Genomic DNA, 114,246 nt, shown 5'->3' on the forward strand with positions numbered 1-114,246 from the left:
GGGGTTCCCCCCGGGGGGCACACCTCTCCCTTCTCCCCCCCCCCGGCGGCCCCCCCCCCGGGGGGGGGGGCGGGGGGGGGGGCCCCCCCCCCCCGGGGCCCCCCCCCCCGACGCGGGAACATGGCCCTGTGAACGACGACAACCGGGAAGTGACCGTGGATTGGATTCCGGTTTCAGGATTCCAACTCCGCAAGGCCGGAGTGCAGTTCGACGCCGTTCGAGTCGACGGCGACGAGGGGCGACTGCTCGCCGACTGGATAGAGGCGCTCACCGCCGGAGACCCGGGGCCCGTGGTCGCCGAGGCGAACGGGCGCCGCGGGGTCTACTTCCTCGTCCCGCCCGGCACGACCGCGCACCGGCCGTGGCCCCGGGGAGTGACCCGGCTCAACGCGGGTCCCGCCCATGCGAGTTATGTTCCGGTACCGGCGTTGACGGGCCGGACCTGGCCGCTGTCCTGGCGCTGTCCGCCGACCGCGCCGGACCGCTTCGTCCATCCCAGACTGCTGCGCAGCGTCGTCTGCGAACTGCTCGCCTGAGCCGCCCCGCCCGCCCGCGCCCGAGGGGAGGCCGGCCCGCCACGACCTCCCGCGCGGTCGGGCCGCCGCCCTCCCCGTCCTCTCCGTACGGCCGGATGGCACCTCCCCGTCTCCCGTACGGCCGGGTGGCACCTCCCGCGCGGTCGGGCCGACGCCCCGTCTCCCGTACGGCCCCGGGCCCGGTCCGCCCCGCCCGCTCATTCCGCCACGAGATCCGTCCCGCCCGCTCGTTCCGCCCCGAGGTCCGACCCGGCCGCGTCGAGCGCCGCCGAGAGCCGGTCCAGGACCCGTACCGTCTCGTCGAAGGCCTCCTGACCGCCCAGTTCCCGCAGGAGCGCGGCGGCGAGCCGCGCGTGGCCCGGCTCGATCTCCCGGACCGCCGCCCGGCCCTCCTCGGTGGGGGCGAGCAGCTTGGCGCGGCGGTGCGCCGGATTCGGCTCGTACGCGGCGAGCCCCTCCCGCACCAGCAGGTCCGCGATCCGCTGGACGCTCTGCCGGGTGATGCCCATGACCCGGGCGATCCCGGCCACCGGCAAGGGTTCAGGGAGGACCGCCCCGAGGACCTGCCACCAGGCGGCGGTCAGTCCGGCGGGCGCGGCCAGCGCCTCCGAGACGGTGAGGAACTGCCCGTTGAGCCGGAAGACGCCGAGGGCGGTGCGGGACAGGGCGTCCTGTCCGGCCCGTCCCATCTACGCCTCCCCCGCGTTCAGTTCGGCGAAGGCCGCCGGGTCCGAGTCGTGGAAGAGGCGGTACCAGGCGTCCCGCTTCCCCTCGTACGCGCCGAGCCGGGCGAAGATCTCGCGCGCGAAGGCGACCGGCTCGGTCGGGCCCGCCGTGATCAGGTCGCCGTCGGTCACCGCGTCCGCCTCGACGTACCGCCCGGCGCCCCGGTAGCCGGTGGCGGCGAGGTGGAAGGAGGCGGCGCCGGTGTGGGCGCGGTCGTCGAGCAGGCCCTCCCTCGCCAGGCCCGCCGTGGCGCCGCAGATCGCGGCGACCGGGACCCCGGCGTCGAGGAAGGCGCGGGCCTTGGCGGTGAAGGGGGCGAGTCCGTCGCCCTCGTCGTAGGTGTCGGCGCCGGGCAGGATCAGCAGCGCGCTGTCCTCGGGCCGCAGGTCGCCGAGGGCGAGGTCGGGCACGATCCGCAGGCCCGCGAGGGTCGTGACGGGCTCCCCGGCGACCGGGCCGACCGTCCTGACCGTGAATCCGGCGCGGGCGAGCCAGGCGGTGGCGTGCCCGGTCTCCCAGTCGGCGAGGGTGTCGTACACAGCGAGGTGGACCGTGGGCGTCGTCATGACAGAAGGCTGTCATGACGACAGTAGGCTGTCAATGATGTCGGGCCCGGCGGGTGCGTCGGGGAGGTCCGGGAAACAAGGTGTCGCGTCCGCCCCGGTCTCGATGGACAAGATGGCCATGGCCCGCCCCACCTGCGGTTCCTTACCCTCGATCCCATGACCCCTCATGTCATCGAACCCGATCCCCAGGCCGGGGCCGCCGTCAAGGCCGCCGACCGCGCGCACGTCTTCCACTCCTGGTCCGCCCAGGGCCTGATCGACCCGCTCGCCGTGGCAGGCGCCGAGGGTTCGTACTTCTGGGACTACGACGGAAACCGCTACCTCGACTTCACCAGCGGCCTCGTCTACACCAACATCGGCTACCAGCACCCCACGGTGGTCGCCGCCATCCAGGAGCAGGCCGGGAAGCTCGCCACCTTCGCGCCCGCCTTCGCCGTCGACGTCCGCTCCGAGGCGGCCCGCCTCATCGCCGAGCGCACCCCCGGCGACCTGGACAAGATCTTCTTCACCAACGGCGGCGCCGAGGCCGTCGAGAACGCCGTCCGCATGGCCCGGCTGCACACCGGCCGTACGAAGGTGCTCTCCGCCTACCGCTCGTACCACGGCGCCACCTCCACCGCGATCAACCTCACCGGTGACCCGCGCCGCTGGCCCTCCGACACCGCCTCCGCCGGTGTCGTGCACTTCTGGGCCCCCTTCCTCTACCGCTCGCCCTTCTACGCCACCACCGAGGCGGAGGAGAGCGCGCGGGCCCTCCAGCACCTGGAGGACACGATCGCCTTCGAGGGTCCGGCGACCGTCGCCGCGATCATCCTGGAGACCGTGCCCGGCACCGCGGGCATCATGACCCCGCCGCCCGGCTACCTCGCGGGCGTCCGCGCGATCTGCGACAAGTACGGCATCGTCTTCGTCCTCGACGAGGTCATGGCCGGATTCGGCCGCACCGGCAAGTGGTTCGCCGCCGAGCACTTCGACGTCGTGCCCGACCTGATGACCTTCGCCAAGGGCGTGAACTCCGGCTACGTGCCGCTCGGCGGCGTCGCCATCAACGCCGAGATCGCCGCCACCTTCGACAAGCGCCCCTACCCCGGCGGTCTGACCTACTCCGGTCACCCGCTGGCCTGCGCCGCCGCCGTCGCCACCATCCAGGTGATGGAGGACGAGAAGGTCGTCGAGAACGCCGCCCGCATCGGCGAGACCGTCCTCGGCCCCGGACTGCGCGAGCTGGCCGAACGCCACCCCTCCGTCGGCGAGGTCCGCGGCACCGGCGTCTTCTGGGCCCTCGAACTGGTCAAGAACCGCGAGACCCGCGAGCCCCTCGTCCCGTACAACGCGGCGGGCGAGGCCAACGCGCCCATGGCCGCCTTCGCCGCCGCCGCGAAGAAGAACGGCCTCTGGCCCTTCGTGAACATGAACCGCACCCACGCCGTCCCCGCCTGCAACGTCACCGAGGCGGAGGCCAAGGAGGGCCTCGCGGCCCTGGACGCGGCCCTGACGGTCGCCGACGAGCACACCGCGTAACCACGGCGCGGGGTCCCCTCCGTCCGACTGGACTAGGGTGTCCGGAACGGACGGAGGGGACCGAGCACATGCCCGCGAGCGGAGCCGTCACCCGCAACACCCTGCGACAGCAGATCGCGGACGCGCTCCGTGACGAAGTGGTCGCGGGGCGTCTCAAGGCGGGCCAGGAGTTCACCGTCAAGCAGATCGCCGAGCAGTACGGCGTCTCCGCGACCCCCGTACGGGAAGCCCTGGTCGACCTCTGCGCGCAGGGCCTCCTCGACTCCGACCAGCACCGCGGCTTCCGCGTCCACCGGTACTCCGTGGACGACTACCGGCGGATGGTCGAGGCCCGCACGCTCGTCGTCGACGGCGTCCTGCGCCGCTACACGGCGAACCCCGCCGCCCGCCGCCCCGCCCCCGGACCCGAGCCCGGTCTCGGGGTCGCGCTCGTCTCCGTACGGCGCAGGGGAGAGGCCGCCGCCCGCGCCGCCCGCGCCGGGGACCTCGACATCCTCATCGGCTACGACATCCGCTACTGGCGCGAGCTGGGCCGGCTGGTCGCCGCCAACGACCACATCGCCGACTTCCTGCACCGGCTCCGCGTCCAGGGCTGGGCCTTCTCCGTGCCCCACCTGCGCGCCGAACGGGACCTCCCCGCCCAGCTCTGGAGCCGTCACGTCGAACTGGTCGACGCGGTCACCCGGGGTGACGCCCGCACCGCCGCCGACGTCGTACACGACTACGACGAGCACTCCCTGGCATGGGCGGACCGCCTGGAGCACCGGGCCCGCTGAGACCCGCCGGATTGAGGCCCCGCCTCCCGGGGCAGGTCCCCCAGCGGGTGGGCGCCGCCCCCCGGGCCGACTACCCTGACCATCCCCGCGAACTGAAGCGAACCGAAGCGAACTGACGGAGAGCGAGCCTCCCTTGGCCTGTGACCTGTGGCTGGTCCCCCTCGTCGACGTGCTGTGCCACAGCCCCGACAACCCCTTCGCCGAAGAGATCGCCGCGTACGACGCCGTGCTCAGCGCGTCCGGCCTGCCGACCGTGCCCGTCTACGCGTACATGCCGGGACTCTCGGGCGACGTCGCCCCGGTGGCCGGATTCGACTACGAGGCCCTGCACTTCCTGCGCCGCGCCTATCTGCTCCAGGTGCACGGGCTGCCGGTCGAGCCGGTCGGCGCGCTCGGCGGGGACTACGAACAGCTCCTGGAGATGTTCGAGACGACCGCCCAGCAGTCGCACCTGGTCTGGCACTACGACCACGCGGGCGCCTACGTCCCCGTCGACTTCCCCGCCCCGCTCGCCAACGACGAACTCCTGGAGGGCGGCGGGCCGCTCGGCTCCTCGCACGGACTCCTGCGCGAACTCCAGTTCGTGGCGCCCTCGATCGGCATCGACCCGGCGAACCCCCCGGCGCCGCCGCTCCCGCCGGACCGTCCCACGGCCCTGGAGGAACCGGCGGTACCGCTCCCCTACGACGACGGGCCCTTCGCCCGGGAGCGCCACGTGTGGCTGGGCCTGCACGCGGCGGCGACCCGGAGCCTGGCCCAGGGCTCGATGATCGTCCTGAGCTGAGCCCCGGGCCCCCGGAGCCCCCGGACCTTCCCGCCCCCGGCCGCGGGACCCTCGCACGCGGCCCCGGGACCCGGCTAGCGGGTCTCCGGGGGCCGCTGGCGCGGCATGTTCGGCCGGGTCACCGGCGGCAGCGGGAAACGGCCCGGCGGATGGGCGCTCTCCTGGCGGGCGGGCGCCACGCCCACCGACTGGAGCGCCAGCGGCGCCGGACCCGAACGGAACTCGACCATCCAGTCCGCGGTCTCCGCCCGCACCAGCTCCGTCACGTCCTCCGAGAAGCGCCGCAGCACCCCGAGGCAGCGCTCGGCCGCCTCGCTCGCGGTGCCCTCCGCCGGCCCCAGCACCTCCCGGACGCTCTCCGCCGCCCAGTCGAACTGGAGCGCCTGGAGCCGCCGCTGCACCGCCTGCGCCGTCGCCACGTCCCGCATCCAGCCGGACGTCAGCCCGAAGTACCGGTCGCACGCCATGCACGCGGCGCCCATCAGCAGCGACAGATAGCCCCAGCCCGCCGTGCCCCGCGCCACCCCGGTCAGATCGAGCAGCGGCAGCGCCGCGCCCGCGATCACGCCGAGGGCCGTGCCCAGCCGCAGGACACGGGCGAGGCGGCGCTTCCAGACCCGGTCGGAGAGGTACCAGTCGGCGGCGCGCAGGGCCTGGGCCTCCACCCAGCGGTACAGCTCGTCGAGCCGTTCGGCGGGTTCGCCCCAGTCCCCCAGCGGGAACGGCGTACCGGTCAGATCGCGGTGGACGTCTCCTCCGGGGGGGCCCGGTGGTGGCGTCTCCGGCTGCTGGCTCACCGGGCGACTCCTCTGTTCAGCTCAGTGCTCGTGATCCTTCTGTGACGTGCGGTGCACATGGTGCCTGCCCTTCCTACCGCCGAATGGTGGGCGGCGGGCCCCGAATCCCGGGATCTCCGCCCTGAAGAGGGCCTTGATCAGGCAAGGGAGTCCGTGGTTTCTCACCCGAAAGAGTGGTGGAGGCGGGCCGGGCGGGGACCACGTAGGCTCGGGCGTACCGACATACGGACGTACCGAACCTCAGGAGTGACCGTGATTCCCGGTGGTGGCCAGCCCAACATGCAGCAGCTTCTCCAGCAGGCCCAGAAGATGCAGCAGGACCTCGCCCGCGCCCAGCAGGAACTGGCCGCGACCGAGGTCGAGGGGCAGGCGGGCGGCGGTCTGGTCAGGGCGACCGTGACCGGTTCCGGCGAACTGCGCGCCCTGGTCATCGACCCCAAGGCGGTCGACCCGGAGGACACCGAGACGCTGGCCGACCTGGTCGTGGCCGCCGTGCAGGCCGCCAACGACAACGCGCAGCAGCTCCAGCAGGCCAAGCTCGGCCCGCTGGCGCAGGGCATGGGCGGTATGCCGGGCCTGGGCTTCTGACCCCGCCCGGTTCCGGCCGGACCCTTCCCGGTCCCGGCCGGTCATGGGCTTATGCGGCCCGCTTCCAGCCACTACCGTAAGAAACAAGCACTCCCCCGGAAGGGCGTTCCGTGTACGAAGGCGTGGTGCAGGACCTCATCGACGAACTGGGCAGGCTGCCCGGCGTCGGTCCCAAGAGCGCGCAGCGGATCGCCTTCCACATCCTCCAGACCGAGCCCACGGACGTCCGGCGCCTCGCGCACGCCCTCCTGGAGGTCAAGGAGAAGGTCAGGTTCTGCGCGGTCTGCGGAAACGTGGCCCAGCAGGAGCAGTGCAACATCTGCCGGGACCCGCGCCGCGACCTGACCGTCATCTGCGTGGTCGAGGAGTCCAAGGACGTCGTCGCGATCGAGCGGACCCGCGAGTTCCGGGGGCGCTACCACGTCCTCGGCGGCGCGATCAGCCCGATCGAGGGCGTCGGACCGGACGACCTGCGCATCCGCGAACTGCTCGCGCGGCTCGCGGACGGCACGGTCACGGAGCTGATCCTGGCCACCGATCCGAACCTGGAGGGCGAGGCCACCGCCACGTACCTCGCGCGGATGATCAAGCCCATGGGCCTTCGGGTGACCCGGCTCGCCAGTGGACTGCCGGTCGGCGGCGACCTGGAGTACGCCGACGAGGTGACCCTGGGCCGTGCCTTCGAGGGGCGGAGGCTGCTAGATGTATGACGACAGGGCCGGCGCGCTCCCAGGGAGGCTCCTCGATGTCTGACCCCACGCTGCACTCGATCACGCAGAACCCCGACGACTTCGCGGTCCAGATCGCCGACTCCATCGAGAGTTTCATCGTGGCGACCGCCGAGGTGGCCAAGGGCGACGAACCCGACAGCGCGGTGCCCTTCCTGCTCCTGGAGGTCTCGCAGCTGCTCCTGGCGGGCGGGCGGCTCGGCGCGCACGAGGACATCGTCCCCGACGAGCGCTACGAGACGGACACGGGCCCCGAGCCGGACGCCGACGACCTGCGCGAGCGGTTCGCCCTGCTCCTGGAGCCGGTGGACGTCTACTCCGAGGTCTTCGACCCGTACGAGCCCCGCAAGGCGCCCGTCCCGGCCCGGATCTCCGACAGCCTCGCCGACATCGTCACCGATCTGCGGCACGGCCTCGCCCACTACCGCGCGGGCCGCACCAGCGAGGCCCTGTGGTGGTGGCAGTTCTCCTACTTCTCCAACTGGGGCCCCACCGCCTCCGCCACCCTCCGCGCCCTCCAGTCCCTCGTCGCCCACGTCCGCCTCGACCAGCCGCTCGCGGCCCTGGACGGCCTCGACACCGACGAGGACCTGACGGAGGACGACCTCGCCGAGGAGGCGGGCCGCGTGATGGCCGAGGAGATCGGCGCGCCGCTGGGGCTGCGCACCCTCAAGGGCTGACCGCCGCCGTCCCCCCGGGGCCGTGTCCCCGGGGGTTGAGCGCTGCCGAGGGCCTGTGTGCCCCCTCGGGTGCCGGGTGCCGGGTGCGGGCGTCGGGTGCGGGCGTCGGGTGCCGGGCGTCGCGGGGCCCCCGTACCCCCGGACGAATCGTTCGGCGGGACGCCGAGGTGATCACTCCGCGAGCGGCGCGTCTCACCATCCGATATGCCATGGGTGTTCGCGGGCCGCTCGTTAGACTGAGCCGATCGCAGCGCCGGCTGCGGCACACACTGATCGAGGAGCGCACGTGGGCCTTGTCGTGCAGAAGTACGGAGGCTCCTCCGTTGCCGATGCCGAGGGCATCAAGCGCGTCGCCAAGCGGATCGTGGACGCCAAGAAGAACGGCCACCAGGTGGTCGTCGTGGTTTCCGCGATGGGCGACACGACGGACGAGTTGATCGATCTCGCCGAGCAGGTATCCCCGATCCCTGCCGGTCGTGAATTCGACATGCTGCTGACCGCCGGGGAGCGGATCTCCATGGCCCTGCTGGCCATGGCGATCAAGAACCTGGGCCACGAGGCCCAGTCGTTCACCGGCAGCCAAGCCGGTGTCATCACCGACTCGGTCCACAACAAGGCGCGCATCATCGATGTCACGCCAGGCCGTATCCGCACCGCGCTCGACGAGGGCAACATCGCCATCGTCGCCGGTTTCCAGGGCGTGTCCCAGGACAAGAAGGACATCACCACGCTGGGCCGTGGCGGTTCCGACACCACCGCCGTGGCGCTGGCCGCCGCGCTCGACGCCGAGGTCTGCGAGATCTACACGGACGTCGACGGCGTGTTCACCGCCGACCCGCGCGTGGTCAAGAAGGCGAAGAAGATCGACTGGATCTCCTTCGAGGACATGCTGGAACTCGCCGCCTCCGGCTCCAAGGTGCTGCTGCACCGCTGTGTCGAGTACGCGCGCCGCTACAACATCCCGATCCACGTCCGCTCCTCCTTCTCGGGGCTGCAGGGCACATGGGTCAGCAACGAACCGCAAGGAGCCCAGAAGGTGGAGCAGGCCATCATCTCGGGTGTCGCCCACGACACCTCCGAGGCGAAGATCACGGTCGTCGGCGTCCCGGACAAGCCGGGCGAGGCCGCGGCCATCTTCCGGGCCGTCGCGGACGCCGAGATCAACATCGACATGATCGTGCAGAACGTGTCCGCGGCCTCCACCGGCCTCACGGACATCTCCTTCACCCTCCCCAAGGCCGAGGGCCGCAAGGCCATCGACGCCCTGGAGAAGGCGAAGAGCGCGATCGGCTTCGACTCGCTTCGCTACGACGACCAGATCGGCAAGATCTCCCTGGTCGGCGCGGGCATGAAGACCAACCCGGGCGTCACCGCGGACTTCTTCCGCGCGCTCTCCGACGCGGGCGTCAACATCGAGCTGATCTCGACATCCGAGATCCGCATCTCGGTCGTCACCCGCGCCGACGACGTCAACGAGGCCGTCCGCGCCGTCCACACGGCCTTCGGCCTGGACAACGCGGACGAGGCCGTCGTCTACGGAGGCACCGGCCGATGACGCCGAAGCCGACGCTCGCGGTCGTCGGTGCGACCGGAGCCGTCGGCTCGGTGATGCTCCAGCTGCTCACGCACCACGCGGACGTCTGGGGCGAGATACGTCTCCTCGCCTCCCCGCGCTCGGCGGGCCTCAAGGCCTCCGTGCGCGGGGAGGAGTGCGAGGTCCTCGCACTCGACGAGACGGCCCTGGAAGGCGTCGACGTGGCGCTCTTCCTGGCGCCGGAGCCGGTGGCCGCCCGCTGGGCGCCCGTCGCCGCGCTCAAGGGCGCCGTCGTCGTCGACACCTCCGCCGCCTTCCGCGCGGACCCCGACGTCCCCCTCGTGGTCCCCGAGACCAACGCCCCCGCCGCGCTCGTACGCCCCCGGGGCATCGTCGCGAGTCCCGGCTGCACCACTCTCGCGCTGATCGTCGCCGTCGGCGCCCTGCACGCCGAGTTCGGGCTCACCGAACTGGTCGTCACCGCCCAGCAGGCCGCCAGCGGCGCCGGACGGGCGGGCGTCGAGGCGCTCCGCGCCCAGCTCGGCCTGGTGGCGGGCGCCGAGGACCTGGGCACCCACCCCGGCGATGTGCGCCGGGCCGTCGGCGAGTCCACCGGCCCCTTCCCCGGGCCCCTCGCGCTCAACGTACTGCCCTGGTCCGGCACGCCCGGCGCCGACGGCTCCTCCTCCGAGGAGGAGCGCGTACGGGACGAGACCCGCCGGGTCCTCGGCCTGCCCGCCCTGCGGATCGCCGCGACCTGTCTGCGTGTCCCCGTCCTCACCGGGCACTCCGTCACCGTGCACGCCCGCTTCGAGCGGCCCGTGCCGGTCGGCCGCGCCCACGAGGTCCTGGCGACCTCCCCCGGCGTCGTCCTCTACGACGACCCCGCCGAGGGCGACTTCCCCACCCCCGCCGACGTCGCGGGCACCGACCCCGCCTGGGTCGGCCGGGTCCGGCGCTCCCTGGACGACGAGCGGGCCCTGGACTTCTTCGTCTGCGCCGACAACCTGCGCAAGGGCGCCGCCCTGAACGCCCTCCAGATCGCGGAATCGGTTGTCACAGCTTTGTAGGATCTGTGAACGACCTGTGAGCAAATAGCCGCCATATACCTCTTGAACTGCGGCGATGTCGTGGCTGACGATGCTCTTCCCCCTTACTGCAACCAGTGGTCGAACGGGGGGCGTCTCTGCGTGCGCCCACGACGGTGTGACGCGGGGCACGCCGCGGAAGCGGGGTACCGGGGGAGAACGGTTACACATGGGGATGAACGGCACGCCGGTGAAAAGGGCGCCGCACGCGTACAACCTTGCCGGGGGGAAGCGTGTCCAACATGCGTGGCTGAGGTACTCGACATCGCGATCATCGCCGCCCCGCGCGGCGCGGGCACGGCGCTGCTCCCCTTGCGGAGCCCCGCCGTCGCACCCGCACGCGCCTCGGCGGCCGTTCCCGCACGCGGTTCCACCGGCGCCCCCGTGCGCGCCGCCCGCACCAGCGCCTTCCGGCGGACCCGCTCGTCCGGCGGGATGCCGGTGATCGCCCCCATGCCCATCGGATCGCGCGCGGGCTCCGTGGACGGCATCCCCTCGCCCCGGACCAGCTCCGAGGGCTCCTCGGTCGTCGGGACCACCGTCGACCACCTCACCGAGACCTACCGCGCCCACTACCGCTCGCTGCTCGGCCTCGCCGCGCTGCTCCTCGACGACACCGCCTCCTGCGAGGACGTCGTCCAGGAGGCGTTCATCCGCGTGCACTCGGCCCGCAAGCGGGTCCGCGAGCCCGAGAAGACCCTCGCCTATCTGCGCCAGACCGTGGTGAACCTCTCCCGGTCCGCGCTGCGCCGCCGCATCCTCGGCCTCAAGCTGCTGTCCAAGCCGATGCCGGACATGGCCAGCGCGGAGGAGGGGGCGTACGACCAGCTGGAGCGCGAGGACCTCATCAAGGCCATGCGCGGACTCCAGCGGCGCCAGCGCGAGGTGCTCGCCCTGCGCTACTTCTCCGACATGACCGAGGCCCAGGTCGCCGAGGCGCTCGGGATATCCCTGGGCTCGGTGAAGGCGTACGGCTCGCGGGGCATCGCGGCGCTGCGCGTCGCGATGGGAGCGAGCTCGTGAGCGCGGCACCCGGCGAGGACGACGCGACCGGCGGGCCCGCGGAGGACCGTGACGGCGACGCCCCGGAAGTACGAGAAGAACGGGACGGACGAGAAGAACATGACGAGCTGAGCGGACAGTCCATGGTGAACATCGAGCCCGACGTGCCCGGCGAGCCCGACGTGCCCGGCGAGGGAGATGTGCTCGGCGAGGGCGGCGGGGACGGCGTGCCCGACGAGGGTGACGTGCTCGGCGTGGGCGCCGGGGACGACGAACTCGCGCTGCGGCGGCTGTTCCAGGGCGCCGTGTCCGGTCTGGAGCCCGCCCAGGGCTCGCTGGACCAGCTGCGCCGCGCCGTGCCCGCCCGGCGCGCCCGCAAGCGGCAGGCCATCGTCGGCGCCGCCGCCGCGGCCGTCCTCATCGGCACCGCCGTCCCCGCCTTCGTGCACGTCGCCTCCTCCGGCGGTGTCTCCGCAGCCCGGCCGGTGAACGCGGGCCACGGCGAGGAGGCCCAGGGCGGCACCGGCACCGAGACCGGCGTCGTCGGAGGCGGGAGCTCCCGTCCCCCCAAGGACGGTTCCTCGGCCCGGCCGGACGCGGACGAGGGCTCCGAGGGAGACCCGAGTCGGCCCGGCACCGGCGCGTCCGGCGGCGGCCCCCGGGAGTCCCAGGGCGGCGGGCCGGGCTCCGCGCCCCGCTGCGGGGCCGACCAGCTCGGCGTCAGCTCGGCGGGAGCCGGGGGACCCGACGGACAGGGCAAGGTGCACGGCACCTTCCGCATCACCAACGTCTCCGGCCGCGACTGCGTCGTCGACGGCGGCGGGACCGTCGGCTTCGCGGCCCTGGGCGCGGCCGACCCGGGCCGGATCTCGGTGGTCCGGCACAGTCCCGGGGACGGGACCGGTCTGCCCGACCCCTCGCAGGAGTCCGCCTCACTGCTCCTGAAGCCGAGCGGCAGCTACGAGGTGAAGTTCGTCTGGGTGCCCAGCGAGACCTGCCCGACGACCGGAGTCACCCCGACGCCCACGCCGACCCCGACGGCCGAACCGCCGACCACCCCGCCGCCGACGACCCCGCCCGCCACCAGCAGCCCGGAGCCCACCGGGGGCGGCGGTTCCGGTGGCGACGGCTCCGGAGGCGGCGGTACGGGCCCGGCCACCGTGCCCGGCTCGGGCTCCGGCGCGGAGGCGGGCATGGCCCCGCAGCTGCTCCGCGCGGACGGGCCCGCCGAGGGCAGCGTCCTGGTCAGCCATGTCGCGGAACCGGGCGGCCCCGCCGCCTCGGCCACCATCCCGGGTGCCTGCGCGGGCACGATCTACCGCACGGGCGTCCTGACCGGCCAGTGACCGCCCGCGCCCGCCGCCCCGGGACGGCCGTACGGCCTGGGGGCGGCGGAGCGCGCCCCGGCCCGGACGGCTCCCCGTCCGGCCCCCCGGGCCGACACGGCCTCATGGCGTCGGCCGTCCGGCCCACGGCACCGGCCCCACAGCGCGCGACACCGACGTGTACCGCCCGGACACCGACCTACCCGGACACCGGCCCACCCGGGTCACCGTCCTGACGGCCACGGCCACGGCCACGGCCACGGCCACGGCCACGGCCACGAGCACGGCCACGAGCACAGGCACCGGAGCCGGTGGCCAGGTCCGCTGGGGGAGCCCCGCCATCGCGTCAGGCGGGGGAGCCCAGCCATCAGGTCCGCCGGGGGACCCCACCGCCCACGTCCGCCGGGGGACCCCACCGCCACGCCAGGCGGGAGAGCCGCCGTGCCAGGCCCAGCGAGGAGCCCCGCAGGGCCCCGCCCGCTACAGTCCCAGTGCCTCGTCGCGGGACGCCTCCGCCTCACGGCGGACCAGGCGGAACCACATGAAGAGGACGAAGCCCGCGAAGACGAACCACTCCGCGGTGTAGCCCAGGTTCTGGAAGGCCTTCGCGTCCAGACCCGTCCCGGCCGCGGCTGCCGCCGGGACCGGGGTGAGCCCGGCGGGGGAGTCCGTGAGCGTGACCCAGGCGTCGTAGACGTCGTCCGTGACCACGTTCACCAGGGCCGCCGCGCTGATCATGCCGAGCTGTCCCTCGGGCAGTCCGCCCGCCGTGTGGACGCCCTTCGTGCCCGGGTTCTCCGAAGCCTGGAGCGCGCCCACCACCGTGACCTCGCCGGACGGCACCACGGGCACCTTCGCGCCGGTGGGGAGCCAGCCCCGGACCACCGGCAGCGACCGGCCGTCGTCCGTCCGCAGCAGCGTCAGGACGTACGAACCGGTCCGGCCGTCCAGCTCGCGGCCCGGGACGAGGAACTGCGCCCCGAACCGGCCGCGCGCCTCGGCCGACCGGCCCGAGGTCTCCTTGTCCACCGGGAGCAGCGAGTCCAGCGGCCGGGCCGCCGACGCGCTCGCGGCGGGCCGTTCCTCGGCCTCCCGGTGGGAGTCGACACGATCCTCGAACTTGCCGAGCTGCCAGGTCCCCATGAACACGCAGAACGGGATCGCCAGCAGGACGAAGAGGTTGATCCCCCACCAGCGGGGCGTTCTCAGGAACCGGTACACGCCCCCACGTTACGCAGGTCCCCTCAGTCCTCCGTCGCCCGGGTCCCCAGGTGCTTCGCGGCGAACGCGAGGTCCAGGGCGACCTGCTTGATCCGTTCCTCCACGACGAGCGAGCCGTGGCCCGCGTCGTACCGGTACACCTCGTGCACCGCGCCCCGGGCCGCCAGCCGGTCGACGTAGTTCTCGATCTGCCGGATCGGGCAGCGCGGGTCGTTGACACCGGCCGAGATGTGCACCGGGGCAGTCACCGCGTCCACGTACGTCAGCGGTGACGAGGCCGCGTACCGCTCGGGCACGTCCTCGGGCGAACCGCCGAGCAAGGTCCGGTCCAGCGCCTTCAGGGCCTCCATCTCGTCCTCGTACGCCGTGACGTAGTCGGCGACCGGCACGGCCGCGAGACCGACCGCCCACGCGTCCGGCCGGGTGCCGAGGCCGAGGAGCGTCAGATAGCCGCCCCACGAACCGCCCGAGAGGACGAGCCGGTCCGGATCGGCCAGACCGCTCTCCACCGCCCACGCGCGGACCGCCTCGATGTCCTCCAGCTCGATCAGCCCCACCCGGTGCTTCAGGGCGTCCGTCCACTCCCGGCCGTATCCCGTCGAGCCCCGGTAGTTGACCCGTACCACCGCGTACCCGTGGTCCACCCAGGCCGCCGGGCCCGAGGCGAAGGCGTCGCTGTCGTGCCAGGTCGGGCCGCCGTGCACCTCGAAGACCGTGGGGAACGGGCCCTCGCCCGCCGGACGCTGCACCAGCGCGTGCACCCGTCCTCCTGGGCCCGCCACCCACACGTCCTCCACCGGCACCGAGGGCGGAGCCTTCGGACCGGGCGGGTCGAGGACGACCCCGCCGGCCGTGGAACGCACCACCGGCGGCTCGGCGGCCGACGACCACAGGTACTCCACGCTGCCGTCCGGCCGGGCCGTCGCACCCGACACCGAACCGGCCGGGGTCTCCACCCGGACCAGGGCCCCCGTGCCGATCTCGTACCGCCACAGCTCGCTGCGGGCCTCGAAGCTGTGCACCACCAGCAGCCCCGTGCCGTCCGGGCACCACTCGGCCGACACGTCGCCCGGCAGGTCCAGGGAGAGATCGGTCTCGACGCCCGTCACCACGTCCCACAGCATCGGCTCCCAGCGACCGCGCCGCTGGTGCCCGACGAGCAGCCGGGTGTCCCCGGCCACCGGGGCGAAGCCGAGCACCGAGAGCCCCAGCTCCTCCGTCCCGCCCCCGGTGTCGTCGAGCTCCGCGACCACGCCCGCGTCCGAGGCGCGCAGCACCCGCAGCGCGGAGTGCATCGCGTCCCCGTGCTCGGTGTGCTCGACCGCGACCAGCGAGCCGTCGTACGACAGGTCGCCGACCCCGGCGGACTCCCGGTGCCGGTAGATCTCCACCGGGCCGTCCGCCCCCGGCCGCACCAGGTGCACCGTCGAGCCGTCCTCGTCGGTGGAGCGGCCCACGACCAGCGTCCCGTCGCGGCCGAGGGCGAGCCCCGCCGGGTAGGACGCGCCCAGACCGGGCACCGCCGGTTCGTCCGCGCCGCCCGCGAACGGCTGGCGCATCCACACCCCGAACTCGTCCCCGTCGGTGTCCGAGAACCACCAGATCCAGGCGCCGTCCGGCGACAGCGCCCCGTCCGTCGTCCCGTTCGGCCGGTCCGTGACCTGCCGCTGCCTCCCGGTCGTCCGGTCCCAGGCGTACAGCTCGTACGTCCCCGTCGCGTTGGACACGAAGAGCGAACGCCCGGGAGCGTCCTCGGCCCATTCGGGCAGCGAGACGCGCGGCGCCCGGAAGCGCCGCTCCCACAGCGGAGTCGGTTCGGTGGCCTCGGCGTTCCTGCTCTCAGTCATGCCCCCATGATGCTCCGCGCGGGGACGATCGGGTCGCGTCCGCCCCAACCTGTGGATAACCTCGCCGACATGTACTCCCCGACGCCCGAGGACTGGCACGAGGCCAACCGCGCCCGCTGGGACGAGCGGGTCCCGATCCACGCCGCCGGGGAGTTCTACGACCTGGACTCCTTCCGCGCGGGCAAGGACTCCCTGCGGGACTTCGAGCGGGCGGAGGTCGGCGACGTCACCGGCCGCACCCTGCTGCACCTCCAGTGCCACATCGGCCTCGACACGCTGTCCTGGGCGCGGCACGGCGCCTCCCGGGTCGTCGGGCTGGACTTCTCCGGACCGGCGGTGGAGACCGCCCGCTCGCTCGCCGCCGACCTGGGGCTTCCCCGGGACCGGGCCGTGTTCGTCGCCGCCGACGTGTACGACGCCGCCGGGGCCGTCCCGGACGACACGTACGACATCGTGTACACGGGCGGCGGGGCGCTGTGCTGGCTGCCCGACGTCCGGCGCTGGGCGCGGACCGCCGCCTCGCTCGTCGCGCCGGGCGGCTTCCTCTACCTGGCCGAGTTCCATCCGCTGACCGACTCGCTCGACGACGAGACGGGCGGCCGGATCGTGCACGACTACTTCGTCCGCGAGCCGTGGGTGGACACCTCGCCCGGGACGTACGCGGACCTCGACGCGGCCACCGTCCACAACCGCAGCGTGGAGTGGGTGCACCCGGTCGGCGAGGTCGTCACCGCGCTCGCCTCGGCGGGGCTGCGCATCGAGTTCCTGCGCGAGCACGACGTGTCGCTGTTCCCCCGCTACGGCTCGCTCCAGCGGCACGAGGACGGCTACTACCGCTTCCCGGCGGACCGGCCCCGCATCCCGCTGATGTACTCGCTCAAGGCCTCACGTCCGGCCTGAGCGGCTGATCACGCGGTGGGACGGCTGATCCTTATGACGGCCCGGCCGCCCTTGAGGTCCACCGTCGAGCGGTGCGGCGGGGCGCCGTCCTCCTCGTCGTCGCGGAGCACGAGCGCGCTCTGCCGCTCCTTGAGCTCGTTCTGCTTGCCCTGCGAGAAGGTGGCGTGCAGCTGCTCGAAGCCGGTCGAGGAGATCTGGCCGGTGCGCTTGCCTCTGCCCGTCAGGCGCCAGATCTGGTCGGCGAAGGCGACCACGGTGAGCAGGATGACCAGACCCGGTAGCGTCACGAACACGGCGAACTCCATGCCCTCCATCAAAACACGCGGGCCCGGCTCTGGACAGGGGTCGGGCGGTCACCTTGCCCGGTGCGGGGGACACCTCCAGGATGTGCCATGGATGACGCAGGGAGAGTGACGCATGAGGCACGCGGGCCGCACAAGGCGCGGGGAGACGACGGGGACGGCTCTGCTGTGGGGCGAGCCGGTGACCGCCGGTCAACTCGCCGCCGCCGAGGAGGGATACGCCCGCTGCGGGCCCGCCGAGCGGCTCCTGTGGGAGCGGCTCTCCGTCTTCGAGGGCGCCTTCGGCCGGGAGGCCGTCCGCGCGGTGTGCGGCTTCGGCGAACTGCCCCGCGCGCGCGTGCTCGTGGTGCTCGACCGGCTGGCCCCGCTCGCCCTCCTCCCGGTCGACGACCTCTTCGACGGGGAGCCCGCCGAACCCCGTTACTGGATGCCGCACCCCGTGCGGGCGGTGGGCGCCCGGCGGCTCAGCGCGCGCGGCGAGCGCCCGTCCGTCGTCCCCCGTCACCGGCGCTGGTCGCTGGAGCTCGCCCGGCGGGCCGCCGACCGGTGGCGGGACGGCCGACAGCTCGACGCCCGCGACCTCGCCCTGCGGGAACTGCCCGACCTGGCCGCCGCCATGGACCCGACGACGGCGTCCGCCGCGCCCGGCGAGGAGGCCGCCACGGCCGTCGAGACCGCCGTCGCCCTGTGGTTCCTGTGGGTGGCCTGCGGCCGGGTCGCCGAGGGGCGGACCCGGCTGCGGCACGCCCTCTCCCTGTACTCCGGGCCGCCACCGGCCCGCGCGCTGTGGCTCGCGGGCTTCCTGGAGCTGGAGTCCGGCCGTCCCGAGGAGGCCACCCGACTGCTCGGCCGGGCCGCCGAGGCGGCGGAGCGCGACGGCGACGAGGGCGCCCTCGGCGCGCTGGCCCATCTGCGGGGTTCGGCCGCGCTCCACCAGGGGCGCACGCGCGCGTCGGCCTCCGCTTTCCGCGAGTCCCTCGAACTGGTCGCGGAACCGCCGGAGTTCGGGCCGTCCCGGCGCGGCTGCTGGGTGGGCCTCGCGCTCTCCCTGTGCCGGACCGATCCCGGGGGCGCCCGGGAGGCGCTCGGCGGGGCGGAGCGGGAGCACCGGGCCGGGGACGCCCGGCCGGCCGACGTGTACGCCGACGCCTGGGCCGAGCACGTACGGGCCGAACTCGCCGCCTGGGACGGGGACCCGGAGCGGGCGGCGGGGCACGCCCGGCGGGCGCTGCGCGCCCATCTGGACCTCGGCTCCTCGGTGGGGGCGGCCGTGGCGGCGGAACTCCTCGCGCAGATGCGGTCGCTCGGCGGCCGGAAGGACACGGCGGCCCGGCTCCTGGGCGCGGTGGACCTGCTGCGGACCTCCGCCTTCGAACCGTCCTACCGGCCCGCGCGGTTCGTGGAGGCCGTACGGGCCCACCGGGACCGGGACCTGCGGTCGCTGCGGGACGACCCGGCGCTGCGGGACGCCTTCGAGGAGGGCGCCCGGCTGGGCCTGTTCACCCTGGCCGACTGTCCTTAGGGGTCCGAACCGCGGGTCGCGGAGTTGTCCACAGATGTGAGCTGGCCCCGTTCCGGGCCGGTTCCGCTGTCTACGATGCCGACATGATCGCCTTCGTCGTCGCCGCCGTGTTCCTGTCGCTCTTCGGGGTCGGTGTGCTGCGGGACCGGCGCCGCTTCGGCAACGCCGTGTATCTGGGGCTCGCCGTCACCTTCCTCGGCATCGGGCTCCTCGCCGGGATCGAGGACGCCCCGCCGGGCGTCGCCGAGACCGTGATGGTCCTGCTGCTGCTCGTGGTCGCCCTCGGCCCGGTCGTCCTCGCCGGACTGCTCTGCGCGAACGGCGTGAAGATGGTCCGCAAGGAGGGCAGACGCCCCGCCAACCTGCTGTCGCTCCTCGCCGGGCTCGGGATATTCGGGGTGATGGGCCTCGCCGCGTCCGCCGTCGTCACCCAGTCAGCGGTCCTCGCCCTGATCGTCGGCACCACCCTGCTCGTCCTCGGCTACGTGTCGTTCCTCTTCGCCTGCTTCGTCGGCTACGCCTTCCTGTACGGCCGGATGAGGGTCCGCCGCGACGCCGACTTCGTGGTGGTCCTCGGCTCGGGTCTGATCGGCGGCAGCCGGGTGTCCCCGCTGCTCGCCAGCCGCCTGGACAGAGGACGGCAGGTGTACGAGCTGCTGGCCGCGCGCAGGGGCCCCGACCGTCCCGCGCCCGTCCTCGTCACCTCCGGCGGGCAGGGCCCCGACGAGCACGTCTCCGAGTCCCACGCGATGGCCGACTACCTCGTCGAGCGCGGTTTCCCCGCCGACGCGGTGGTCCGCGAGGACCGGTCCCGGACCACCGAGGAGAACCTGCTGTTCAGCAAGGAGCTGATGGAGCGGGACCGGCCGGGTTCCGCGTGCGTGGTCGTCACCAACAACTTCCACGCCTTCCGGGCCGCGCTGATGGCCCGCAGGGCGGGCGTGGACGGCCAGGTGGTGGGCTCGCCGACGGCCGCCTACTTCTGGCCCTCGGCGACCATCCGCGAGTTCGTCGCGGTCTTCCTCCAGTACAAGGTGGTGAACCTGGGGATCTGTCTGACGCTGATCGCGCTGGGCGTGGTGGCCGGTCTCGCCCGCTGACCCGCCCCGCCCGCCGGACGGTGTCTCACGGGGTCACCACCGGGAACAGCGGATCGGGTGTCGTCACGTACGACAGGAGGCGCGCCAGCAGCGCCGGATCGCCCTCCACCCCGATGCCCGGCTCCCCGGGGTCCCCACCGGCGAGCAGCCCGAGCAGTCCCGCCTTGTCCAGGGTGAGGACGAGCCCGGCGGGCGTCCGGGGAACGGCCGGCACCGCCCGCTGGGTGAGGGCGCCGTGGCGGAGGGTGAGACGGCGGCGCTCCCCGGGCAGGACCAGATCGACGGTGAGGTCCTCGTCCCAGGCGCGCGGCCCGTCGATCCGCACCGCGATCGAGTCGACCAGCATGGGCACGGTCAGGGCCATCGACATCTCGGGGTTGGTCATGTCGACCATCTCGCCGCTGACGCCGTGCCGCAGTTCCTGGGCGGCGGTGAGGTAGAAGTTGCGCCAGGGACCGTTCTCGGAGCCGTGTCCGAGCCGCTCGTAGACCTCGGCGAGCGTCTCCCTCGCCGGTACGTCCGCCGGGTCGGCGAAGACCAGGTGGTTCAGCAGGGTCGCGGCGAACCGCAGATCGCCCTCCTGGGCGTACGCGCGGGCCTTGGCCAGGGTCGCGTCGGGGCCACCGGCCACGTCCACGTACCGCAGGGCGAGCGCGGTCGGCGGATGCTCCCACAGATGGGCCACGTTGCCGTCGAACCAGCCCAGGTAGCGCTGGTAGACCGCCTTCGTGTTGTGGCTGAGGGAGCCGTAGTAGCCGCGCGCGTGCCAGGCGCGTTCCAGGGCGGGCGGCAGCTCCAGGCGCTCGGCGATCTCCGGCGCGGTGAGACCCTCGTTGAGGAGCCGCAGCGTCTGGTCGTGGGTGTACGCGTACAGGTCGCGCTGTTCGGTCAGGAACCGCACCACCTCGTCGTGGCCCCAGGTCGGCCAGTGGTGGGAGGCGAAGGCGACGTCGTACCGCCCGTGGAAGTACTCGATGGCCTCGTCGAGGTACGCGGCCCAGATCCGGGCGTCGCGGACCACCGCCCCGCGCAGGGTCAGGATGTTGTGGAAGGTGTGCGTGGCGTTCTCGGCCAGGCACAGGGCGCGGTGGTCGGGGAAGAGGAAGTTCATCTCCGAGGGAGCCTCGGTGCCGGGCGTCAGCTGGAAGACGATCCGCACCCCGTCGACGGTCTCCTCCTGGCCGGTCTCCGTGATGTCCACGGTCGGCGGGACGAGACTGATGGTGCCGATGGAGGTCGTCGGACCGAGACCGGCGCCGATCTGCCCGTCCGGCGCCTTCGGGAGGTTCGCCCCGTACATGAAGCTCGCCCGCCGGGTCATCGCGTTGCCCGCGTAGACGTTCTCGCTGACCGCGTGCTCCAGGAAACCGGCCGGGGCGAGGACCGGCACCCCCTCCTCGGTGCCGTGCGGCAGGACGCCCCGCGCGCCGCCGAAGTGGTCGCCGTGCGAGTGGGTGTAGATCAGACCGGTCACCGGACGGGCGCCCCGGTACGCCCGGTAGAGCGCGAGGGCCGCTTCGGCGGTCTCCGTGGAGATCAGCGGATCGATGACGACGATCCCGCGCTCGCCCTCGACGACCGTCATGTTCGACAGATCGAGCCCGCGCACCTGGTAGATGCCGTCGGTGACCTCGTACAGGCCCTGTTTCGCGGTGAGCCGGGACTGCCGCCAGAGGCTCGGGTGCGCCGTGTCCGGGCAGTCCTCCGCCAGGAAGCCGTAGGCGTCGCCGTCCCAGACCGTGCGCCCGGCGGCGTCCGTGACCACGCCGGGGACGAGGGCGCCGAGGAAGCCCCGGTCCGCGTTCTCGAAGTCGGTGGTGTCGTCGGAGGAGGGCGCGGGCTCGCTCATGTGCCGGGGCTCCGTTCCACGGGGGCGGTGATCGGCGTACCGGACCATCTGACCACCGGGGTGCCGGGGCCGCACCCCGGGCCGGGACCGGGCTCCGGGCCCGTCCGCGCGCCCTCCCGGGCGGGGGCGCGTCCGCTGGGACGCGCCCCCCGGGTCGGGGCCGGTGAGGCCAGGCGCCGGGGCAGGAGCGGCGGGGGCGGCCGTCCGTACCTACCCTTGAGTTACCGACGGAGGTGACCCATGAGCCGACACCACTTCCACATCGACTACCTCGGGCACTCGGTCTCCGCGACCGTGCGGACCGGGCACCACCCCGTGGTCGAGGTCCTCGTCGACGGCAAGGAGACCGGCTACGCCACGACCAGGGACGACGGTGCGGTCACGGTCCCGGTCGAGCTGCCCACCGACCCGCCGAGGACGGTGACGGTACGGGCCACCCCGGGGCCCGGAGTCCCGCGCTGCCTGCTGCTCGCGACGGCGGACGGGGAACCGCTGGTGATGGCGCCGAGACCGTACTGAACGGGCCGCGAGACGGAAACCGGCCGACCGTAGGCTGTCGTACCGGTGGTACGGGAGGGCGAGGGCCGCGGCCCCGGCCCGTGGGACGGGAAGACGAGGGCCGCCACCCCGGGGCCGTACGGGAAGACCAAGGAGCCGCCACCCCGGTCGTACGGCGGGACGGAGGGGTCACCCGGGTCGTACGGCAGGACGGGGGGGCGTCACCCGGGTCGTACGGCGGGACAGGAGGCGTCGCCCCGGTCCGTGCGGCTCAGGACAGCCAGGCCATCCCGATGACCAGGAAGACGACGAAGGCGATGGCCCCGGCCACGGCGGCGGTCTTGCGGGGGCGGCGCCGGGAGATCTCGGCGAGCCGGTCGCCCGCGCCCGAGGGCCGTTCGCGCCGACGCGACGAGGACCCCGTCCCGGCGCCCTGGGCGGACCCCCGCGCGGTCCTCTGCGGCGGTACGGGCGAGGGCACCGAGGGCGGCAGCGGCACGGACGCGGTCGCGGGGGCGTGAGCGGCGGGCGCGTGCGCGGGCGCGCGACCCGGGCCGGGCGCGTGCGCCGGTACGGGCCGGGCCGGGGCGGCGGACCGCGCGCCCGGACGCCGGTGCTGCGGCGGCACCGGCACCGGCCCCGCCGGGACGGCCTGCGGATAGCCGCGCCAGGCGCCGGAGGAGAACCAGTCCGCGATGCCCTGCGCCGGGGGCCGCTGCTCCGGCTGCTTGGCGAGCAGGCTCAGCAGATACGTCTCGAACTCGGGCGGGAGCACCGCGCCGAGACGGCTCGGCGGCACCGGGGCGGTGTCGATGTGCTGGTACAGCAGGGCGGTCGCGGTGTCCGCCTGGAACGGCGTGCGTCCGGTGAGGAGCTGGTAGAGAACACAGCCGAGCGAGTACACGTCGGACGCGGAGGAGGCGGGCTGGCCGAGGGCCCGCTCGGGCGCCAGATAGAGCCCCGTGCCCACGATCTGACCCGTCGTCGTGAGCGCCCCCGACGGGTCGTCGACGAACCGCGCGATGCCGAAGTCGGCCAGTTTGACCGTGCCGTCGCCGTCGACCAGCAGGTTTCCCGGCTTGATGTCCCGGTGCACGACGCCCTGCCGGTGCGCGGCGGCGAGCCCGGCGGCGGCGTGGGCCGCGACCACGGCGAGCCGTTCGGCGGGCAGCACCAGCGGTTCCGCGGGGGTCCCGGCGAGGCTGTCGCCCTCCACCAGCTCCATGACGAGGAACAGTTTCCCGTCCCAGGTGCCGAAGTCGAAGACGCCCACCACGTGCGGATGGCTCAGCCGCGCGGCCGTCTGCGCCTCCAGCCGGAACCGGTCGCCCGCGGACGGATCGGCCATCTGCGCCAGCATCAGCTTCACGGCCACGGACCGGCCCAGTACCTCGTCGGTGGCCCGCCACACCTCGCCCATGCCGCCCCGGCCGATACACACATGAAGCCGATATCGGTCCGCGACCAGCACCGGGAGACCACCCTTTCGACGATCGATCAACGTGACGGAAGAGAACCAGCCTAGAGCCGCCCGGCCCGCCCCTTCGCCGCACTCCCCCGTACCGGACCCCGCCGCCGCAGGACCGGCCGCCCGGCCACGGGTTCCCCTCACCCACCGGAAGCGCCCGGCCCGTTGCCGGAAGGGAGGCCCGGCCGCTGGCGGACCAGAGCCCCGACGTCGCCGGACGAGAGCCTGACCGCTGGCGAACCAGAGCCCGACCGCTGTCGGACGAGCCCGGCGATGGACGGACGGCAGCCCGGCCACCGCTGGAGAGGACGCCCGGCCGCCGCCGGGAGTGAATCCCTCCACGGCCGGAAGGGACGCGAGTCCCCGCCGAAGGCGGATTCGGCCGCTGCCGGAGGAGGTTCCGCCCCCTCCGGAAGGGACTCCGGGCGCCCCTGTCGCGGTTCCCGCCCGCCGAGAAGACTCCTACTACTGCCGAGACCGGATGCGTACTCCTGACCTGACGCGCCTGAGAACAGGCCGGGGACGAAGACCGGCACGGAGGGCCGTCGTCCCTGAGGGGGAGGTCACCGTGCCGCGCGGGGAACTGCCGGGATTGGTCCGGGTGTACGGCGGCGACACCGGGCCCGTGAAGGTGGGCGGGGTGCGGCTGCGCGCGTACCTCGCCGGGCTCGCCCTCGAAGGGCGGCCGTACGGTCCCGGTCGACGCGCTCGTCGACGGACTGTGGGGCGCCCGGCCGCCCACCGACGCGTCCAACGCGCTCCAGGCCCTTGGCGTCCCGGCTGCGGGCCGAACTGGGCTCGCCGAGGAAGAGGACCCGGGGGCAGCCAACCAGGGAGGCGGCCAGGTCGAGTTGCCGCCGTATCCCGCAGGAGAAGGCGGCGAGGGGCTCGCGGGCGACCTCGGTGGGGCCCAGGACTCCCACGACCCGCCCGGCAGGGACCTCCAGGCCGACACCGTCCAGGGCGGTGAAGTCCCCGTACTTCCTGGAACTTGCTGGTACTTCCTGTTCAGGCCCTCGGCCGGATCGCGTACGAGATGTTCCACGGCTCTTCGTCAGGTCTTCGTCCCGCCTTCGACGTTCCTGACGTGCCGGTCCCGGCTGACAGGCCCCGGACAGTCCGCTGACGGCCCCGCGTGGAGGTCTGCCAGCGGCTGTCGGGGGCTGTCAGAGGCCGTCAGGCGCGGTCGTCGGACCGGAGCAGCGCGCGGAGCGCGGCGGTGTCGAGGACCTGGGCGCGGGACGGGAGGACCCGCCGGAGCAGGACGTCCTGGACGTCGGGGTCGGGGTCGGCGACCCCGTCGGAGAGGACGAGGAGCCGGTAGTCGCGGTCGGCGGCGTCGAGGACGGTGGAGAGGACGACCCCACTGGTGCTGACGCCGGAGACGACCAGGGTGGTGATGCCGCGCTCGCGCAGCAGCCGGTCGAGGTCGGTGGTCGACAGGGCCCCGAACCGGGTCTTGCGCACGACGAGGTCGCCGTCCCGGGGCGCGAGGCGCGGAGGGAAGGCGGTGGCGGGGTCCTCGTGGTGCAGCGCGCGGTGCCGGGCCACCGCGGCGAAGGCCCTGTTGGTGTCGGGGATCGCGGCCCAGTCGGCCTCGGTGAAGCCCACGCGCACATGGGCGACGGTGCCGCCCGCGGCGCGGACGGCACCGACGGCCCCTTCCAGGCGGCCGATCAGGGCTTCGCGGCCGTCCTCCGCCAGCCCGGCGAGGATCGCGGGCTGGCAGTCCATGACGAGCAGCGCGGTACGGGCGGGGTCGAGCACGGGGGCGGTGGTCACGTGGGGATTCTCCTTCGGGGCCGGGAGGCTGTAGGCGGGGCGACGGCACGCGGGGCTTCTCTTTGAGGCCGGGGCCCGGACCGGGGCAGGGGCGGGGCCCGGACGCGGGCCCGGTCGCGGGCCCCGAAGTCTGGCCAGGATCCGATCCGGGGTCCGGTCAGGACCCGGGCCGGGAGTCCGGTCAGGAGTCCGGTCAGGAGTCCGGTCAGGAGTCCGGTCAGGAGTCCGGTCCGGCCACGGGTCCCCGTGCCGGGCGCCGCCGCGCGGGTGAGGTCCCGCTCCGGTCGGACCGGGGCAGCAGGAGCGGGGTCGCCAGGGCGAGCAGTCCCACGACCACGAGGGCGGTACGGGGTCCGGTGGCGGCGGCGAGCAGCCCGCCGAGCGCGGTGAGGACGGCGATGGACGCCTGCTGGGCGATCGACCAGGCGGTCAGGGTGCGGGCGACGAGGTGCCGGGGGGTGCGTTCGAGCCGGAGGGTGGCGAGCACCGGGGTGTACAGGCTCATGTGGACGATGATCGCCAGCTCGACGGCCATCACGGTGAGGAGTCCGACGGTGCCGGGACCGACGAGGGCGAGGCCGATCAGCCAGACGGCCCGCAGGGTGCCGACGACCCCGATGACCCGGCCCCGCCCGTACCGGGCCACGGTACGGCGGGCGAGCCGCGAGCCGACGAGCCCGCCGAGACAGGGGGCGGCGAAGGCGAGGGCGTACTGCCAGGGCGGGAACGCGAGGTCACGCAGCAGGAGCACGGCGAGGACCGGTTCGGTGGCCATGATCAGCCCGGAGACGGCCATGCCGTTGAGGCAGAGCGCCCGCAGGACGGGGTCGCGGAAGAGGTGCCGCCAGCCGTCGAGCAGGGCCCCGGTCGGTGCGCCGGCCCTGGCGGGGGCGGTGGTCCCCGCTCGTACGGTGGCCCCGGTCGGAGGGCGCGGTGGGGCCTCCTCCCGGCCGCCCGCCGCGACGAGGCAGAGCGCCGAGAGAAGGTGGCCGAGCGCGTCGGCGACCAGGGTGACGACCGGCCCGAACACCCCGATCGCGGCCCCGCCGAGCGGTGGTCCGACCGCGATGGAACTCCAGTTGGTGGACTCGAACCGGGCGTTGGCCACGAGCAGGTCCTCCGGCCGGAGCAGGGCCTTGAGGTAGGCGCCGGTCGCCGCGCCGGACGCGATCCTGGCGGCGGAGAGCGCGGCCGAGACCACGAACAGCTGCCCGAGGCCGAGGAGCCCGAGGGCGTACGCCACCGGGACCGACGCCAGGGCCGCGCACCGGACCAGATTCGTCACGATCATGACCGGGCGTTTGCGCCGGAACTCGACCCACGGAGCGAGCGGCACCGCGAGCAGCGCCCCCACGGCGGGCCCGGCGGCGGACAGCGCGGACACCTCGGCGGGACCCGCGCGCAGCACCAGTACGGCGATCAGCGGCAGGGCCCCGAAGCCCAGCCCGGAGCCGTACGCGCTCACCGCGTACGCCGCCCACAGCAGGCCGAAGCGCCGCCCCAGCCGTCTCCTGGCCATCCCGCCCCCGAGGTCCGTCCGAACAACCCGACACCGACCGGACAGAGGAAAGCGAGCGACCGTACCGCAGGTCAAACAACCGGAAACGGCAGATCCCACAACCAGTGGTTGTTCCCTAAGGTGATCCGTCATGGACTTCGAAGCGGTACGCACCTTCGTCGCCGTCGCGGAGGCGGGCCAGTTCCGGAAGGCGGCCGTCGACCTGTCGGTCACCCAGCAGGCCGTCTCCAAACGGATCGCCGCCCTGGAGCGGCACCTCGGGGTGCGGCTGTTCACCCGCACCCCGCACGGGGCCGAGCCCACCATCGACGGCCAGGCCCTCCTGCCGCACGCCCGGGAGCTGCTCCGGGTCGCGGACCGGGCCGTCGCGTCCGTGCGCGCGGGCCGTCGCCCGCTGCGGGTCGACGTGATCAACTCGCGGGGCGCGGTGTCGGGCCTGATGCGCGACTTCCACCGGGCGCACCCCGGGACCGAACTCGACGTGCTGATGATGCTGGACATCGACGCGGCGGTCGCCGCCCTCCGGTCCGGCGCCATCGACGCGTCCTTCCGGGCCGTCGCCGACCCCGGCCGTCCGCTGCCGGAGGACATCGCGTCCGTCCGGGTCCTCGACGAGCCGCTCCAGTTGCTCACCGGCCCCGGCCACGCGCTGGCGCGGGCCAGGTCGGTGACCGTCGCCGAGCTGGCCGGGCACCGGATCTGGATGCCCGGCATCGTGCCGGGGACGGAGTGGGCCGCCTACTACGACGACCTGGTCGCCGCGTTCGGTCTCACCATCGAGGCGACCGGCCCCAACTTCGGTTCGGACGCGCTCCTCGACACCGTCGCCGACACCCCGGCCCTGGCCACCTTCATGAGCGAGGGCACCCGGCTGGTGTGGCCCGCGGGCCACGGGCTGCGCCGCGTCCCGGTGACCGACCCGGTGCCGGTCTACCCGCACTCGCTCCTGTGGCACCGCGACAACCCCCACCCGGCCCTGACGGTCCTGCGCGCCCACCTCGCGGGGGTGTCCCCCGCCCCGGACGCCCCGGGCACCTGGCGCCCGGGGTGGACGAGACCGCACTGAGCGGGGCGGGCCGTCACAGGGTGGCCAGGACATGGGCGGCCCTGCGGGTGTCCCGCAGCGGCCGGAGCGCGAGGCGGACGAGGACCAGGGGGTTGTCGTCCCCGGCGGCCCGGTTGGTGCCCAGCTCCCCGCAGGACAGGCACTCGTGGATGATCATCCACTCGCCGTCGTCCCGGGCGCAGAGCCCCAGCGCCTCCATCCGGCCCCGGCAGGCCGAGGCCCGGTCGCCGGGGACGCGGTGGTCGACGTGCAGACTGGCCAGGCAGTGGGGGCAGTGGTTCCGGTGCGCGGTGCCGGGCGCGTCCAGCGGGACGTCCAGACGGCAGCCGACGCACCGGAAGCAGTCGGCCCGGTCGCGGATCCGGCCGTGCAGAACGGTCTTGGGCCGCTGCGGGCGCCGGTGGTGCGGGCGTCGGGTCATGACGGTTCCTCCTTCCGGATCAGTGGGCGCCGAACGCTTCGAGCGGGAACGGCGGTTGGGCCAGGGGGCGGACCGCCATCCGCATCAGGACGAGCTGGTTGTCGTCCGCGCGGACCGGCGAGGACGTCAGCTCGTCGCAGCGCGCGCAGCGGTGGATGACCCGCCAGTCGCCGGTGCGGAGCACGGCGACGGCGATCGGGACCATCCGGCCCTCGCAGTCGCTCGGCCCGCCCTCGACGTGGTCGAGGACGTGCCGGGAGTGCAGGCAGGACGGGCAGTGGTCGGCGGACGCGACGACGGTCAGGCCGCACGCGACGCAGGTGAAGGTGTGGGACACCCGGGGTGCTCCTTGCTGGAAGTGGTACGGGGCAGCAAGAGCAGGCCGAGCGGTCCTCGCCGGGGCCGTGACGACGGCCCGAAGAAGATGACGAAGGATTACGCGGCGTGGCGAGGCGCGCTCGGCGCGGTCCGGGACATCAACACATCCTTGGCAGTGACCCGAGAAGGGCCGATCGACGAAGGCCCCGCACACCAGCGGGACGTCGGGAGCCTAACAAGGCCCCTGCACCCCGCCAACCGGATTTACCCCCGGCCAGACCGTCCCGGATGGTTCGCAGACGTTCGCGTTCGTCCGCCGCTGTCCGTCGGTGTCGTCACGCGGTCAGACGCTCGGTGTGCAACGGCCGATCAGGGACGGGGCCGTTGTCGGCGCGGGCCTCCGCCGACCGCGCACCCTCTCTCGCGCCCACGTTCACGCGCGGTCCGCGCATCAGCGAGGCTCGTCGGACTCTCGCGCCCAGGCGTAGGGCATCGGCTCGTTCGTGTCCAGCACCCAGGGGTTGGGGTAGTTGGCGTGACATCCCGTGCACCGGGCGACGAACGTCCCGATCTCGGGGTTCGTCATGATGCTGTAGTTCGATGACGGCAGCGCGCGCATCACATAGCCGTTCGCAGTCGTCTCAAGCGCCGGCCACTCGGGCGAGCACTCACACGGCCTGTTCCTCGCGAACGTCTCGTCGCCCGGTGCCTCGTGCGTGTTCCGGAGCGTCGCGAAAAGTTTCCTCAGCGACTCCACGACGCCCCCTGTTCGTCCCTGGACGTTGATCACGCCTCCATGAGCCGATCAGGCTACCGCTGACGTCCAGCCCACCACCCGCCCCCGGGGCGGATCGGGTGGTACCCGAAGAACGCGTCCTCCCGGGGCCGTCCCCCTGGAGGTGATCTCCCGCCTCGTCGGGCACTCCGGGACGGCGGTCACCGAGGCGGTCTACCGGAAGCAGGTCCGGCCCGTGATCCAGACCGGTGCCGTGGCCATGGACGGGATCTTCGGCGTCGACCCGCGGCGGCCGTGGACACGCGGGAAGCGGTGGTCACGCGGATAGGCACGCGGACAGAAACAGGTGAGGCCGGTACTGGATCCAGTACCGGCCTCACCTGCTGTTACGGCTGTCGGGGTGGCGGGATTTGAACCCACGACCTCTTCGTCCCGAACGAAGCGCGCTGCCAAGCTGCGCTACACCCCGATGTCGCTGCGCTGTTCTTCACTTCGCGGCGACATCGATTACTTTAGCCCACGCGCGGGCTGAGGCGAAATCCGGTATTCGGGGGCTACGCGCGGGCCGTCAGGGTGAGGAGGGTGACCTCCGGCGGGCAGGCGAAGCGGACCGGGGTGTAGCGGCTGGTGCCGCAGCCGGCGGAGACGTGCAGGTACGAGGTCCGGCCCCCGGCCGTGTGGGTGGAGAGGCCCTTGACCCGGTCGGTGTCCAGGTCGCAGTTGGTGACGAGCGCCCCGTAGAAGGGGATGCACAGCTGCCCGCCGTGGGTGTGCCCGGCGAGGAGCAGCTCGTACCCGTCGGCCGTGAAGGCGTCGAGCGCGCGCAGGTACGGGGCGTGGACCACGCCCATCGTGAAGTCGGCGTCGGGGTCGGGGCCGCCCGTCACCCGCTCGTACCGGTCGCGCTTGATGTGCGGATCGTCGAGTCCCGTGAAGGCGAGGTCCGCCTGCGGCAGCTTGAGCCTGCCGCGGGTGTTGGTGAGGTTCGCCCAGCCCGCCGCGTCGAAGGCGTCCCGGATGCCCTCCCACGGGTTGTGGACGGCGCCGACGACCGGCTTGTTGCCGTTGAGCCCGTGACGGCCCTGCACCTTCTCCATCAGATAGAGGGCGGGGTTCCGCAGCCGGGGGCCGTAGTAGTCGTTGGAGCCGAAGACGTACACGCCCGGGAACTCCATGAGCGGGCCGAGAGCGTCCAGCAGCTCCGGTACGGCCTCCGGGTCCGAGAGGTTGTCGCCGGTGTTGACGACGAAGTCCGGGCGGAGGCCCGCGAGGGACTGGAGCCAGGCCCGCTTCTTCCGCTGGCCGCTCACCATGTGGATGTCGGAGACCTGGAGCACCCGCAGATCGCTCATGCCGGGCGGCAGCACCGGCACCGTCACGCGGCGGAGCCGGAACGAGCGGGCTTCGACCCCCGCCGCGTAGACGATTCCGGCGGCGGCCGTCGCCGTGAGACCTGCCGTGATCTTGAGGGGGATCCCGTACCGTGCGCGCATTCCCCCATCGTCGCAGACCCGACGAGGGGAAATGCGCGGGCGGGCGGGGCGCGACACCTGCCACACTTGGCCTCATGACCACGCTCAAGGAGAAGCTCAAGGCCGACCTCAACGCCGCGATCCGGGCACGCGACGAACTGCGTTCCTCGACCCTCCGGCTGACCATCACCGCCATCCAGAAGGAGGAGGTCGCGGGCACCACCAAGCGCGAGCTCTCCGACGACGAGGTGCAGAAGGTGATCGCCAAGGAGGCGAAGAAGCGCCGCGAGGCCGCGGACGCCTTCGCCCAGGGCGGCCGTACGGAGTCCGCCGAGCGGGAGAAGGCGGAGGGCGTCCTCCTCGACGCGTACCTGCCGAAGCAGCTCGGTGACGACGAACTCGACGCGATCGTCGCCGCCGCCGTCGAGGAGGCGCGGGCGGCGGGCGCCGAGGGGCCGCGCGCCATGGGCGCCATCATGAAGATCGTGAACCCGAAGGTGGCCGGTCGGGCGGAGGGCGGCCGGGTGGCCGCCACGGTGAAGAAGCTCCTCGCGGGCTGATCCGCCTCCGCCTCCGCTTCCTTCTCCGGTTCTCCGGTCCCGGGCTCGCGCCACGCGGACCCGGCGGAAGCCGGGCCGATCCCGGGCGGCCTGACCTCGGATGGTTCTACCTCGGACGGCCTGCCCTCATAGGTGGGCCGCCGCTCCAGGACAGCCGATTCCGGACGGGTCGCGGCCCCCAGGGCGAGTGACTCCAGATGGGTTGGTGGGTCGGTCTGGGACCGGCCGACACCGACCCGTCGTCGGCCCAGACCGACCGGTCCTCTGGCCTGGCCGATTCTCTGGCCCGACCGGGCGCCTCACCGACCGGCCCAGACCGGCCCCCGACCGAGCCGAGCAGACCCGACCCCGTCCCGCCCGCCGCGCGGACCCCGTACCGCATGAGGAAGGGCGCCCCACCGGAGTGGGGCGCCCTTCCTCATGTCCTCGGCGGGTGGGTCAGCGGTCTCCGCCGTCGTTGCCGTCCCCGTCACCGAACGCGCCCGGGGGGATCGTCATCCCGGGCAGCGGGTTCGTCGGGTCGTTGTCGCCCGGCTTGTTGTTGCCCGGCTTCCGCTTGTCGCGGTTCGGGCCCTCGTCGCCGTCCTCCGGCGACTTCGGCCTCTCGGCGCGCGGTACGGAGACGGCGGCGAAGCCCGGGGTCTGCCCGGCGTCCAGCGCGCCCGTCATCGCGATCTTCCAGATCGGGCCGGGAAGGCAGCCGCCGCAGACCTTGTCGTAGTACTCGCCGCCGATGGTGATGTCGAACATCGACTTCTTCTCGCCGATGTCGTCACCGACCCAGACGGCGGTGGAGAGGTTCGGGGTGTAGCCGACGAACCAGGCGTCCTTGCGGTCGTTGGTCGTACCGGTCTTGCCCGCGTTGTCCCGGTCGCTCAGACCGGCCTTGGTACCCGTGCCGTCCTCGACGACACCCTTCAGCATCTGGTTGATCGTGTCGGCGGTGCGCTCGCTCATCGCCCGGGTGCACTTGGTGTCCGGCACGTTCAGCTTGTCGCCGTTGGCGGCCTTCACGGACTCGATGGCGATCGGGGTGCAGTAGATGCCCCGGTTGGCGAAGGTCGCGTAGACGGTCGCCATGTCGAGCGGGGTGCTCTCCTGGGCCCCGAGGGTGATCGAGGGGAGTTCCTTGACCTTCTTGCCGAGCTCGCGCTCGTACCCCATGTTCTTCGCCATCGTGATCGTCTCGCAGAGGCCGGCCATCTGCTCCAGCTTGGCGAAGTACGTGTTGATGGACTTGCCGAGGGCGCTGGTCATGTCGAAGGCGCCCTCCTCCGACTCCAGCTCGTTGCCGATCTCCCAGGTGGCGTAGCCCGCGGGCTTGCCGTCACAGCGGGTGTAGTCCTTCTCCGGGATGTTGATCTTCCACGGGGTGTCGAAGGACTGCGCCGGGCTCAGCCCCTTCTCCAGGGCCGCCGCGGCCGTGATCGGCTTGAACGTCGAGCCGGTCTGGAAGCCGTACGTGGTGCCGCCCATCTTGCTGCCGACGGCCAGGTTCAGCGTGGTCTGGTGCTGCTTCTGGTCCAGGCCGTACGGGCGGGACTGGCCCATCGAGAGGATCTTGCCGCTGCCGGGCTGGACCTGCACCACCGAGGCGGCGACCTGGTCGTCCTTGTTGATCTTCGCGATGGCGGCCTCGTTGGCGGCGGCCTGCGCGCGCGGCGAGAGCGTGGTCCTGACGGTGAGACCGCCGAGGTTCCACAGCTTCGTGCGCTCCTCGGCGGTCTTGCCGAAGACCGGGTCGTTGAGGATCGTCTTGCGGACGTAGTCGCAGAAGAAGCCGGAGCCCGCGACGGCGGTGATGCAGCCGTTCTTCGGCATCTTCACCTTCAGCTTCAGCGGGGTCGCCTTCGCCTTCTCCGCCTCGGCCTGGCTGATGTCCTTCACGTCGGCCATCCGCTGGAGGACCACGTTGCGGCGCTTGGTGGCTTCCTGGATGTCGTTGACCGGGTCGTAGCGGCTCGGCGACTGCACGAGACCGGCCATCATCGCCGCCTCGCCCAGGGTCAGGTCGGCGGCGCGCTTGGAGAAGTACCGCTGCGAGGCCGCCTCGATGCCGTACGCCTGCTGCCCGAAGAAGGTGATGTTGAGGTAGTTCTCCAGGATCTTCTTCTTGCCCAGCTCCTCCTCGACCTGGATCGCGAACTTCAGCTCGCGGACCTTGCGGCCGATGGTCTGCTGGGTGGCCTGCGCGACCTTCTCCGGGTCGTCACCGGCCTCCTCGACGAAGACGTTCTTCACGTACTGCTGGGTCAGCGTGGACGCGCCCTCCGAGACGCCACCGGACTGCGCGTTCTTGTTGATCGCGCGCAGCACGCCCTTGAGGTCGACCGCCCCGTGCTCGTAGAAGCGTCCGTCCTCGATCGCGACGATCGCCTTCTGCATGTACGGGGAGATCTTGTCGAGCGGGACGACCGTCCGGTCCCGCGAGTACACCGTGGCGATCAGACCGCCCTCGGAGTCCAGGATCTTGGTGCGCTGACTCAGCGGAGGAGTCTTCAGATTGGAGGGGATCTCGTCGAACCCCTCGACCGTGCCCTTCGCGGCCAGTCCGAACACCCCGGCCGCGGGCAGGGCGATACCCGCCAGCACGGCTCCGGAGAGCACGCTGACACCGAGGAACTTGGCGGCCTGCTGGGTCCCGGTCAGACCACCGCCCGAGCGCTTCTTTGCCATGGGGGCAGCCTACGTTCTCATTCGCCGGACACACGTATATGCCTTGGCCTAAGCTGCTCCCAACTGTCACAGCAGTGTGGTCCGGCATCAAGACCCGGGTGTGACATCGACATGAAATCCCGCGACCCCGAAGCGCGGGCGGCTCGTGTCCGATTACGGCTCATGCGTCATGCGGTGTCCCGAGCGGACCCGAGCGATACGGGCATGTCCAGGCGGTATGTCCATTAGCACGCGCATGTCCTCCGGTCACTCCTCTGGGTGATCTGACGCGTACGCATAGTCCGTTCGGGCCATCCAAGATTGGGCCTGAAGGGGGTGTTGCGGCGTCCCGGCCTTCCGTAACGTCCCAACTGGCAGCGGTGAATATGCCGCTGTCGCCGTGGGGGAGCCTCGATTCGGGAGAGGACGGCGCCGGTATGGGCTGGGTAGCTGACTGGAGTGCGCAGGCGGCCTGCCGCACTACCGATCCGGATGAACTTTTCGTCCAGGGAGCGGCGCAGAACAGGGCGAAGGCGGTGTGCACCGGATGCCCGGTGCGGACCGAGTGCCTCGCCGACGCCCTCGACAACCGCGTGGAGTTCGGTGTGTGGGGCGGCATGACGGAGCGCGAGCGCCGCGCGTTGCTGCGCCGCAGGCCGACCGTCACCTCGTGGCGCCGTCTCCTGGAGACCGCGCGCACGGAGTACGAGCGCGGAGCGGGCCTGCTGCCCGTGGCCATGGAGGACGACGCGACGTACGAGGCGTACGCGGCGGTGGGCTAGCCCCGGGTGGGCGCGGGCGCCGATCCTTGGACGCCGCGTACACACCGGCCAGACGCCGGCCCCGGGTGGGCGCGCGAGCGCCGGAGCGACTCGACCCCGGTGGGTCCGGTCCTCCATGAAGTCGTCAGCCCCGCTCGGGCGGGCGACCCGGCACGTACGGACTCCGGCGCCGAGGCGCGGGGGGCCCGTCGATCGCTCAGGCCGAGCCCGTCCGCCCGGCTGTGAGACGGTCACCGATGGCCCGTAGTCCGGCGAGGTCGTGCACATCGCCGGGCAGGGCGGCCACCTCGGTCACCGCCACCTCGGGGTGGAGCGCGGTGAAGCGGTCGCGTGTGCGCCGCTCGCGCGCGAGCACCCGCATCCGCTCGGAGTGCAGGCGCAATAGTCCCGCGGTGAGCTGCCGTACGTCCGCCTCGGTCTCCGCGCCCGCGTGCGGATCGGCACCGGACGCCACGGGCGTGTGTATGTCCCCGCCGATGCCCACGTCCACGGGTGTGTCCGCACCGAGGTCCGGGGGGGCGGTCACGTCTCTTCCCACGGTCACGTCCGCGTCCGCTTCGGTGGCCGGGTCGTGCGCGTCTGTTTCCTGTGCCGGGTCGGCTGTGGGGGCAGCCTCGGATACGGAAAGGGCGGCGGCGGTGGCGATGTCGGAAGGCTCGGGGTCGGTGGCCGGGGAGCCACTCCGACGATTCTTCCCGGCCATCTGATCCACCATGCGTCCCTCCTCAAGATTTTCCGCGGCGGCCCGCGCCCGCTCGGCCGAGAGTCCGGCGGCGCCGCTGCCGTGCACCCGGTTGAGGACCAGTCCGGCCAGCGGCATCCGCTCGGCGGCCAGCCGCTCCACGAAGTACGCGGCCTCGCGCAGCGCGTCCCGCTCCGGCGTGGCCACCACCAGGAAGGCCGTGCCCGGCGCCTGGAGCAGCCGGTACGTGGCGTCCGCGCGGGTCCTGAACCCGCCGAACATCGTGTCCATCGCGGCGACGAACGTCTGCACGTCCCTGAGGAACTGACCCCCCAACAGCTTCCCCAGGGTCCCCGTCATCATCGACATCCCCACGTTGAGGAACTTCATCCCGGCCCGGCCGCCCACCTTCGCCGGTGCCATCAGGAGCTTGATGAACGTCCCGTCGAGGAAGGAACCCAGCCGCTTCGGCGCGTCCAGGAAGTCGAGGGCGGACCGCGACGGCGGGGTGTCCACCACGATCAGGTCCCACTCGTCACGGGCCCGGAGCTGGCCCAGCTTCTCCATCGCCATGTACTCCTGGGTACCGGCGAACCCGGCCGACAGGGACTGGTAGAAGGGGTTCTCCAGGATCGCCCGCGCCCGCTCGGGCTCCGCGTGCGCCTCGACGATCTCGTCGAAGGTCCGCTTCATGTCCAGCATCATGGCGTGCAGTTCGCCGCCGTCGGAGCCCTTGACGCCCGCCACCCGGCGCGGGGTGTTGTCCAGGGAGTCGATGCCCATCGACTGGGCGAGACGGCGGGCCGGGTCGATGGTGAGGACCACCACCCGCCGCCCGCGCTCCGCCGCCCGCACACCGAGCGCCGCCGCCGTGGTCGTCTTCCCGACACCGCCCGAACCGCAGCAGACGATGATGCGGGTGCCCCGGTCGTCGAGCAGCGGATCGAGCTCCAGGACGGGAGCCGCGTCGAGACCGCCCCCCACCGACGACTTCTGCGTCTGCGTCACGCGCCCACCCCTTGCCTCCGCAGTTCCTTCGCGAGCCGGTAGAGACCCGCGATGTCCGCCCCGTCCCCCAGGAAGGGCAGCTCGTACGTCGGCACGCCGATGCCGTCGAGGGCCTCGCGCTGGGCCCGCTCCAGCTCCACCCGCCGCGCGTGCTCCGCCGCCTCGGCGAGCAGCGGATCGACCAGTTCCGCGCCCCCCGGCACTCCGGCGGCCACCAGCGTCCGCGCGACCGCGTCGCGGTGTCCGCCGGAGGCGGCCCGCAGCGCGGCGGCGTCCAGGACGTGCGGCCGGACCATGTTCACCACGACCCGGCCCACCGGCAGTTCGGCGCCCCGCAGCTCCGCGACGCCGTCCGCGGTCTCCTGGACCGGCATCTCCTCCAGCAGGGTCACCAGATGGACCGCGGTCTCGGGGGACTTGAGGACCCGCATCACGGCCTGCGCCTGGTTGTGTATCGGACCGATCCTGGCCAGGCCCGCCACCTCGTCGTTCACATTGAGGAAGCGGGTGACGCGGCCCGTCGGGGGCGCGTCCATGACCACGTGGTCATAGGTGTGGCCGCCGTGCTTCTCGCGTCTGCGGACCGCCTCGCAGGCCTTGCCGGTCAGCAGGACGTCCCGGACGCCCGGCGCTATCGTCGTCGCGAAGTCGATCGCGCCGAGCTTCTTCAGGGCCCGCCCGGCCCCGCCCAGCTTGTAGAACATCTGGAGGTAGTCGAGGAGCGCGCGCTCGGCGTCGATCGCCAGCGCGTACACCTCGCCGCCGCCCGGCGCGACGGCGATCTTGCGCTCCTCGTACGGAAGGGCCTCCGTCTCGAAGAGCTGTGCGATGCCCTGTCTGCCTTCGACCTCGACGAGGAGGGTCCGCTTCCCCTCCGTCGCGAGGGCGAGGGCGAGGGCGGCGGCGACCGTCGTCTTACCGGTACCGCCCTTGCCACTGACGACCTGGAGCCTGCTCACGTTGTCGAGCCTAACCACTGGCGGCGGCGCCCAATCAGGAGACCGCCCCGGAGAAGTCACCTAGGGGGCTCCTGAGGGGCGGTCTCGGCGGGACAGGTCCGCGGCAGCGGATACAGTCGGCTCCATGACCAAGTGGGAGTACGTCACGGTGCCGCTTCTGGTGCACGCGACCAAGCAGATTCTGGACACCTGGGGCGAGGACGGCTGGGAGCTCGTCCAGGTCGTTCCCGGGCCGAACCCCGAGCAGCTCGTGGCCTACCTGAAGCGGGCCAAGTCGTGAGCGGGGCCGTCGAGGCGAAGCTCGCCGAGCTCGGCCTGACCCTGCCGGAGGTCGTGCCGCCGCTGGCCGCGTACCAGCCGGCCGTGCGCTCCGGCGCGTACGTCTACACCTCGGGTCAGCTCCCGATGGTGGGCGGCGAGCTCCAGCTGACCGGCAAGGTCGGCGCCGAGGTCACCGCCGAGGAGGCCAAGCAGCTCGCGGCCACCTGCGCGCTGAACGCGCTCGCGGCCGTGAAGTCGGTCGCCGGTGACCTGGACCGGATCAAGCGGGTCGTCAAGGTCGTCGGCTTCGTCGCCTCCGCCCCCGACTTCACCGGGCAGCCGGGCGTCGTCAACGGCGCCAGCGAGCTGCTCGGCGCGGTCCTCGGCGAGAAGGGCGTGCACGCGCGCAGCGCCGTCGGCGTGGCCGTACTGCCGCTCGACGCGCCCGTCGAGGTCGAGGTCCAGGTGGAGCTGGTCGAGGGCTGACCCCCACCACCACGCGCTCAGGGCCGGTTCCCCGTGACGGGGAACCGGCCCTCGTGCATTCGCGGCCCGGCGCATAGCATCCGGCCATGTCGACGAATGGTCAGCCGCAGCAGTCGGAGCAGGGGCCGGAACAGGTGCCGGAACGGCCGGATCAGCGGCACGCGGAGCGGCCGGAGCAGCCGGGTCAGCCGGAGCGGTCGGACCTGCGGGAGCCGGAGCACCCGGCCCCTCGGCGGACCGAGCGGGCCGAGCGGGCCGGGCAGACCGAGCGGACCGGGCAGACCGGGCGGCGGTCCGACGGCCAGTGGTACCCGGCCGAGTGGCCCGACCGCATCCGCGCCCTCACCGCCGGCGAGTTGGTTCCGGTGGACGCCCGGCCCGCCGCCACCGTCATGCTCCTGCGGGACGCGCCCGAGGGACCCGAGGTCCACATGCTGCGCCGCCGGACCTCCATGGCCTTCGCGGGGGGCGCGTACGCCTACCCCGGCGGCGGTGTCGACCCGCGTGACGAGCAGCCGGTGCGCTGGGCGGGCCCCGGTCTGGAGACCTGGGCCGCACGGCTCGGTCTGGACGATCCCGCGCGGGCGCAGGCCGTGGTGTGCGCGGCCGTGCGCGAGACGTACGAGGAGGCGGGCGTCCTGCTCGCCGGGGAGACCGCCGACGGCGTCGTCGGCGACACGACCGGCGCGGACTGGGAGCGGGACCGGGAGGCGCTGGTCGCCCGGGAGCTGTCCTTCGCGGACTTCCTGGACCGGCGGGGGCTGGTGCTGCGCTCGGACCTGCTGGGCGCGTGGGCGCGGTGGATCACGCCGGAGTTCGAGCGGCGCCGGTACGACACCTGGTTCTTCGTGGCCGCGCTGCCCGCCGGACAGCGCACCCGCAACGCCTCCACGGAGGCCGACCGCACGGTGTGGACCCGCCCCGCCGAGGCCGCCGCCGGGTACGACCGGGGCGAGCTGACGATGATGCCGCCGACGATCTCGACGCTGCGGACCCTGGAGCCGTACGGCACGGCGGCGCGGGCGCTGGCCGCCGCCGGGGAGCGGGACCTGGCGCCGGTGCTCGCGCGGGCGCGCCTGGAGGGCGACGAGCTGGTCCTGAGCTGGCCGGGGCACGAGGAGTTCACCAAGATCGTCCCGCTGGGGGGTGCGCGGTGAGCGACGCCGCCGCGCTGCCGGGGCAGCCGCGAGGAGTGGTGGCCTCCGGGCCCGCGACCACCCGCGCCGTGAACGTCCTCGCGCCGAACCCGTCGGCGATGACCCTGGACGGCACCAACACCTGGCTGCTGTCCGAGCCCGGTTCGGACCTCGCCGTGGTCGTCGATCCCGGTCCGCTGGACGAGGGGCACCTGAGCGGGGTGGTCGCGACCGCCGAGCGCCTCGGCAAGCGGGTCGCGCTCACCCTGCTGACCCACGGGCACCCGGACCACGCGGAGGGCGCGGGCCGGTTCGCGGAGCTGACGGGGACGCCCGTACGGGCCCTGGACCCGGCGCTGCGGCTCGGCGACGAGGGCCTCGGCGCGGGGCAGGTGGTGACGGTCGGCGGTCTGGAGCTGCGGGTGGTCGCGACCCCCGGGCACACCTCGGACTCGCTCTCCTTCCATCTGCCGGCCGACGGGGCGGTGCTGACGGGGGACACGGTCCTGGGGCGCGGGACGACGATGGTGGCGCATCCGGACGGGCGGCTCGGGGAGTACCTGGACTCGCTGCGGCGGCTCCGGTCGCTGACGGTCGACGACGGGGTGCGCACGGTCCTGCCGGGGCACGGCCCGGTCCTGGAGGACGCGCAGGGGGCGCTGGAGTTCTATCTGGCGCACCGGGCGGCCCGGCTCGCGCAGGTGGCGGCGGCGGTCGAGGCGGGCTGCCGGACGTCGGCGGAGGTGGTGGCCCGGGTGTACGCGGACGTGGACCGTTCGCTGTGGCCCGCGGCGGAGCTGTCCGTACGGGCGCAGCTGGAGTACCTGCGGGAGCGCGGCGGGAGCTGAGCCGGGCGGCGCGGCGGTCCGTGGGCGTCATGGGCGGGTACGGGGCCCGTCGCCCGGTTCCGGGGCCGGGTGCGTCACGATCCTGTCCCGAGGTGGGACCCGGCCCTTCGGTCTCTTTGACCTGTGCTTTACGCTCCGCTTACTTCTGTTGTCAGCTTTCGGGGGGAACGCCCGTGTTCGTCGTCGCCATCCTGCTGCTCATAGCCGCAGTGGTGCTCTACTTCGTCGCCCGCTCCAACGACTCGAAGGGGCTGCGCCTCGGCGCGATCGGCGCGGCGGTCGCCGGTCTCCTCTCGCTGGTCACGAGCATGACGTACGTGATCAGCGCGTACGAGGTGGGTGTCCCGGTCGCCTTCGGCAAGGTCGGTTCGCCGATGACCTCGGGTATGCACGTGAAGTCGCCCTTCACCGAGGTCACGACCTTCTCGACCCGCCCGGTCGACCTCAACCTCTCCGACAAGGACGTGGTCGAGGTCCGCTCCTCGCAGGGCGGTGTCATGTACGCGGAGGTGACGGTGAAGTGGGCCGTCGTCCCGTCCAAGGCCGTGGAGCTGTACAAGCTCGCGGGCAGCGAGGACGCCATCCAGCAGCGGCTCGTCTTCCCGGACAGCCGTGAGATCGTCCGGAACGTCTTCGCCCGCTATTCGAGCGAGCAGGGGTACGCCTCCGACCGCGAGAAGATCAACGCCGAGATCGCCACCCTGGTCGAGGAGCGGCTGGCCCCGCGCGGGATCGTCGTCACCACGGTGAACCTGCGCAATGTGAAGCCCTCGGAGGCCCTCCAGGGCCAGATCGACCGCAAGATCCAGCAGCAGCAGGCCACCGAGCGGGCCACCGAGGCCGCCCGGACCGCGAAGGCCGAGTCCGACCGGCGCCGGATCGAGGCGGAGGGCATCGCCCGCGCCAACCGGATCCTGAACGACTCGCTGACGGACAAGGTCCTGATGAACCAGTGCATCGACGCGTTCAAGGAAGCGGCGGGGAAGAACGCGATCTACACCGTGCCCTGCGGGAACGGTTCCTCCACCCCGGTGATCGTGGACGGCTCGAAGCGCTGACCGCGCGCGCCTGACATACGAGGAGGCCCCCCGGTCCTGACGGACCGGGGGGCCTCCTCGCGTACGGGAGCGACTATCGCGAGCGCTTCGCGAGGCGCTCCACGTCGAGCAGGATCACGGCGCGGGCCTCCAGGCGCAGCCAGCCGCGCTGGGCGAAGTCGGCGAGCGCCTTGTTGACCGTCTCGCGGGAGGCGCCGACCAGCTGGGCCAGCTCCTCCTGGGTGAGGTCGTGCACGACGTGGATGCCCTCCTCCGACTGCACGCCGAAGCGGCGCGACAGGTCGAGGAGCGCGCGGGCGACCCGGCCGGGGACGTCCGAGAAGACCAGGTCGGACATCTGGTCGTTGGTCTTGCGCAGGCGGCGGGCGACCGCGCGCAGCAGGGCGGTGGCCACCTCGGGGCGCGCGTTCAGCCAGGGCTGGAGGTCGCCGTGGCCCAGACCGAGCAGCTTGACCTCGGTCAGCGCGGTCGCGGTCGCGGTGCGCGGGCCCGGGTCGAAGAGGGACAGCTCGCCGATGAGCTCGCCGGGGCCGAGGACGGCCAGCATGTTCTCGCGGCCGTCGGGGGAGGTGCGGTGCAGCTTCACCTTGCCCTCGGTCACCACGTACAGGCGGTCACCCGGGTCGCCCTCGTGGAAGAGCGCGTCACCTCGGGCGAGGGTCGCCTCGCCCATCGAGGCGCGCAGCTCAGCAGCCTGCTCGTCATCGAGCGCCGCGAAGAGCGGGGCGCGCCGCAGAACGTCGTCCACGAGTTCTCTCCATACTGTCGACCTGCTCAGGGACCTGGCTGGGTCCCATGATGCCGGACGTACAAAACAGTGCGATCAATCACAACAAGTTTGACCCACCGAGTCGCTCTTCCGTACGTCAGGGGCCCGATTGGGGGCTGATCGGCCACGCCCGGGACGGATGTCGGCGGCGGCGCCTAGGCTGGCCGGGTGTCCAACTCGCCGGTGAGAGCGCAGGCCAAGGGGGCTGAAAGAGTGTCGGCCGAAGGTAATTCCGCCGTGGGCGAACACGGTGTGCCGAAACGGGCAAAAGCCGTGAAACGGAAGTCGGCCGCGCCGGAACGCGGGACGACGGCACCGAGGACCGGGACGTCGAAGGGCGGTACGGCGAAGGTCGGGACCTCGAAGGGCGGGGCCACCAGGACCTCGGCGCCGAAGAAGGCCACGGCCGCCACCAGGGCCGCGAAGAAGTCGTCGGCCTCCCCCGCCCCGAGGAAGGCCACGGCTTCCGGGGCGACCGCTTCCGGGGCCACGGCCTCCCCGCCCGCGAAGAAGCCGGTGACGGCCGGGACGGCGACGGCCGGAGCCCAGGCCATGGCCGGAACCAAGGCCACGGCCGCCGAGGCCACATCCTCCGCCGCACCCGCGAAGAAGCCCGCCGCCAAGCCCGCCGCCAAGCCCGTCGCCAGGGCGACCGCCAAGCGCGTCGCCAAGGCCACCGCCGCCAAGGCCACCGCCACCAAGCCCCGGGCCTCCGCCGCCACGACCGCGCCCGGCACCCCGACCCCGACCGCCGGGGCCGCGCCGGAGTCGCGGATCGCCATGGTCCGCCGGGCCCGCCGGATCAACCGCGAGCTCGCCGAGGTCTACCCGTACGCCCATCCCGAGCTGGACTTCCGCAACCCCTTCGAGCTGCTCGTCGCCACGGTCCTCTCCGCCCAGACCACCGATCTGCGGGTCAACCAGACCACCCCGGCCCTCTTCGCCGCGTACCCGACCCCCGAGGACCTGGCCGCCGCCGTCCCCGAGGAGGTCGAGGAGCTGATCCGCCCCACCGGCTTCTTCCGCGCCAAGACCAAGTCGATCATGGGCCTCTCGGCCGCCCTCCGCGACGACTTCGGCGGCGAGGTCCCCGGCCGTCTCGACGACCTCGTCACACTGCCGGGCGTCGGCCGCAAGACCGCCTTCGTCGTCCTCGGCAACGCCTTCGGCGTCCCCGGCATCACCGTCGACACCCACTTCATGCGGCTCGCCCGGCGCTGGCGGTGGACCGCCTCCACCGACCCCGTGAAGATCGAGGCCGAGGTCGCCACCCTCTTCCCGAAGAGCGAGTGGACCATGCTCTCGCACCGGGTGATCTTCCACGGCCGCCGCATCTGCCACGCCCGCAGACCCGCCTGCGGGGCCTGCCCCATCACCCACCTCTGCCCCTCGTACGGAGAGGGCGAGACCGACCCGGAGAAGGCGAAGAAGCTGCTCAAGTACGAGAAGGGCGGCCTCCCCGGCCAGCGGCTCAACCCGCCCCCGGACTACCCCGGCCGCCCGGCACCCCCGCTGGGCGCGCGCGACTGAGCCCGCCCGCCGGCGGCCCGCGCCGGAGCCCGGACCCGGGGAACGAACCCGTACATCGACCGCGTTGTGAACCACGGGGGTGCCTATGACGCGCACTGACGAACAGATCCACGGGCCGGGCAGCGACGGCCTGCTCAGCCGGGACGGGCTGCCCGGCTGGCTCGGCCCCGTCGACCGGGCCGCCCGCACGGTCCGGCCCGAGCAGCTCAGCCGCTTCCTGCCGCCCGCCAGCGGAGCGGGCCGCCAGTCCGCCGTCCTCGTCCTCTTCGGCGAGGGCGAGCGCGGCCCCGAACTGCTCCTCATGGAGCGGTCCGGCAGCCTCCGCTCGCACGCCGGACAGCCCTCCTTCCCCGGCGGCGCCCTCGACCCCGAGGACGGCCCCCCGGCCGACGGCGGTCTCCTGCGCGCCGCCCTCCGCGAAGCCCGGGAGGAGACCGGACTCGACCCGGCGGGCGTCCAGCTCTTCGGCGTCCTGCCCCGGCTCTACATCCCGGTCAGCGGCTTCGTCGTCACCCCCGTCCTCGGCTGGTGGCGCACCCCCAGCCCGGTCGACGCCGTCGACCCCGGCGAGACCGCCCGCGTCTTCACCGTCCCCGTGGCGGATCTCACGGACCCCGCGAACCGCGCCACCGCGATCCACCCGAGCGGCCACCGGGGCCCCGCGTTCCTGGTCGCGTCCGCCCTGGTCTGGGGGTTCACCGCCGGGGTGATCGACCGGCTGCTCCACTTCTCCGGCTGGGAGCGACCCTGGGACCACGCCAAGCAGGTCCCGCTCGACTGGCGGTCATGACAGGCTGAACCCGGCGCGCGGGCCGACCACCCGGCGCCCGCCCTCCCGGCCAACAGGCTGCCCCTCCGGCGACCGGAAACGAATCTGCGAGGCATTTGACGGTGAACGTGCTGGACATCCTGCTGCTGCTCGCCGCCGTGTGGTTCGCGGTCATCGGCTACCGCCAGGGATTCGTCGTCGGCATCCTGTCGGTGATCGGCTTCCTCGGCGGCGGTCTCGTCGCCGTCCTGCTGCTCCCGATGCTCTGGGACAAGCTCACCGACAGCAGCGAGGTCTCCACCACGACGACCGTCGTCTTCGTGATGGTCGTCATCGTCTGCGCCTCCGTCGGCCAGGCCTTCACCACCCACCTCGGCAGCCGACTGCGCCGGCACATCACCTGGTCACCCGCGCGCGCCCTCGACGCCACGGGCGGCGCGCTGGTCAACGTGGTCGCGATGCTCCTGGTGGCCTGGCTGATCGGCTCCGCCCTCGCCCGCACCTCGATGCCCACCGTCGGCAAGGAGGTGCGCCAGTCCAAGGTGCTGCTGGGCGTCGAACAGGTGATGCCCTCCCAGGCGTCCCGGTGGTTCGGCGACTTCAGCTCCACCCTGGCCCGCAGCGGCTTCCCCCCGGTCTTCAGCCCCTTCGCCAACGAACCCATCACCCCGGTCACCCCGCCCGACCCGGCACTCGCCGACAGCCCCGTCGCGGCCCGCGCCCAGCGCTCGATCGTGAAGGTCGTCGGCACCGCGCAGAGCTGCGGCAAGGTCCTCGAAGGCACCGGCTTCGTCTTCGCCGACCGCCGCATCATGACCAACGCGCACGTCGTCGGAGGCGTCGACGAACCCACCGTCCAGATAGGCGGCGAGGGCAGGCTCTACGACGCCAAGGTCGTCCTCTACGACTGGCAGCGCGACATCGCCGTCCTGGACGTCCCCGACCTGAAGGCCGCCCCGCTCGCCTTCACCGACGAGGACGCCCACAGCGGCGACAGCGCGATCGTCGCCGGATTCCCCGAGAACGGCTCGTACGACGTGCGCTCCGCGCGCGTACGGGGCCGCATCGACGCCGACGGGCCCGACATCTACCGCCGGGGCGATGTGCGCAGGGACGTCTACTCGCTGTACACGACGGTCCGTCAGGGCAACTCCGGCGGCCCGCTCCTCACCGAGGACGGCAAGGTGTCCGGCGTGATCTTCGCCCGCTCCCTCGACGACCCGAACACCGGCTACGCCCTGACGGTCGACGAGATCCGCGAGGACATCGAGCGCGGCAGGACCGCCGCCCAGCAGGTCGACACCCAGGGCTGCGCCCTGTAGGGGCCCACCCCCTCGGGGGCGGGCCCGGGGGCGTCAGGCGGTGTCGCGCGGATGCCGTAGGCGGGCCGAGACCCAGCGGGCCCGGCGGCGGAGGATCCGTGAGAACTCCACCCCCCGCGCGGTGTGCGCGCGGCCCTGGTCCGGCGGGCCGCCCCCTTCCCGGGGACCCGGCCCGGAGGCCGAGCGGCGGTTGCGTGCTGTTGTGTCACCGTAGTCGTGCGTCCAGCCCATACTTCGACGTCTGCCCGTGCCCCAAGGTCGGTAACCACTTCGGGGCACTCCAATCGGAGTATGCGCGGGGCACATGGCCGTTCGACGCAATTCCGTACGGCCCGCCGGGAGGAGAGGGGCCGTCAGCGGTCCGGCTCGGGGTCCTTCAGCCAGTTGACCAGCTCCGCCGAGAAGGCCGCCGGGTCCTCCTCGTGCGGGAAGTGCCCGAGCCCGTCGAACAGCCGCCAGCGGTACGGCGCCTCCACGTACTCGCCCGAGCCCGCCGCGCTCCTGGTCCGCATCACCGGGTCCTGGGAGCCGTGCAGATGCAGCGTCGGCACCCGTACCGGCCGCTTCATGCGCCGGTTGAACTGGATGCCGTCCGGCCGGGCCAGGGACCGCACCATCCAGCGGTACGGCTCGATCGAGCAGTGCGCCGTGGACGGGACCAGCATCGCCCGCCGGTACGTGTCGACCGTCTCCTGGTCCGCCCCGTACCGGGGGCCCGACCAGTCCCGGAGCAGCTCGCCCACCAGGGACGCGTCGTCCGCGACGAGCTGACGCTCCGGCAGCCACGGCCGCTGGAAGCCCCAGACGTGCGAGCCCGCCCGCGACTGCGCGAAGTCGGAGAGCATCGCCGAGCGCCAGCGGCGCGGGTGCGGCATCGAGGAGACCGCGAGCCTGCGCACCAGCTTCGGCCGCATCACGGCCGCCGTCCAGGCGAGATAGCCGCCCAGATCGTGCCCGACGAGCGCGGCGTCCGGCTCGCCCAGCGAGCGGATCACCCCGGTGACGTCGAGGGCCAGATTGGCGGGGTCGTAACCCCGGGGGGTGCGGTCGCTGCCGCCGACCCCGCGCAGATCCATGGCGACCGCCCGGAAACCCGCCTCGGCGAGCACCGGCAGCTGATGCCGCCAGGTCCACCAGAACTGCGGGAAGCCGTGCAGGAGCAGCACCAGCGGGCCGTCGCCCATCTCGGCGATGTGGAAGCGGGCGCCGTTGGCGGCCACGTCACGATGGGTCCAGGGCCCGTCGAGCCGTACCGGCCCGCCGTTGCCGCTCTCGGAAAGGGTCATACGGACGAGCGTGCCACAGCGGAGGCCTTGTCCAGCGTCCTGTCCAGCGCCGCGCCCGGCTCGGGACGGGGGTGCGGCTTGACGGTGGAGAGCACGGCGGCCGTCTGCTTGGCCGAGGCGATGGACTTCTCCGGCGGCTTGACCTTCTTGAACTTGGCGACCGCGACCAGGCCCAGCAGCACCGCCAGCAGTACGTTGAACGCGAAGGACAGCAGGAAGCACCAGACCAGGTTCCAGCCCCCGTTCCCGTTGTGCCCACCGGTCCAGGTGTTGATGGCGTACGCCAGCGCGAAACTCAGCATCGGCAGCGAGAACAGCAGGACGACCAGGGCGCCGACGCCCAGGATCGCCCCCATGCCGCCGCGCTTGACGTCCTGTCGGATCTCGGCCTTGGCCAGGGCGATCTCGTCGTGCACCAGGGCCGACATCTCGGCGGTCGCCGAGGCGACCAGCTGACCGAGGCTGCGCTCGGCTCCGTCGATCGGGTCGCTCATCGCTGCTCCCTTTCCTTCTCCGCGGTCCGATTCTCCACGGTCCGACTCAGATCATGCCGGACGGTCGGCCCCGTCGCGCGGTGCCCCCGCCAGTCGGGCGCGCTCGCGGTGGTCGGCGGCCTTCTTCTCGTAGATGGCGGCCATCCGGAGGTGGTACTCCGGATTGTCCTCCTCGTAGATGTCGGGGATGCCGTCCTGGTCCTCGTCGCGCTCCTCGTCGGTGACGAGCGCCTGGTACTTCCGCACCCGCAGTTTCAGCAGGACGGAGGCGAGGACGGCGGCGATCAGCGAGCCGATGAGGACGGATGCCTTCACCTCGTCGGTGAGGACGGCGTCGCCCTCGAAGGCGAGTTCGCCGATGAGCAGCGAGACGGTGAAGCCGATCCCGGCGAGGGTGGCGACGGCGAAGACGTCCGGCCAGCTCAGGTCGGGGTTGAGTTCCGCGCGGGTGAAGCGGGCGGCGAGCCAGGTGCCGCCGAAGATGCCGATGGCCTTGCCGACGACGAGACCGAGCAGGACGCCGAGGGTGACCGGCTGGGTGAACACGTCCCGCAGGGCGCCGCCGGTGACGCTCACCCCGGCGGAGAAGAGGGCGAACAGCGGGACGGCGAGCCCGGCGGACAGCGGGCGGACCAGGTGCTCGATGTGCTCGCCGGGGGAGTGCTCCTCGCCCTCGCGGGTGGTGCAGCGGAGCATCAGGCCCATGGCGACACCGGCGATGGTGGCGTGGACGCCGCTGTTGTACATCAGGCCCCAGACGACCAGGGCCAGCGGTACGTACACGTACCAGCCGCGGACCCCCTTGCGCAGCAGCAGCCAGAACAGCAGGAGTCCGGCGAAGGCGCCGCCGAGGGCCGCGAAGTTCAGGTCGCTGGTGAAGAAGACCGCGATGATCAGGATCGCGAAGAGGTCGTCGACGACGGCGAGGGTCAGCAGGAAGGCGCGCAGCGCGGACGGCAGGGACGTGCCGATCACCGCGAGGACGGCGAGCGCGAAGGCGATGTCGGTGGCGGTGGGGACGGCCCAGCCGGCCAGGGAGCCGTCGCCGAGGGTGTTGACCAGGACGTAGACGAGGGCGGGCGCGGCCATGCCGCAGAGGGCGGCGACGACGGGGAGGGCGGCGGCCTTGGGGTCGCGCAGCTCGCCCGCGACGAGTTCGCGCTTCAGTTCGATGCCCGCGACGAAGAAGAAGACGGCGAGGAGGCCGTCGGCGGCCCAGTGCTGGATCGACAGGTCGAGGCCGAGGGCGGCGGGCCCGAGGTGGAAGTCGCTGAGGGAGCGGTAGCTGTCGCGCAGCGGGCTGTTGGCCCAGACGAGGGCGGTGACGGCGGCGAGGAGGAGCAGGACGCCGCCGACGGTCTCGGTGCGCAGGGCGTCGGCGAGGTAGCGGCGCTCGGGGAGGGGGAGACGGCCGAGGAACTTGCGGTCGCCGCCGGTGCGGGTGTCGCGGTCGTCTCGGTCGGTGGGGGCGGGCGCGGCCACGGGGAAAACCTCCGGTCGGTGGGCAGGGCTGAGCACATGCCGACCAGACTTCCCGGCGCACCTTGGTTTTCTTGTCGCGTCTCTGACGCGATCTTTACCCTACCTAAGGAGCGTGGGCTGCGTCCGGCGGGATCAACTTTAGGGAGTTTTATCCCTTTCGTCCCGTCGGGCGTCGGCCCCTCCCCGCCCCTACGGCCGTCTCCACGGGGCGACGGACGTACGGCTCGTCTCCACGGGGCCGCGGGAACGGGGAACGCCCGCCCCGAGCGGTCCGGGGCGGGCGTCCTCGTCGTACGGGCCGGGGCTCAGTCCTCGCTGGCGGCGGCCGGCAGCTGGGTCTGGATGAGCGACATGACCGAGGAGTCGGTCAGCGTGGTGACGTCGCCCAGCTCCCGGTTCTCCGCCACATCGCGCAGCAGACGGCGCATGATCTTGCCGGAGCGGGTCTTCGGCAGCTCCGCGACCGGCAGGACGCGCTTCGGCTTGGCGATCGGGCCGAGGGTCGCGCCCACGTGGTTGCGCAGGTCGTTGACGAGGTTCTCGTCCTCGCTGGCCGTACCGCGCAGGATGACGAAGGCGACGATCGCCTGCCCGGTGGTCTCGTCGGCGGCGCCGACGACGGCCGCCTCGGCGACGGACGGGTGCGAGACCAGGGCCGACTCGACCTCGGTGGTCGAGATGTTGTGGCCGGAGACGAGCATGACGTCGTCGACCCGGCCGAGCAGCCAGATGTCGCCGTCGTTGTCCTTCTTGGCCCCGTCACCGGCGAAGTACTTGCCCTCGAAACGGGACCAGTAGGTGTCGATGTAGCGCTGGTCGTCGCCCCAGATGGTGCGGAGCATCGACGGCCACGGCTCGGTGATGACCAGGTAGCCGCCGCCGCCGTCCGGCACCTCGTTGGCCTCGTCGTCGACGACGGTGGCGGAGATGCCCGGCAGCGCACGCTGGGCGGAGCCCGGCTTGGTCTCGGTGACGCCCGGCAGCGGCGAGATCATCATCGCGCCGGTCTCGGTCTGCCACCAGGTGTCCACGATCGGGGTCTTCCCGGCGCCGATGTGCTCGCGGTACCAGACCCAGGCCTCGGGGTTGATCGGCTCGCCGACCGAGCCGAGGACCCGCAGGCTCGACAGGTCGAACTTGGCGGGGATGTCGTCGCCCCACTTCATGAACGTGCGGATCGCGGTGGGCGCCGTGTAGAGGATCGTGACGCCGTACTTCTGCACGATCTCCCAGAACCGCCCCTGGTGCGGGGTGTCCGGGGTGCCCTCGTACATGACCTGGGTCGCGCCGTTGGCCAGCGGGCCGTAGACGATGTACGAGTGGCCGGTGACCCAGCCGATGTCGGCGGTGCACCAGTAGACGTCGGTCTCCGGCTTGAGGTCGAAGACCGCGTGGTGGGTGTACGAGGCCTGCGTCAGATAGCCGCCGGAGGTGTGCAGGATGCCCTTCGGCTTCCCGGTGGTGCCCGAGGTGTAGAGGATGAAGAGCGGGTGCTCCGCGGGGAAGGCCTCGGGGGTGTGCTCGGCCGACTGGCGGGCGACGATCTCGTCCCACCACACGTCGCGGCCCTCGGTGAACGCGGTCTCCTGGCCCGTACGGCGGACCACCAGGACGTGCTCGACCTGCGGACACTTGGCGACGGCCTCATCGATGGCCGGCTTCAGGGCGCTCGGCTTGCCCCGGCGGTAGCCGCCGTCGGCGGTGACGACCAGCTTGGCGTCGGCGTCCTGGATGCGGGAGGCCACGGCGTCCGCCGAGAAGCCGCCGAAGACCACCGAGTGGGCGGCGCCGAGGCGGGCGCAGGCCAGCATCGTGACGGCCGCCTCGGGGATCATCGGCAGGTAGACGGCGACCCGGTCGCCCTTGCGGACGCCCAGCTCGGTCAGGGCGTTGGCGGCCCGGGAGACCTCGTCCTTCAGCTCGGCGTAGGTGATCGAACGGCTGTCGCCCGGCTCCCCCTCGAAGTGGATGGCGACGCGGTCGCCGTGTCCGGCCTCGACGTGCCGGTCGACGCAGTTGTACGCGACGTTCAGCTCGCCGTCCGCGAACCACTTCGCGAACGGCGGGTTCGACCAGTCGAGGGTCTCGGTCGGCTCGGTGGCCCAGGTCAGGCGCTTGGCCTGCTCGGCCCAGAAGCCCAGCCTGTCCGCCTTGGCCTGCTCGTACGCCTCCGCCGTCACGTTGGCGTGCGCGGCCAGCTCGGCGGGCGGCGAAAACCGTCGCTCTTCCCGAAGCAGATTGGCCAGGCTTTCGTTGCTCACGACATCTCCCTTTCCCAGGGCGTCCTCTGTGCGTATGTGTCCCGCGTCATAGCTCATCAGTCAGATGCCCGGGTGACAAGAGCATCCAGGAAATTGGTTTAGACCTATGAACTGGCGGGTGCGTGGTGGACCCTCCTCCCGAGCGGTGGGAGAAGGGGCCACACAGTCTCACGGACGGGAGGAGCGCGGGGTTCAGGACGCGCGGACCCTCTCCCGGGGGCCGGTCGGCATGACCCGGGTGAAGACGTCGTCGTAGCCGTGCGGCTCGTCGGGCTCGGAGAGCAGGTACGCCTGCGCCTCCCCGACGTGGAAGTACATCCCGTGCAGCGTCAGCGTGCCCTCGGCGAGGCGGCGCGCCACCGGCTCGTACGCCCGCAGGTGCTCCAGCTGCTGCACCACGTTGGTCAGACAGAGCTGCTCGACCGCGTCGGCGGGCAGCCGCCCCGCGATCCTGGCCCAGGCGTGCCGACGGCTCGCCATCCGCTCCAGACTGGGCCGCCCGTGCCGCAGCCAGCGGCGCAGCGGGCTCGTCGGCTCGTCGGGACCACCGCCCAGCAGGGCCTGCATCGCGCCGCAGCCGGAGTGGCCGCAGACGGTGATCGAGTCGACCCGCAGCACGTCCACCGCGTACTCGATCGCCGCCGCCACCGAGTCGTCCCCGCTCTCCTCGCCGGGCCGGGGCACGAGGTTCCCGACGTTGCGCACGGTGAAGAGGTCACCGGGACCGCTCGATGTGATCATGCTGGTGACGAGCCGGGAGTCGGCGCAGGTCAGGAAGAGCTGGGAGGGCCGCTGACCCTCCCGGGCGAGCCGTGCCAGCTCGTCCCGGACGAACGGGGCCGTGTTCCGCTGGAACTTCCCGATGCCCCGGGCGAGCTGGAGCCCCGTCGAAACCCCCGTCGAACGCTGGGAGCCGTCCGGTGCCGGAGACCCGGCGTCCTTCCCCGGTGCCTCCGGGGGCTCCTCGCACTGGTGGTTGTGCCACGGGGTCCACGGGCGGCAGCAGGGCTGGGCGGCGGCAGTCGACGCGGCGGGCTCGGTGATCCGGACCCCGGACGGGCCGGTCGTCTCGACCGTGCCGCCGTGGGCGAGGTGCCCGGCGGTCCAGTCGCTCAGCGTCTCGTAGGCGGCGTGGTCCATGAACGAGCCGTCCAGCTCGACCACCACGTCCGCGCCGGGCGGCAGCTGGTGCAGGGCCCGGCTCAGCCGGGGCACCGCGAGGAACGTCAACTGGCCCCGGACACGCAGCAACTGCCGGCCGTCCCGTTCCTCCAGGGCGATCCGGGTCCTGGCCAGCCGGTGCAGCGCGACCGCGACGGCCACGCCGACCCCGAGGGCGACGCCCTCCAGGAGGCCGATCAGCGCGACCCCGGTCAGGGTCACCGCGTAGACGACGACCTCGCGGTGCCGGGTGACGGTACGGATGTGGGTGATGCTGACCATCTGGACGCCGACCACCATCACGAGCGCGGCGAGCGCGGGCAGCGGGATCAGATCGAGCACCGGCACCAGCAGCAGCGCCGCCAGCACGATCCACAGGCCGTGCAGCATCGTGGAGGCGCGGGACACCGCACCCGCCGACACATTGGCGACGCTGCGGACGGCGACCCCCGCGACCGGCAGCCCGCCGAGCGCCCCTGAGATCACGTTGGCAGCGCCCTGACCGGCGAGTTCACGGTCGAGACGGGAGCGCGGGACGCCCTTGCCGTGGTCGTCGCGGGCGGCGACGAGCTTGTCGACGGCGACGGCCGAGAGCAGTGACTGCACGCTGGTGACCAGGGTGATCGTGAGCACCCCGGCCAGGATGCCGAGGACCGGGCCCTCGGGCGGACCGGGCAGCGCGTGGCTGCTCCAGGACGGCAGGTCCACCCGGGGGACGGCGAGTCCGGCGAGCGTCGCCGCCGCCGTCGCCCCGGCCACCGCGACGAGCGCCGCCGGGACCTTGCGGGAGAAGCGCCCGGCGCGGCCCGGCAGCCGGGGCCAGCAGAGGAGCACGGCGACGGTCAGGGCGCTGATGAGGAGCGCTCCCGGCCGGATGTCCGCCAACTGGGCGGGCAGCCCCAGGACGTTGTCCACGGCGGAGCTCTGGGGGGTCCCGCCGAGCACGATGTGCAGCTGGGCGAGGGCGATGGTGACGCCGATGCCGCCGAGCATTCCGTGCACGATCGCGGGCGAGACGGCGAGCGCGGAGCGGGCCACGCGGAGGGCGGAGAGGCCGAGCTGGGCGAGCCCGGCGAGGACCGTGACGGCACAGGTGGTGCGCCAGCCGTACAGCTGGATCAACTCGGCGGTCACGACGGTGAGTCCGGCGGCGGGGCCGCTCACCTGGAGCGGGGAGCCGCCGAAGCGTCCCGCCACCAGGCCGCCGACGGCTGCGGCGACGAGGCCGGACTGGAGCGGCGCCCCGGTGGCCAGCGCGATGCCGAGGGAGAGCGGCAGCGCGATCAGGAAGACGGCGACGGACGCGGAGAGGTCGGCGCCCGCGACACGGAAGCGGCGCGGGCCGCCCGGCGGACTGTGGGGCCGCTGGACGCGGGGTCGGTTGGTGGTGCGGGCAGGGGTGGTGAGGGGCATTCCCGTCTCCTCCGGGGCGGCGCGGTCGCGGTTTCGTGCAGGACGCACAAGGGGTTTCGCGGCCGTGGGGCACGGCGTGCGGCGGGGGATTCCCGGCGGGATCCCCGTCGGCACAAGGATCAACGCTCGGTAAACGAATCGTAATGGAGAGTAAAGATCATTGCCCTGTTTTCAGGGCAAACAGGGCAATGATTCACCTGTTCCAGTGAAGGGCGAACGTATTACCGCTTGTCGTTTCATCTCTTTGGTGTTGGTGGTGCGACGTTGACGCCGCCGACCCCGAAGCCCGCCCACGGCGGCCGGACGGCAGCACGGAGGCTCGCACGGAACCGAGGAGAGGTGGGCGGATGACTGCCGCCGGGAGAAGGACCACTGCCCAGAGGAAGGCGCTCGCCGCCGGCGCCCTCGCCGTCGCCCTGATCGGCGGTCTCGCCGGGTGCTCGGGCCCCGAGGGCGCCGCCACCAAGGGCGCCCCCGGCGGAGCGGGCGGCAAGAAGGGCCCCGCCGCCGCCATGGCGCCCCGCCTGATCGGCGACGGCTCCACCGCCTACACCGGGGCCCAGCCCCACCAGCCCGTCTGGCACCGTCTCAAGCCGGGCGAGACCCCGCCGCAGTTCGTCGTCTTCTCCTGGGACGGCTCGGGCGAGGACAGCCAGAAGCTCTTCTCCCACTTCCGCACCGTGGGCAAGAAGTACGACGCCACCATGACGTACTTCCTCAGCGGCGTGTACCTGCTGCCCGAGGCGAAGAAGGGCCTGTACGACCCGCCGCAGCACAGCCCCGGCCGCTCCGACATCGGCTTCAACGACACCGAGGGCATCCGCGCCACCGTCCGCGAACTGCGCGGCGCGTGGCAGGAGGGCAACGAGATCGGCACCCACTTCAACGGACACTTCTGCGGCGCCGAGGGCGGCGTCGGCAACTGGTCCGTCGAGGAGTGGAAGAGCGAGATCAACCAGGCCAAGTCCTTCGTCAAGAACTGGAAGGGCAACTCCGGTCTGCGCGCCGAGCAGCCGCTGCCCTTCGACTACGACAAGGAACTCGTCGGCGCCCGCACCCCCTGCCTCGAAGGCCGCAAGAACTTCGTGAAGGCGGGCGCGCAGATGGGCTTCCGCTACGACACGAGCGGCGTCAACGACCAGATCTGGCCCAAGAAGGACTCGGGCCTGTGGGACCTCTCCCTCCAGCTCGTGCCCGTCCCCGGCCGCGCCTTCGAGACGCTCTCCATGGACTACAACTTCATGGTCAACCAGTCCCCGGGCACCACCCAGGGCGACCCGTCCCAGCGCGAGTACTGGGGCGACCAGATGCGCGACGGTCTGGTGGAGGCCTTCCAGCGCTCCTACCAGGGCAACCGCGCGCCGCTCGTCATCGGCAACCACTTCGAGTCCTGGAACGGCGGCGTCTACATGCGCGCCATCGAGGAGACCATCGCCGACGTCTGTGTGCGCAAGGACGTCAAGTGCGTGTCCTTCCGGCAGCTGGCCGACTGGCTGGACGCCCAGGACCCGGAGGTCATCGCCAAGATGCGCACCCTGAAGGTCGGTCAGGCCCCGGCGGGCGGCTGGAAGACCTTCCTCGCCTCCCGTCCGGCCGCCCCGGCGGGCGCGACCGTCCCGGCCCCGGGAGCCCCGAAGCCCGCGAGCCACTGACCCCGGGCCCGGGGTCTCCGGGCTCGGAGTCTCCGGAGCCGGGGTCTCCGGGGCGGGCTCCGGACCGGAGCCCCGTGGCTCCGTCCCGCCCGGCGCTCCCGGGTGTCAGCCGAGCTGGGAGGCGGTCAGCGGTTCGCCGAGGACGAAGCCGGGGTCGACCTGCGCCGCCAGGTCCGCCCCGGTCCTCGCGTTGCCCCAGCTCTCCGCGTTGCGCAGATGGAAGTGGACCATCTGACGCGTGTAGCGCTCCCAGTCGCGGTGGACGTACGAGTCGTCCGCCGCGTCCTGGAGGGCCTGGAGCGCCATCCGGTTCTCCGCCTCAAGGAGCTCGAACCGGGCCGGTCGGCCCTTCTCCATGGCCCGCACCCAGTCCGAGTGCCCGACCGTCACGAGCAGGTCGTCACCGACCTCCGCGCGCAGGAAGTCGATGTCGTCCTCACCCTGCACCTTGTTGCCGACGACCTTCAGCGCCACACCGAAGTCCCGCGCGTACTGCTTGTACTGGCGGTAGACCGAGACGCCCTTGCGGGTCGGCTCGGCGACCAGGAACGTCATGTCGAAGCGGGTGAAGAGCCCGGACGCGAAAGAGTCGGAGCCCGCCGTCATGTCGACGACCACGTACTCGTCGGCACCGTCGACCAGGTGGTTGAGGCAGAGCTCGACCGCGCCGACCTTCGAGTGGTAGCAGGCGACCCCGAGGTCCGACTCGTTGAAGGGCCCGGTCGCCATCAGGCGGATCTCGCCGTCGTCCAGCACGACCGGCCGCGCGCACGCCTCGTACACCGGGTTGTCCTCGTGGACCCCCAGCAGTCGCGAACCCTCCCCGGGGGGCGTCGTCTTGATCATCGTGTCGGCCGAGGCGATCCGAGGGTTGGTGCCCCGCAGGTACTCCTTGATCAGCGGCAGGTGCGCGCCCATCGCGGGCAGCGCGGCGGCCTCCTCCTCGGACAGGCCGAGCGCGGCGCCGAGGTGCTGGTTGATGTCGGCGTCGATGGCGACGACCGGGGCTTCGTTGGCTGCGAGATGACGGATGAAGAGCGAGGACAGCGTGGTCTTTCCGCTGCCGCCCTTCCCGACGAAAGCGATCTTCATGTTCACCTAGCGTAGCGGTACGGAAGCGGCCCGTGGTCGGGGTGCGTGAAGAAGACCACTCCAACGTGGGGCGGACCGTCGGGGCGCGTAGCCTCCCTACTTATGAGTACGCACGCCTCTGACCCCTTGGCCGCCCTCGGCTCCCTGCCGGGCGTCGCCGACGCGGTGGACTCCGTACGCAAGGCCGTCGACCGGGTCTACGGCCACCGTGTGATGCGCCGCCGCAGCAACGAGATCTCCTCCGAGGCGGCTCTGCGCGGGGCGCGCGGCTCGGCCGCCCTGTCCGGTGCCGACTGGGCCCTCGAAGAGGTCCGCCGCCGCACCGACTTCGGCGCGGACCCCGAGGCCCGCACGGTCGGCGCCGCTCTGCGCCTCGGCGCCGAGGCGGGGCAACTGCTCTCGATCTGGCGCCAGTCGCCGCTGCGGGTGCTCGCCCGGCTCCATCTGGTCGCCGTCGGCGAACCGGGCGACTCGGTGGGGCGGCCCCGGCTGGACGGCGAGGGGACCGACGAACCACTGGTCGACGCCCCGCTGCCGACCCCCGCCGAGGTCGCGGCCCGGCTCGACGGGCTCGGGGAGCTGATCGTCGCGGGCAGCGGGGCCCCGGCCCTGGTCACGGCGGCCGTGGTGCACGGCGAACTGCTCGCCCTGCGCCCCTTCACCTCCGGCAACGGCCTGGTCGCACGGGCCGCCGAACGGATCGCGCTGGTCGGCAGCGGCCTCGACCCCAAGGCGGTCTGCCCGGCCGAGGTCGGCCACGCGGAACAGGGGTCCGACGCCTACTACGCCGCGTTCGAGGGGTATCTGTCGGGGACGCCGGAGGGCGTCGGCGGCTGGATCGCGCACTGCGGGCGCGCGGTCGAACTGGGAGCCCGTGAGTCGACGGCGGTCTGCGAAGCCCTCCAGCGCGGCGCGGCCTGACGTACGCGGCGCCCCTCATTCATCTGGGAACGGGTCCCTGAAGGGGGGCGCGGAACCGGAGCCGAACCGGTGGCGGGCGCCGGTCTCCGAACGGATCGCGTGCTTCTCGGCAGGTCCGGAAAAGGGTTGCGGCGGTACCCGTTCCGGTACCGCCGCTGGCACGTCCGCCCAGTTACCATGCGTCCTCGAATATGTGCCCATCAGGCCGGGACTTTGCCCGTGGCCTGGTGCGGCTGGCCCGTAATCGACGGGTCGACGTCGCGTGGGTGCTCGGTTTCTGTGCTAGGTCCGTGGGGCCTTCATGCTCAACAGGTGATCCTCTCGGATGTCCTTGGTCTCGCGGGCCTGATTCCTTTCTACTCCTGTCCCGGAGGAAGCGAAAGCGGTGGCCGTACTTCTCCACCGCTCCACTCAAATTCGGGCAAAGTCATCCGCGAGCCGATGGGCGAGAGCCGCCTGCCGACGCCGGGAGGCGTACCAGACGAGTCCGGCGCCCACGGCCGCCGCACCCACCGCCGCGGCGGCGACGAGCGTGGGACGCGGTGGCATCCGGAATGCGGGAAGCCGCTGCTTCAGCCGAACCGGCTTCTCGAAGACGAGAACAGGCCATTCCCGTGCTGCCGCCTCACGGCGCAGCGCCCGGTCGGGATTGACCGCGTACGGATGGCCGACGGCCTCCAGCATGGGGACGTCGGTCGCCGAATCGCTGTACGCGTAGCAGCGCGCGAGGTCGTAGCCTTCCGACTCCGCCAGCTCCCGGACGGCCTCGGCCTTCGTCGGGCCGTAGGCGTAGTACTCCACCTCACCGGTGAAGCAGCCGTCCTCGCCCACCACCATGCGGGTGGCGACGACCCGGTCGGCCCCGAGCATCTCGCCGATCGGCTCGACGACCTCGGCGCCGGAGGTCGAGACGATCACGACGTCGCGGCCGGCGGCGTGGTGCTCCTCGATGAGGGAAGCCGCTTCGTCGTAGATGATCGGGTCGATCAGATCGTGAAGGGTCTCGGCGACGAGCTCCTTCACCTGGGCGACGTTCCAGCCTTTGCAGAGCGCGGAAAGATATTCACGCATCCGCTCCATCTGGTCGTGATCGGCTCCGCCCGCCAGGAAGACGAACTGGATGTACGCCGTCCGCAGGGCGGCGCGGCGGCTGATCAGTCCGCCCCGGTAGAAGGACTTGCTGAAGGTCAGCGTCGAAGACTTCGCAATGACCGTCTTGTCCAGGTCGAAGAAGGCGGCTGCGCGCGGCAAGGAGTGGTTTTCCACAAGCCCGAGCATAGGTGCCCGCCATTCGGCGTACGCTGGGGCGCGTGGGTTTGCCTGAGAAGCCTCTCGGGTACACCATGGAAGTCACGGATCGTTCGCGACCGTGCTAAGCCGGTCCGGCTCCTCCCCCCCCGAGTCGGCCCGGCAAAGACGACCCCCGCTCTCCCCCCCGGCGGGGGTCGTCGCATGTCCGGAGCCGTTTTCGCGCGGTGGGACATCGCCTGCCTCCTTCCTCCCGACCGTCGGCCGGTACTTCGGCCGATGTCCGACCGGGACTCGATTCCTCACTCACGGTAACCGGCAGGCTGCGTTCCGGGCAGTCCCCGGGCGGGTGGCGAAGTTATTCACAGGGCTTCGGATATCCACAGTTTTTCAGCGGGGTCCCCAGGATTTCCGGCGCGGCCCCACGGTGATTCCTGTCGCGAAGTCCGCGGCCGACAGGAATCACGAGAGGGGGCGTGCCATGACGCCATCCGTCAGGACCGCCGGGACCGGGAGTGCGCCGGGCGGGACGGGGAGCGCGCGGGCAGGGGCCGTGCGGGACGGAGCTTTACGGGGCGGGAACGGGACCGGGAGCGTGTGGGGCGGGGCCGGGACCGTGCGGGGCGGGGCCGGTGAGTCCGGCGTGGGTGAGCCGCGCCGCCCCGGGCCTCTCATCGTCACCGAGGACCTCGGGCTGCTCGACGATCTGCTGCGGCTCTGCGCCGCCGCCGGAGTGGAGCCCGAGGTGCACCACCGGGTGCCCGAGCGCCGGGCGAACTGGACCGATCCGCCGCTGGTCCTGGTCGGCGACGACGTGGCGGACCACTGCCGGGGCGCGGCCCGTCGCCCCGGGCTCGTCCTCGTCGGCCGTGACCGGGACGATCCGGGGGTCTGGCGGCTGGCCGTCGGCATCGGCGCGGAGTGCGTGCTGCGGCTGCCCGACGCCGAGACCGTCCTGGTGGACCGCATCGCGGACGCCGCCGAGGGAGTCGGCCGCCGGGCGCTGACCGTGGGGGTGGTCGGCGGCCGGGGCGGCGCCGGTGCCTCCACCCTGGCCTGCGGGCTCGCGCTCGCCGCCGCGCGGACCGGGCGGAGGACCCTGCTCGTCGACGGCGACCCCCTGGGCGGAGGGCTCGACGTACTGCTCGGCGGCGAGCGCGAGGACGGCAGGCGCTGGCCCGACTTCGCCGCCTCGAAGGGACGGCTGGCCGGTGGCGCCCTGGAGGAGTCCCTGCCGTCCGTGCGGGGCGTCCGGGTGCTCAGCTGGGGCAGGGAGCCCGCCGCCCCGGTGCCGCCCGAGGCCGTCCGGTCGGTGCTCGCCGCCGCCCGCCGCCGGGGCGGTGTCGTCGTGGTCGACCTGCCGCGCGGGACCGACGCGGCGGGCGCCGAGGCCCTCGCCCAGCTCGACCTCGGACTGCTCGTCGTGCCGGGGGAACTGCGGGCGGTAGCGGCGGCCCACCGGGTGGCCGCCGCCCTGACCGTCGGAGTGCGCGACCTGCGGGCCGTGGTCCGGGGGCCCTATGCCACGGGACTCGACGAACGGTGGATCGCCGACGCGCTGCGGCTGCCGCTGGCCGGGGAACTGCCCTACGACCCGGGGATCGTGACCGATCTCGACGCGGGACTGCCCCCGGGCGCCGCACCCCGTGGACCGCTCGGCCGGTTCTGCGACGCCTTCTGGGCACACGCCCTGGCCACTGGCGGTGCGGGATGACTGGGATCGCGGGCGCGGGCGGTGCGGGGCTGCTCGACGCGGTGCGGCAGCGGCTCGCCGCCAGCGGGGCCGAGCCCACCCCGGCCCGGGTCGCCGCCGCCCTCCGCGCCCAGGGGCGGCTGCTCGGCGACACGGAAGTCCTCGGCGCGGCGGAGGCGCTGAGGTGCGAACTCATCGGGACCGGGCCCCTGGAGCCGCTCCTCGCCGACCCCGCCGTCACCGACGTCCTCGTCTCGGCGCCCGACCGGGTCTGGGTGGACCGGGGGACCGGCCTGGAGCGGGTCCCGGTGTCCTTCCCTGACGCCGCCGCCGTCCGCCGCCTCGCCCAACGGCTCGCCGCGGTGGCCGGCCGCAGGCTCGACGACGCCCGGCCCTGGGTGGACGCCCGGCTCCCCGACGGAACCCGGATGCACGCGGTGCTGCCCCCGGTCGCGGTCGGCTCGACCTGTCTGTCGCTCCGGGTCGTCCGCCCGCGCGCCTTCACCCTGGAGGAGCTCACCGCGGCGGGCACCGTACCGCCCGGCGGCGCCCCGGTCCTGCGGGCCCTCATCGAGGCCCGGGTGTCGTACCTGGTCAGCGGTGGGACGGGCACCGGGAAGACCACGCTCCTCGCCTCCCTGCTCGGTCTGGTGGGCGAGCGGGAGCGCATCGTCCTCGCCGAGGACTCGGCGGAACTGCGGCCGGACCACCCGCATGTGGTGCGGCTGGAGGCCCGGCCCGCGAACCAGGAGGGCGCGGGACTCGTCACCCTGCGGGACCTGGTCCGGCAGGCCCTGCGGATGCGGCCCGACCGGCTGGTCGTCGGCGAGGTCAGGGGCGGTGAGGCGGTGGACCTCCTCGCCGCCCTGAACACGGGTCACGAAGGCGGCTCGGGCACGGTCCACGCCAACACGGCGGCGGACGTCCCGGCGCGGCTCGAAGCCCTGGGGACGGCCGCCGGGCTCGACCGGGCGGCCCTGCACAGCCAGTTGGGCGCGGGCCTGTCGGTCGTGCTGCACGTGGCGCGGGACCGGGGCGGACGGCGGCGGATCGCCGAGGCGCACGTCCTGGAGCGGGACCGCGAGGGCCTCGTCCACACGGTTCCCGCGCTGCGATGGGGCCCTTCCGGGTTCGAACGCGAACGGGGCTGGGAGCGGCTGCGGTCGCTGATCGGAGGGGGAGCGTGATGACGACGGACCCGGAGTCGGTACGGGCGCTGGCCCAGACGGTGGCGGACCTGGATCGGGTACGGGCGCTGGCCTGGACGGCGACGGACCCCGACGCGGTACGGGTGCTGGTCCAGGTGGCGGCGGCGCTCTGTGCCGGATCGGCGCTGTGGTGGACGGTCGAGCGGCGGCGCGGTGCGCGCCGGGCGCGAGCGGTCCTCGTGGACGGCACCCTGACCGGGCTGGACGGGCTGGACGGGCTGGACGGGCTGGACGGGCTTGGCGGATTCGGCGGGTCTGGCGGGAGCGGTGGCGGTGGTGGGTGGTGCACGGTCGGCCGGGGTGACGGGCGGTCGCCGTTCCGTCCGGAAGGCGGATGGCGGGCCTGGGGCGTCCGCCGGTGGGCCGTGGCGCGCGGGCGGCGCGCGTGGCTGTGCCTGCCGGTCGCGGGGGTCCTCGCCTTTCTCGGAGCCTCGCCGTTGCCCCTGGTCGCGGGCGCCCTCGCGGTGCCGCTCGTCGGACGGTGGCTGGGGGCCGCCGGACGCCGGAAGGAACGCGAGGCGCGGGCCGGGCGGGTGGTCGCCCTGTGCGGGGCCCTCGTCGGGGAACTGAGGGCCGGATGGCAGCCCGCGCAGGCCCTGTCCTTCGCGGCCAGGGAGACGGGCGCGCTGGGCGGCGAGGAGGCGGCGGTACTGGCAGCCGCCAGGTTCGGCGGGGACGTACCCGAGGCGTTGCGTACGGCGGCGGCCCGGGACGGCGCCGGGGGACTCGCGGGACTCGCCGCCTGCTGGCAGGTGGCCGTGGACGGCGGGGCGGGCCTGGCCGCCGGTCTCGAACGGCTCGAAGCGGCCCTGCGGGACCACCACGAACAACGGGAGCGGCTGCGCGCCGAACTGGCCGGGGCCTGGGCGACGGTGGTGGTCCTCGCGGTGCTCCCGGTGGCGGGGATCGGCCTCGGGGCGGCGCTCGGCGCGGACCCCCTGCGGGTGCTGCTGCACACCCCGGCGGGCCTCGGCTGTCTCGCCGTCGGTGGCGCCCTGGAAGCGGTCGGACTGTGGTGGGCCGCGCGGATCGTCCGGGGAGGGGAGCGGACATGAGCGACGCCGTACGGCTGGGGGTACTGCTCGCGGTGCTGCTGGCGGCCTGTGCGCAGGGCGTCCGGGAGTGGGTGGGCGGGCGGCGGGAGCGTGGGACACGACGGCGGGCGGGCGCCCTCTTTCCGTCGCCCGCGCCCGCGCGGCCGGAGGGGCGGTCCGGGCCGCCGGGATGGGTGCGGCACGGGGCCGTGTCCCTCGGGGCGGCCGGTCTCGGCTGGGTGTTGTTCGGGGCGCCCGGCGCCCTGCTCGCCGGAGCGGTGGTGGGGGCGGGCGCGCGGCGGTGGCTCGTCGCGGGGGAGACCTCGTCGGCCGACGCGGAGGCCGCGGCGCGGGACCTGCCGCTCGCCGCCGACCTGCTGGCCGCCTGCGCGTCGGCCGGAGCGGGGCCGGGTGAGGCGGCGGAGGCGGTCGGCCGCTCACTGGGCGGCCCCTTGGGCGAGCGGCTGTGCCGGACGGCGGCGGAGTTGCGGCTCGGTGGCGAACCGGCGGAGGTGTGGGGGCGGTTCGGGGCGATACCGGGGGCCGAGGGGCTGGCCCGCTGCATGGAGAGGGCCGGTTCTTCGGGGGCGCCCGCGGCGGAGGCGGTGGCCCGGCACGCGACGGCCCTGCGCGCGGCCCGGACCCGTATGGCGGTGACCGGGGCGCGCAGGGCGCAGGTACTGATCAGCGCCCCCGTGGGCCTCTGCTTCCTGCCCGCCTTCCTGGCGATGGGGGTGGCCCCGGTGGTGATCGGCCTGGCTATGGGCCTCCTGACCGGATGAGCGGTCACGACGGAGCGACGGCACGACAGCGCGGCCGTCATGACGACACAGCAGTCATGACGGCACGGCGGCGACGACAGCACGACGAGACGACGGCACGACGAGACGACGGCATGACGGAACACGGACGATTCGAGGAGAACGACATGGCAGTGGGCAAGGGCGGGACCGTGGGCATGGGCCGGAGGACGGCGACAGCGGTCCACACGGGCCGGACGGAGGGCGTGGTGGCCGAGGCGGCCCGGGAGGTGGGCCCGGCGGAGGTCGCGCCGAAGGCGACGGGCACGGCGGAGGCCGGTCCGGGTGGGGCGGGTCCGGTGGGCGCGGTGCGAAGGGCGGGGCCCGGCGGCTGGTGGCGGGCGCGGCGGGAGGCCCTGCGCGGGGACGCGGGGATGACCACGTCCGAGTACGCGGTGGGGACGATCGCCGCGGCGGGGTTCGCCGCGGTGCTCTACAAGATCGTGACGAGCGGGGCGGTCTCGGGGGCGCTGGAGTCGGTGATCGGGAAGGCCCTCGATGCGCCGTTCTGAGCGCCGTTCTGACCGGGGCTTCGTGACGGTGGAGGCGGCGCTGGTGCTGCCCGTCCTCGCGCTGTTCACGGTGACCCTGCTCTGGGCGCTGGCTGCCGCCGCCGCGCAGATCCGCTGTGTGGACGCGGCGAGGGCGGGCGCCCGGTCGGCGGCCCGCGCCGAGCCGGTGGCGACGGCGGAGGCGGTCGCGAGGGCCGCCGCCCCCGAGGGCGCCCGGGTGGCGGTGACGCGGTCGGGGGAGCTGTGGCGGGTGACGGTGGAGGCGGCGGCCCCGGGCCCCGGCGGCATGGGGCTCACCCTGCGGGCGGACGCCGCGGCGCTCGCCGAGCACGGAGGCACACCGTGACGGCCGGGTCCCGGCAGCGTGAAGGGGGCGACCGGGGTGCGGCGACGGTGTGGACGGCGTTCGCGGCCTGTGCGCTGTGCGTGGTGTTCGGGGCGGTGCTCGCGCTCGGGCAGGCGGTGGCGGCCCGGCACCGGGCCGGTGGGGCGGCCGATCTGGCCGCGCTCGCCGCCGCCGACCGGGCGCTGTGGGGCGAGGCCGAGGCCTGTGCGACAGCCGCCCGGGTGGCCGTCGCACAGGGCGCCGAACTGGTCCGCTGCGGGCTGCGCGGCGAGATCGCCGAGGTCACCGCCCGGGTCGCCCTCGGCCCCTACCGCCCGGAACTCAGATCCCGCGCGGGTCCGCCGGGTCCGTCGAGTCGGTCGGGGACGCCAGCGACACCGGGTCCACCGGGGATGCCGGGGCCGGTGGACGCGGCGGGGACGCCTGGGACATCAGCGGCACCGGGGAGTCCGGGGCCGTCCGGGGAGGAGCTCGGGCCGGGGAAGGCGCCGGGAGCTTGGGGTCCTGCCGGGGAGGACCGGGAGTCTCCGGGCCTGCCTGAGGGCGAGTCCGGTGAGTCCGGAGCTGCCCGGGGAGGCGTCTGGGGCTCCAGAGACTCCAGAGACTCCAGGGTCTTCGGGGCCTCCAGAGCCTCCAGGGTCTTCAGGGACTCCTGAGGGGTCTCCGGGGTCTCCGTGGCCGGTTGGAGGGGCTCCGGGGCTTCTCGGAGGAGTTCCGTGAGGAGGCGTACCGCGCCTCGCTTGTGGAGCGGGTCGTTGCCGTTGCCGCACTTGGGGGACTGGACGCAGGAGGGGCAGCCCGCCTCGCACTCGCAGGAGGCGATGGCCTCGCGGGTGGCGGTCAGCCAGGCGCGGGCCGTGTGGAAGGCACGCTCGGCGAAGCCCGCGCCGCCCGGGTGCCCGTCGTAGACGAAGACGGTGGGCAGCAGGGTGTCCGGGTGGAGGGGTACGGAGACGCCGCCGATGTCCCAGCGGTCGCAGGTGGCGAAGAGCGGCAGCATCCCGATGGAGGCGTGCTCGGCGGCGTGCAGGGCGCCCCCGAGGATCTCCGGGGTGATCCGGGCGGCGTCGAGCTGGTCCTCGGTGACCGTCCACCACACGGCGCGGGTCCGCAAGGTGCGGGGCGGCAGATCGAGCTTGGTCTCACCGAGGACCTCGCCCGTGATCAGCCTGCGGCGCAGGAAGGAGACGACCTGGTGGGTGACCTCGACGGAGCCGTAGCAGAGGCGGCCGGTTCCCCAGGGGACCTCGGTCTCGGTGTCCAGGACGGTGAGGGAGGTGGTGTCGCGGGCGGTGGTCGAGTACGGCGGGACGGCTTCCTCGACGAGGGCCACGGAGTCCTCCAGGTCCAGCTTCCGCACCAGATAGGTGCGGCCCTGGTGGAGATGGACGGCACCTTCGTGGACGGAGGTGTGGGAGGCGGCCTCGTCGACGGTGCCGAGGAGGCGGCCGGTGCCCTCCTCGACGATCCGGACGGGGCTGCCGCCGCCGCCCCGGATGTCGGCCAGGTCGGCGGCCCGTTCGCGGCGGGTCCAGTACCAGCCGGTGGAGCGGCGGCGCAGCAGTCCCGCGCCCTCCAGCTGGGGCAGCAGGTCGGGGACGGCCGGACCGAAGAGCGCCAGGTCCGGTTCGGTCAGCGGGAGCTCCGAGGCGGCGGCGCAGAGATGGGGGGCGAGGACATAGGGGTTGTCGGGGTCCAGGACGGTCGACTCGACGGGCTGGTCGAAGATCGCCTCCGGGTGGTGGACCAGGAAGGTGTCCAGCGGGTCGTCCCGGGCGATCATGACGGCGAGGGCGCCCTCGCCGGACCGCCCGGCGCGGCCCGCCTGCTGCCAGAGGGAGGCCCTGGTGCCGGGGTAGCCGGCGATCAGGACGGCGTCCAGGCCCGAGATGTCCACGCCCAGCTCCAGGGCGGTCGTGGCGGCCAGACCGAGGAGCTCGCCGGAGTGCAGGGCCCGCTCCAGGGCGCGGCGCTCCTCGGGCAGGTAGCCGCCCCGGTAGGCGGCGACCCGGCGGGCGAGGGCGCGGTCGGTCTCGGCGAGCCGCTCCTGCGCGATCACCGAGATCAGCTCGGCGCCGCGCCGGGAGCGGACGAAGGCGACCGAGCGGACGCCCTGGCGGGTCAGGGTGGTCAGGAGGTCGGCGGTCTCGGCGGTGGCCGTGCGGCGCACGGGCGCGCCGTGCTCGCCGTGCAGCTCGGTCAGCGGCGGCTCCCACAGGGCGAAGACCAGTTCGCCGCGCGGTGAGGCGTCGTCGGAGACCTCGACGACCGGGAGACCGGTGAGGCGGCGGGCGGCGACGGCGGGCTCGGCGGAGGTGGCGGAGGCGAGGAGGAAGACCGGCTCGGAGCCGTACCGGGCGCAGATCCGGCGCAGCCGCCGCAGGACCTGGGCGACGTGGGAGCCGAAGACGCCCCGGTAGGTGTGGCACTCGTCGATCACGACGTACCGCAGGGCACGGAGGAAGGAGGACCACCTGGGGTGGGACGGGAGGATGCCCCGGTGCAGCATGTCGGGATTGGTCAGCACGTAGTTCGCGTACTGGCGGACCCACTCGCGTTCCTCGACGGGGGTGTCGCCGTCGTAGACGGCGGGGCGGATCCGGGTGCCGAGCGGGGTGGCCAGTTCTCGTACGGCGCGCCGCTGGTCGGCGGCGAGGGCCTTGGTGGGGGAGAGGTACAGGGCGGTGGCCCCGCGACCGTTGGGGGCCTCGGAGCCGTCCAGGAGGGTGCTCAGGACGGGGGCGAGGTAGGCGAGGGACTTGCCCGAGGCGGTTCCTGTGGCGATCACCACGGACGTGCCGTCGAGGGCGTGCTCGGCGGCCTCCGCCTGGTGGGCCCAGGGGTGCTCGATCCCGGCGTTCTCGACCGCGGCGATCACCTCCGGGCGGATCCGGTGCGGCCAGACGGCATGACGGCCCTCCCGGGCGGGCATGTGCTCCGTATGGGTGATGCGCGCGGCCCGGCTCTCGCCCGAGGAGAGCAGGTCCAGGACCTCGCCGGGGGAGGGGCGGCTGCCCGTGTCCCCGGCCGGACGACGGGGGCGGTGATTCTTGGCCATCGGCATCGAGTGTGTCACTGCCATGACGGACAATGCTTCCAAGGCGTCGTGCATGGCTGCTGGTAAGTGATTGAATGCCATCGCGGCTGGCGATCGGTTCCCTGACTCCGCTCCGGAGATCCGAGGGGACGATCGTTCCATAGCAAGGTGCTGGAGGATCCGTGGACCTGTCCCTGTCGACTCGCAATGTGTCCGGCGCTGGTGGTGACCGTACGGTCGTCGAGGTCGGTGGCGAGATTGATGTGTATACCGCGCCCAAGCTGCGCGAGCAGTTGGTCGAGTTGGTGAACGACGGCAGCTACCACCTGGTCGTCGACATGGAGGGCGTGGACTTCCTCGACTCCACCGGACTCGGCGTGCTGGTCGGTGGCCTGAAGCGTGTGCGTGCCCATGAGGGCTCGCTGCGTCTGGTCTGCAACCAGGAGCGCATTCTCAAGATTTTCCGGATCACGGGTCTCACCAAGGTGTTCCCGATCCACACCTCGGTCGACGAGGCCGTTAACGCCGTCGACTGAGCCCAGGGGGTTCGCATGGCCACCGTTGAACTCCGCTTCAGCGCTCAGCCCGAGCACGTCCGCACGGCCCGTCTGGTGGCTGCCGCGGTCGCCCGTCGGGCCGGGGTGGACGAGGCGGTCCTCGACGAGGTGCGCCTCGCCGTCGGCGAGGCGTGTTCCCGTGCCGTCGGGCTGCACCGCGGAAACGGCGTCACGACTCCCATCCGGGTCGTGCTGACCGAGGACGAGAAGACGTTCTCCATCGCGGTCGGCGACGAGGTTCCGGGCGCGGGGGTGGCGGCGGCCGATGCCGCCGGTGTCCCCGGCGCGCGGTCCTCGGCCCCGGCCGAGGAGTTCGACGACGCCGACGGAGAGGACGAGATGGGGCTCGCGGTGATCCGCGGGCTCGTCGACGACGTCGAGGTGAGCGCCGGTGAGGAAGGCGGCACCATCCGCATGACCTGGCCGGTGAACGCGGCGGACATCCTGTCCTGAGGACGTGTCGGAAGAGGCCCCGCCCAAGCGGCGGGGCCTCTTTCCGTGTGCGCGGAGACTCCGTGCGGGGAGACTCCGTGCGGGGGAAGGGCGTGCGCCTCGGTGCGGGTGTCCGGTGGCCCGGACCGCGCATCGGCGGCCCCAGCCCGGCCACGGCCCCAGCCCCAGCCCCGGCCACGGCCCCAGCCCCGGCCCCAGCCACGGTCCTGGCCCCAGCCCCGGTCCCAGCCCCGGTCCGGCCCCGGTCTCGGCCACGGCCCCAGCCGCCCGGGGCCCCGGGCCGTCCGCCCCGGCCCCGGCGTGTTCGTCGTCCCGCCCCGGCCCTCGGTGTCCGGGGCCCGGCGGGTGGTTGGTGCATCCGCGCGGAGGCCCCCGCGAGGTCCCCGTCTGTCCGGGTATGGCTCCCTATGATCCGTCCCCATGTATCCCACTTCTCTCGCCGCGGCGGTGCTCACCAGCGGGAACCGGACGATCGTGGCGGCGGTCGGGGGTGTCGCCCTGCTCGCGCTCCTGGTCGCGCGGCTCCTCCTTCGGCGGGTGCTCGCGGCGGGTGAGGGCACCGAGCGGATGCGGGAGATCGCCGCCGCCGTGCAGGAGGGCGCCAACGCCTATCTCGCCCGGCAGCTGCGGACCGTCGCCGTCTTCGCGGGAGTCGTGTTCCTGCTGCTGATGGCGCTGCCCGCGGACAGTTGGGCGCAGCGGGCGGGGCGCTCGCTGTTCTTCCTGGTCGGGGCGTTGTTCTCGGCGCTCACCGGCTACATCGGGATGCGGCTCGCCGTACGGGCGAACGTACGGGTCGCGGCGGCGGCGCGGGACGCCACTCCGGGCCCCGGCGAACCGGCGAGGGACCCGGCCGAGGTCGCGCACCGGGCGATGCGGATCGCGTTCCGTACCGGCGGAGTGGTCGGCATGTGCACCGTGGGACTCGGCCTGCTCGGCACGGTGTGCGTCGTCCTCGTCTACGCCGCCGACGCGCCCAAGGTCCTGGAGGGCTTCGGCCTCGGTGCCGCGCTGATCGCCATGTTCATGCGGGTGGGCGGCGGCATCTTCACCAAGGCGGCCGACGTCGGCGCCGACCTGGTCGGCAAGGTCGAGCAGGGCATCCCCGAGGACGACCCGCGCAACGCGGCCACCATCGCCGACAACGTGGGCGACAACGTCGGCGACTGCGCGGGCATGGCGGCCGACCTCTTCGAGTCGTACGCCGTGACCTTGGTCGCCGCGCTCATCCTGGGCATGGCGGCCTTCGGCGACCACGGTCTGGCGTTTCCCCTGATGATCCCGGCGATCGGTGTGGTCACCTCGGTCGTCGGGGTCCTCGCGGTCGCGCCGCGCCGCGCCGACCGGAGCGGGACGAGCGCGATCAACCGGGGGTTCCTCGTCTCCGCCGTCCTCTCGCTCGCCGGGGTCGCCGCCGTCGCCTTCACCTATCTGCCGTCGTCCTACGCCGGACTCCGGGGCGTCACCGATCCCGGCATCCACGGCCACGGCGGCGACCCCCGGGTCCTCGCGCTCGTCGCGGTCGCCCTCGGCATCGTCCTCGCCGCGCTGATCCAGCAGCTCACCGGCTACTTCACGGAGACGGACCGGCGTCCGGTCAGGGACATCGGCAGGTCCTCGCTCACCGGCCCGGCGACGGTGATCCTCGCGGGTGTGGCGCTCGGCATGGAGTCCGCCGTCTACACGGCGCTCCTCATCGGGCTCACCGTCTACGGGGCGTTCCTGCTGGGCGGCGCCTCGATCATGCTGGCGCTGTTCGCGGTCGCGCTGGCCGGTACGGGACTGCTGACCACGGTCGGGGTGATCGTCGCCATGGACACCTTCGGTCCCGTCGCCGACAACGCCCAGGGCATCGCGGAGATGTCCGGGGACGTCACGGGCGCGGGCGCGCGGGTCCTCACCGAACTGGACGCCGTCGGCAACACCACGAAGGCCGTCACCAAGGGCATCGCCATCGCCACCGCCGTCCTGGCGGCCTCGGCGCTGTTCGGCTCCTACCGGGACGCCATCGCGACCGCCGTCGCCGATGTCGGCGCGCGGGCGGCCGGGCCGGGCCTCTCGATGGACGTGTCGCGGCCCGACAACCTCTTCGGTCTGATCCTGGGCGCGGCCGTCGTCTTCCTCTTCTCCGGTCTGGCGATCAACGCCGTCTCCCGGTCGGCGGGTTCGGTGGTGTACGAGGTGCGGAGGCAGTTCCGCGAGCATCCCGGGATCATGGACGGCACCGAGCGGCCCGCGTACGGACGGGTCGTCGACATCTGCACCAGGGACGCGCTGCGTGAACTCGCCACGCCCGGTCTGCTCGCGGTGACCGCCCCGATCGCGGTCGGTTTCGCGCTCGGGGTCGGGCCGCTCGGCGCGTACCTCGCCGGGGCGATCGGGACGGGCGCCCTGATGGCGGTCTTCCTCGCCAACTCCGGCGGCGCCTGGGACAACGCGAAGAAGCTGGTCGAGGACGGCCACTACGGCGGCAGGGGCAGCGCGGCCCACGAGGCGACCGTCATCGGGGACACCGTAGGAGACCCGTTCAAGGACACGGCGGGCCCCGCGATCAACCCGCTCCTGAAGGTCATGAACCTGGTCGCGCTGCTCATCGCCCCGGCGGTCGTCCACTTCGGATACGGGAAGGACGCCGACCCCGTCGTACGGGCGGTGGTCGCGGTGGTCGCCGCCCTCGTCCTCGTGGTGGCGGTGGGCGTCTCCAAGAGGCGTGCGGTGAGCGTCTCCTGACGGGGTGCCATCCGAGGCGTCCGTGTGTGTCATGTGTCTCGTTCCCGGGTGATTCCGGGGTGGGTGTGAGGTCTCTCCCTTGGTTCGAAAGGCTGCAATCCGGGGCGAATCCCTCGGACGGAAGGTGGAACTCGCCCGTTCGGCGTGTATGTTCCGGGCCGAGAGCCTTGGAAGGGACCGATCCGGTGAACAAGAAGCTTGCGGCCGCACTGTCCGGCGGCGCGGTACTGGTGCTCGCGCTGTCGGGTTGCAGCGACGACGAGGGCGACAAGGTGGGCGACTGGGCCAAGGCGTTCTGCGACCAGGCGAAGCCCCAGATCCAGAAGCGCGCCGACGCCCATCAGATCATCATCTCGACGGCTGCCGACAGCAAGCCCGCCGAGATCCAGGCCGCCGACTCGAAGGCGTTCCAGGACATCGCCGACGCCGACCGGGCCCTGGCCAAGGCCGTGGAGAGCGCCGGAGCGCCGCCGGTCGCGAACGGCGAGAAGGTCAAGCAGGACGCCATCAAGGAGCTCAACGCCACGGCGGCGGCCTACGAGGGCCTGAAGAAGCAGGTCGACGCGCTGGATCCCGCGAACCAGCAGAAGTTCGCCGACGGCCTCCAGGGCGTCGCCGACGGCCTCACCAAGATCGAGAAGATGGACCAGGCCGCGCTGTCCAAGCTGGAGGAGGGCGAACTGGGCCAGGCGATGGCGAAGCAGCCCGGCTGCCAGAAGCCCAAGGCGTCCGTCCCGGCGAACGGTACGGGCTCCGCCTCCCCGAAGGCCGGTGGCACCGCCGAGGGTTCCGGCGACGCCGCCAAGCCGTCGGCGAAGTCCGAGGACAAGTCGTCGGACAAGCCTTCGGAGAAGGCGCCGGAGAAGGCGTCGGACAAGCCCGCCGCGGCCAAGAGCGAGGAGTAGCGGGCCGGAGCCGGACCCGCACCACCCCGGCTCCGCCCCCCCGATCAGCCGGGTTTCCGACCGACCGTTTCCGATCGCTTCCGACCGGCCTCCGGTTTGGGTCGGTCCGCCTCGGGACCGCCCCCGATCCGTCCTCGGTACGGCCGCCTCGGGACCGTACCGAGGCGGGATCGGGACCGGATCGGGGGCGCCCGCCGGGTCGCCCGCCCGTATGTCGGTGGCGGCGGTCACAATGGGGTCCGTGAGTACGACCAGCCTGACCCCCAGCCTCCCGGTGCCCGCGCACGCCGCCCGTCTGCGCGAGGCCCTGCTCGCCGCCGACTTCACCGCCGACGGACTGCTCGATCTGCTCGGCGCCCCGGCCTACGCGGCGCTCGCCCGCAGCGAGACCGTGCCCGCCCTGCGCGCCACCCGTGGCGACTCGCCGCTGGAGACCCTCGTCCGGCTGTTCCTGCTCCAGCGGTCCGTGGGGTACGAGCGGGCCGCCGCCGCGCTGCCGTTCGCCGAAGCCCTCGCCGACGGCTGGCTGGTCCGCACGGACGACACCGTGGCCGCCACGGTCGACGTCCGGCCGTACGGCGGACCGGACGGCGAGGACTGGTTCATCGTCTCCGACCTGGGCTGCGCCGTCGGCGGCGCCGGAGGCATCGGGCAGAAGGACGAAGGGGTCGTCCTCGGCGTCGGCGGCGCCTCCACCACCCTCGCGGGCATCACCGTCCGCACACCGGTCTCCTCCGCGCTCGACCTGGGCACCGGCTCCGGCATCCAGGCACTGCACGCGGCGCAGCACGCGACCCTGGTCACCGCCACCGATCTCAACCCGCGCGCCCTCGACTTCACCCGGCTCACGCTCGCCCTCTCCGGCGCCCGCGAGGCCGAACTGCTCACCGGCTCGCTGTTCGAGCCGGTCGACGGGGCCACGTACGACCTGATCGTCTCCAACCCGCCGTTCGTGATCTCGCCCGGCGCCCGGCTCACCTACCGGGACGGCGGGATGGGCGGCGACGAGCTGTGCCGGACCCTCGTGCGGCAGGCGGGCGAGCGGCTCAACGACGGCGGGTACGCCCAGTTCCTCGCCAACTGGCAGCACGTCGAGGGCGAGGAGTGGCAGGACCGGCTGCGGTCCTGGGTGCCCGTGGGCTGCGACGCCTGGATCGTGCAGCGCGAGGTGCAGGACGTCACCCAGTACGCCGAGCTGTGGCTGCGGGACAGCGGCGACCACCGGGGCGACCCGGAGGCGTACCGGCGGGCGTACGAGGGCTGGCTCGACGAGTTCGAGGCCCGGAAGACGCGCGCGGTGGGCTTCGGCTGGATCACCCTGCGCCGCAACGAGGCCGTGGCCTCCGGCGCCGTCGAGCCGTCGATCCTCGTCGAGGAGTGGCCGCACCCCGTCGAGCAGCCCCTCGGACCCACCGTCCGCGCCCACTTCGAGCGCCAGGACCATCTGCGCGCCCACGACGACGCTGCTCTCCTCGCCGCCCGGTTCACGCTCGCCCCCGAAGTGGTGCAGGAGCAGGTCGGACTGCCCGGCGCGGAGGACCCGGAGCACGTGGTGCTCCGGCAGAACCGGGGGATGCGCCGCGCCACCCGGGTCGACCACGTCGGCGCGGGCTTCGCCGGGGTCTGCGACGGCACGCTCAGCGCGGGCCGCATCCTCGACGCGATCGGCCGGCTGACCGGCGAGGACCCGGTGGTGCTGCGGGACCGTACCCCGCAGGCGATCCGGCTGCTCGTCGAGGAGGGCTTCCTGATCCCCGTCACCGACGGGGACGAGACCCCCGCCTGACCTGTCCCGCGACGGCCGCCGTCCGCTGCCGTCCGCCGCCGTCCGTGGCCGGGAAAGTCGCCCCCGAGGGGTTCCGTTCCTCGGGCGGGCGGTCGTCCGGGATGTTCCGCTTATCCGGCGGCGAGTGGTTCGTCGCCGGTGCCGTGGTGCCCGGACGCCGGGCCCTCCCGTCGGCGTGCGGCCGCCCGAGCCGTGACGGAACCCGCTGGTCGGACGCCCGGGACCCGGCCCGCCCGCCGTCCCCGCAGGCGGGCCGCAGGGCGTCGCCGACACCCGCTCCCACCTCGGGAGAAACGTCCCGCCCACCCCTTCCGCCTGCCGCCCGCCGGGGGCGGGACGGGCCGGACGGAGCGGGTGACTACCGGCCATCCTCGTGAAACCGTACGGACCGCTCCGCGTCGTTCACCCGGAATTCGCGCCCACGACGTCCGGAGGTGTCAGCCTCGGGCCCGGGGGACGACGTCCCACGGAACGGAACGGGGTACGGGCATGGAGAGCGGGCCGGCGATCTTCGCGGGAGCTGCGTTCACGCTGTTCGGCGGGGCGCTGCTGCTGTGGACCACCGTGCGGACGCTGCACCGCGAGCCCGTCGCGTACGGGGTCGCCCCGCGCACCGCCGTCGCGCTGACCAGCCTCTCCGGCACGGTGTTCCTCCTCCTCGGCGTCTGGTGCTTCGGCCGCCTCTGACCTCTCCCCGGCACCCCCGCGCGCACGCCCCGCCCCGCCCGACCGGGAGTCCGGGCGGCAGGAATGGCAGGACTCGGGTTACCGTTCGAGTGGCCGTTGCGGGCTTTCGCCGTTTGACACGGGGGCGGGTTGTACCGTCACACTCCGCAGCGACGGGAGCGTCACCGTCCGTGCCGCTGCCGTGCGTGCCAGTGCCGTACGTGCCCGAGAGTGTCGATCCGGAGAGAAGAGCGAAGTTGTCCCCGACCAGCGAGACCGCACACGGCGGCCGCCGACTCGTCATCGTCGAGTCGCCTGCCAAGGCGAAGACGATCAAGGGCTACCTCGGCCCCGGCTATGTGGTCGAGGCGAGCGTCGGGCACATCCGTGACCTCCCCAGCGGCGCCGCCGAGGTGCCCGAGAAGTACACGGGTGAGGTGCGCCGCCTCGGCGTCGACGTGGAGCATGACTTCCAGCCCATCTATGTCGTCAACGCCGACAAGAAGGCGCAGGTCAGGAAGCTCAAGGAGCTGCTCGCCGAGTCCGACGAGCTCTACCTCGCCACCGATGAGGACCGCGAGGGCGAGGCCATCGCGTGGCACCTCCAGGAAGTCCTGAAGCCCAAGGTCCCGGTCCACCGGATGGTCTTCCACGAGATCACCAAGGACGCGATCCGGGAGGCCGTCGCCAACCCGCGCGAGCTGAACCAGCGGATGGTCGACGCCCAGGAGACCCGCCGCATCCTCGACCGGCTGTACGGCTACGAGGTCTCGCCGGTCCTGTGGAAGAAGGTCATGCCCCGGCTGTCCGCCGGGCGCGTGCAGTCCGTCGCGACCCGGCTCGTCGTCGAGCGGGAGCGCGAGCGCATCGCCTTCCGTTCCGCCGAGTACTGGGACCTCACCGGCACCTTCGGCACCGGCCGCACCGGTGACGCCTCCGACCCGTCCCAGCTGGTCGCCCGGCTCGCGTCGGTCGACGGCAGGCGGGTCGCGCAGGGCCGCGACTTCGGTGCCGACGGGCGTCTGAAGAGCGCGAACGTCCTGCACCTCGACGAGTCGAACGCGCGCGCCCTGGCCGTCGCGCTCGCCGACACCGCCTTCTCGGTGCGCTCGGTCGAGTCGAAGCCGTACCGCCGCTCGCCGTACGCCCCCTTCCGGACCACCACCCTCCAGCAGGAGGCGAGCCGCAAGCTGGGCTTCGGTGCGAAGGCGACCATGCAGGTGGCGCAGAAGCTGTACGAGAACGGCTTCATCACCTACATGCGTACGGACTCCACGACCCTGTCCGACACCGCCGTCTCGGCGGCGCGGGCCCAGGTCACGCAGCTGTACGGCGCCGACTACCTGCCGGAGAAGCCGCGCGTCTACGCGGGCAAGGTCAAGAACGCCCAGGAGGCGCACGAGGCGATTCGCCCTTCGGGTGATCGTTTCCGCACCCCGGCGGAGACCGGTCTGACCGGCGACCAGTTCCGGCTGTACGAGCTGATCTGGAAGCGGACCGTCGCCTCCCAGATGAAGGACGCCACCGGCAACTCGGTCACCGTGAAGATCGGTGGCCGCGCGGCCGACGGCCGGGACGCCGAGTTCAGCGCCTCCGGCAAGACCATCACCTTCCACGGCTTCATGAAGGCGTACGTCGAAGGCGCCGACGACCCGAACGCGGAGCTGGACGACCGCGAGCGGCGGCTGCCGCAGGTCGCCGAGGGCGACGCGCTGACCGCCGACGGGATCACCGTCGACGGCCACGCGACCAAGCCCCCGGCCCGCTACACCGAGGCCTCGCTCGTCAAGGAGCTGGAGGAGCGCGAGATCGGCCGCCCGTCGACGTACGCGTCGATCATCGGCACGATCCTCGACCGCGGCTACGTCTTCAAGAAGGGCACGGCGCTCGTCCCGTCCTTCCTGAGCTTCGCCGTCGTCAACCTCCTGGAGAAGCACTTCGGGCGGCTCGTCGACTACGACTTCACCGCCCGGATGGAGGACGACCTCGACCGCATCGCGCGCGGCGAGGCCCAGGCGGTGCCGTGGCTGAGGCGCTTCTACTTCGGCGAGGGCGCGAGCGGTACGGGCGCCTCCGGCGGCGCGGCGGACGCGGGCAACGGCGACGGCGACCACCTCGGCGGCCTCAAGGAACTGGTCACCGACCTCGGCGCGATCGACGCCCGCGAGATCTCCTCCTTCCCCGTCGGCGACGGCATCGTGCTCCGCGTCGGCCGCTACGGCCCGTACGTCGAGCGGGGCGAGAAGGACGCCGAGGGCCACCAGCGCGCCGACATCCCCGAGGACCTCTCGCCCGACGAGCTGACCGTCGAACTCGCCGAGGAGCTGCTCGCCAAGCCGAGCGGCGACTTCGAGCTGGGCGCCGACCCGGTCAGCGGCCACCAGATCGTCGCCAAGGACGGCCGGTACGGCCCGTACGTCACCGAGATCCTGCCCGAGGGCACCCCGAAGACCGGCAAGAACGCGGTGAAGCCGCGCACCGCCTCGCTCTTCAAGTCGATGACCCTCGACACCGTCACCCTCGACGACGCGCTCCGGCTGATGTCCCTGCCCCGGGTCGTCGGTACGGACGCCGAGGGCGTCGAGATCACCGCGCAGAACGGCCGCTACGGCCCGTACCTGAAGAAGGGCACGGACTCGCGGTCGCTCACCGAGGAGGAGCAGCTCTTCACGATCACCCTCGAAGAGGCGCTCGCGATCTACGCCCAGCCGAAGCAGCGCGGCCGGGCGGCGGCCAAGCCGCCGCTGAAGGAACTGGGCACCGACCCGGTCAGCGAGCGGCCCGTGGTCGTCAAGGACGGGCGCTTCGGCCCGTACGTGACGGACGGCGAGACCAACGCCACCCTGCGGACCGACGACAGCGTCGAGACGATCACGCCGGAGCGCGGCTACGAGCTGCTCGCCGAGAAGCGCGCCAAGGCACCGGCGAAGAAGACCGCCAAGAAGGCCCCGGCCAAGAAGGCGACCACGGCGAAGAAGACCGCCACGAAGACGGCGGCGAAGAAGACCACCACCGCCAAGAAGACCGCCGCGAAGACGACGACGGCCAAGAAGACGACCGCCGCGAAGAAGACGGCGGCGGCGAAGCCGGAATAGGTATCGCCGGTATCCGTACGGAGCTGGGCGTCGTGCGGCGGGGGCGGGGACAGGTCGTCCCCGCCCCCGCCGCGCGTTGTCACAGGCTCGTCCGGATGTTCGGTCGCGGGCCGCGGTGAGCAAGGCCGTCCGGATAGGGTGGACGGATGCGAGCAGAGCAGCCAGACCGCCTCGGTGATTCCGACGCCGCACTCGTCGCGGACTCCCGGGAGCGTGCCGTACGGGCGCTCCTGCGCCATCAGCCGCTGCGCCGGCTGTGGAGCGCCCACCTGGTCGGCAGCGTCGGTGACGCCCTCGCCCTCCTGGTCCTCGTCGTGCTCGGCCTCCAGGCCGCGGTCGCCGAGGGCGCGCTCGGCGGCGGGTACCGGGGTGCCGCGTTCGCCGTGGCCGCCGTCGTCGGCGCCCGTCTGCTGGCCTCGGTCCTCTTCGGGGCCGTCCTGCTCGGTCCGCTGACCGCGCTGACCGGGCCGGGTGGGTTCCTCGACCGGCGCTGGACCATGCTCGGTGCCGACGGCGTCCGGGTCGCCCTGCTCGTCGTCGCCCCCCTGTGGATCGGCTGGACCCCCGGCGACGCCCTCTGGTACCTGCTCGGCACCGTCTTCGTCACCGGCGCGGCCGAACGGCTCTGGACGATCAGCCGCGAGGGCGCCGCGCCCGCGCTGCTGCCCGCCCCGCCCATAGAGGGCCCGGCCGTGCGCCCGCTCCCCGACCACCTCGGGGCCCTGCGCCGCCTGACCCAGCGCACCGGCTTCCTCGCCGTGCCCGCCGCCGCCGCGCTGCTGCTCGTCGCCACCCTGGCCGCTGAACTGCTCGGCCTCGGCATCGACTGGTTCGCCGAGCACCAGGCCGCCCTCGGCGCGTACGTCGCCGCGGGTCTCCTGGCCGCTTCCGCAGTCATCCTGTACGCGATGGTGCTGCCCGGCGACGCGACCCCCCGGCCCCGCTCGCCGCTGGAGGGCCTGCGCCGTCCGGCCGGTACGAAGGGCCGCACGGGAGCCCTCCAGATCCTCGTCCTGACCTGCGCCCTCGTCGCCGGGGCCATCGCGGCGGCGGCGTCCGTCGCCGTGCTCCACGCTCGCGACCTGGGCGGTGGCCCCGTCACGTACGCGCTGCTGGTCCTGGCGCTCAGCGGCGCCACCGCCGTCGGCATCCGCACCGCGCGCTCCGTCCTTCCCGTGCTGTCCCGGCGCAGGCTGCTCGCCCTGGCCACCGCCGTCACCGGCGTCGCCCTGATCGCGACGGGCCTGGTCCCCGACACGGCGACCGTGCTCCTCCTCGCCGTCCTCGCCGGATACGCGGCCGGAGTCGCCGCCAACACCGGCCACGTCCTGATCGACCAGGAGAGCGAGGAGCCCCGCCGGGCCCGCGCCACCGAGCACCTCCAGGCCGCCGCCCGGGTCGGCATGGGCCTCGGCGCGCTCGTCGCGCCGCTGGTCGCCGCCGCGATCGGCCAGCGCCGCCTGGGCTCCGCCGACTCCGTCCTCGGACACGGCGGCGCCGCGTTCACGCTCGCCCTCGTCGGAGCCCTGCTGCTTCCGGTCGCCGCCGTCGTCCTCGCCAGGACCGACGACCGCGCGGGCGTCCCGCTCCGCCGCGACCTGCGCGACGCGCTGCGCGGCTCCGACCCGGCCCAGGCGCCCTCCCCGACCGGCTTCTTCATCGCCCTGGAGGGCGGCGACGGAGCGGGCAAGTCCACCCAGATCCAGGCGCTCGCCGAATGGATCAGGGCCAAGGGCCACGAGGTCGTCGTCACCCGCGAGCCCGGCGCCACCCCCATCGGCAAGCGGCTCCGCTCGATCCTGCTCGACGTGTCGTCGGCGGGCCTCTCGAACCGGGCCGAGGCCCTGCTGTACGCGGCCGACCGCGCCGAACACGTCGACTCCCTGGTCCGGCCCGCGCTGGAGCGGGGCGCGATCGTCCTCTCCGACCGGTACATCGACTCGTCCGTGGCCTACCAGGGCGCCGGACGCGATCTGTCGCCGACCGAGATCGCCCGCATCTCCCGCTGGGCCACCGACGGTCTCGTCCCGCACCTGACCGTCGTCCTGGACGTCTCCCCGGAGACCGCCCGGGAGCGCTTCACCGAGGCGCCCGACCGGCTGGAGTCCGAGCCGCCGGAGTTCCACGCGCGCGTACGGGCCGGATTCCTCGCCCTCGCCGCCGCCGACCCCGGCCGCTACCTCGTCGTCGACGCGGGCCAGGAGCCCGAGGCCGTCACCACCACCGTCCGCCACCGGCTCGACCGGATGCTGCCGCTCTCCCAGGCCGAGGTGAAGGCCGTCGAGGAGGCCCGCCGCAAGGCCGAGGAGGAGCGCAAGCGGCGCGAGGAGGAGGAAGCGGCCCGCAAGGCAGAGGAGGAGCGGCTGGAGCGCGAGCGGCAGGAGCAGCTCGCCCGGCTCCGCGCCGAGGAGGAGGAGCGCAAGCGCCGCGAGGAGGAGGAAGCCCGCCGCCTGGAGGCCGAACGGCAGGCGGAGGAGGCCCGCCGCGAGGCCGAGGAGGCCCGGCTCGCCGCCGAGGCCGCGGCCGAGGAGGAGCGCCGCCGCCTCGCCGCAGAGGAGAAGGCCCGCCAGGAGGAGCAGGAGCGGCTCCGCAAGGCCGCCGAGGAGGAGGCCCGGCTGCGGGCCGAGGCCGAGGAGCGCCGTCTGGAGAAGCAGCGCAAGGCCGAGGAGGCGCTGCTGCGCGCCGAGGAGGCCCGCAGGATGGCCGAGGCCGCCGCCGCCGCGAAGGCGGCGGAGGAGGCGGCGGCGAAGGCAGCCGCCGCGAAGATCGCGGCCGAAGCGGCGGCGAAGGCCGCCGCCGAGCGCGCGGCGGCCGAGCGGGCCGCCGCGGAGCTGGCCGCCACCGAGCGGGCCGAGGCGGCGAAGGCGGCCCGGCGGAAGGCCGAGGCCGAGAAGCGGGCCGCCGAGAAGAGGGCGGCGGAGCGGACGGCCGCGGCCGAGCGGGCGGCAGCCGACCGCGAGGCGGAGAACGCCCGGAAGCCCGCCGGGAGGACCGCCAGGTCCGTCGAGGAGTCGGCGAACGAGATCACCGTCCCGACCCCGGTCGTGAAGCCGGGCGGGATCCCCGAGGAGTCCGCGAACGAGGTCACCGTCCCGAACCCCGTGGTGAAGCCGGGCGGCCCGACCGGCACCGACCCGCGCACGGCCCTCAGCCGCGGGACCGGCACCGGGGGCGGCTCCCGGTCCGGGCGGTCGACCCGGGGACGCGGGGCCGACGGCCCGGCCGTCTCGCCCGAGGAGATCACCGTCGCCACCCCGGTCGTCCGGCTCGGGCAGCCGGACGACGAGACGGCCGTCCTGCCGCAGATCCGCGACCGCGAGGCCCGCGCCGTCGACGAGACCGCCGTACTGCCCGTCGTACGGGACGTCGAGGACACCGCCGTACTGCCGCCGGTACGGGACACCCGGGCGTCCGACCCGGCCGACCGGGTGCCGCCGGGCATCTTCCGGGACGAGCAGGAGGCGCCGCACGGGGCGAACGACCGGACCCGTGAGCTGCCCCAGCTCGACGAGCACGGCCGCCCGCGCCGCCCCGACTGGGCCGAGGAGACCCCGCTCGACGACCTCCCGACCCTCGCCGACGAACTGTTCGGCCCGCACGACGAAGAGGGCCCGCGCCGCCGTCGCTGATCCACCGGTGGGGGGTGTAGCCAGCTCCACCCCCCACTGGGCAGCCCGCTCCATACCGTCCTGACCTGGCTTTTCCTAGCGTTGTCGGTATGACGACGACCGCAGTGACGCCGGGTGGACCCACCCCCGCTCCCGACTCCGCCGCCCTCGCCCTCGACGGGGTGGGCCGGGCCTACGGCGGCGGCGCCCCCGCACTCGACGGGGTGAGCCTCGTGGTGCCGCGCGGCCGGTTCGTGGCCGTGATGGGCCCGTCCGGCTCCGGCAAGTCCACCCTGCTGCGGTGCGCGGCCGGACTCGAACGGCCGACGGCCGGGACGGTACGGATCGGGGGCACCGACCTCGCCACCCTGAAGGCCGCCGCCCTCACCCGGCTCCGCCGCGACCGGGTCGGTTTCGTCTTCCAGTCCCTGAACCTCGTCTCCGCGCTGAACGTGCGCGAGAACGTCACCCTTCCGCTGCTCCTCGCCGGAGCCCGGGAGGGCCGGGCCCTCGACGCCCGTGCCCTGGCCGGACTCGCCGCCGTCGGGCTCGCCGACCGCGCGGAGGACGCCCCGGAGCACCTCTCCGGCGGCCAGCGCCAGCGGGTCGCCATCGCCCGCGCCCTGGTCAACGAGCCCGAGGTGGTCTTCGCCGACGAGCCGACCGCCGCCCTCGACCCGGTCACCGCGGCCGGGGTCCTCGCGCTGCTGCGGCGCGCGGTGGACGAGCGGGGGACCACGGTCGTCCTCGTCACCCACGACCCGGTGGCCGCCGCCTGGACGGACGAGGCGGTGTTCCTCGACCGGGGCCGCCTGATCGCCCGCCTCGACCGACCGGACGAGCCCGGGGTACGCGAGGTACTGGGGGCGCCGCCCGTGGCTCCCGGGGGTCGTGGTCCTGCTGGGGGCAGGAGCGGATCCGGGACCCGTGGTGGCTCGGGGGCCGGTGGTCTCTTCGGGGCGGGCCGGTCCTCGTATACGGCCACCGGGGGCCCCGCGGGCGCCACGGCCGGTCCCGTCCCCGGCGGGGCCCCGCGCGCGCGTACGGCGGTGTCCCGGTGAGCCCGCGCGGGAACGCCGCCGTCCGGCTGCTCGCGGTCCGGTCCCTGCGGACGCACCGGCGGGCCTGGGCGGCCGTCTTCGCGGCCGTCGCCGTCACCTCCGCGCTGCTCGGCACCCTGGCCCTCGCCCTCGGCTCGACCGCCCTCGGCCACGCGCGCGTGGAGCGGTACGCGGCCACCGCCGTCGTCGTCGCCGGTGACCAGGAGGTCCGCTGGACGACCCGGCCGTGGGGCAGCGAGCCCACCACGGAACGGGCGGGCCTCACCGAACGGGTCCGGATCCCCGAGGCGGCCGTCGCCGTGCTGCGCGCGGTGCCGGGCGTCCGGGCGGCGGTGCCGGACCACACCTTCGCCGTACGGGAGGGTTCCCCGGCGGACCGCGTCCACGAGGGGCGTTCCTGGGACGCGGCCCGGCTGGCCCCGTACCGGCTGACCGAGGGCCGGGAACCCCGCACCGGCTCCGAGACGGTCCTCGGCGGCGGTACGGCTGCCTGGCCGGGCTCCGGCACGGGCGCCGGAACGGACTCCCGTACGGACTCCCGTACGGACTCCGGTACGGACTCCCGCACGGGCTCCGGCACCGGGTCGGCCGCCGGGGTCCGGATCGGGGACACCGTCGCCGGGCGGACGGTCGTCGGGATCGCCGACGGTCCCGCCGCGCTGTACGTCACGGCGGCGGAGGCCGGGAAGCGCGCCGGACACCCCGGCACCGTCGGCGCCGTCGGGGTCCTCGGCGAGCCCGGCGTCCCGGTGGACACCCTCCACGCGCGCGTACGGGCCGCCCTGGACGGGGCGGGCCTCAAGGACACCGCCTCCGGCCGGCCGCTCCGGGCCCTCACCGGCGACGGCCGGGGCGGCGCCGAACACCTCGCCGCGCCGCCCGCCCGCACCGAACTCCTCATGGTCCTCGCCGCCGTCTCCGGCACCGTCGTCCTCGTCGCCCTCCTCGTCCTCGCCTCGCTCGTCGCGCAGGCCCTCGGACAGCGCGCCGCCGAACGGGAGCTGCTGCTCTCGGTCGGCGCGACACCCCGCCAGGCACGGGCCGCGGCGGGCCGCGAGGTGGTCCGGGTGGCCGGTCCCGCCGCGCTGCTCGGCGCCCTCCTGGGCGCACCGGCGTTCCTGGCCCTCTGGTCCGCGCTGCGCGGCCGTACCGGAGTCGTCCCCGAAGGGCTCGAACTGCCCTCCCCGCCCTGGCTGTTCGCCGCCGTCCTCGTGACCGCCGCGCTGGTGACGGGGCTCGCCAGGGCCGTCGTCCCGTTCGCCGCCCGACAGCCGGGCCGGGCAGGGAAGGGCACCGCCCGGCGGGTCGGCGGGATCGCGCTGCTGCTCGTCGGCGTGATGTCCGCCGGGGCGGGCGCGGCCCAGGGCGGCGCCGCCGCTGCCGCCGCTGCCGGGGCGGCCACGGTGACGCTGGTCGCCGGGTGCGCCCTGCTCGGGCCGTGGCTCGCGCGGGCCGCCTCGGTGGTCCTCGACCGGCCGCTGCGGTGGTGCGGCGGAGCCCCCGGACGGCTCGTGGCCGCCGGGGCGAACGCCCACTCGCGCCGCCTCGGGGCCGCGCTCGCCCCCGTGGTCCTCGTCACCGCCTTCGCGCTGGTGCAGCTCTCGGCGGGCGCCACCATGGAACGGGCGGCCGACGCGCAGGCCCGGGCGGCGACCACGGCGGACCTGACGTTCACCGGGACGACGGCGGAACACGTGCGGAGGCTCCCCGGGATCGCCTCGGCGACGGACGTGCTGCGGTCGTCGGTGGTCCTGGCCCGTACGGAGCTCGGCACGCCCCGCCTGGAACGGCTCCCCGTCCTCGGCGTCGACGCGGCCGGTCTGACGGGCACGCTCGACCCCGGCGTCGTCGCCGGAGACCTCGCCGGACTCGCCCGTACGGGTACGGTCGCGGTCGGCTCCGGAACAGCCGACTCCCTGGACGTGCGCCCCGGTTCGACGGTCGAGCTGCGGCTCGGCGACGGCACGCCCCGGCGGCTCCGGGTGGTCGCGGTCTACGAACGCTCCCTCGCGCTCGGCGAGTTCCTGCTCCCGAAGGCCGAACTCGCCCCGCACATGAGCGATCCGTATCCGTCACGGGTGCTGGCGGCGCGGGAGAGGGCCGGGGCCGGTCCTCTCGCGGGGGCCGGAGCCGGGGGCGGAGCCGGGGGCGGGGCCGATGCCCAGGCCCGTGCCGGGCGGGCCGTCGTCGACGGGGCCGGTCCCGGCACCCGCCCCCTCCCCGGTCCCGTCGTGCCCGAGCGGGTCGTCCCGCCCGGCGCCGAGCTGAACGGGATCGTCTCGGCGGCGGTCGTCTCCGCGATCGGCGGCCTCACCCTCCTCTCCGTGCTCAGCACCCTCACCCTGATCGGCGCCGGGCGGCGCGGTGAACTCCGGCTGCTCGGCCGGGTGGGCGCCTCGGCGGGCCAACTGCGCCGGACGCTGGGCCTGGAGGCGGGCTTCCTCGTCGTCACGGGCCTGCTCGTCGGCACCGTGGTCGCCGCCCTGCCGCTGACCTCCTTCGCCTGGACGCTCACCGGCGGGCTGCCGTACCTCCCGCCGGTCCACCTGGGCCTGATCGCGGGGGCGGTGCTGGTCACGGTGGTGGCGGGGGTGTTCCTGCCGGGCACGGGGCGGCGCCCGCGCGGGTGAGGTCCTGAGCGGGTGAGGTCCTGAGCGGGTCCGGGGTGGTGCGCCCCGGGTCCGCTCAGGCGTCGAGGAAGGCGAGCACGGCGAGGACCCGGCGGTGGCCGCCGCTGTCGCTCGGCGGCAGGCCCAGCTTCAGGAAGACGTTGCCGATGTGCTTGTGCACGGCCCGCTCGGTCACCACCATCGAGCGGGCGATCGTCGCGTTGTCGTGGCCCTGCGCCATCAGCTCCAGGACCTCGCGCTCGCGGGGGGTGAGGGCGTCCAGCGGGTCGCTGCGGCGGGCGAGCAGCTCGGTGACGACCTCCGGGTCCAGGGCCGTACCCCCGGCGGCGACCCGTTCCAGGGCGTCGAGGAACTCGTCCACCCGGCCCACCCGGTCCTTCAGGAGGTAGCCGACCCCCCGGGCGCCGCCGCCCAGCAGCTCGGCGGCGTACGTCTCCTCCACGTACTGGGAGAGGACGAGGACGGGAAGGTCCGGCAGCCGCTCACGGGCCGCGAGCGCCGCCCGCAGCCCCTCGTCGCGGAAGCCGGGCGGCATCCGCACATCGAGGACGGCGACGTCCGGCCGGTGCTCCAGGAGCAACGGCAGGACTTCGGGACCGGTGGCCGCGACCCCGGCGACCTCATGGCCGGAGGAGGTCAGCAACAGCACCAGCCCCTCCCGCAGGAGGGCGTTGTCCTCGGCTATCACCACACGCACGGCAGCTCCACTTCGATCACGGTCGGGCCCCCCACGGGGCTGGTCAGGCGGACGGATCCGTCGAGCGCGGCGACCCGGCGGCGCATCCCGGTGAGCCCGGAGCCGGTCCGCTCGCCCGCCTCAGCGCCGCCCCGGCCCTCGTCCGTCACGCGCACGTGGAGGGCGGCCGGTTCACGGGAGAGGGCGACGGAGGCGCGGTCGGCGCCACTGTGCTTGGCGGCGTTGGTGAGGGCCTCGGCGACGACGAAGTACGCGGCGGCCTCGACGGCGGCGGGGGCGCGGGGGTTCGGGGCGGCCGGGGGGCCGTCGCCGCGCGCGGGCCGGGCCTTGTGCGCGGGCCGGTCCTCGTGCGCGGGCCCGTCTCCGGCCGGGGAGCCGTCCCGGGCCGGGAGCCCGTCTCCGCCCGGGGCCTCGTCTCCGCCCGGGGCCTCGTCGAGACCCGCCACCGAGACCCGCACCTCCAGGCCGCTGCTCGCCGCGAGCGCCCGTACCGCCCCCGTCAGACCACGGTCGGTGAGGATCGGCGGATGGATGCCGCGCACCACGTGCCGCAGCTCGGCGAGCGCCTCCTCGGCCTGGTCCTGGGCGTCGTCGAGGAGCCTGCGCGCGGCCACGGGATCGGAGTCGTACGCGCGCTTGGCCAGGCCGATCCGCATGGACAGCGCCACCAGACGGGCCTGCGCGCCGTCGTGCAGATCGCGCTCGATCCGGCGCAGTTCGGCGCCGTGCGCGGCGATCGCGCCCGCCCGGGTCGCCGTCAGCTGTTCGATGCGGGCGGCGAGCGCGGCGTCCCGGACGGCCGAGGGCGCGGGCGTGAGGAGCGCCCGGGACCAGTCGGCCGCGAGCCCGGCGAGCCTGCCGTGCAGCGGCAGGGCCACCGGCCGCCGCCCCGCGAGTCCGGTCACGACGCCGTCGACCAGCAGCGCGGGCGCCCACAGGACGAGGGAGGCGTACCAGAGGACCATGCCGTAGAGGAGCTGCGCCCCGGCCCAGACCAGGTCACGGCCGGTGCCGGGATCGATGACGGCGGTCCGCACGCGCGCGGGGAGCGGCCCTTCGATCGGCAGATACGCCTCCGGTACGGGCGTCCCGGTCCGGGCCGCGACCCGGCGCCGCTCCCAGCCCGCGAGGCGGCGCAGCAGCAGCACGCTCTCGGGCAGGACGCCCGCGCCGATGACGGTGACGGTGAGGAAGGCGGTGAAGAGGGCGACCCCGATCATCAGGTAACAGAGGATCGAGACCGCCGCCCCCACCAGGAGCTGGAGGGACGCCCGGCCCGCATCCCTGATCGCGTCGCGCATGACGACAGGCTATGCGGGATGCCGGGGGGCCTGCGGTGGAGCAGGCTCCACCATCGGTCCGGGGGCGGGCACCGCTGTGCCGGGAGCGGATCGGGAAGAAGATCGAACGGTGCCGGACGGTCCGGCCTCTCCTCCTCTCCCCTGGAGTTCCCATGCGGTCCCTGTTCTGGTCGGCACTGGTCCTGAGCGCCCTCGCCAACGCCTACGTCAACACCTTCGCGGCCTGGGACGGCGCCACCCACATCGTCGCCAGCGCCTGCACGGGCACGGCGGTGCTCGGCTCCGCCGTCGCGCTGTGGCTGACGCGCCCCCGGGCCCGGAACTGACCGGCAGCCGCCCCGCCGCCCGCCTCCGCCGCCCGCCTCCGTCTGCCGGGAGCCGGTCCGCCGCTCCCTCCGCCGGGCCGGGACTGTCGGAGGTCTGCCCCACAATGGGAGGCGTACCTGAGGAGGGGCAGACATGGCCGTATGGGACGACCTGGTCGGACAGTCGAAGGTGGAGGAGCAGCTCTCCGCCGCCGCGCGGGACGCCGACACGTTCGTGACCGCCCATGCCGCGGGGCAGCCCGTCCCCGAGGCCTCGAAGATGACCCATGCCTGGCTGTTCACCGGCCCGCCGGGGTCCGGGCGGGCGACGGCGGCGCGGGCGTTCGCCGCCGCCCTCCAGTGCGTGAGCCCCGACCGGGCCCTCGGCGGCGCCCCGGGCTGCGGCTTCTGCGACGGCTGCCACACGACCCTGGTCGGCACCCACGCGGACGTCGAGATCGTCCGCACCGACCTGCTGTCGATCGGTGTGAAGGAGACCCGCGCCCTGGTCCGGCGCGCCCAGCTCTCCCCGGCGGGGGGCCGCTGGCAGGTCATCGTCCTGGAGGACGCCGACCGGCTCACCGAAGGCGCGGGCAACGTCCTCCTGAAGGCTGTCGAGGAGCCCGCGCCCCGCACGGTCTGGCTGCTCTGCGCGCCCTCCCTGGAGGACGTGCTGCCCACGATCCGCTCCCGCTGCCGTCACCTGACCCTGCGCACCCCGTCCGTGGAGGCCGTCGCCGACATGCTCGTACGGCGCGACGGCATCGAGCCGGAGGCGGCGCACGCGGCCGCGCGCGCCACCCAGGGGCACATCGACCGGGCCCGCAGACTGGCCACCGACGAGCGGGCCCGCGCCCGCAGGTCCGTGGTCCTCAAGCTGCCGCTGCGGGTCGGTGACGTCGGCGGCTGCCTGAAGGCCGCGCAGGAACTGGTGGACGCGGCGGGCGAGGACGCGAAGCAGGTCGCCGAGGAGGTCGACGTCAAGGAGACCGAGGAACTGAAGGCGGCCCTCGGCGCGACGCAGGGCGGACGGATGCCGCGCGGCACGGCCGGGGCGATGAAGGAGCTGGAGGACCGGCAGAAGCGCCGCAGGACGCGTACGCAGCGCGACAGCCTGGACCTGGCGCTCACGGACCTGACCGGCTTCTACCGCGATGTGCTCGCGCTCCAGCTGCGTTCGACGACCGCCCTGGCCAACACGGACGTGCGGGACGCGATCGAACGGATCGCGGCCGACACCACCCCCGAGCGCACCCTGCGCCGCATCGAGGCCGTCCTCGCCTGCCGCGAGGCCCTCGACCGCAATGTGGCACCGCTGCTGGCGGTGGAGGCGATGACGATGTCGCTGAGGGGCTGAGGGGGTTTCGGCCGGGGCACCGGTCCCGGCCTCCGCCCGGGTACGGGTCCGGCCTCTGCCCGGGCACGGGTCCGGTCTCCGCCCGGGTACAGGTCCGGCCCCCGTCCGGGTACAGGTCCCGGCCTCGGCCCGGCCACGAGTCCCGGCGGGCCTCCGGCCCGTGGCCGGGTCTCGATCCTGCCGAAGGCGGGCTCCGGGACCCGCGGCCCCCACGCGACGCCCCCGTACGCCCGCCGCCCCGGCCGCCGGACGGCGATTGGACACGTTCCGTACCGGTACGGATACGCTCCGGGAATGGACTCCAGGCGTTTGCTCCGTATGTCCGCCGCGGCCCTCGCCGCGGCCGGGCTGATCCTCTCCGGCTGCTCCGGCGGAAGCGACGCGGCGGCGTCCCGGGGCACGGCGGCGGCGCCCCCCGCGTCCGCGGCGCCCGACGCGCTGAGGAAGCACTACGCGCAGAAGCTGAAGTGGCGCGACTGCGGCGTGGCCGGCTTCCAGTGCGCGACCCTGCGGGCACCGCTGGACTACGCGAAGCCGGAGGCGGGCGACATCGACCTCGCGGTGTCCCGGGTGCGGGCCACCGGCCCGGGGAAGCGGCTCGGTTCGCTCCTGGTCAACCCGGGCGGCCCCGGTGGCTCGGCCGTCGGCTACCTCCAGGGGTACGCGGGCATCGGCTACCCGGCACCCGTCCGCGCCCGGTACGACATGGTGGCGGTCGACCCGCGCGGGGTCGCCCGCAGCGAGCCGGTCGAATGCCTCACGGGCCCGCGGATGGACGCGTACACGCAGACCGACCAGACGCCGGACGACCCGGCGGAGGTCGCCGCGCTGACCACGGCGTTCAAGGAGTTCGCGGCGGGCTGCGAGAAGAATTCGGGGAAGATCCTGCCGCACGTCTCCACGGTGGAGACGGCCCGGGACATGGACGTGCTGCGGGCGGTGCTGGGGGACGCGAAGCTCAGCTATGTGGGGGCGTCGTACGGCACGCTCCTGGGCGCGACCTACGCCGAGCTGTTCCCCGCACGGGTGGGCAGGCTGGTCCTGGACGGGGCGATGGACCCGTCGCTCCCGTCGCTGGACCTCAACCGCGACCAGACGGCCGGCTTCGAGACGGCCTTCCGCGCCTTCGCCGCCGACTGCGTGGGGAGGAAGGACTGCCCGCTCGGCACGGGGTCGGTGGACGCGGCGGGCGAGGCGCTGAAGAAGTTCTTTCGCGACGTGGACGCGAAGCCGGTGCCGACGGGCGAGAGCCGCGCGCTCGGTGAGTCCCTCGCGACGACCGGGGTGATCGCGGCGATGTACGACGAGGGGGCGTGGCCGCAGCTCCGGGAGGCGCTGACCCGGGCGATCGGCGGCGAGGGCTCGGGGCTGCTCGCGCTGGCGGACGGCTACTACGAGCGGGAGGCGGACGGCACGTACGCGAACCTCATGTTCGCCAACGCGGCCGTGAACTGCCTCGACCTGCCGCCGTCCTACACGGGCCCGGCGGACGTGGAGAAGGCCGTACCGTCCTTCGAGAAGGCCTCGCCGGTCTTCGGCAAGGGCCTGGCCTGGGCCCCCCTCAACTGCGCGTACTGGCCGACGCCGCCCACCGGCCGCCCGCACCGCATCACCGCCGAGGGCGCCGCCCCGATCCTCGTCGTCGGCACCACCCGCGACCCGGCCACCCCGTACCGCTGGGCCCGCTCCCTGTCCGAGCAGCTCTCCTCGGGCACCCTCCTCACCTACGAGGGCGACGGCCACACGGCGTACGGCCGGGGCAGCGACTGCATCGACTCGGCGATCAACACCTACCTCCTGGAAGGCACCCCGCCGACCGACGGAAAGCGCTGCTCATAGGCCCTGTCCGGGGGCGGTCGGACCACCCCCGGAAACTGTGTAGACTTGGCGACGCTGCTGCACCCACCATGGGTCCAGAAAGCGTGCCGCCTTAGCTCAGCTGGCCAGAGCAACGCACTCGTAATGCGTAGGTCTCGGGTTCGAATCCCGAAGGCGGCTCTGCGAAACCCCAGGACTCACTCGCCGTGACCTGGGGTTTTGTGTTTTCCGTGGTCAGTTCAGCCCAGAAGGCCCCCGGCCCAGGAGGGTTCCGGTGTCCGTGGCAGGGGGCCGGGGGGTCAGTCTCCGTGGCCCGTGCCTCCGCTGCCGAAGCCGCCGCTGGAGATTCCGCCCCATTTGCGCTTCTCTTCGGTCGGGGGGTCCGGGGCGGCTTCCCCGGTGTCGTGGAGTTGGTAGGGCATGAGCCGGTGCTCGCCGTCCGTCCGGGGGACCTCGGTGCGGCGGCGGTACTCCGACACCTCGCCCGGCAGTTCGCCCGTGTCCGGGCGGTGCGGCTGTTCGTCGGGCTTGGGGGCCCGGGATTCGCGGTCGCGGACGCGGAAGCCCAGCCAGACCGCGGCGATCAGGACACCGACGAGGACGAGACCGCCGATCAGCTGCCCTAGGCCCGACTGCCAGACTCCCGCAGCCAGCGTCTGTGCTGCGCTGAGAGTGTTCATACTCAAGGATTACCCCTTTTCTCCCCTTTTGGACGCGATCGGTCCAGGCAGCTCGAAGAATCTTGAAACATTCCCCCGTCCTCGTCGCGTCAATGAGGTGTGAAGGCGACCACGTCCCGTGACCGAAGCGAGAGGAGGGGCATGAGACAGTCCCGCGCGGATGAGTTCCTGGAGTTCGCCTCCGCACGATCGGGGCATCTCTTCCGGTCCGCATGTCTGCTGACCAGCGGAGACACCCATCTCGCCGAGGACCTCACCCAGGAGACACTCGGCCGGATGTACGTCCTCTGGGGCCGGATGACGCGGATCGGCAACCCCGCCGCGTACGCCCAGACCGTCCTCGTCCGCACCTTCCTCAGCCACCGGAGACGCCGCTCCGCCACCGAACGCCCGCTCGGCGAACTCCCCGACCGCGCCCCCGACGACGGTCATGACCCGGCGCTGCGGATCGCGCTGCTCGACGCCCTCGCCGGGCTCGCCCCCAAGGACCGGGCCGTCGTCGTCCTCCGTTACTGGGAGGACCGCAGCGTCGAGGAGACCGCCGACGCCCTGCACGTCAGCGCCGCCGCCGTCCGCACCCGTTCCTCCCGGGCGCTCGCCAAACTGCGGCAGCGCCTCGGCGGCACCATCGGCGAACTCGCCACGCGCTGAGCCGAAGTGCTGAGCCACGCGCCGAGCCGCACGCTGAGCCGAGTGCCGAACAGCCCGTTGAGCAGCCCGTAGAGCAGCTCTTAGAGCCATCCCCCTTCTTCTTCCCTCCCCATCGGAAAGGGCGAATTCGCCATGCCCCAGCACGAAGACCAGCCGCGAGAATTCGAGGAACAGCTCGGCGCGGTCCTGCGCCGCACCGGTGACACCTTCACCACCGACGACCGGCGCGAACTCGTCGAGGGCGGCCTCCGGCGCGGGCGCCGCCGCCTCGTCCGCCGCCGCCTCACCGTGTCCGGAGGCGTCCTCGCGCTCGTCGCCGTCGGCCTCGGCGGCGTCTACGGCGGCTCGCTGCTCGACCCCGCCGGAACGGCCGCCACCGCGTCCGTCGCCGGGACCCCCGTGTCGAACACCGCCACCGCCACCGCCGAGAAGCGGCCCGGGGCCCCGATCCGCGTCGACGAGATCGCCGCCGTCCTCAAGGCCCACACCCCCCGGGGGAAGTGGACCTTCGACGGCCTCGGCGGCACCGGCGAGGCCGCCGGGGGCGTCTTCGACGACGGGAAGGGCAAGGCAGCCGTCGGCGTCTCCCTCTCCCGCGCCTCCGGCGCCTCCGCCCGGGACATGGTCACCTGCCCCGACAAGGTCGTCGTCCCCTACGACGCCTGCACCGTCCAGAAGCTGCCGAACGGCGCCCGGCTCATGATCTTCCAGGGGTACGAGTACCCCGACAAGCGCGAGGAGACCAAGACCTGGCGCGCGGTCCTCCTCACCAAGGACGGCTTCCTCGTCGACGCGAGCGAGTACAACGCCGCCGCGGAGAAGGGCGCCCCCGTCAGCCGTACCGATCCGCCCTTCACCCCCGCCCAGCTGAAGACCCTGGTCACCACCGATGCCTGGCGTCCGCTGCTCGCCCGCCTCTCCGGGTCCCCGGTCGGCGGCGACCCGGGCGCGCCGTCGCCCGCCGAGCCCGTCGGCACCGCCGTCCGCGACACCCTGCGCGGTCTGATCCCCCGGGGCCTCGACGTGCGGACCAAGGGAGGCGCGGGCGAGTACGGCTACCTCGTCGTCGACGACGGCAAGGGCGCGAGCCTCGTCGGCGTCAACGTCCAGCCCGCCTCCAAGGACCTGATCGGCGAACTCTTCAGCGGCCCGGACGTGGTCACCCTGCCCGACGGCCGCAAGGTCCGGGCCGTCAAGCGGGCCGGTGAGAAGGGCGGCGCCGGAGTCGTGTGGTGGAACGTCGACACCATCACCCCCGACGGCTTCCGCGTCGTCGTCTCGGCCTTCAACTCCGGCGCGCAGCACGAGGCCGCCACCCGCGCCGAGCCCGCCCTCACCATCGAGCAGCTCAAGGCCGTCGCCCTCAGCCCGAAGTGGCGGAAGGTGCCCCTGGGGTAGGCCGTCGGTCAGCCGCTCCAGAAGGGGGGGGAGGGCCGGTCGCCGACCGGCAGCCGGGCCCTTCCCCTCTCACCCGTACGCGTCCGATGCCCGCTCCCGTGGAGGAACGACCCGTACGACCGACCCTGTACGACCCCGTACGGCCCGGTCGGGCGGTCGTTACTTCGCGTCCGCGTATCTCTCCACCGTCGCCGTCGTGAACGGGAACCGCACCGGCGTCTCCCCGAACGTGATCCGGCCCGCCTCGTCCCCGGCCGCCCCGATCGCCGCCGTGACCGCCTCCGCCTCCTCCGCCGGACAGTGCACGATCACCTCGTCGTGCTGGAAGAACACCAGCTCCGCCCGCATCCCGGCGAGCGACCGCCGCAGCGCCGCCAGCATCAGCAGCGCCCAGTCCGCCGCGCTGCCCTGCACCACGAAGTTACGGGTGAAGCGGCCCCTCGCCCGCGCGTTCCCCGAGGCGTATCCCGGGGTGAAGCCGCTCTCCTCCGGCGCCGCCCGCTCGGCCTCCTCCTGTGGCAGGCCCGCCTCCTCGTCCTCGCCCGATCCCACCGCGCGCGGACTCGTCCGGCCCAGCCAGGTCCGTACGAGCCGCCCCTCCTCGCCGGCCTTCGCCGCCTCGTCGACGTACGCCACCGCGCGCGGGAAGCGGCGGCGCAGCGCCGCCAGGTTCTTCAGACCGTCCCCGCTGGTCTGCCCGTAGACCGCGCCCAGCAGCGCCAGCTTCGCGTGCTCCCGGTCGCCGGAGAACGCCCGGTCAGACAGGCGCGTGTACAGGTCGTCCGGATGCCCGGCGACGTCCATCAGACCCGGGTCCCGGGAGATCGCGGCCAGCACCCTCGGCTCCATCTGGTCGGCGTCCGCGACCACGAGCCGCCAGCCCGGGTCCGCGACCACCGCCCGCCGGATCACCTTCGGGATCTGCAGGGCCCCGCCGCCGTTGGTCGTCCAGCGTCCGCTGACCGTGCCCCCCGGCAGGTACTCCGGCCGGAAGCGTCCGTCCCGCACCCAGTCCTGGAGCCAGGACCAGCCGTGCGCCGTCCAGATCCGGTACAGCTTCTTGTACGCGATCAGCGGCTCCACCGCCGGATGGTCCACCTCGGCCAGCTCCCAGCGGCGGGTGGACCGCAGCCGTACGCCCGCGCCCGCGAAGGCCTTCACCACGTCCGCCGGGAGGTCCGGCCGGACCCGGCGCCCGAAGGCCGCCGACACCTCGTCCGTGAGCTCGGCCAGCCTGCGCGGCTCGCCCCCGCCCGCGTACCGCTCGCCCAGCAGCTCCTCCAGCAGTTCCCGGTGCACGTCCGCCCGCCACGGCAGACCCGCCCGGTGCATCTCGGCCGCCACCAGCATCCCCGCCGACTCGGCCGCCGTCAGGAGCCGCATCCTGCCCGGATGCTCCGCCCGGTCGTGCCGCCGCGTCTGCTCCGCGTACACCGCGAGGAGACCCTCGAACGGCACGGACACCGTCGGGCGCGGCTCGAAGAGGGAGTCCTGCGAGCCGGGCTCGGCGCCGCGCTGCGGCGGGTCCGGCGGCACCGCCTCGTTCCGCAGGCGCGCCCAGGCCGCCGCCGCCGAGCGGGGCTCGCCGAGCCGCCCCTCGTGCCCGAGGAGCAGCTGCTCGGCGCCCTCCACGTCGTAACAGCGCTCGATCCGCACCCCGGCGGCGAGCAGCCGGGGGTACACCTCGGCCGTCGACCGCCAGACCCAGCGCGCCACCTCCGGCCGGGACCGTACGGCCGTGACGAGGTCCGGCTCGCGCCGCACCTCCCCGGCGGGCAGCCCGTCCGGGCCGAGCGGGACGAGCAGTGCTCCGTCCCCCTCCGCCTCGGCCGCCAGCGCCCACCTCTCGCTCATGGGTGCGAGTCTGGCACCCGCCACTGACATCGGCCCGGAGGCGCTTCCGTACGGGAACGCGTACGGAAGGCGTACCGGAGCGCGTACGGGAACGGGCAGGTGGAGCGCGTACGGGAGCGGGCGGGTGGCGTGGGGTCGTCCGGTCGTCCGGCCGTGCGGCCGTCCGTGTCCTCACGCCGCCGCGTGGAACAGGGCCGCCGCCTCTCCCCGTGAGTCGACGCCGAGCTTGTTCAGGATGTTCGCCACGTGGAACTTCACCGTCGACTCGCTGATGTGCAGTTCCTCCCCGATCCGGCGGTTGCGGTGGCCGAGCGCCAGGTGTCGCAGGACCTCCAGTTCCCGGCCCCCGAGCCCGGTCAGCGGATGGGCCGCCTCGACCGGCGCGGCCGGTGCGGCCAGCGGGACGACCGCCGTGATCGTGGTGCCCCAGCCCGGCAGCGCGTCGATGTCGAGCCGTCCGCCCAGCACCTCGATCCGGTCACGGACCGTGCCCGCGCCCAGGTCGCAGGGGGCGAGGGCGCCCGCGCCGTCGTCCCGCACCGAGGCCCGCAGCTCGTGCGCGGTCAGCTGCCAGCCGACGTGGACGCGGCGCACCGAGTCCTGTTCGAGCACGATCAGGAGCAGCGCCCGGACGATGGCCCGCGCGCTGTGCGCCACGTCCGCCGCGAGCGACCGCCCCGGGTCGGGGGCGCCCAGATCGAGGCGGACCCGGGTGTGCCGCAGCATCGGCCGAAGCTCGGCCGCCAGCCGTTCGAAGGCCTCCAGGGCCGGTTCCTCGGCGAGCGCCCGGTCCCGGTGCTGCGCCGCCCGCATCTCGATCAGCGCCGACGCGGCCAGGTCGGTCGCGGTCGTCCGGGCCGTCGCGTCGTCCAGGGCGCGGCTGCGCAGCACCCCCAGGACCCCGGACAGCGCGGTCGCGTGGGAGGCGGTCAGCTCGGCGATCACCCGGGCCCGGGTGTCGGCCGCCGCCCGCGAACGGGCCAGCGTCCCCGGCATCGCCTCCGACGCGAACCGGTCGAAGTGCCCGGACACCAGGTCCCACAGGGCCTGCGCCACGGCGAGTCCGGCCTCGTCCACCGGGGCGGCGGAGTCCTCCCGCACGAGGACCAGGACCGCCCCGCGCCGGGTCGCGTGGCTGGTGACGGCGACGACCTCGCGCGGGCGTCCGCCGATCACGCTACGGCCCTGCCACGGTTCCCCGGGGATGCCGGAGGCGAGCAGCGGCGCGAGTTCGGCACCGGTCAGGAGCGCGGTGCCGCCGAGCGTCTTGAAGGGGGAGTGGGCGCAGTGCGTGGAGAGTTCGGCCGCGTCGACGTGGGGGATCAGCGGGGCGAGGGCGGCCGAGACCTCGGGGAGGATCTCGCCGAGCGGCTGCCGGATGATCTCGTACGCGGCGGTCAGGGTGAGCGCGTCCATGGGCCGAGCGTAGTGCGCGGGTGCGGGGCGGAGGCCGTTCTTTCGGACAGGTGGGACTGGCCGTCCGGGGGGCGGGGAGCGGGGTGCCCGGGGGGCAGGCTGAGGACGTCGGAGAGGCCGGGCGGTACGGCCGGTCCTCCTCGGCACCCGGTCGGACGGCGGCGAGAGGCCGCGCCGGAGGGACCGGGGCCACGACACCGGGCCGAGGGGCCGGTGCGACGGACCCGGCCGGAAGAGCCGGGTGGGACGGGCCCGGCCAGAGCCGGGTGTGACGGGACCCGGCCGGAAGAGCCGGGTGTGACGGAACGGGTCCGTGTGACCCGACGGGCGGCAGTGGAGGCCGGTATGGAAGCGACCGTGTACGAGGAGTTCGGCGGACCCGAGGTGCTGCGCCACGAGACCGGGGTCGCGGTGCCGGTCCCCGGACCCGGTGAGGTCCGCGTCAAGGTGGCCGCCGCCGGGGTCAATCCGGTGGACTGGAAGCGCCGTCGCGGCTGGGTCGAGGCGTTCTACCCGACGACCTTCCCCGCCGTCCCCGGCCTGGAGTTCGCCGGGACGGTCGACGCGGTCGGTGCGGGCGTGACGCACGTGGCGGTCGGTGACGAGGTCCTCGGCTGGACGGAGACCGGCGCCTACGCCCAGTACGCCCTGGCCGGGATCGTCGTCCCCAAGCCCGAGGGGCTGTCCTGGGAGACGGCCGCGAGCCTGCCGGTGGCCGGTGAGACCGCGCAGCGGGTGCTCGGTCTGCTCGGGGTGGGGGCGGGCGGGACGCTGTTCCTGCACGGCGCGGCGGGGGTCGTCGGCTCGGTCGCCACGCAGCTCGCCGTCGCCGCCGGGATCAGGGTCGTCGGCAGCGCCTCCGAGTCCAACCACGCGTATCTGCGGGAGCTGGGCGCGGTCCCCGTCGCGTACGGGGAGGGGCTCGCCGACCGGGTGAGGGCCGCCGCGCCCGAGGGCGTCGACGCGGTCTTCGACGCGGCCGGGCACGGGGTGCTGCCGGTCGCGATCGAACTCCTCGGCGGGGACGCGGCGCCGAGGGAACGGATCGTGACGATCGCGGACACCGAGGCGGAGCGGTACGGGATCGTCTTCTCGGGGCTGCTCGGCGATCCGGACGCGGTACGGGCCGGGCTGGCGGCCCAGGCGGCGCTGGCGGCCGAGGGCCGCCTCACGGTCCGGCTCGCGGAGGTGCTGCCCCTCAAGGAGGCCTCCCGCGCCCAGGAGTCGAGCGAGTCCGGGCACGTGCGCGGCAAGCTGGTCCTGATCCCGTGAGCCGGGGCCGCGCGGCGGGAGGACGGGACGACCGGCAGCCTCCGCCGCGCGGGACGGACCCGGACGGGACGGATCAGGGCGGGGCGGGGCGGGGCGGGGCGGGCTGGCTCAGGGGCGCGCGCGGACGGGGCGGTGACCCGGCTCCGACCCCGGTCGCCGCCCCGTCCGTCCCACCATCGCCGTTCAGCGCGCCGCCCGCCACGCGGGAAGGGCCGACGCGGCGACCGTGACCGTCGCGCAGGCGCCCGCCGCCGCGCCGACCGCGCCCCACGGCAGGACCAGGGCGACCGGGGCGGAGAGCGCGGCGAGCCCCGCCGCCAGGGCGCCGAGCACGAGCCCCGCCACCAGCAGGCCGAGCAGCGCCCCGATCGCCACGGAGAGCACCGCCTCGCCCGTCACCACCCGCAGGACCTGGCCCCGGGTCGCCCCCGCGAGCCGCAGCGCGGCCAGTTCCGGACCGCGCACGGAGGTCGCCATCAGCAGGGTGTTGGCGAGGCCGATCACCGTGTAGAGGAGGGCGATGCCCAGGAGCAGGAGCATCCCGAGCCGGTTCCGGGGGTTCCCGCCCGGCGGGCCGCCGCCCGCCCGCGCGTCGGCGCTCGCCACGGTGCCGCCGCTCGCCGCGAGGGCCCGCACCGTGGCCGTACCGCCGCCCCGGGCCTCGATCAGGTCGGGTACGGAGCCGGGGGCGTTCGCCCGGGTCACGTACGGCCCGTTGTCGCCGGTCCCCCGGGCGAGGACGGCCACCACCCGGAGCCGTACCGGACCCGTCCCGTCCGCCCGCCAGACCTCGACGGTGCCGCCCACCCGGCGCCGCTCGAACTCCTCGTTCACGACGATCGAGCGGTCGTCGAGGTCGCGCGGGTCCCCGGCGACCACCGGCAGCCGGGCCAGCGCGGCGAACGCCTCCGGGTCGGTGACCGCCCGCGCCCCGTACTTCACCACCGCCTCCGCCCCGTCCCGTACGAACACCGACGTGCGGCCGGTGGCCGACACGACCGCCCCCGGCGGCGCGGCGACCGGCCGCAGGCCCTCCCCGGTCACGACGTACTCCGCCGTCGTCCGTTCCCGCGCCTCGACGTCCTTCGCGCGCGTGACGCTCTCCGACGAGCCGAGGAGGGTCCCGGCGAGCGCGACGGTCACCAGGACGGGGGCGGCGACGGCGGCGGTCCTGCGGACCGAGGCCGCGCTGTTCTCCCGCACCAGCGTCCCCACCGCTCCCCGCAGCCTCAGCAGTCGCGCGACGGGCCGGACCAGGAGCGGCGAGAGCAGGGCGGCTCCGGTGATCAGAAGCATCGGAAGGGTGGTGTACGTCTTCCGTCCGAGCAGTGCCGACGGGTCCGTGGCGCAGGTCCAGGCGAGCAGTCCCAGACCGGTCAGGAGCAGGCCCGCGCCCATCACGAGCCGACCGAGCGGCAGGGCGTCGGCGTCGACGTCCGCCGTGCGGAGCGCCGCCGCGGGGCCGGTCCGCCCGGCCCTGCCGGACGCGGCCACCGCTCCGGCGAACGCGACCGCCACCCCCGTCCAGAAGGCCGTGTGGAAGGGCCAGGCGGCCCCGCCCGCCGTGAACCGCTCCGGGGCCAGACCGGCGTCGACGAGGGTCCGTGCGAGCAGGGGCGCGCCGACGGCGCCGAGCGCGCACCCGGCGGCCGAGGCGAGCACGCCGAGCACCACCGCCTCGGCCAGCACCAGCCGCCGGAGCTGCCCCGGGGTGGCCCCGGCGGTCCTCAGCAGGCCGAACTCGCGGCGCCGCAGCGCCACCGCGAAAGCGAAGGTGGAGGCGACGACGAAGACCGCGACGAAGGCGGTGACGCCGCCGGAGGTGCCGAGGAGCGTGCCGAGCGCGACCAGCGCCTCGGCGTCCCGCGCGGCGCCCGGGTCGGCGCGCCGCCGTCCGTCGCCGGTGAGGACCCGCGCACGGTCGCCGACGAGAGCGCGGACGGCGGGGGCGGGGGCGTCCACGCCGACGGCGTCGGGGCCGCCGGAGACGGTGACGGTCCAGCGGGCCCGGAGTTCGCGGAGCACTTCCCCGTCCACAGGCTGTGGACGGTCGAGCGGCCTCGCGAGGGGCGCGGTCGCGGGTCCGCGCCGGACGTCGAGGACCAGATGGGACCGCCCTTGTACGACGACGGGGGCGGAGGCGAACCGTTCCGGCGGACGTTCGGGCGTCCGGAAGGTGCCCGCCAGGCCCAGCCCCGTGGCCGTCAGGAGCCCCACGCCGAGGGCGAGCGCGACGAACCCGCCGAGGAGGGAGGCCCAGCGGAACCGTAGCCCGCAGAGCACGACGGTCAGCATCCCGGACCCGCCTGCGGGTGGGTGTCGGCGGGGGCGTCTGTTCCTGTCCCCGCTCTTGTCCCTCTTCCCGCTTGTGTCTCTCTTCCCGCACCTGTTTCTCTTCCCGTTTTTGTTCCTGTTCCTGTCGCTGTTCCGGGGCTCGTGCCCGTCTCCAGGGCCGCCATCCGGGCTGCCACCGACTCGGCCGTCGGGGAGGGGAGTCCGCCCGCGACACGGCCGTCGACCAGGAAGACCACGCGGTCCGCGCGTGCCGCCGCCACCGGGTCGTGGGTCACCATGACGAGCGTCTGGCCCTCGCGGTCGACCAGTTCCCGCAGCATGTCCAGGACTTCGCGGCTCGTCGTCGAGTCCAGCGCGCCGGTCGGCTCGTCACCGAAGAGGACGGCCGGACGGGTGATCAGCGCGCGGGCGAGCGCGACCCGTTGCCGCTGACCGCCGGAGAGTTCCCCTGGCCGGTGCCGTTCCCGGCCCGTGAGCCCGACGCGCGCGAGCGCCTCCCGGACCTCCGCGCGGGACGGGCGACGGCCCGCGAGCCGCAGGGGGAGTGCCACGTTCTGCGCCGCGCTCAGGGAGGGCAGGAGGTTGAAGGACTGGAAGACGAAGCCGATCAGCTCCCGCCGGAGCAGGGTCAGCCGTCGCTCGCCGAGCCCTTCGAGGGCGACGCCGCCGACCTCCACCCGCCCGGCGGTGGGCCGGTCGAGCCCGGCGGCGCACTGGAGCAGCGTGGACTTGCCGGAGCCGGAGGGGCCCATGACGGCGGTGAACGTCCCGGCGGCGAAGTCGAGGTCCACGCCGTCGAGGGCGCGGACGGTCCCGTGGTGCCGGGTCAGCCCCCGGAGCCGTACGGCGACGGGCGCGGGTCCGGTACCGGGCGCGGTCGCGGTGCCGGTGGCGGGTGCGGTGCCCGCGTCGGGCCGGGTGCCGGGGGAGGGGCGGCGGACTGTCGAGGTCATGCCTCCAGCGAACCGTTTCCGCCGCCGTCGATCACGACCACTGGCGGGCGTCCGGAGGGTGGGCCTGGCCCTACCCTCCCGCGCCCCGGCACCGGGGAGGGCTGAGACCATCGGGGAGTGCGGACCGGTCGCGGGCCGCCGCCTCCCCTCCCGCCGTACGGCCCTTCGGCGGACGGGACCGGGCAGGCCGCTGGGACGGGGCAAGCTGGTGGGACGGGGTGCGGACGGGACCGGGTGAGCGGAGGGGACCGGACGCGTCGGCGGCGTTGGTGGCATCGGACGGACACGGGTGGGGTTGGGTGCACCGGTGAGACCGGTGGGATCGGTGAGACTGGAAGGACTATTGGGGTCAGTGGGACCCAGAGGTTCTCTGGGACCCACAGGGTCAGCGGGACCAGCAGGACCCCTGGGGCCAGTGGGGCAAGCAGGATCAGCAGGACCCCTGGGACCAGTGGGGTCAGTGACACCAGTGGGATCAGTGGGATCAGTGGGACAGGCAGGACCAGTGAGACCACTGAGCCCAGTGGGGTCAGTGACAACAGCGGGACCAGCAGGACCAGCGGCGCCAACGGCACCAGCAGGACCCGGCATATCGGCGGGCCCGTGCGGACCCGCGCGAAAAACGCGGGGAACGCGAGAAAACGGAACGGACGCGAGGACGGCGTGAGCACCACCATCGACAAGGCCTTCGAGGCGCTGTACGCGAGCGACGACGCGACGCTCGACACGGCCGCGTCCCTGCTGGCGGCCGACCCGGCCGCCGACGCGGAACTCGTCCGGCGCGGCGAGGCGTTCGTCCGCACCCTGTGGGAGCGCGGCTGGCAGCCCGCGGACGTCGTCCGCCCGGTCCGGCGGGACCTCGCGGACGAGCACCTGCGGGTCCTCGCCGCGCTCGTACGGTCCGAGACCGCCCGTTACCCCACGCTCCCGCACCGCTGGCGGGCGCAGCTCGACGAGCTGGACCGGGACGCAGGGCGCCCGGCGGACCGTTTCTCGTACGCGACCACCGTCCTGGAGCTGTACCGCCTGCTGGTCCGGCTGCCGCGCCTCGACGCGGTCGGCCCGGTGCCGGGCGAGAAGCTGCCGCCCGCCGCCGCCGGGGAGCCCCGGATGCTCACCCGTATCCGGGCGCTGCTCGCCAAGGCGGAGGCCACGGGGTACCCGGAGGAGGCGGAGGCGCTCACGGCCAAGGCGCAGGAGCTGATGGCGCGGCACAGCCTCGACGAGGCGACCCTCGCGGCGGGCGCGCCGTCGCCGGAGACGCCGGGCGCGCTCCGGATCGGGGTGGAGGCGCCGTACGAGCAGGCGAAGGCGATCCTGCTGGACGCGGTGGCGACGGCGAACCACTGCCGGGCGGTGTGGAACGAGGCGTACGGCTTCTCGACCGTCGTCGGCTTCGAGGCGGACCTCGACCCGGTGGAGCTGCTCTACACCTCGCTGCTCGTCCAGGGCACGTCCGCGATGACCCGGGCGGAGACCGAGCAGCGGGCCGGGGGACGCAAGCGCACGAAGTCGTTCCGGCAGTCGTTCCTGCTGGCGTACGCGAACCGGCTCGGCACCCGGCTCTCGGCGACGTCCCGCCGGGTCGCGGCCGAGGCCCCGACGCTCCTCCCGGCCCTCGCCTCCCGGGACCTGGCGGTCACCACCCGCACGGACGAACTGTTCCCGGAGACGCGTTCGACACGGGTGCGGGCGGCCTGGGACGAGGAGGGCTGGACCCACGGCGCCTCGGCGGCGGACCGCGCGGGCCTCACCCCGGGCCGGAAGCGGGTACGGGGGGCGGAGTAGGGGGGGCGACCGGGCGGGCTCCGAACGGGTCTGGCCCGTACCGGCCCAGGTCCGTTCCCCGTACGGCCCTGGGCGGGGCGCGCCCCCTCCGCTCCGGGTGCGGCTCCGGTCGGGGCGCGCCCCTCCGCCCGCCCCGTCGCCCTTCCCGGGGTCGCTCCCCGCCTCGCCCCCACCTCCCAGCGAAATGCCGGATTCACGCTGAATGCCCGATACTCTCGGGCCATGAGCTGGCTCCGGGCGTTGAAGGAGACCGCCCGCTCCGGACTCACCGTCGAGCGGCGGCGGCTCGATCCCCTCGTCGCGGGCCGGGCCGCCCTCGGGCTCGCCCTGGTCGTCGGCTTCTCGCTCGCCCTCTTCGGGCCCGCCGTCGCCGCGGCCTCCGCCTTCGGCGCCTTCCAGGCGGCCATCGCCACCTTCCAGCGGTCCTGGCGGCCCCGCCCCACCCTCGCCCTCGCCTCCGGCGCCAGCCTCGCCGTCTCCACCTTCCTCGGCTACCTCACCGGCGCCCACGAGGGCTTCTTCCTCGCCCTGCTGCTGCTCTGGACCTTCCTCTCGGGCCTCGCCTGGGCCGCCGGGCCCACCGCGGGCATCATCGCCTCCTCCAACGTGGCGATCATGCTGGTCACGGTCACCCTCCCCACCTCGGTCGCGGCGGCGGCGGGCCACGCCGTGATGATCTTCGCGGGCGGTGTCGTGCAGGCGGCCCTGGTCGTCCTCCTGCCCGTGCGCCCCTGGGGTGCCCAGCGGGACGCCCTCGCGGACGCGCTGGCCGCCGAGGCGGACTACGCCCGTCGTCTGCGGCACGACCCGGTCGCGCCGTTCGACCCCCTGCCGCTCATGACGGCGCGCAGCGCGGCGGCGGTCACCCCGGGCCAGGCCCGCCGCCGCCCGGCGGAGCTGCACGGCGCGCGGGGCCTCGCGGAACGCATCCGCCCGGTCCTCGCCTCCCTCGCCGACCCGGCGGTCGGGGTGCCGGAGGAGGGCCCGGAACGCGCGCGCGTGCGGGAGCTGCTCGCGGCGGCGGGCACCGTACTGGACGCCGCCGCGCACGCGATCCGGCACGGCGAACCGGTCGACCTGCCCCCGTCCGCCGTCGAAGCGCTCCGCACCCGGGACAGCGGCGCGGTCCTCACCGGCCCCTCCCGCCGCGCGGCCGTCCGCCTGATGGCCCTCCTCGGCGACGTCGTCGAGACGGCCGAGCCCAGGACGGAGACGTCCGGCCCGCGAGGAGGGACGCCCGGTTCACGAGGGGGGACGTCGGGCCCGCGAGGGGAGACGTCCGGTTCGCGGGGGGAGACGTCCGGCCCGCCGTCGTCGGCCTCCGCCCCGGGGAAGGAACCCCCCGCCCCCGTCGTCCGCGCCCGTCCCACCCTCCTGCGCCTCGCGCCGATCGTCCTCGCGAAGGTCCGCGCCGAGCTGCGCCGCGACTCGCCCGTCCTGCGGCACGCGGTCCGGGTCTCGGCGGTGACGGCCGCCGGGTACCTGCTGGGCGCGGCGCTGCCGCTCGGACACGGCTACTGGGCGCCGATGGCCTCGGTGATGGTGATGCGCCCGGACTTCTCGCAGACGTACGCCCGCTCGGTGGCGCGCTTCGGCGGCACCCTGATCGGGGTCGGACTGGCGACGGCGGTGGTCCAGACGGCGCATCCGGACGTCTATCTGTCGGCCGGGCTCGCGGTGCTGTGCGCCTTCTCGATGTATCTGCTGATGCGCACGGGATACGCGGCGGGCCAGGTCTTCGTCGCCGCGTACGTCGTGTTCCTGCTCGGCATGGAGGGCGCGGGACTGACCCAGACGGTACGGGACCGGGTGACGCTGACACTGCTCGGCGGGCTCCTCGCGATGCTGGCCTACGCCGTCTACCCCGCCTGGGAGACGCCCCGGCTGCGCGGCAGGCTCGCGGACTGGCTGGCGTCGGTCGGGCGGTACGCGTCGGTCGTCGTCGCGCGGTACGCCGAACCGGCGGCGGGCGCGGACGGACCCGATGTGCGCCAGGCGCTCCTGGACACCCGCGCGGCCCGGGTCGCCTGGCAGGAGGCGGTGGAGCGGGCGACCCACGAGCCGGTGCGGCACCGGGGGCTCTCGCACGCGGCGACGGAGCAGGCGGACCACGCGCTCGCGGAGCTGGGGCGGGTCGCGATGCTCCTGGAGGCGCACGTCCCGGAGCGCGGCGCACCGCCCGTACCGGGCGCGGCGGTCCTCGCGGAGTCCCTGCGCCGGGCGACGGAGCGGGGCGCGAAGGAGGTGCGGGAGCGCCGGGTGCCGCAGTGGGAGGAACTGCGGGAGACCGTGGACGCCTGGTCGGCCGAACCCCCGGACCACTTCCTGCTGCGCAAGGGGGCGGTGCTGCTCCTGGAGGTGCTGGACGAGCTGACGACGGCCCTGATGGAATCCCGCCGCCGCTGACGCCCCCGGCCCCCCCGGCCGCCTCCGGCCCCACCGGCCCGCCCCCGGCCCACCGGCCCCACCGGCCGCCCCCGTCACCCAGCCTCACCGCCCCCCACCGGCCGCCCCCGTCACCCGACCGCCGGGGGACCCCGCCGACGCCCCTGCCGGGTCCCCGCGCCCGGCGCCGTAGGGTGAGTCCGGTGGTGGCGGGCCCAGGGCGGCTTACCGGGGGGTAGCACGCTGAGTCGCGTAGCCGCTACGCCACCCCTCGTGCACGTGCATCTGCTCACGCAGCTGCATGTGAACACAGCTATGATCCGGGGAAGTTGACACGTGCACCAAGCAATTCGGGGAGCTACCAGTGCATCATGCGCATCACGCGTACAACGGCATGGCGGCCACGGAGCTGCGAGGTGTCGTGTGGCAGAAGAGCAGGCACAGCAACTCCCAGGGGTCCTGCGTGGAGTTCGCCAAGCTCCCCGGGGGGAACGTCGCCGTCCGCAACTCGCGGCACCCCGAGGGGCCCGCGCTCGTCTACACGCCCGCGGAGATCGAGGCGCTCCTGCTGGGCGTCAAGGACGGGGAGTTCGACCACCTGGTGTGAGAACACGGTACGGATAAGGGGAAGGGCCCCGCGCATCCCGCGCGGGGCCCTTCCCCTTATCCGTATGTCCGCGTGTCTCCGCGTATGTCCGCGTGCCTCCGCCCGGCGGCGCTGGCGGCTCCCGCTATTCCGGACCGATCCGGAACAGCGCCCACACCACCTTGCCCCGCAGCGTCCCGGCGAGCGGATGCCAGCCCCAGCTGTCGCTGAACGAGTCGACCAGGAACAGCCCGCGCCCCGACTCCGCCGCGAAGTCCTCCTCGCCCCGGCGTGCCTCCGGGCTCTCCTGGCTCGGGTCGCGCACGGCGCACACGAGGCGTGAGGACCAGCGCATCAGATGCAGTCTGACCGGTGGGTTCTGGCCGTCCTCGGGACAGCCCTCACCGGGCACCGCGTGGCGCAGCGCGTTGGTGACGAGTTCGGAGACGACCAGGGCGACGTCGTCGAAGCGCTCCGACAGCTCCCAGCGGTCCAGGGTCGCGCTGGTGAACTTCCGCGCCCCGCGCACGGCTTCGTACCGAGGGGGCAGGGCACAGGAGGCGGAGGTGGAGACGGCGCCGGGATCGATCGGCGGAAGGCCCTGCCGTAGCGGCTCGAGCACGGTCGATCCATTCGTCCCCATGCGAGGCACTCCCGGGAATCGCGACTGTGGTGCGACAACACGACAACACGAACGAGTACGCGGCTGCGCGGGCTCCATGGTTCCGAATGCGCCCACTGGATGCAAGGGCAGATGCACGTGCACGCGCCTGACCTGTCCACCCACGCGCCTAATCTGTGCATAAGTCGTCCCCTGTCGGAGCGGAACTTTCCGGGATCCGTACCCGCCGCACGCGCGGATGCCCGGAACTCGCCGTCTTTCCGTAATCGAATGTGTACGCGCTGAAGCGTTTGGTGGCAGAATCCGGGGCTCGACGGGGGCTCGACACCGTAAGGGGAGGCTGGGAGCCGTGACCGCAGGCGAATCGGGCGGAGCGAGCGGGAGTGTGGTGCGCCGCATCCTGCTGGGCTCCCAGCTGAGGCGGCTGCGCGAGTCGCGCGGGATCACCCGCGAGGCGGCCGGCTACTCGATCCGCGCATCCGAATCCAAGATCAGCCGGATGGAGTTGGGACGGGTGAGCTTCAAGGCACGGGACGTCGAAGACCTCCTCACGCTCTACGGGGTCGGGGACGAGGCCGAGCGCGGTTCGCTCCTCGGGCTCGCCCGCGAGGCCAATGTGGCGGGCTGGTGGCACAGCTTCGGCGACGTCCTGCCGGGCTGGTTCCAGACCTACATCGGTCTGGAGGGCGCCGCCTCCCTCATCAGCGTCTACGAAGTGCAGTTCGTGCACGGCCTGTTGCAGACCGAGGCCTACGCGCAGGCGGTCGTCACCCGGGGAATGCCGGGCGCCCCCGCCGCCGAGATCGACCGGCGGGTCGCCCTCCGCGTCGAACGCCAGAAGGTCCTGGTCTCCGAGCGCGCCCCGCAGTTCCACGCCGTCCTCGACGAAGCCGCGCTGCGCCGCCCGTACGGCGACCGGGCCGTGATGCAGGGCCAGTTGAGGCATCTGATCGAGATCTCCGAGCATCCCGGAGTCACCCTCCAGGTCATGCCCTTCAGCTTCGGCGGGCACGCGGGCGAGAGCGGCGCCTTCACCATGCTGAGCTTCCCCGAGTCCGACCTCTCCGACATCGTCTACCTGGAGCAGCTCACCAGCGCCCTCTACCTGGACAAGCGCGAGGAGGTCGCCCAGTACCGGCGGGTCATGGAGCGGCTCAGGGAGGACGGTCCCGATCCGGCCGAAAGCCGCGACATCCTACGGGGCCTCCTTCAACTCTCCTGACACATCAGTACGATGACGTGACATCAGTTCAGGCGTCACATCTGTCGGCGCGCAGAGGTAGAGCGGGTAGAGGGGTCTCGATCCATGTCGCACTTCACCGACCTGGCCCACCAGTACATCGACGGCGAGTGGAAGCCCGGCAGCGGCTCGTGGGACATCATCGACTTCAACCCCTACACGGGGGAGAAGCTCGCGTCGATCACCATCGCGACCGCCGGTGAGGTGGACCTCGCCTACCGCGCCGCCGAGCGCGCCCAGGCCGTGTGGGCGGAGACCAACCCGTACACCCGCAGGCTGGTCTTCGAGCGGGCGCTGCGGATCGTCGAGGACCGCGAGGCGGAGATCTCCGAGACGATCGTCGCCGAGCTGGGCGGCACCCGTCTCAAGGCGGCCTTCGAGCTGCACCTGGCCAAGGAGTTCCTCCGCGAGGCCGTGCAGCTCTCGCTGCGCCCCGAGGGCCGCATCCTGCCCTCCCCGGTGGACGGCAAGGAGAACCGCGTCTACCGCGTCCCGGTCGGCGTCGTCGGTGTCATCTCGCCCTTCAACTTCCCCTTCCTCCTCTCGATCAAGTCGGTCGCGCCCGCGCTCGCCCTCGGCAACGCGGTCGTCCTCAAGCCGCACCAGAACACCCCGATCTGCGGCGGCACCCTCGTCGCCAAGGTCCTGGAGGAGGCCGGTCTGCCGGCCGGGCTCCTGAACGTCGTCGTCACCGACATCGCCGAGATCGGCGACGCGCTCCTGACCCACCCGGTCCCGAAGGTCATCTCCTTCACCGGCTCCGACCGGGTCGGACGGCACGTCGCCACGGTCTGCGCGCAGAACTTCAAGCAGGCCGTCCTCGAACTCGGCGGCAACAGCGCCCTGATCGTCCTCGACGACGCCGACGTCGACTACGCCGTGGACGCGGCCGTCTTCAGCCGCTTCGTCCACCAGGGCCAGGTCTGCATGGCCGCGAACCGCATCCTGGTCGACCGGAGCGTCGAGACGGAGTTCACCGAGAAGTTCGTCGCCAAGGTGAGGACCCTGAGCGTCGGCGACCCGGCGGACCCGGCCACCCACATCGGCCCGCTCATCAACTCCCAGCAGGCGGAGGCGGTCTCCTCGCTGGTCGACCAGGCGGTGGCCGCCGGGGCGACCGCGCTGCTGCACGGCACGGTGGACGGCAACCTCGTCTCCCCCTCCGTCCTCACCGGCTTCGCCCCCGACTCCCCCCTCCTCGGCCAGGAGATCTTCGGCCCGGTGGCCCTGATCGTCCCGTTCGACGGCGAGGAGGAGGCGGTGCGGATCGCCAACGACACGCCGTACGGGCTCAGCGGCGCCGTCCACACCGGGGACGTCGAGCGGGGGGTGCGGATCGCCAAGCGCATCCACACCGGCATGATCCACATCAACGACGGGACCGTCCACGACGAGCCGATCGTGCCCTTCGGCGGCGAGAAGCGCTCCGGCATCGGGCGGCTCAACGGCGAGTCGATGGTGGAGGCCTTCACCACCCAGAAGTGGATCTCCATCCAGCACGGCCGCAGCCGCTTCCCCTTCTGACCCGCGCCGATCCGCGCCGATCCGCGTCGGCCCGCACTGATCCGGGTCGGCCCGCACCGACCCGCGCCGTCACGCGCGCCGACCCGTCTCGTCACGCGCACCGACGCGCACCGAGGCGCGCCGACCTCCGCTGACACGCGGAAAGGACCCCGCCTTGCGGACCGTAGCTGTCCGCAAGGCTCCGTAGCGTGAGCGGTGTCGAAGGTTCACGGACGGAAGGCGGACATCATGGTGGCACTCGTTCCCACGGAGGCCCACGGCGACGAGCGCGGCGCGCTCCTCAACTTCATCGAGGCCCAGCGGGCGGCGATCCGCCGCGCCGCGCACGGCCTCACCGAGGAGCAGGCGGCGAGCCGTCCCAGCGCCAGCGAGCTGAGCCTCTCCGGGCTGATCAAGCACGTCGCCGAGGTCGAACTGAACTGGCTCCGGCTGGCCCAGCAGCGGCCCAACGAGCGGCAGCGCACCCAGGAGACCTGGGGCGACGCCTTCCGGCTCACCGAGGAGGAGACGATCCCCGCGATCCTCGACTTCTGGGCGGGCGTGGCGAAGGAGACCGAGGAGTTCGCGCGGTCCGTGCCCAGCCTCGACGACACCTTCCCGCTGCCCCGGGCCCCCTGGTTCCCCGAGGGCGGCCGGGTGTCGGTCCGCTGGATGCTGCTGCACCTGGTGCAGGAGGGCGCCCGGCACGCCGGGCACGCGGACATCGTCCGCGAGTCCCTGGACGGCCGGACCTCCTTCGAGCTGATCGCGGCGGAACAGGGGCGCTGACCTCGTCCGTGTACCCCCTCCGCGTACCCTGGTCGGATCGGGATCGACGGGGGAGGTGCGCGGGATGTCGGCGATCCGGCTGCTCGTCCTGGGCGCGGTCAGACAGCACGGCCGGGCCCATGGGTACCAGGTGCGCAACGACCTGGAGTACTGGGGCGCGCACGAGTGGTCCCACGCCAAGCCGGGCTCGATCTACCACGCGCTCAAGCAGATGGCGAAGCAGGAGCTGCTGCACGCGCACGAGGTGGCGCCGAGCGCGGTCGGCGGGCCGCCCCGCGTCGAGTACGAGCTGACGGAGTCCGGCGAGCGCGAGTACTTCGCGCTGCTGCGCGAGGCGCTGACCACGTACGACCAGAAGATGGACGTCATGTCGGCGGCCGTCGGCTTCATGGTGGACCTGCCCCGCGAGGAGGCCGTGGAGCTGCTGCGCCGCCGGGTGCGGGCGCTCGACGAGTGGCGGACGGCGGTCACGGAGTACTACACGCCGGACGGCGGCCCCGGGCAGCTCGGGCACATCGGCGAGATCATGCACATGTGGGTCCACTCGGCCGACGCGGGCAAGGAGTGGACGCTCGGGCTGATCGAACGGGTCGAGGCCGGGGCGTACGTCTTCGCCGGTGAGGGGGACCCGTTCGTGGGCGTCCTCGCCGAGGGCGAGGAGAACCCCTACGCGGACGGGAACCCGGCCCTGTAGGGAACCCGTCTCCAACGCGCTCGCGGCGACGGCGGTCCGCGACCTCTTCGGGAGTCCGGGCGGCGAGCCGGGGCACGTCAGGGAGGCGGGACCCCGGGGCCCGCCGCCGAACCCGTACCGCCGGTCGGTCCCGTACCGCCGCCCGGTCGGGTGCGCCCGGCCGGGCCGTACCGCCGTCGAGCCCCGTACGCCCGGCCGGGCCCGTACCGCCGTTCAGTGGTGGAAGGAGGTCGCGGCGGCCTTGTCGTGGGTGAAGGGGCGGTCCTGGGCGCGGAGTTCGGGCAGGATGCGTCCGAGGTCCTCGATGAGCAGCCCGGCCAGGTCGGCGGAGAAGCCGTTGCGGCAGACGATCCGGAGGACGGACAGGTCCTCGCGGTGGGCGGGGAAGGTGTAGGCGGGGACGAGCCAGCCCCGTTCGCGCAGCCGCCGCGACACGTCGAAGACGTCGAAGGCGGTGACGTCCGGCGCGGTGGTGAAGGCGAAGACGGGGAGCTGGTCGCCCCGGGTGAGGAGCCGGAAGTCGCCCATCGCCTCGATGCGTTCGGCGAGACCCCGGGCGATGTCCCGGGAGGTCTGCTGGACCGCCCGGTAGCCCTCCCGGCCGAGCCGCAGGAAGTTGTAGTACTGCGCGACGACCTGGGCGCCCGGCCGGGAGAAGTTGAGGGCGAAGGTGGGCATGTCGCCGCCGAGGTAGTTGACACGGAAGACGAGCTCCTCGGGGAGTTCGGCGGGGGAGCGCCACAGGGCCCAGCCGACGCCTGGGTAGACCAGGCCGTACTTGTGGCCGGAGGTGTTGATCGAGGAGACCCGGGGGAGCCGGAAGTCCCAGACGAGTTCCTCGTCGAGGAAGGGGGCGATCATGGCGCCGGAGGCGCCGTCGACGTGCACGGGGACGTCGACGCCGGTGCGCCGCTCCAGCTCGTCGAGGGCGGCGCAGATCTCGGCGACGGGTTCGTAGGAGCCGTCGAAGGTGGAGCCGAGGACGGCGACGACGCCGATGGTGTTCTCGTCGCAGAGCGCGGCGGCGGAGGCGGCGTCGAGGTGGTAGCGGTCGCCCTCCATGGGGACGAGCCGGGGCTCGACCTCCCAGAAGTTGCAGAACTTCTCCCAGCAGACCTGGACGTTGACGCCCATCACCAGATTGGGGCGGGCGCTACCCGGGTAGCGGTCGGCGTTCCGTCGGGCCCAGCGGCGCTTGAGGGCGATCCCGGCGAGCATACAAGCCTCGCTGGAGCCGGTGGTGGAGCAGCCGACGGCGGTGGCCGGGTCCGGCGCGTTCCACAGGTGGGCGAGCATGGCGACGCAGCGGCGCTCCAGTTCGGCGGTGCGCGGGTACTCGTCCTTGTCGATCATGTTCTTGTCCCGGCACTCGGCCATCAGGACCCCGGCCTGGGGCTCCATCCAGGTGGTGACGAAGGTGGCGAGGTTGAGCCGGGCGTTGCCGTCGAGCATCAGCTCGTCGTGGACGAGCTGGTAGGCGCTCATCGGGGGCAGCGGGCCGTCGGGCATCCGATGGCGGGGTGGGGCCTGGGCCATGCCGCCGACCGGGTTGGCCTCGCCGAAGAAGGGATTGAGCGCGAGTCGGCGTTCGGGCTCGGGCGGGGAGGCGGCGGGACCCTGGTGGAGCGGCACGGGGGACTCCTTCGGTACGGGGCGGGCGCGGGTTCAGTGCAGGGACTTGCCCTGGGTGTCGAGCTCCAGCTGGGGGCGGCCGGTGACCAGCAGCCAGGCGGGGAGCGAGGCGAGGCAGAGCAGGGTGAGCGTGGCGGGTGAGGCGACGAGCACGGCGGCGGTGAAGAGGCTGATCCAGCCCTGCCGGGTGGTGGCCAGGAGGATGCCGAGGACGCCGGAGGAGACGGCGACCGCCGGGTGCACCTCGGGGACGAGGGCCTGGCAGAACAGGCCGAAGGCGGCGCCGATGAAGACGGCGGGGAAGATCCGGCCGCCCCGGAAGCCGCAGGAGGAGGCGACGAGGAGGGCGAGCAGTTTGACGGCGGCCAGCTTGGCCAGTTCACCGGAGGACCAGCCGCCGATGGAGGAGGCCAGCTCCTTGACCTCGGTCAGGCCCTTGAAGAGCGTCAGATGGCCGCCGAGGGCGCCCAGGAGGCCCAGGACGAGGCCGCCTGCCGGGAGCATTAGCATCGGGTGCCGCAGCCGGGCGAAGGCGCCGTGGACGCGGGGGAAGAGGTAGCAGGCCGCGAGGCCGAAGAGGGCGGCGGCGGAGGCGATGACCAGGGAGCCGAGGAGGTCGGTCCAGCCGGGGTCGGTGAGCGGCGGGAGTCCCAGGTCGAAGCTGGGCTCGGCGAGGAGCTGGGTGGTCATCGCGCCCGCGCCCGCGGCGAGCAGCGGGGCGAACAGCCGGTCCCAGAGCGAGCCGGGCCCCGGCTGGCCGGTGAGGGCCTCGGAGATGACGAGGGCGGCGGCGACCGGGGTGCCGAAGAGGGCGCCGATGGTGGCGGCGGAGGCGAGGGCGACCCAGGCGGCGCCGGGCACGGCGGGCGCGGCCTTGCGGCCGAGCCAGTAGGCGAGGGCGATGTTGGTGGCGATGATCGGGTTCTCGGGGCCGAGGCTGACGCCTCCGGCGAGGGCGAGGGCGCTCGCGAGCAGCAGCCCGGGGACGACGGCGGGGGAGAGCGGCGGCCCGCCGAGGCCCATGGCGGCGGGATCGGGGCCTGCGTGTCCGGGCACCTTCCAGACGACGAGGCCCACGGCGACGCCGGTGGCGGTGAGCATGGCGATGATCCAGAGGGAGGAGTAGCCGCCGATGCCGAGGGCGTCGGGCAGGTCGGTCCAGAGGACGTGCTGGAGCTCTTCCGAGAGGAAGCTGATCGCCAGGAACAGCAGGCTGGCGCCGATGCCGACCACGAGCGCGGGCAGGACCTGCGGGAGCAGGGTCCCCAGCGGGGTGACGCCGTCGGAGCCCGCCGCGCCGGAAGGACCGGCGGACGCGGGCGAAACATGATCAGAAGCCACGGGCTCACCATAAAGGCGCATATCCGACTCAACACCCCGAACCGGGCCAGGGAGCGGCGGCTCGACACTCTGAGGCGGGACCGGGGGTGGTGGCTGGCCACCCTGAGGCGGGGCCGGTGGCGGTGGCTCGACACCCTGAGACGGGACCGGTGGCGGCGGCTCGACACCCCGAAGGCCGGACCACGGACGGCGGCTCGGCACCTCGAAAGCCGCACTGCCGGGCGGCGGCCCACCACCCCGGAAGCCAGACCACGGACATACGGGCAACGGCCCCCACCGCCCCCGGCAGCCCCACGCCCCCCAGCACCCGCCCAAGGGCCCACCAGCCCCAGAAACGCCCCCACCCGCAGCCCGGCAGGCACAGCGCCGGGGCCCGGGGCGCGCGGGCCCGGTCCTCGGCGGGCGGACGGCCGGTCCTCGGCGGGCATCCGGAGGGCTCCCGGCGGACTTCCGGCGGCCGGGACGGCACCGGCGGCCGTGCGGACAGGTCGGCCGGAAGGCTGCCGTACGGGAGCGGGACCCGCCGTGTGCCCGCGAGACCGCCCCACGAGCGCGGCGCTCGTACGGACCGAGGCCAGGTCGGCCGTACGGGCGCGTACCCCGCCCGACCGCTCCGGCTGAGGCCCGAGGCCCGAGGCCCGAGGCCCGGCGGCCCGGCGGTCCGCCGCCCCGGGGTCTGGTGGCCCGGGGTCTGGTGGCCCGGGGTCTGGTGGCCCGGCCTGGCCCGACAGCCGGTGGCCCACCCCGCTCAGGCCCACCCAGCCCCGGGGGCCCGCCCCACCCCGCCCCCGGCCGACATCGCCCCCGTAAACGGAACCCGACCCCACCGCCCCCGACCGGCACCGACCATGCCCCGGGAGCGGGGCTCGGCCGGAGGGGAGCCCGGGCCCGGACCGCCGACCGGCCCGTGGTCCCGGACCGGCCGGACGGGGCCGAGACCTGGCACACAGGCACGAAAACCCCAGGTCAGAGCCATGAGAGGCCTCGCCAGGGCCCCGCCAGGGCCCCGCGCGGGAGCCCTCAGGCGCGGGGCGCGATCAC

The 114,246-nt window shown here is 73.7% G+C and carries 96 protein-coding genes, 2 tRNA genes and 2 pseudogenes (1 of these 100 running past the window's edge); 60 read left to right on the forward strand and 40 right to left on the reverse strand.

Translation table 11 applies throughout. From position 1 onward, the window contains the following. Positions 1–149 precede the first annotated feature (149 nt). A complete protein-coding gene (locus tag ACFXGN_RS06205) occupies positions 150–536 on the forward strand; it encodes a hypothetical protein (RefSeq protein WP_351786081.1) in 387 nt (128 codons plus the stop codon). Positions 537–733: 197 nt separating this feature from the next. Here ACFXGN_RS06205 and ACFXGN_RS06210 read toward each other — a convergent pair whose 3' ends face one another. Both ACFXGN_RS06210 and ACFXGN_RS06215 read right to left on the reverse strand, forming a co-directional pair. Further along, positions 734–1,225: a MarR family winged helix-turn-helix transcriptional regulator gene (locus ACFXGN_RS06210; protein ID WP_384854093.1), complete on the reverse strand. Its 492-nt coding sequence runs from the start codon at positions 1,223–1,225 to the stop codon at positions 734–736. Continuing rightward, positions 1,226–1,828 (reverse strand): DJ-1/PfpI family protein, encoded by a 603-nt coding sequence (locus ACFXGN_RS06215; RefSeq protein WP_384854096.1) that lies wholly within the window; start codon positions 1,826–1,828, stop codon positions 1,226–1,228. Positions 1,829–1,984: 156 nt separating this feature from the next. Between ACFXGN_RS06215 and ACFXGN_RS06220 the strand changes: the two genes are divergently transcribed. From ACFXGN_RS06220 to ACFXGN_RS06230, 3 genes are all read left to right on the forward strand, one after another. Beyond that, positions 1,985–3,349 (forward strand): aspartate aminotransferase family protein, encoded by a 1,365-nt coding sequence (locus tag ACFXGN_RS06220; protein WP_384854099.1) that lies wholly within the window; start codon positions 1,985–1,987, stop codon positions 3,347–3,349. A 68-nt stretch (positions 3,350–3,417) separates the two neighbouring features. Continuing rightward, entirely contained in the window at positions 3,418–4,125 is a 708-nt protein-coding gene (locus tag ACFXGN_RS06225; RefSeq protein ID WP_384854101.1) for a GntR family transcriptional regulator, read from the forward strand. Between the two features lie 133 nt (positions 4,126–4,258). Beyond that, entirely contained in the window at positions 4,259–4,909 is a 651-nt protein-coding gene (locus ACFXGN_RS06230) for a hypothetical protein (RefSeq protein ID WP_384854103.1), read from the forward strand. A gap of 74 nt (positions 4,910–4,983) precedes the next feature. Here ACFXGN_RS06230 and ACFXGN_RS06235 read toward each other — a convergent pair whose 3' ends face one another. Further along, positions 4,984–5,706, reverse strand: a complete 723-nt coding sequence (locus ACFXGN_RS06235) for an SLATT domain-containing protein (RefSeq protein ID WP_384854106.1) — start codon at positions 5,704–5,706, stop codon at positions 4,984–4,986. 252 nt (positions 5,707–5,958) lie between these two features. Here ACFXGN_RS06235 and ACFXGN_RS06240 point away from each other — a divergent pair, with 252 nt between their 5' ends. The 7 genes from ACFXGN_RS06240 (at position 5,959) to ACFXGN_RS06270 (ending at position 12,672) form a co-directional block, all read left to right on the forward strand. Then, a complete protein-coding gene (locus ACFXGN_RS06240) occupies positions 5,959–6,294 on the forward strand; it encodes a YbaB/EbfC family nucleoid-associated protein (protein ID WP_351786077.1) in 336 nt (111 codons plus the stop codon). Between the two features lie 110 nt (positions 6,295–6,404). Next, entirely contained in the window at positions 6,405–7,004 is a 600-nt protein-coding gene (recR, locus tag ACFXGN_RS06245; RefSeq protein WP_384854110.1) for a recombination mediator RecR, read from the forward strand. A 35-nt stretch (positions 7,005–7,039) separates the two neighbouring features. Then, on the forward strand, positions 7,040–7,702 hold the full coding sequence (locus tag ACFXGN_RS06250; protein ID WP_384854113.1) for a DUF5063 domain-containing protein: 663 nt from the start codon (positions 7,040–7,042) through the stop codon (positions 7,700–7,702). A 286-nt stretch (positions 7,703–7,988) separates the two neighbouring features. After that, complete coding sequence (locus ACFXGN_RS06255) at positions 7,989–9,257, forward strand: aspartate kinase (RefSeq protein WP_351786034.1); 1,269 nt, start codon at positions 7,989–7,991, stop codon at positions 9,255–9,257. Further along, the gene (locus tag ACFXGN_RS06260; protein ID WP_384854115.1) at positions 9,254–10,306 is read left to right on the forward strand and encodes an aspartate-semialdehyde dehydrogenase; all 1,053 of its coding nucleotides are present in this window, start codon (positions 9,254–9,256) and stop codon (positions 10,304–10,306) included. The genes ACFXGN_RS06255 and ACFXGN_RS06260 overlap by 4 nt, the downstream gene beginning before the upstream one ends. A 264-nt stretch (positions 10,307–10,570) precedes the next feature. Then, entirely contained in the window at positions 10,571–11,347 is a 777-nt protein-coding gene (locus ACFXGN_RS06265; RefSeq protein WP_384854118.1) for a SigE family RNA polymerase sigma factor, read from the forward strand. Continuing rightward, on the forward strand, positions 11,344–12,672 hold the full coding sequence (locus ACFXGN_RS06270) for a hypothetical protein (RefSeq protein WP_384854121.1): 1,329 nt from the start codon (positions 11,344–11,346) through the stop codon (positions 12,670–12,672). Before ACFXGN_RS06265 ends, ACFXGN_RS06270 begins: the two co-directional genes overlap by 4 nt. Before the next feature lie 459 nt (positions 12,673–13,131). On the opposite strand, the gene ACFXGN_RS06275 is transcribed toward ACFXGN_RS06270, so the two are convergent. Next, positions 13,132–13,872 carry an SURF1 family protein gene (locus tag ACFXGN_RS06275; protein ID WP_384854124.1) on the reverse strand — a complete coding sequence of 247 codons (741 nt, stop codon included), beginning with the start codon at positions 13,870–13,872 and terminating at the stop codon, positions 13,132–13,134. Between the two features lie 23 nt (positions 13,873–13,895). Then, the gene (locus ACFXGN_RS06280) at positions 13,896–15,719 is read right to left on the reverse strand and encodes a prolyl oligopeptidase family serine peptidase (RefSeq protein WP_384854126.1); all 1,824 of its coding nucleotides are present in this window, start codon (positions 15,717–15,719) and stop codon (positions 13,896–13,898) included. A 69-nt stretch (positions 15,720–15,788) separates the two neighbouring features. Here ACFXGN_RS06280 and ACFXGN_RS06285 point away from each other — a divergent pair, with 69 nt between their 5' ends. Further along, the gene (locus tag ACFXGN_RS06285; protein WP_384854129.1) at positions 15,789–16,619 is read left to right on the forward strand and encodes a class I SAM-dependent methyltransferase; all 831 of its coding nucleotides are present in this window, start codon (positions 15,789–15,791) and stop codon (positions 16,617–16,619) included. 8 nt (positions 16,620–16,627) lie between these two features. Here ACFXGN_RS06285 and ACFXGN_RS06290 read toward each other — a convergent pair whose 3' ends face one another. Beyond that, entirely contained in the window at positions 16,628–16,924 is a 297-nt protein-coding gene (locus ACFXGN_RS06290; RefSeq protein ID WP_384854132.1) for a DUF6191 domain-containing protein, read from the reverse strand. A gap of 112 nt (positions 16,925–17,036) precedes the next feature. On the opposite strand from ACFXGN_RS06290, the gene ACFXGN_RS06295 reads away from it, so the two are divergent. Together ACFXGN_RS06295 and ACFXGN_RS06300 are read left to right on the forward strand one after the other, a co-directional pair. Next, positions 17,037–18,443 (forward strand): tetratricopeptide repeat protein, encoded by a 1,407-nt coding sequence (locus ACFXGN_RS06295; RefSeq protein ID WP_384854135.1) that lies wholly within the window; start codon positions 17,037–17,039, stop codon positions 18,441–18,443. Positions 18,444–18,526: 83 nt separating this feature from the next. Next, positions 18,527–19,543 carry a YdcF family protein gene (locus ACFXGN_RS06300; RefSeq protein ID WP_384854137.1) on the forward strand — a complete coding sequence of 339 codons (1,017 nt, stop codon included), beginning with the start codon at positions 18,527–18,529 and terminating at the stop codon, positions 19,541–19,543. Between the two features lie 25 nt (positions 19,544–19,568). On the opposite strand, the gene ACFXGN_RS06305 is transcribed toward ACFXGN_RS06300, so the two are convergent. Next, a complete protein-coding gene (locus tag ACFXGN_RS06305; RefSeq protein ID WP_384854140.1) occupies positions 19,569–21,392 on the reverse strand; it encodes an alkyl/aryl-sulfatase in 1,824 nt (607 codons plus the stop codon). A 240-nt stretch (positions 21,393–21,632) separates the two neighbouring features. On the opposite strand from ACFXGN_RS06305, the gene ACFXGN_RS06310 reads away from it, so the two are divergent. Beyond that, positions 21,633–21,911: a hypothetical protein gene (locus tag ACFXGN_RS06310; protein WP_384854142.1), complete on the forward strand. Its 279-nt coding sequence runs from the start codon at positions 21,633–21,635 to the stop codon at positions 21,909–21,911. Between the two features lie 250 nt (positions 21,912–22,161). Here ACFXGN_RS06310 and ACFXGN_RS06315 read toward each other — a convergent pair whose 3' ends face one another. The 3 genes from ACFXGN_RS06315 to ACFXGN_RS06325 form a co-directional block, all read right to left on the reverse strand. Further along, entirely contained in the window at positions 22,162–23,361 is a 1,200-nt protein-coding gene (locus ACFXGN_RS06315) for a serine/threonine-protein kinase (RefSeq protein WP_384854144.1), read from the reverse strand. 1,173 nt (positions 23,362–24,534) lie between these two features. Further along, positions 24,535–25,140 carry a cysteine hydrolase family protein gene (locus ACFXGN_RS06320; RefSeq protein ID WP_384854147.1) on the reverse strand — a complete coding sequence of 202 codons (606 nt, stop codon included), beginning with the start codon at positions 25,138–25,140 and terminating at the stop codon, positions 24,535–24,537. A gap of 217 nt (positions 25,141–25,357) precedes the next feature. Further along, positions 25,358–26,659, reverse strand: a complete 1,302-nt coding sequence (locus ACFXGN_RS06325; RefSeq protein ID WP_384854150.1) for an MFS transporter — start codon at positions 26,657–26,659, stop codon at positions 25,358–25,360. 130 nt (positions 26,660–26,789) lie between these two features. On the opposite strand from ACFXGN_RS06325, the gene ACFXGN_RS06330 reads away from it, so the two are divergent. Further along, complete coding sequence (locus tag ACFXGN_RS06330) at positions 26,790–27,725, forward strand: LysR family transcriptional regulator (protein WP_384854153.1); 936 nt, start codon at positions 26,790–26,792, stop codon at positions 27,723–27,725. A gap of 13 nt (positions 27,726–27,738) precedes the next feature. Here ACFXGN_RS06330 and ACFXGN_RS06335 read toward each other — a convergent pair whose 3' ends face one another. The 3 genes from ACFXGN_RS06335 to ACFXGN_RS06345 form a co-directional block, all read right to left on the reverse strand. Next, entirely contained in the window at positions 27,739–28,146 is a 408-nt protein-coding gene (locus tag ACFXGN_RS06335; protein WP_384854156.1) for an RNHCP domain-containing protein, read from the reverse strand. Positions 28,147–28,165: 19 nt separating this feature from the next. Beyond that, the gene (locus ACFXGN_RS06340; protein WP_384854159.1) at positions 28,166–28,483 is read right to left on the reverse strand and encodes an RNHCP domain-containing protein; all 318 of its coding nucleotides are present in this window, start codon (positions 28,481–28,483) and stop codon (positions 28,166–28,168) included. A gap of 432 nt (positions 28,484–28,915) precedes the next feature. Continuing rightward, positions 28,916–29,254: a hypothetical protein gene (locus ACFXGN_RS06345; protein ID WP_384854162.1), complete on the reverse strand. Its 339-nt coding sequence runs from the start codon at positions 29,252–29,254 to the stop codon at positions 28,916–28,918. Between the two features lie 97 nt (positions 29,255–29,351). On the opposite strand from ACFXGN_RS06345, the pseudogene ACFXGN_RS06350 reads away from it, so the two are divergent. Next, positions 29,352–29,528, forward strand: a pseudogene (locus ACFXGN_RS06350) (site-specific integrase); the annotation flags it as partial. Between the two features lie 67 nt (positions 29,529–29,595). Here ACFXGN_RS06350 and ACFXGN_RS06355 read toward each other — a convergent pair. Both ACFXGN_RS06355 and ACFXGN_RS06360 read right to left on the reverse strand, forming a co-directional pair. Then, a tRNA-Pro gene (locus tag ACFXGN_RS06355) sits at positions 29,596–29,669 on the reverse strand. Positions 29,670–29,754: 85 nt separating this feature from the next. Then, complete coding sequence (locus ACFXGN_RS06360) at positions 29,755–30,693, reverse strand: metallophosphoesterase (RefSeq protein ID WP_384854164.1); 939 nt, start codon at positions 30,691–30,693, stop codon at positions 29,755–29,757. Positions 30,694–30,767: 74 nt separating this feature from the next. Here ACFXGN_RS06360 and ACFXGN_RS06365 point away from each other — a divergent pair, with 74 nt between their 5' ends. Beyond that, positions 30,768–31,232 (forward strand): GatB/YqeY domain-containing protein, encoded by a 465-nt coding sequence (locus ACFXGN_RS06365; RefSeq protein ID WP_384854167.1) that lies wholly within the window; start codon positions 30,768–30,770, stop codon positions 31,230–31,232. A gap of 438 nt (positions 31,233–31,670) precedes the next feature. Here ACFXGN_RS06365 and ACFXGN_RS06370 read toward each other — a convergent pair whose 3' ends face one another. After that, positions 31,671–33,908 (reverse strand): transglycosylase domain-containing protein, encoded by a 2,238-nt coding sequence (locus tag ACFXGN_RS06370; protein ID WP_384854169.1) that lies wholly within the window; start codon positions 33,906–33,908, stop codon positions 31,671–31,673. Positions 33,909–34,324: 416 nt separating this feature from the next. On the opposite strand from ACFXGN_RS06370, the gene ACFXGN_RS06375 reads away from it, so the two are divergent. Beyond that, positions 34,325–34,669, forward strand: a complete 345-nt coding sequence (locus ACFXGN_RS06375) for a WhiB family transcriptional regulator (protein WP_026058363.1) — start codon at positions 34,325–34,327, stop codon at positions 34,667–34,669. A gap of 196 nt (positions 34,670–34,865) precedes the next feature. On the opposite strand, the gene ACFXGN_RS06380 is transcribed toward ACFXGN_RS06375, so the two are convergent. Together ACFXGN_RS06380 and ACFXGN_RS06385 are read right to left on the reverse strand one after the other, a co-directional pair. Beyond that, positions 34,866–36,359, reverse strand: a complete 1,494-nt coding sequence (locus ACFXGN_RS06380; RefSeq protein WP_384854172.1) for an ArsA-related P-loop ATPase — start codon at positions 36,357–36,359, stop codon at positions 34,866–34,868. Then, positions 36,356–37,318: an ArsA family ATPase gene (locus ACFXGN_RS06385; RefSeq protein WP_384854175.1), complete on the reverse strand. Its 963-nt coding sequence runs from the start codon at positions 37,316–37,318 to the stop codon at positions 36,356–36,358. The genes ACFXGN_RS06380 and ACFXGN_RS06385 overlap by 4 nt, the downstream gene beginning before the upstream one ends. Before the next feature lie 124 nt (positions 37,319–37,442). Here ACFXGN_RS06385 and ACFXGN_RS06390 point away from each other — a divergent pair, with 124 nt between their 5' ends. The 5 genes from ACFXGN_RS06390 (at position 37,443) to ACFXGN_RS06410 (ending at position 41,107) form a co-directional block, all read left to right on the forward strand. Continuing rightward, a complete protein-coding gene (locus tag ACFXGN_RS06390) occupies positions 37,443–37,598 on the forward strand; it encodes a hypothetical protein (protein WP_351785977.1) in 156 nt (51 codons plus the stop codon). Continuing rightward, positions 37,595–38,065, forward strand: a complete 471-nt coding sequence (locus tag ACFXGN_RS06395; protein ID WP_366442012.1) for a RidA family protein — start codon at positions 37,595–37,597, stop codon at positions 38,063–38,065. Before ACFXGN_RS06390 ends, ACFXGN_RS06395 begins: the two co-directional genes overlap by 4 nt. Before the next feature lie 86 nt (positions 38,066–38,151). Continuing rightward, positions 38,152–39,222, forward strand: a complete 1,071-nt coding sequence (locus ACFXGN_RS06400; protein ID WP_384854177.1) for an NUDIX hydrolase — start codon at positions 38,152–38,154, stop codon at positions 39,220–39,222. Further along, positions 39,219–40,049, forward strand: a complete 831-nt coding sequence (locus ACFXGN_RS06405; protein WP_384854179.1) for an MBL fold metallo-hydrolase — start codon at positions 39,219–39,221, stop codon at positions 40,047–40,049. Before ACFXGN_RS06400 ends, ACFXGN_RS06405 begins: the two co-directional genes overlap by 4 nt. 173 nt (positions 40,050–40,222) lie before the next feature. Further along, positions 40,223–41,107: a prohibitin family protein gene (locus ACFXGN_RS06410; protein WP_384854181.1), complete on the forward strand. Its 885-nt coding sequence runs from the start codon at positions 40,223–40,225 to the stop codon at positions 41,105–41,107. A 73-nt stretch (positions 41,108–41,180) separates the two neighbouring features. Here ACFXGN_RS06410 and ACFXGN_RS06415 read toward each other — a convergent pair whose 3' ends face one another. Continuing rightward, on the reverse strand, positions 41,181–41,855 hold the full coding sequence (locus tag ACFXGN_RS06415; protein ID WP_351785964.1) for a Crp/Fnr family transcriptional regulator: 675 nt from the start codon (positions 41,853–41,855) through the stop codon (positions 41,181–41,183). 176 nt (positions 41,856–42,031) lie between these two features. Next, positions 42,032–42,430 (reverse strand): hypothetical protein, encoded by a 399-nt coding sequence (locus tag ACFXGN_RS06420; protein ID WP_384854184.1) that lies wholly within the window; start codon positions 42,428–42,430, stop codon positions 42,032–42,034. Between ACFXGN_RS06420 and nth the strand changes: the two genes are divergently transcribed. The 3 genes from nth (at position 42,429) to ACFXGN_RS06435 (ending at position 45,497) form a co-directional block, all read left to right on the forward strand. Beyond that, positions 42,429–43,406: an endonuclease III gene (gene nth, locus ACFXGN_RS06425; RefSeq protein ID WP_384854187.1), complete on the forward strand. Its 978-nt coding sequence runs from the start codon at positions 42,429–42,431 to the stop codon at positions 43,404–43,406. The genes ACFXGN_RS06420 and nth overlap by 2 nt on opposite strands. A gap of 85 nt (positions 43,407–43,491) precedes the next feature. Further along, positions 43,492–44,196 carry a CoA pyrophosphatase gene (locus ACFXGN_RS06430; RefSeq protein ID WP_351785958.1) on the forward strand — a complete coding sequence of 235 codons (705 nt, stop codon included), beginning with the start codon at positions 43,492–43,494 and terminating at the stop codon, positions 44,194–44,196. A gap of 101 nt (positions 44,197–44,297) precedes the next feature. After that, a complete protein-coding gene (locus ACFXGN_RS06435) occupies positions 44,298–45,497 on the forward strand; it encodes a MarP family serine protease (RefSeq protein WP_384854189.1) in 1,200 nt (399 codons plus the stop codon). Between the two features lie 33 nt (positions 45,498–45,530). Here ACFXGN_RS06435 and ACFXGN_RS06440 read toward each other — a convergent pair whose 3' ends face one another. From ACFXGN_RS06440 to ACFXGN_RS06465, 6 genes are all read right to left on the reverse strand, one after another. Further along, positions 45,531–45,728 carry a hypothetical protein gene (locus ACFXGN_RS06440; RefSeq protein WP_351785951.1) on the reverse strand — a complete coding sequence of 66 codons (198 nt, stop codon included), beginning with the start codon at positions 45,726–45,728 and terminating at the stop codon, positions 45,531–45,533. 122 nt (positions 45,729–45,850) lie between these two features. Further along, positions 45,851–46,783 carry an alpha/beta fold hydrolase gene (locus ACFXGN_RS06445; protein ID WP_384854194.1) on the reverse strand — a complete coding sequence of 311 codons (933 nt, stop codon included), beginning with the start codon at positions 46,781–46,783 and terminating at the stop codon, positions 45,851–45,853. Further along, on the reverse strand, positions 46,780–47,277 hold the full coding sequence (locus ACFXGN_RS06450; RefSeq protein ID WP_384854196.1) for a phage holin family protein: 498 nt from the start codon (positions 47,275–47,277) through the stop codon (positions 46,780–46,782). Before ACFXGN_RS06450 ends, ACFXGN_RS06445 begins: the two co-directional genes overlap by 4 nt. Positions 47,278–47,328: 51 nt before the next feature. Then, positions 47,329–48,759: a Na+/H+ antiporter NhaA gene (nhaA, locus tag ACFXGN_RS06455; RefSeq protein ID WP_384854199.1), complete on the reverse strand. Its 1,431-nt coding sequence runs from the start codon at positions 48,757–48,759 to the stop codon at positions 47,329–47,331. A gap of 305 nt (positions 48,760–49,064) precedes the next feature. Next, entirely contained in the window at positions 49,065–51,020 is a 1,956-nt protein-coding gene (acs, locus tag ACFXGN_RS06460; RefSeq protein WP_384854202.1) for an acetate--CoA ligase, read from the reverse strand. A 192-nt stretch (positions 51,021–51,212) separates the two neighbouring features. Beyond that, positions 51,213–53,594 (reverse strand): SulP family inorganic anion transporter, encoded by a 2,382-nt coding sequence (locus ACFXGN_RS06465; protein WP_384854204.1) that lies wholly within the window; start codon positions 53,592–53,594, stop codon positions 51,213–51,215. 347 nt (positions 53,595–53,941) lie between these two features. Between ACFXGN_RS06465 and ACFXGN_RS06470 the strand changes: the two genes are divergently transcribed. Further along, positions 53,942–55,246, forward strand: coding sequence for a hypothetical protein (locus ACFXGN_RS06470; protein WP_384854207.1), 1,305 nt, complete (start codon positions 53,942–53,944; stop codon positions 55,244–55,246). Between the two features lie 105 nt (positions 55,247–55,351). On the opposite strand, the gene ACFXGN_RS06475 is transcribed toward ACFXGN_RS06470, so the two are convergent. After that, a complete protein-coding gene (locus ACFXGN_RS06475; protein ID WP_384854210.1) occupies positions 55,352–56,338 on the reverse strand; it encodes an ATP-binding protein in 987 nt (328 codons plus the stop codon). A 102-nt stretch (positions 56,339–56,440) separates the two neighbouring features. Between ACFXGN_RS06475 and ACFXGN_RS06480 the strand changes: the two genes are divergently transcribed. Then, positions 56,441–57,259, forward strand: coding sequence for a Fic family protein (locus ACFXGN_RS06480; protein WP_384854212.1), 819 nt, complete (start codon positions 56,441–56,443; stop codon positions 57,257–57,259). Positions 57,260–57,670: 411 nt separating this feature from the next. Here ACFXGN_RS06480 and ACFXGN_RS06485 read toward each other — a convergent pair whose 3' ends face one another. Beyond that, entirely contained in the window at positions 57,671–58,537 is an 867-nt protein-coding gene (locus ACFXGN_RS06485) for an HAD-IB family hydrolase (protein WP_384854215.1), read from the reverse strand. Between the two features lie 451 nt (positions 58,538–58,988). Here ACFXGN_RS06485 and ssd point away from each other — a divergent pair, with 451 nt between their 5' ends. From ssd to ACFXGN_RS06520, 7 genes and pseudogenes are all read left to right on the forward strand, one after another. Then, positions 58,989–60,221, forward strand: a complete 1,233-nt coding sequence (gene ssd, locus ACFXGN_RS06490; RefSeq protein WP_384854218.1) for a septum site-determining protein Ssd — start codon at positions 58,989–58,991, stop codon at positions 60,219–60,221. Continuing rightward, the gene (locus tag ACFXGN_RS06495) at positions 60,218–61,387 is read left to right on the forward strand and encodes a TadA family conjugal transfer-associated ATPase (RefSeq protein WP_384854221.1); all 1,170 of its coding nucleotides are present in this window, start codon (positions 60,218–60,220) and stop codon (positions 61,385–61,387) included. The genes ssd and ACFXGN_RS06495 overlap by 4 nt, the downstream gene beginning before the upstream one ends. Continuing rightward, positions 61,387–62,463, forward strand: a complete 1,077-nt coding sequence (locus ACFXGN_RS06500; RefSeq protein ID WP_384854222.1) for a type II secretion system F family protein — start codon at positions 61,387–61,389, stop codon at positions 62,461–62,463. Before ACFXGN_RS06495 ends, ACFXGN_RS06500 begins: the two co-directional genes overlap by 1 nt. Next, positions 62,460–63,224: a type II secretion system F family protein gene (locus tag ACFXGN_RS06505; protein WP_384854225.1), complete on the forward strand. Its 765-nt coding sequence runs from the start codon at positions 62,460–62,462 to the stop codon at positions 63,222–63,224. Before ACFXGN_RS06500 ends, ACFXGN_RS06505 begins: the two co-directional genes overlap by 4 nt. Positions 63,225–63,400: 176 nt before the next feature. After that, on the forward strand, positions 63,401–63,754 hold the full coding sequence (locus ACFXGN_RS06510; RefSeq protein WP_384854548.1) for a DUF4244 domain-containing protein: 354 nt from the start codon (positions 63,401–63,403) through the stop codon (positions 63,752–63,754). After that, complete coding sequence (locus tag ACFXGN_RS06515; protein WP_384854227.1) at positions 63,741–64,100, forward strand: TadE family type IV pilus minor pilin; 360 nt, start codon at positions 63,741–63,743, stop codon at positions 64,098–64,100. The genes ACFXGN_RS06510 and ACFXGN_RS06515 overlap by 14 nt, the downstream gene beginning before the upstream one ends. Before the next feature lie 47 nt (positions 64,101–64,147). Continuing rightward, positions 64,148–64,381, forward strand: a pseudogene (locus ACFXGN_RS06520) (Rv3654c family TadE-like protein); the annotation flags it as partial. A 26-nt stretch (positions 64,382–64,407) separates the two neighbouring features. Here the strand turns inward: ACFXGN_RS06520 and ACFXGN_RS06525 are convergent. Beyond that, on the reverse strand, positions 64,408–67,239 hold the full coding sequence (locus tag ACFXGN_RS06525; protein ID WP_384854230.1) for a DEAD/DEAH box helicase: 2,832 nt from the start codon (positions 67,237–67,239) through the stop codon (positions 64,408–64,410). 80 nt (positions 67,240–67,319) lie between these two features. Here ACFXGN_RS06525 and ACFXGN_RS06530 point away from each other — a divergent pair, with 80 nt between their 5' ends. The 10 genes from ACFXGN_RS06530 to ACFXGN_RS06575 all read left to right on the forward strand — a co-directional run bounded on the left by ACFXGN_RS06530 (position 67,320) and on the right by ACFXGN_RS06575 (position 84,628). Next, the gene (locus ACFXGN_RS06530) at positions 67,320–67,673 is read left to right on the forward strand and encodes an STAS domain-containing protein (protein WP_015034520.1); all 354 of its coding nucleotides are present in this window, start codon (positions 67,320–67,322) and stop codon (positions 67,671–67,673) included. Positions 67,674–67,688: 15 nt separating this feature from the next. Then, complete coding sequence (locus ACFXGN_RS06535; RefSeq protein WP_384854233.1) at positions 67,689–68,147, forward strand: ATP-binding protein; 459 nt, start codon at positions 67,689–67,691, stop codon at positions 68,145–68,147. Positions 68,148–68,567: 420 nt separating this feature from the next. After that, the gene (locus ACFXGN_RS06540; protein WP_384854236.1) at positions 68,568–70,877 is read left to right on the forward strand and encodes a sodium-translocating pyrophosphatase; all 2,310 of its coding nucleotides are present in this window, start codon (positions 68,568–68,570) and stop codon (positions 70,875–70,877) included. Between the two features lie 185 nt (positions 70,878–71,062). Beyond that, positions 71,063–71,782: a small secreted protein gene (locus tag ACFXGN_RS06545; RefSeq protein ID WP_384854239.1), complete on the forward strand. Its 720-nt coding sequence runs from the start codon at positions 71,063–71,065 to the stop codon at positions 71,780–71,782. A 232-nt stretch (positions 71,783–72,014) separates the two neighbouring features. Continuing rightward, entirely contained in the window at positions 72,015–73,568 is a 1,554-nt protein-coding gene (locus ACFXGN_RS06550) for a methyltransferase (RefSeq protein ID WP_384854242.1), read from the forward strand. Between the two features lie 489 nt (positions 73,569–74,057). After that, complete coding sequence (locus ACFXGN_RS06555; protein ID WP_384854244.1) at positions 74,058–74,255, forward strand: hypothetical protein; 198 nt, start codon at positions 74,058–74,060, stop codon at positions 74,253–74,255. A gap of 236 nt (positions 74,256–74,491) precedes the next feature. After that, positions 74,492–77,329, forward strand: coding sequence for a type I DNA topoisomerase (topA, locus tag ACFXGN_RS06560; protein ID WP_384854247.1), 2,838 nt, complete (start codon positions 74,492–74,494; stop codon positions 77,327–77,329). A gap of 146 nt (positions 77,330–77,475) precedes the next feature. Beyond that, positions 77,476–80,958: a dTMP kinase gene (tmk, locus tag ACFXGN_RS06565; protein WP_384854250.1), complete on the forward strand. Its 3,483-nt coding sequence runs from the start codon at positions 77,476–77,478 to the stop codon at positions 80,956–80,958. An 89-nt stretch (positions 80,959–81,047) separates the two neighbouring features. Then, positions 81,048–81,998 carry an ABC transporter ATP-binding protein gene (locus tag ACFXGN_RS06570; RefSeq protein ID WP_384854251.1) on the forward strand — a complete coding sequence of 317 codons (951 nt, stop codon included), beginning with the start codon at positions 81,048–81,050 and terminating at the stop codon, positions 81,996–81,998. Further along, on the forward strand, positions 81,995–84,628 hold the full coding sequence (locus tag ACFXGN_RS06575) for an FtsX-like permease family protein (RefSeq protein WP_384854254.1): 2,634 nt from the start codon (positions 81,995–81,997) through the stop codon (positions 84,626–84,628). Before ACFXGN_RS06570 ends, ACFXGN_RS06575 begins: the two co-directional genes overlap by 4 nt. Before the next feature lie 55 nt (positions 84,629–84,683). Here ACFXGN_RS06575 and ACFXGN_RS06580 read toward each other — a convergent pair whose 3' ends face one another. After that, complete coding sequence (locus ACFXGN_RS06580; RefSeq protein ID WP_384854256.1) at positions 84,684–85,325, reverse strand: response regulator; 642 nt, start codon at positions 85,323–85,325, stop codon at positions 84,684–84,686. Further along, on the reverse strand, positions 85,313–86,626 hold the full coding sequence (locus tag ACFXGN_RS06585) for a sensor histidine kinase (RefSeq protein ID WP_384854259.1): 1,314 nt from the start codon (positions 86,624–86,626) through the stop codon (positions 85,313–85,315). Before ACFXGN_RS06585 ends, ACFXGN_RS06580 begins: the two co-directional genes overlap by 13 nt. A 152-nt stretch (positions 86,627–86,778) precedes the next feature. On the opposite strand from ACFXGN_RS06585, the gene ACFXGN_RS06590 reads away from it, so the two are divergent. The 4 genes from ACFXGN_RS06590 (at position 86,779) to ACFXGN_RS06605 (ending at position 90,286) form a co-directional block, all read left to right on the forward strand. Then, positions 86,779–86,952, forward strand: a complete 174-nt coding sequence (locus ACFXGN_RS06590; protein WP_384854262.1) for a hypothetical protein — start codon at positions 86,779–86,781, stop codon at positions 86,950–86,952. A gap of 133 nt (positions 86,953–87,085) precedes the next feature. After that, positions 87,086–88,288: a DNA polymerase III subunit delta' gene (locus ACFXGN_RS06595; protein WP_384854264.1), complete on the forward strand. Its 1,203-nt coding sequence runs from the start codon at positions 87,086–87,088 to the stop codon at positions 88,286–88,288. Between the two features lie 294 nt (positions 88,289–88,582). After that, entirely contained in the window at positions 88,583–90,127 is a 1,545-nt protein-coding gene (locus ACFXGN_RS06600; RefSeq protein ID WP_384854267.1) for an alpha/beta hydrolase, read from the forward strand. 85 nt (positions 90,128–90,212) lie between these two features. After that, positions 90,213–90,286, forward strand: a tRNA-Thr gene (locus tag ACFXGN_RS06605). A gap of 119 nt (positions 90,287–90,405) precedes the next feature. On the opposite strand, the gene ACFXGN_RS06610 is transcribed toward ACFXGN_RS06605, so the two are convergent. Further along, positions 90,406–90,786 (reverse strand): DUF6479 family protein, encoded by a 381-nt coding sequence (locus ACFXGN_RS06610; RefSeq protein WP_384854270.1) that lies wholly within the window; start codon positions 90,784–90,786, stop codon positions 90,406–90,408. A gap of 141 nt (positions 90,787–90,927) precedes the next feature. On the opposite strand from ACFXGN_RS06610, the gene ACFXGN_RS06615 reads away from it, so the two are divergent. Next, entirely contained in the window at positions 90,928–91,437 is a 510-nt protein-coding gene (locus ACFXGN_RS06615) for a SigE family RNA polymerase sigma factor (RefSeq protein ID WP_384854273.1), read from the forward strand. 132 nt (positions 91,438–91,569) lie between these two features. Continuing rightward, on the forward strand, positions 91,570–92,835 hold the full coding sequence (locus tag ACFXGN_RS06620; protein ID WP_384854276.1) for a hypothetical protein: 1,266 nt from the start codon (positions 91,570–91,572) through the stop codon (positions 92,833–92,835). A gap of 159 nt (positions 92,836–92,994) precedes the next feature. Here ACFXGN_RS06620 and ACFXGN_RS06625 read toward each other — a convergent pair whose 3' ends face one another. Together ACFXGN_RS06625 and ACFXGN_RS06630 are read right to left on the reverse strand one after the other, a co-directional pair. After that, on the reverse strand, positions 92,995–94,689 hold the full coding sequence (locus ACFXGN_RS06625) for a bifunctional 3'-5' exonuclease/DNA polymerase (RefSeq protein ID WP_384854279.1): 1,695 nt from the start codon (positions 94,687–94,689) through the stop codon (positions 92,995–92,997). 171 nt (positions 94,690–94,860) lie between these two features. Further along, positions 94,861–96,105, reverse strand: coding sequence for a LuxR C-terminal-related transcriptional regulator (locus ACFXGN_RS06630; RefSeq protein ID WP_384854282.1), 1,245 nt, complete (start codon positions 96,103–96,105; stop codon positions 94,861–94,863). A gap of 345 nt (positions 96,106–96,450) precedes the next feature. Between ACFXGN_RS06630 and ACFXGN_RS06635 the strand changes: the two genes are divergently transcribed. After that, positions 96,451–97,377 carry an NADP-dependent oxidoreductase gene (locus tag ACFXGN_RS06635; RefSeq protein WP_384854285.1) on the forward strand — a complete coding sequence of 309 codons (927 nt, stop codon included), beginning with the start codon at positions 96,451–96,453 and terminating at the stop codon, positions 97,375–97,377. 183 nt (positions 97,378–97,560) lie between these two features. Here the strand turns inward: ACFXGN_RS06635 and ACFXGN_RS06640 are convergent, their stop codons facing one another. Together ACFXGN_RS06640 and ACFXGN_RS06645 are read right to left on the reverse strand one after the other, a co-directional pair. Next, positions 97,561–99,672 carry an FtsX-like permease family protein gene (locus tag ACFXGN_RS06640; protein ID WP_384854286.1) on the reverse strand — a complete coding sequence of 704 codons (2,112 nt, stop codon included), beginning with the start codon at positions 99,670–99,672 and terminating at the stop codon, positions 97,561–97,563. Beyond that, the gene (locus ACFXGN_RS06645; RefSeq protein WP_384854289.1) at positions 99,666–100,625 is read right to left on the reverse strand and encodes an ABC transporter ATP-binding protein; all 960 of its coding nucleotides are present in this window, start codon (positions 100,623–100,625) and stop codon (positions 99,666–99,668) included. Before ACFXGN_RS06645 ends, ACFXGN_RS06640 begins: the two co-directional genes overlap by 7 nt. A gap of 663 nt (positions 100,626–101,288) precedes the next feature. Between ACFXGN_RS06645 and ACFXGN_RS06650 the strand changes: the two genes are divergently transcribed. From ACFXGN_RS06650 to ACFXGN_RS06660, 3 genes are all read left to right on the forward strand, one after another. After that, on the forward strand, positions 101,289–102,413 hold the full coding sequence (locus tag ACFXGN_RS06650) for a DUF2786 domain-containing protein (protein ID WP_384854292.1): 1,125 nt from the start codon (positions 101,289–101,291) through the stop codon (positions 102,411–102,413). A gap of 222 nt (positions 102,414–102,635) precedes the next feature. Continuing rightward, positions 102,636–104,819, forward strand: coding sequence for an FUSC family protein (locus ACFXGN_RS06655; RefSeq protein ID WP_384854295.1), 2,184 nt, complete (start codon positions 102,636–102,638; stop codon positions 104,817–104,819). 373 nt (positions 104,820–105,192) lie between these two features. Next, a complete protein-coding gene (locus ACFXGN_RS06660; protein ID WP_173861569.1) occupies positions 105,193–105,405 on the forward strand; it encodes a DUF397 domain-containing protein in 213 nt (70 codons plus the stop codon). A gap of 124 nt (positions 105,406–105,529) precedes the next feature. On the opposite strand, the gene ACFXGN_RS06665 is transcribed toward ACFXGN_RS06660, so the two are convergent. After that, positions 105,530–106,027: an ATP-binding protein gene (locus ACFXGN_RS06665; protein WP_384854298.1), complete on the reverse strand. Its 498-nt coding sequence runs from the start codon at positions 106,025–106,027 to the stop codon at positions 105,530–105,532. A 328-nt stretch (positions 106,028–106,355) separates the two neighbouring features. On the opposite strand from ACFXGN_RS06665, the gene ACFXGN_RS06670 reads away from it, so the two are divergent. From ACFXGN_RS06670 to ACFXGN_RS06685, 4 genes are all read left to right on the forward strand, one after another. Continuing rightward, on the forward strand, positions 106,356–107,228 hold the full coding sequence (locus ACFXGN_RS06670) for a helix-turn-helix domain-containing protein (protein WP_384854299.1): 873 nt from the start codon (positions 106,356–106,358) through the stop codon (positions 107,226–107,228). An 84-nt stretch (positions 107,229–107,312) separates the two neighbouring features. Next, on the forward strand, positions 107,313–108,770 hold the full coding sequence (locus ACFXGN_RS06675) for an aldehyde dehydrogenase family protein (protein WP_384854301.1): 1,458 nt from the start codon (positions 107,313–107,315) through the stop codon (positions 108,768–108,770). A gap of 228 nt (positions 108,771–108,998) precedes the next feature. After that, positions 108,999–109,538: a DinB family protein gene (locus ACFXGN_RS06680; RefSeq protein ID WP_384854304.1), complete on the forward strand. Its 540-nt coding sequence runs from the start codon at positions 108,999–109,001 to the stop codon at positions 109,536–109,538. A 64-nt stretch (positions 109,539–109,602) separates the two neighbouring features. Further along, a complete protein-coding gene (locus ACFXGN_RS06685; protein WP_384854307.1) occupies positions 109,603–110,232 on the forward strand; it encodes a PadR family transcriptional regulator in 630 nt (209 codons plus the stop codon). Between the two features lie 213 nt (positions 110,233–110,445). Here ACFXGN_RS06685 and ACFXGN_RS06690 read toward each other — a convergent pair whose 3' ends face one another. From ACFXGN_RS06690 to ACFXGN_RS06700, 3 genes are all read right to left on the reverse strand, one after another. After that, positions 110,446–111,864 (reverse strand): glutamate decarboxylase, encoded by a 1,419-nt coding sequence (locus ACFXGN_RS06690; protein ID WP_384854310.1) that lies wholly within the window; start codon positions 111,862–111,864, stop codon positions 110,446–110,448. A gap of 33 nt (positions 111,865–111,897) precedes the next feature. Continuing rightward, positions 111,898–113,205, reverse strand: coding sequence for an ion channel protein (locus ACFXGN_RS06695; RefSeq protein WP_384854313.1), 1,308 nt, complete (start codon positions 113,203–113,205; stop codon positions 111,898–111,900). 1,020 nt (positions 113,206–114,225) lie between these two features. Continuing rightward, positions 114,226–114,246: the 3' end of a YbjQ family protein gene (locus ACFXGN_RS06700; RefSeq protein WP_351786055.1), read on the reverse strand. The gene runs 348 nt beyond the window's last position; 21 of the gene's 369 nt are visible here — the last part of the coding sequence; the start codon falls outside the window, past its right edge; it ends in the stop codon at positions 114,226–114,228.

Origin of the sequence: Streptomyces sp. NPDC059247, assembly GCF_042754005.1 — a bacterium.
Classification (GTDB): Bacteria; Actinomycetota; Actinomycetes; order Streptomycetales; family Streptomycetaceae; genus Streptomyces.

Coding starts and splice junctions, on each gene's coding strand:
- ssd (WP_384854218.1), top strand. CDS start 58,989: ATGACGCCATCCGTCAGGACCGCCGGGACCGGGAGTGCGCCGGGCGGG.
- ACFXGN_RS06310 (WP_384854142.1), top strand. CDS start 21,633: ATGAGCCGACACCACTTCCACATCGACTACCTCGGGCACTCGGTCTCC.
- ACFXGN_RS06500 (WP_384854222.1), top strand. CDS start 61,387: ATGACGACGGACCCGGAGTCGGTACGGGCGCTGGCCCAGACGGTGGCG.
- ACFXGN_RS06260 (WP_384854115.1), top strand. CDS start 9,254: ATGACGCCGAAGCCGACGCTCGCGGTCGTCGGTGCGACCGGAGCCGTC.
- ACFXGN_RS06665 (WP_384854298.1), bottom strand. CDS start 106,027: ATGGGGACGAATGGATCGACCGTGCTCGAGCCGCTACGGCAGGGCCTT.
- ACFXGN_RS06250 (WP_384854113.1), top strand. CDS start 7,040: ATGTCTGACCCCACGCTGCACTCGATCACGCAGAACCCCGACGACTTC.
- ACFXGN_RS06440 (WP_351785951.1), bottom strand. CDS start 45,728: ATGGGCTGGACGCACGACTACGGTGACACAACAGCACGCAACCGCCGC.
- ACFXGN_RS06280 (WP_384854126.1), bottom strand. CDS start 15,719: ATGACTGAGAGCAGGAACGCCGAGGCCACCGAACCGACTCCGCTGTGG.
- ACFXGN_RS06510 (WP_384854548.1), top strand. CDS start 63,401: ATGGGCCGGAGGACGGCGACAGCGGTCCACACGGGCCGGACGGAGGGC.
- ACFXGN_RS06450 (WP_384854196.1), bottom strand. CDS start 47,277: ATGAGCGACCCGATCGACGGAGCCGAGCGCAGCCTCGGTCAGCTGGTC.
- ACFXGN_RS06295 (WP_384854135.1), top strand. CDS start 17,037: ATGAGGCACGCGGGCCGCACAAGGCGCGGGGAGACGACGGGGACGGCT.
- ACFXGN_RS06330 (WP_384854153.1), top strand. CDS start 26,790: ATGGACTTCGAAGCGGTACGCACCTTCGTCGCCGTCGCGGAGGCGGGC.
- ACFXGN_RS06335 (WP_384854156.1), bottom strand. CDS start 28,146: ATGACCCGACGCCCGCACCACCGGCGCCCGCAGCGGCCCAAGACCGTT.
- ACFXGN_RS06495 (WP_384854221.1), top strand. CDS start 60,218: ATGACTGGGATCGCGGGCGCGGGCGGTGCGGGGCTGCTCGACGCGGTG.
- ACFXGN_RS06365 (WP_384854167.1), top strand. CDS start 30,768: ATGACCACGCTCAAGGAGAAGCTCAAGGCCGACCTCAACGCCGCGATC.
- ACFXGN_RS06655 (WP_384854295.1), top strand. CDS start 102,636: ATGAGCTGGCTCCGGGCGTTGAAGGAGACCGCCCGCTCCGGACTCACC.
- ACFXGN_RS06630 (WP_384854282.1), bottom strand. CDS start 96,105: ATGGACGCGCTCACCCTGACCGCCGCGTACGAGATCATCCGGCAGCCG.
- ACFXGN_RS06300 (WP_384854137.1), top strand. CDS start 18,527: ATGATCGCCTTCGTCGTCGCCGCCGTGTTCCTGTCGCTCTTCGGGGTC.
- ACFXGN_RS06590 (WP_384854262.1), top strand. CDS start 86,779: ATGCGGTCCCTGTTCTGGTCGGCACTGGTCCTGAGCGCCCTCGCCAAC.
- ACFXGN_RS06400 (WP_384854177.1), top strand. CDS start 38,152: ATGTCGACGAATGGTCAGCCGCAGCAGTCGGAGCAGGGGCCGGAACAG.
- ACFXGN_RS06640 (WP_384854286.1), bottom strand. CDS start 99,672: ATGCTGACCGTCGTGCTCTGCGGGCTACGGTTCCGCTGGGCCTCCCTC.
- ACFXGN_RS06485 (WP_384854215.1), bottom strand. CDS start 58,537: ATGCTCGGGCTTGTGGAAAACCACTCCTTGCCGCGCGCAGCCGCCTTC.
- ACFXGN_RS06390 (WP_351785977.1), top strand. CDS start 37,443: ATGACCAAGTGGGAGTACGTCACGGTGCCGCTTCTGGTGCACGCGACC.
- ACFXGN_RS06535 (WP_384854233.1), top strand. CDS start 67,689: ATGGCCACCGTTGAACTCCGCTTCAGCGCTCAGCCCGAGCACGTCCGC.
- ACFXGN_RS06525 (WP_384854230.1), bottom strand. CDS start 67,239: ATGGCATTCAATCACTTACCAGCAGCCATGCACGACGCCTTGGAAGCA.
- ACFXGN_RS06225 (WP_384854101.1), top strand. CDS start 3,418: ATGCCCGCGAGCGGAGCCGTCACCCGCAACACCCTGCGACAGCAGATC.
- ACFXGN_RS06480 (WP_384854212.1), top strand. CDS start 56,441: ATGAGTACGCACGCCTCTGACCCCTTGGCCGCCCTCGGCTCCCTGCCG.
- ACFXGN_RS06675 (WP_384854301.1), top strand. CDS start 107,313: ATGTCGCACTTCACCGACCTGGCCCACCAGTACATCGACGGCGAGTGG.
- ACFXGN_RS06555 (WP_384854244.1), top strand. CDS start 74,058: ATGGAGAGCGGGCCGGCGATCTTCGCGGGAGCTGCGTTCACGCTGTTC.
- ACFXGN_RS06445 (WP_384854194.1), bottom strand. CDS start 46,783: ATGACCCTTTCCGAGAGCGGCAACGGCGGGCCGGTACGGCTCGACGGG.
- nth (WP_384854187.1), top strand. CDS start 42,429: ATGGCCGGAACCAAGGCCACGGCCGCCGAGGCCACATCCTCCGCCGCA.
- ACFXGN_RS06430 (WP_351785958.1), top strand. CDS start 43,492: ATGACGCGCACTGACGAACAGATCCACGGGCCGGGCAGCGACGGCCTG.
- ACFXGN_RS06625 (WP_384854279.1), bottom strand. CDS start 94,689: ATGAGCGAGAGGTGGGCGCTGGCGGCCGAGGCGGAGGGGGACGGAGCA.
- ACFXGN_RS06635 (WP_384854285.1), top strand. CDS start 96,451: ATGGAAGCGACCGTGTACGAGGAGTTCGGCGGACCCGAGGTGCTGCGC.
- ACFXGN_RS06610 (WP_384854270.1), bottom strand. CDS start 90,786: ATGAACACTCTCAGCGCAGCACAGACGCTGGCTGCGGGAGTCTGGCAG.
- ACFXGN_RS06210 (WP_384854093.1), bottom strand. CDS start 1,225: ATGGGACGGGCCGGACAGGACGCCCTGTCCCGCACCGCCCTCGGCGTC.
- ACFXGN_RS06470 (WP_384854207.1), top strand. CDS start 53,942: ATGACTGCCGCCGGGAGAAGGACCACTGCCCAGAGGAAGGCGCTCGCC.
- tmk (WP_384854250.1), top strand. CDS start 77,476: ATGCGAGCAGAGCAGCCAGACCGCCTCGGTGATTCCGACGCCGCACTC.
- ACFXGN_RS06585 (WP_384854259.1), bottom strand. CDS start 86,626: ATGCGCGACGCGATCAGGGATGCGGGCCGGGCGTCCCTCCAGCTCCTG.
- ACFXGN_RS06680 (WP_384854304.1), top strand. CDS start 108,999: ATGGTGGCACTCGTTCCCACGGAGGCCCACGGCGACGAGCGCGGCGCG.
- ACFXGN_RS06615 (WP_384854273.1), top strand. CDS start 90,928: ATGAGACAGTCCCGCGCGGATGAGTTCCTGGAGTTCGCCTCCGCACGA.
- ACFXGN_RS06370 (WP_384854169.1), bottom strand. CDS start 33,908: ATGGCAAAGAAGCGCTCGGGCGGTGGTCTGACCGGGACCCAGCAGGCC.
- ACFXGN_RS06360 (WP_384854164.1), bottom strand. CDS start 30,693: ATGCGCGCACGGTACGGGATCCCCCTCAAGATCACGGCAGGTCTCACG.
- ACFXGN_RS06475 (WP_384854210.1), bottom strand. CDS start 56,338: ATGAAGATCGCTTTCGTCGGGAAGGGCGGCAGCGGAAAGACCACGCTG.
- ACFXGN_RS06325 (WP_384854150.1), bottom strand. CDS start 26,659: ATGGCCAGGAGACGGCTGGGGCGGCGCTTCGGCCTGCTGTGGGCGGCG.
- ACFXGN_RS06685 (WP_384854307.1), top strand. CDS start 109,603: ATGTCGGCGATCCGGCTGCTCGTCCTGGGCGCGGTCAGACAGCACGGC.
- ACFXGN_RS06515 (WP_384854227.1), top strand. CDS start 63,741: ATGCGCCGTTCTGAGCGCCGTTCTGACCGGGGCTTCGTGACGGTGGAG.
- ACFXGN_RS06645 (WP_384854289.1), bottom strand. CDS start 100,625: ATGACCTCGACAGTCCGCCGCCCCTCCCCCGGCACCCGGCCCGACGCG.
- ACFXGN_RS06285 (WP_384854129.1), top strand. CDS start 15,789: ATGTACTCCCCGACGCCCGAGGACTGGCACGAGGCCAACCGCGCCCGC.
- ACFXGN_RS06570 (WP_384854251.1), top strand. CDS start 81,048: ATGACGACGACCGCAGTGACGCCGGGTGGACCCACCCCCGCTCCCGAC.
- ACFXGN_RS06550 (WP_384854242.1), top strand. CDS start 72,015: ATGGGGTCCGTGAGTACGACCAGCCTGACCCCCAGCCTCCCGGTGCCC.
- ACFXGN_RS06465 (WP_384854204.1), bottom strand. CDS start 53,594: ATGCCCCTCACCACCCCTGCCCGCACCACCAACCGACCCCGCGTCCAG.
- ACFXGN_RS06220 (WP_384854099.1), top strand. CDS start 1,985: ATGACCCCTCATGTCATCGAACCCGATCCCCAGGCCGGGGCCGCCGTC.
- ACFXGN_RS06600 (WP_384854267.1), top strand. CDS start 88,583: ATGGACTCCAGGCGTTTGCTCCGTATGTCCGCCGCGGCCCTCGCCGCG.
- ACFXGN_RS06375 (WP_026058363.1), top strand. CDS start 34,325: ATGGGCTGGGTAGCTGACTGGAGTGCGCAGGCGGCCTGCCGCACTACC.
- ACFXGN_RS06420 (WP_384854184.1), bottom strand. CDS start 42,430: ATGGCCTGGGCTCCGGCCGTCGCCGTCCCGGCCGTCACCGGCTTCTTC.
- ACFXGN_RS06595 (WP_384854264.1), top strand. CDS start 87,086: ATGGCCGTATGGGACGACCTGGTCGGACAGTCGAAGGTGGAGGAGCAG.
- ACFXGN_RS06505 (WP_384854225.1), top strand. CDS start 62,460: ATGAGCGACGCCGTACGGCTGGGGGTACTGCTCGCGGTGCTGCTGGCG.
- ACFXGN_RS06290 (WP_384854132.1), bottom strand. CDS start 16,924: ATGGAGTTCGCCGTGTTCGTGACGCTACCGGGTCTGGTCATCCTGCTC.
- ACFXGN_RS06540 (WP_384854236.1), top strand. CDS start 68,568: ATGTATCCCACTTCTCTCGCCGCGGCGGTGCTCACCAGCGGGAACCGG.
- ACFXGN_RS06660 (WP_173861569.1), top strand. CDS start 105,193: ATGGCGGCCACGGAGCTGCGAGGTGTCGTGTGGCAGAAGAGCAGGCAC.
- ACFXGN_RS06215 (WP_384854096.1), bottom strand. CDS start 1,828: ATGACGACGCCCACGGTCCACCTCGCTGTGTACGACACCCTCGCCGAC.
- ACFXGN_RS06305 (WP_384854140.1), bottom strand. CDS start 21,392: ATGAGCGAGCCCGCGCCCTCCTCCGACGACACCACCGACTTCGAGAAC.
- ACFXGN_RS06620 (WP_384854276.1), top strand. CDS start 91,570: ATGCCCCAGCACGAAGACCAGCCGCGAGAATTCGAGGAACAGCTCGGC.